This window comes from Pseudactinotalea terrae, from assembly GCF_009733845.1.
GTDB lineage: Bacteria > Actinomycetota > Actinomycetes > Actinomycetales > Beutenbergiaceae > Pseudactinotalea > Pseudactinotalea terrae.
The window spans coordinates 739169-854511 of sequence record NZ_WNXZ01000001.1; the positions used below are offsets into that span (position 1 = coordinate 739169).

At 71.1% G+C, this 115343-nt stretch carries 102 protein-coding genes, 4 tRNA genes and 1 riboswitch (2 of these 107 running past the window's edge); of the genes, 29 read left to right on the top strand and 77 right to left on the bottom strand.

Annotated features, from left to right (window positions below):
- Positions 1-65, top strand: the 3' end of a protein-coding gene (locus GPA03_RS03400) for a DUF3866 family protein (protein WP_156250569.1). It extends 1003 nt beyond the left edge of the window; the window shows 65 of its 1068 coding nt (coding positions 1004-1068); its start codon lies beyond the left edge, outside the window; it ends in the stop codon at positions 63-65.
- 10 nt (positions 66-75) lie between these two features.
- Positions 76-411, top strand: a complete 336-nt coding sequence (locus tag GPA03_RS03405; RefSeq protein ID WP_241681068.1) for a GroES family chaperonin — start codon at positions 76-78, stop codon at positions 409-411.
- On the opposite strand, the gene GPA03_RS03410 is transcribed toward GPA03_RS03405, so the two are convergent.
- The 5 genes from GPA03_RS03410 to GPA03_RS03430 are packed head-to-tail and all read right to left on the bottom strand — an operon-like array spanning position 408 to position 3782.
- Positions 408-857, bottom strand: coding sequence for a PH domain-containing protein (locus tag GPA03_RS03410; RefSeq protein ID WP_156250570.1), 450 nt, complete (start codon positions 855-857; stop codon positions 408-410). The two genes, GPA03_RS03405 and GPA03_RS03410, sit on opposite strands and share 4 nt — an antisense overlap.
- A 5-nt stretch (positions 858-862) precedes the next feature.
- Positions 863-1705, bottom strand: coding sequence for an ATP phosphoribosyltransferase (hisG, locus tag GPA03_RS03415; RefSeq protein WP_156250571.1), 843 nt, complete (start codon positions 1703-1705; stop codon positions 863-865).
- A 17-nt stretch (positions 1706-1722) separates the two neighbouring features.
- Positions 1723-1986 carry a phosphoribosyl-ATP diphosphatase gene (locus tag GPA03_RS03420; protein ID WP_156250572.1) on the bottom strand — a complete coding sequence of 88 codons (264 nt, stop codon included), beginning with the start codon at positions 1984-1986 and terminating at the stop codon, positions 1723-1725.
- A gap of 39 nt (positions 1987-2025) precedes the next feature.
- Positions 2026-3030 (bottom strand): ABC transporter substrate-binding protein, encoded by a 1005-nt coding sequence (locus GPA03_RS03425; RefSeq protein WP_156250573.1) that lies wholly within the window; start codon positions 3028-3030, stop codon positions 2026-2028.
- Positions 3021-3782, bottom strand: a complete 762-nt coding sequence (locus GPA03_RS03430) for an ABC transporter permease (protein ID WP_156250574.1) — start codon at positions 3780-3782, stop codon at positions 3021-3023. Before GPA03_RS03430 ends, GPA03_RS03425 begins: the two co-directional genes overlap by 10 nt.
- A gap of 94 nt (positions 3783-3876) precedes the next feature.
- Positions 3877-4018: riboswitch (FMN riboswitch) on the bottom strand.
- A 155-nt stretch (positions 4019-4173) separates the two neighbouring features.
- Between GPA03_RS03430 and GPA03_RS03435 the strand changes: the two genes are divergently transcribed.
- A complete protein-coding gene (locus GPA03_RS03435) occupies positions 4174-5295 on the top strand; it encodes a hypothetical protein (protein ID WP_156250575.1) in 1122 nt (373 codons plus the stop codon).
- Between the two features lie 80 nt (positions 5296-5375).
- The gene (locus GPA03_RS22770) at positions 5376-7052 is read left to right on the top strand and encodes a hypothetical protein (protein WP_241681069.1); all 1677 of its coding nucleotides are present in this window, start codon (positions 5376-5378) and stop codon (positions 7050-7052) included.
- A 105-nt stretch (positions 7053-7157) separates the two neighbouring features.
- Here GPA03_RS22770 and GPA03_RS03445 read toward each other — a convergent pair whose 3' ends face one another.
- Genes GPA03_RS03445 through GPA03_RS03470 form a run of 6 tightly spaced genes read right to left on the bottom strand, consistent with a single transcriptional unit; the run spans position 7158 to position 12868 of the window.
- A complete protein-coding gene (locus GPA03_RS03445) occupies positions 7158-8027 on the bottom strand; it encodes an oxygenase MpaB family protein (protein ID WP_156250577.1) in 870 nt (289 codons plus the stop codon).
- A gap of 1 nt (position 8028) precedes the next feature.
- Entirely contained in the window at positions 8029-8703 is a 675-nt protein-coding gene (gene rpe, locus GPA03_RS03450; protein WP_206673439.1) for a ribulose-phosphate 3-epimerase, read from the bottom strand.
- A 14-nt stretch (positions 8704-8717) separates the two neighbouring features.
- Complete coding sequence (locus GPA03_RS03455; RefSeq protein ID WP_156250578.1) at positions 8718-10220, bottom strand: RsmB/NOP family class I SAM-dependent RNA methyltransferase; 1503 nt, start codon at positions 10218-10220, stop codon at positions 8718-8720.
- A complete protein-coding gene (gene fmt, locus GPA03_RS03460; protein WP_156250579.1) occupies positions 10213-11163 on the bottom strand; it encodes a methionyl-tRNA formyltransferase in 951 nt (316 codons plus the stop codon). Before fmt ends, GPA03_RS03455 begins: the two co-directional genes overlap by 8 nt.
- Positions 11164-11173: 10 nt before the next feature.
- The gene (locus tag GPA03_RS03465; protein WP_241681070.1) at positions 11174-11818 is read right to left on the bottom strand and encodes an HAD family hydrolase; all 645 of its coding nucleotides are present in this window, start codon (positions 11816-11818) and stop codon (positions 11174-11176) included.
- A gap of 27 nt (positions 11819-11845) precedes the next feature.
- Positions 11846-12868, bottom strand: coding sequence for a LacI family DNA-binding transcriptional regulator (locus tag GPA03_RS03470; protein ID WP_156250581.1), 1023 nt, complete (start codon positions 12866-12868; stop codon positions 11846-11848).
- A 210-nt stretch (positions 12869-13078) separates the two neighbouring features.
- Between GPA03_RS03470 and GPA03_RS03475 the strand changes: the two genes are divergently transcribed.
- Genes GPA03_RS03475 through GPA03_RS03500 form a run of 6 tightly spaced genes read left to right on the top strand, consistent with a single transcriptional unit; the run spans position 13079 to position 21780 of the window.
- Positions 13079-15397 (top strand): beta-xylosidase/alpha-l-arabinosidase, encoded by a 2319-nt coding sequence (locus tag GPA03_RS03475; RefSeq protein WP_156250582.1) that lies wholly within the window; start codon positions 13079-13081, stop codon positions 15395-15397.
- Positions 15394-16401, top strand: coding sequence for an ABC transporter permease (locus tag GPA03_RS03480; RefSeq protein WP_156250583.1), 1008 nt, complete (start codon positions 15394-15396; stop codon positions 16399-16401). The genes GPA03_RS03475 and GPA03_RS03480 overlap by 4 nt, the downstream gene beginning before the upstream one ends.
- On the top strand, positions 16398-17321 hold the full coding sequence (locus GPA03_RS03485; RefSeq protein WP_421958399.1) for a carbohydrate ABC transporter permease: 924 nt from the start codon (positions 16398-16400) through the stop codon (positions 17319-17321). Before GPA03_RS03480 ends, GPA03_RS03485 begins: the two co-directional genes overlap by 4 nt.
- Positions 17322-17376: 55 nt before the next feature.
- On the top strand, positions 17377-19059 hold the full coding sequence (locus GPA03_RS03490) for an ABC transporter substrate-binding protein (RefSeq protein WP_156250584.1): 1683 nt from the start codon (positions 17377-17379) through the stop codon (positions 19057-19059).
- A gap of 25 nt (positions 19060-19084) precedes the next feature.
- Positions 19085-19792 carry a YesL family protein gene (locus GPA03_RS03495; RefSeq protein WP_156250585.1) on the top strand — a complete coding sequence of 236 codons (708 nt, stop codon included), beginning with the start codon at positions 19085-19087 and terminating at the stop codon, positions 19790-19792.
- Positions 19789-21780 carry a beta-galactosidase gene (locus tag GPA03_RS03500; RefSeq protein WP_156250586.1) on the top strand — a complete coding sequence of 664 codons (1992 nt, stop codon included), beginning with the start codon at positions 19789-19791 and terminating at the stop codon, positions 21778-21780. Before GPA03_RS03495 ends, GPA03_RS03500 begins: the two co-directional genes overlap by 4 nt.
- A 67-nt stretch (positions 21781-21847) precedes the next feature.
- Here the strand turns inward: GPA03_RS03500 and GPA03_RS03505 are convergent, their stop codons facing one another.
- The 35 genes from GPA03_RS03505 to GPA03_RS03675 form a co-directional block, all read right to left on the bottom strand.
- The gene (locus GPA03_RS03505; protein WP_162458242.1) at positions 21848-23866 is read right to left on the bottom strand and encodes a primosomal protein N' family DNA-binding protein; all 2019 of its coding nucleotides are present in this window, start codon (positions 23864-23866) and stop codon (positions 21848-21850) included.
- Positions 23867-23874: 8 nt separating this feature from the next.
- Positions 23875-25080, bottom strand: a complete 1206-nt coding sequence (metK, locus tag GPA03_RS03510) for a methionine adenosyltransferase (protein WP_156250587.1) — start codon at positions 25078-25080, stop codon at positions 23875-23877.
- Positions 25077-26348, bottom strand: coding sequence for a bifunctional phosphopantothenoylcysteine decarboxylase/phosphopantothenate--cysteine ligase CoaBC (gene coaBC / locus GPA03_RS03515; RefSeq protein ID WP_156250588.1), 1272 nt, complete (start codon positions 26346-26348; stop codon positions 25077-25079). Before coaBC ends, metK begins: the two co-directional genes overlap by 4 nt.
- Positions 26349-26373: 25 nt before the next feature.
- The gene (gene rpoZ, locus GPA03_RS03520) at positions 26374-26637 is read right to left on the bottom strand and encodes a DNA-directed RNA polymerase subunit omega (protein WP_156250589.1); all 264 of its coding nucleotides are present in this window, start codon (positions 26635-26637) and stop codon (positions 26374-26376) included.
- Positions 26638-26712: 75 nt separating this feature from the next.
- Positions 26713-27306, bottom strand: coding sequence for a guanylate kinase (gene gmk / locus GPA03_RS03525; protein ID WP_156250590.1), 594 nt, complete (start codon positions 27304-27306; stop codon positions 26713-26715).
- Positions 27299-27610 (bottom strand): integration host factor, actinobacterial type, encoded by a 312-nt coding sequence (mihF, locus tag GPA03_RS03530; protein ID WP_156250591.1) that lies wholly within the window; start codon positions 27608-27610, stop codon positions 27299-27301. The genes gmk and mihF overlap by 8 nt, the downstream gene beginning before the upstream one ends.
- 64 nt (positions 27611-27674) lie before the next feature.
- The gene (pyrF, locus tag GPA03_RS03535) at positions 27675-28544 is read right to left on the bottom strand and encodes an orotidine-5'-phosphate decarboxylase (protein WP_156250592.1); all 870 of its coding nucleotides are present in this window, start codon (positions 28542-28544) and stop codon (positions 27675-27677) included.
- Positions 28541-31882, bottom strand: a complete 3342-nt coding sequence (gene carB / locus GPA03_RS03540; protein ID WP_156250593.1) for a carbamoyl-phosphate synthase large subunit — start codon at positions 31880-31882, stop codon at positions 28541-28543. Before carB ends, pyrF begins: the two co-directional genes overlap by 4 nt.
- Entirely contained in the window at positions 31882-33063 is a 1182-nt protein-coding gene (gene carA / locus GPA03_RS03545; protein WP_156250594.1) for a glutamine-hydrolyzing carbamoyl-phosphate synthase small subunit, read from the bottom strand. Before carA ends, carB begins: the two co-directional genes overlap by 1 nt.
- Positions 33063-33527: a PH-like domain-containing protein gene (locus GPA03_RS03550; protein ID WP_156250595.1), complete on the bottom strand. Its 465-nt coding sequence runs from the start codon at positions 33525-33527 to the stop codon at positions 33063-33065. The genes carA and GPA03_RS03550 overlap by 1 nt, the downstream gene beginning before the upstream one ends.
- Entirely contained in the window at positions 33524-34846 is a 1323-nt protein-coding gene (locus GPA03_RS03555) for a dihydroorotase (RefSeq protein ID WP_156250596.1), read from the bottom strand. The genes GPA03_RS03550 and GPA03_RS03555 overlap by 4 nt, the downstream gene beginning before the upstream one ends.
- Complete coding sequence (locus GPA03_RS03560; protein ID WP_194239490.1) at positions 34846-35817, bottom strand: aspartate carbamoyltransferase catalytic subunit; 972 nt, start codon at positions 35815-35817, stop codon at positions 34846-34848. The genes GPA03_RS03555 and GPA03_RS03560 overlap by 1 nt, the downstream gene beginning before the upstream one ends.
- Positions 35817-36404, bottom strand: a complete 588-nt coding sequence (pyrR, locus tag GPA03_RS03565; RefSeq protein WP_156250598.1) for a bifunctional pyr operon transcriptional regulator/uracil phosphoribosyltransferase PyrR — start codon at positions 36402-36404, stop codon at positions 35817-35819. Before pyrR ends, GPA03_RS03560 begins: the two co-directional genes overlap by 1 nt.
- 62 nt (positions 36405-36466) lie before the next feature.
- Positions 36467-37852: a pyridoxal phosphate-dependent decarboxylase family protein gene (locus GPA03_RS03570; RefSeq protein WP_156250599.1), complete on the bottom strand. Its 1386-nt coding sequence runs from the start codon at positions 37850-37852 to the stop codon at positions 36467-36469.
- Between the two features lie 100 nt (positions 37853-37952).
- Positions 37953-38963, bottom strand: coding sequence for a hypothetical protein (locus tag GPA03_RS22555; RefSeq protein WP_194239491.1), 1011 nt, complete (start codon positions 38961-38963; stop codon positions 37953-37955).
- On the bottom strand, positions 38960-40210 hold the full coding sequence (locus tag GPA03_RS03580) for a zinc ribbon domain-containing protein (RefSeq protein WP_156250600.1): 1251 nt from the start codon (positions 40208-40210) through the stop codon (positions 38960-38962). Before GPA03_RS03580 ends, GPA03_RS22555 begins: the two co-directional genes overlap by 4 nt.
- A gap of 123 nt (positions 40211-40333) precedes the next feature.
- The gene (locus GPA03_RS03585; protein WP_241681071.1) at positions 40334-41686 is read right to left on the bottom strand and encodes an MFS transporter; all 1353 of its coding nucleotides are present in this window, start codon (positions 41684-41686) and stop codon (positions 40334-40336) included.
- 28 nt (positions 41687-41714) lie between these two features.
- Positions 41715-42155, bottom strand: coding sequence for a transcription antitermination factor NusB (gene nusB, locus GPA03_RS03590; RefSeq protein WP_156250601.1), 441 nt, complete (start codon positions 42153-42155; stop codon positions 41715-41717).
- A 28-nt stretch (positions 42156-42183) separates the two neighbouring features.
- A complete protein-coding gene (efp, locus tag GPA03_RS03595; RefSeq protein ID WP_156250602.1) occupies positions 42184-42741 on the bottom strand; it encodes an elongation factor P in 558 nt (185 codons plus the stop codon).
- Between the two features lie 59 nt (positions 42742-42800).
- Positions 42801-43247, bottom strand: a complete 447-nt coding sequence (locus GPA03_RS03600; protein WP_156250603.1) for a type II 3-dehydroquinate dehydratase — start codon at positions 43245-43247, stop codon at positions 42801-42803.
- Positions 43248-43252: 5 nt separating this feature from the next.
- On the bottom strand, positions 43253-44329 hold the full coding sequence (gene aroB / locus GPA03_RS03605) for a 3-dehydroquinate synthase (RefSeq protein WP_156250604.1): 1077 nt from the start codon (positions 44327-44329) through the stop codon (positions 43253-43255).
- Positions 44326-44844 (bottom strand): shikimate kinase, encoded by a 519-nt coding sequence (locus tag GPA03_RS03610; protein WP_156250605.1) that lies wholly within the window; start codon positions 44842-44844, stop codon positions 44326-44328. Before GPA03_RS03610 ends, aroB begins: the two co-directional genes overlap by 4 nt.
- Positions 44841-46058: a chorismate synthase gene (gene aroC / locus GPA03_RS03615; RefSeq protein ID WP_156250606.1), complete on the bottom strand. Its 1218-nt coding sequence runs from the start codon at positions 46056-46058 to the stop codon at positions 44841-44843. Before aroC ends, GPA03_RS03610 begins: the two co-directional genes overlap by 4 nt.
- Before the next feature lie 43 nt (positions 46059-46101).
- Complete coding sequence (locus GPA03_RS03620; protein WP_162458243.1) at positions 46102-46749, bottom strand: prepilin peptidase; 648 nt, start codon at positions 46747-46749, stop codon at positions 46102-46104.
- A complete protein-coding gene (locus GPA03_RS03625) occupies positions 46746-47606 on the bottom strand; it encodes a shikimate dehydrogenase (RefSeq protein WP_156250608.1) in 861 nt (286 codons plus the stop codon). Before GPA03_RS03625 ends, GPA03_RS03620 begins: the two co-directional genes overlap by 4 nt.
- A gap of 4 nt (positions 47607-47610) precedes the next feature.
- The gene (gene mltG, locus GPA03_RS03630; protein WP_156250609.1) at positions 47611-48783 is read right to left on the bottom strand and encodes an endolytic transglycosylase MltG; all 1173 of its coding nucleotides are present in this window, start codon (positions 48781-48783) and stop codon (positions 47611-47613) included.
- Positions 48762-49925, bottom strand: a complete 1164-nt coding sequence (gene mltG / locus GPA03_RS03635; protein WP_156250610.1) for an endolytic transglycosylase MltG — start codon at positions 49923-49925, stop codon at positions 48762-48764. Before mltG (GPA03_RS03635) ends, mltG (GPA03_RS03630) begins: the two co-directional genes overlap by 22 nt.
- Positions 49922-50416 (bottom strand): Holliday junction resolvase RuvX, encoded by a 495-nt coding sequence (ruvX, locus tag GPA03_RS03640; RefSeq protein ID WP_241681072.1) that lies wholly within the window; start codon positions 50414-50416, stop codon positions 49922-49924. Before ruvX ends, mltG (GPA03_RS03635) begins: the two co-directional genes overlap by 4 nt.
- Positions 50409-53084 (bottom strand): alanine--tRNA ligase, encoded by a 2676-nt coding sequence (gene alaS / locus GPA03_RS03645; protein WP_156250612.1) that lies wholly within the window; start codon positions 53082-53084, stop codon positions 50409-50411. The genes ruvX and alaS overlap by 8 nt, the downstream gene beginning before the upstream one ends.
- A 5-nt stretch (positions 53085-53089) precedes the next feature.
- Positions 53090-53428 carry a hypothetical protein gene (locus GPA03_RS03650; protein ID WP_156250613.1) on the bottom strand — a complete coding sequence of 113 codons (339 nt, stop codon included), beginning with the start codon at positions 53426-53428 and terminating at the stop codon, positions 53090-53092.
- Complete coding sequence (locus GPA03_RS03655; RefSeq protein WP_156250614.1) at positions 53425-53793, bottom strand: DUF948 domain-containing protein; 369 nt, start codon at positions 53791-53793, stop codon at positions 53425-53427. The genes GPA03_RS03650 and GPA03_RS03655 overlap by 4 nt, the downstream gene beginning before the upstream one ends.
- Positions 53794-53901: 108 nt before the next feature.
- Positions 53902-54531, bottom strand: a complete 630-nt coding sequence (gene rpsD / locus GPA03_RS03660) for a 30S ribosomal protein S4 (RefSeq protein WP_156250615.1) — start codon at positions 54529-54531, stop codon at positions 53902-53904.
- Positions 54532-54695: 164 nt separating this feature from the next.
- Positions 54696-54992: a hypothetical protein gene (locus GPA03_RS03665; protein WP_156250616.1), complete on the bottom strand. Its 297-nt coding sequence runs from the start codon at positions 54990-54992 to the stop codon at positions 54696-54698.
- 70 nt (positions 54993-55062) lie between these two features.
- A complete protein-coding gene (locus GPA03_RS03670; RefSeq protein WP_156250617.1) occupies positions 55063-56421 on the bottom strand; it encodes a replication-associated recombination protein A in 1359 nt (452 codons plus the stop codon).
- A 30-nt stretch (positions 56422-56451) separates the two neighbouring features.
- Positions 56452-56817, bottom strand: a complete 366-nt coding sequence (locus GPA03_RS03675; protein ID WP_156250618.1) for a VOC family protein — start codon at positions 56815-56817, stop codon at positions 56452-56454.
- A 100-nt stretch (positions 56818-56917) separates the two neighbouring features.
- Here GPA03_RS03675 and GPA03_RS03680 point away from each other — a divergent pair, with 100 nt between their 5' ends.
- The gene (locus tag GPA03_RS03680) at positions 56918-58102 is read left to right on the top strand and encodes an MFS transporter (RefSeq protein WP_156250619.1); all 1185 of its coding nucleotides are present in this window, start codon (positions 56918-56920) and stop codon (positions 58100-58102) included.
- On the opposite strand, the gene ligD is transcribed toward GPA03_RS03680, so the two are convergent.
- The gene (gene ligD, locus GPA03_RS03685) at positions 58093-59049 is read right to left on the bottom strand and encodes a non-homologous end-joining DNA ligase (RefSeq protein WP_421958394.1); all 957 of its coding nucleotides are present in this window, start codon (positions 59047-59049) and stop codon (positions 58093-58095) included. The genes GPA03_RS03680 and ligD overlap by 10 nt on opposite strands.
- A 52-nt stretch (positions 59050-59101) precedes the next feature.
- Between ligD and GPA03_RS03690 the strand changes: the two genes are divergently transcribed.
- Positions 59102-61369: an MMPL family transporter gene (locus GPA03_RS03690; protein ID WP_241681073.1), complete on the top strand. Its 2268-nt coding sequence runs from the start codon at positions 59102-59104 to the stop codon at positions 61367-61369.
- Between the two features lie 150 nt (positions 61370-61519).
- On the opposite strand, the gene GPA03_RS03695 is transcribed toward GPA03_RS03690, so the two are convergent.
- The 5 genes from GPA03_RS03695 to GPA03_RS03715 form a co-directional block, all read right to left on the bottom strand.
- On the bottom strand, positions 61520-62236 hold the full coding sequence (locus GPA03_RS03695) for a GNAT family N-acetyltransferase (protein ID WP_156250621.1): 717 nt from the start codon (positions 62234-62236) through the stop codon (positions 61520-61522).
- Positions 62233-64047, bottom strand: a complete 1815-nt coding sequence (aspS, locus tag GPA03_RS03700; RefSeq protein ID WP_156250622.1) for an aspartate--tRNA ligase — start codon at positions 64045-64047, stop codon at positions 62233-62235. Before aspS ends, GPA03_RS03695 begins: the two co-directional genes overlap by 4 nt.
- A gap of 80 nt (positions 64048-64127) precedes the next feature.
- Positions 64128-65822 (bottom strand): GTPase, encoded by a 1695-nt coding sequence (locus GPA03_RS03705; RefSeq protein WP_156250623.1) that lies wholly within the window; start codon positions 65820-65822, stop codon positions 64128-64130.
- A complete protein-coding gene (locus GPA03_RS03710) occupies positions 65819-67507 on the bottom strand; it encodes a dynamin family protein (RefSeq protein WP_241681074.1) in 1689 nt (562 codons plus the stop codon). Before GPA03_RS03710 ends, GPA03_RS03705 begins: the two co-directional genes overlap by 4 nt.
- A gap of 8 nt (positions 67508-67515) precedes the next feature.
- Positions 67516-68412: a LysR family transcriptional regulator gene (locus tag GPA03_RS03715; protein ID WP_156250625.1), complete on the bottom strand. Its 897-nt coding sequence runs from the start codon at positions 68410-68412 to the stop codon at positions 67516-67518.
- A gap of 82 nt (positions 68413-68494) precedes the next feature.
- Here GPA03_RS03715 and GPA03_RS03720 point away from each other — a divergent pair, with 82 nt between their 5' ends.
- Complete coding sequence (locus tag GPA03_RS03720) at positions 68495-69205, top strand: aspartate/glutamate racemase family protein (RefSeq protein ID WP_156250626.1); 711 nt, start codon at positions 68495-68497, stop codon at positions 69203-69205.
- A 122-nt stretch (positions 69206-69327) separates the two neighbouring features.
- On the top strand, positions 69328-71136 hold the full coding sequence (locus tag GPA03_RS03725) for a DEAD/DEAH box helicase (protein ID WP_338325717.1): 1809 nt from the start codon (positions 69328-69330) through the stop codon (positions 71134-71136).
- 3 nt (positions 71137-71139) lie between these two features.
- Here the strand turns inward: GPA03_RS03725 and hisS are convergent, their stop codons facing one another.
- Positions 71140-72489, bottom strand: a complete 1350-nt coding sequence (gene hisS, locus GPA03_RS03730; RefSeq protein ID WP_156250627.1) for a histidine--tRNA ligase — start codon at positions 72487-72489, stop codon at positions 71140-71142.
- Positions 72490-72680: 191 nt separating this feature from the next.
- On the opposite strand from hisS, the gene GPA03_RS03735 reads away from it, so the two are divergent.
- A complete protein-coding gene (locus GPA03_RS03735) occupies positions 72681-73484 on the top strand; it encodes a peptidylprolyl isomerase (RefSeq protein WP_156250628.1) in 804 nt (267 codons plus the stop codon).
- Positions 73481-75034 carry a DUF349 domain-containing protein gene (locus tag GPA03_RS03740; protein ID WP_241681075.1) on the top strand — a complete coding sequence of 518 codons (1554 nt, stop codon included), beginning with the start codon at positions 73481-73483 and terminating at the stop codon, positions 75032-75034. The genes GPA03_RS03735 and GPA03_RS03740 overlap by 4 nt, the downstream gene beginning before the upstream one ends.
- Positions 75035-75061: 27 nt before the next feature.
- On the opposite strand, the gene GPA03_RS03745 is transcribed toward GPA03_RS03740, so the two are convergent.
- The 18 genes from GPA03_RS03745 to thrS all read right to left on the bottom strand — a co-directional run bounded on the left by GPA03_RS03745 (position 75062) and on the right by thrS (position 93743).
- Positions 75062-77407, bottom strand: coding sequence for a RelA/SpoT family protein (locus GPA03_RS03745; protein WP_156250629.1), 2346 nt, complete (start codon positions 77405-77407; stop codon positions 75062-75064).
- Between the two features lie 26 nt (positions 77408-77433).
- Positions 77434-78537: a protein translocase subunit SecF gene (gene secF / locus GPA03_RS03750; protein ID WP_156250630.1), complete on the bottom strand. Its 1104-nt coding sequence runs from the start codon at positions 78535-78537 to the stop codon at positions 77434-77436.
- Positions 78537-80576: a protein translocase subunit SecD gene (gene secD, locus GPA03_RS03755; protein WP_156250631.1), complete on the bottom strand. Its 2040-nt coding sequence runs from the start codon at positions 80574-80576 to the stop codon at positions 78537-78539. The genes secF and secD overlap by 1 nt, the downstream gene beginning before the upstream one ends.
- Positions 80577-80619: 43 nt before the next feature.
- On the bottom strand, positions 80620-80994 hold the full coding sequence (locus tag GPA03_RS03760) for a preprotein translocase subunit YajC (protein WP_156250632.1): 375 nt from the start codon (positions 80992-80994) through the stop codon (positions 80620-80622).
- A 77-nt stretch (positions 80995-81071) separates the two neighbouring features.
- Positions 81072-82091 carry a Holliday junction branch migration DNA helicase RuvB gene (gene ruvB / locus GPA03_RS03765; RefSeq protein WP_421958400.1) on the bottom strand — a complete coding sequence of 340 codons (1020 nt, stop codon included), beginning with the start codon at positions 82089-82091 and terminating at the stop codon, positions 81072-81074.
- 34 nt (positions 82092-82125) lie between these two features.
- Positions 82126-82734, bottom strand: coding sequence for a Holliday junction branch migration protein RuvA (gene ruvA / locus GPA03_RS03770; RefSeq protein WP_156250634.1), 609 nt, complete (start codon positions 82732-82734; stop codon positions 82126-82128).
- A gap of 63 nt (positions 82735-82797) precedes the next feature.
- Positions 82798-83394 carry a crossover junction endodeoxyribonuclease RuvC gene (gene ruvC / locus GPA03_RS03775; protein WP_156250635.1) on the bottom strand — a complete coding sequence of 199 codons (597 nt, stop codon included), beginning with the start codon at positions 83392-83394 and terminating at the stop codon, positions 82798-82800.
- A gap of 114 nt (positions 83395-83508) precedes the next feature.
- A complete protein-coding gene (locus tag GPA03_RS03780) occupies positions 83509-84285 on the bottom strand; it encodes a YebC/PmpR family DNA-binding transcriptional regulator (protein WP_156250636.1) in 777 nt (258 codons plus the stop codon).
- Between the two features lie 54 nt (positions 84286-84339).
- Positions 84340-84975, bottom strand: a complete 636-nt coding sequence (pdxT, locus tag GPA03_RS03785; protein ID WP_156250637.1) for a pyridoxal 5'-phosphate synthase glutaminase subunit PdxT — start codon at positions 84973-84975, stop codon at positions 84340-84342.
- Positions 84972-85538, bottom strand: a complete 567-nt coding sequence (locus GPA03_RS03790; RefSeq protein ID WP_241681076.1) for an NUDIX hydrolase — start codon at positions 85536-85538, stop codon at positions 84972-84974. The genes pdxT and GPA03_RS03790 overlap by 4 nt, the downstream gene beginning before the upstream one ends.
- The gene (gene pdxS / locus GPA03_RS03795) at positions 85535-86464 is read right to left on the bottom strand and encodes a pyridoxal 5'-phosphate synthase lyase subunit PdxS (RefSeq protein WP_277754875.1); all 930 of its coding nucleotides are present in this window, start codon (positions 86462-86464) and stop codon (positions 85535-85537) included. The genes GPA03_RS03790 and pdxS overlap by 4 nt, the downstream gene beginning before the upstream one ends.
- Before the next feature lie 57 nt (positions 86465-86521).
- The gene (locus tag GPA03_RS03800) at positions 86522-87787 is read right to left on the bottom strand and encodes a PrsW family intramembrane metalloprotease (RefSeq protein ID WP_156250639.1); all 1266 of its coding nucleotides are present in this window, start codon (positions 87785-87787) and stop codon (positions 86522-86524) included.
- Between the two features lie 38 nt (positions 87788-87825).
- On the bottom strand, positions 87826-88407 hold the full coding sequence (locus GPA03_RS03805; RefSeq protein ID WP_156250640.1) for a hypothetical protein: 582 nt from the start codon (positions 88405-88407) through the stop codon (positions 87826-87828).
- Positions 88404-89558, bottom strand: a complete 1155-nt coding sequence (locus tag GPA03_RS03810) for a glycosyltransferase family 4 protein (RefSeq protein ID WP_156250641.1) — start codon at positions 89556-89558, stop codon at positions 88404-88406. The genes GPA03_RS03805 and GPA03_RS03810 overlap by 4 nt, the downstream gene beginning before the upstream one ends.
- Before the next feature lie 3 nt (positions 89559-89561).
- The gene (locus GPA03_RS03815; protein ID WP_156250642.1) at positions 89562-90524 is read right to left on the bottom strand and encodes a phosphatidylinositol mannoside acyltransferase; all 963 of its coding nucleotides are present in this window, start codon (positions 90522-90524) and stop codon (positions 89562-89564) included.
- Positions 90521-91156, bottom strand: a complete 636-nt coding sequence (gene pgsA, locus GPA03_RS03820) for a phosphatidylinositol phosphate synthase (RefSeq protein ID WP_156250643.1) — start codon at positions 91154-91156, stop codon at positions 90521-90523. The genes GPA03_RS03815 and pgsA overlap by 4 nt, the downstream gene beginning before the upstream one ends.
- Before the next feature lie 2 nt (positions 91157-91158).
- Positions 91159-91728 (bottom strand): HIT family protein, encoded by a 570-nt coding sequence (locus tag GPA03_RS03825; RefSeq protein ID WP_241681077.1) that lies wholly within the window; start codon positions 91726-91728, stop codon positions 91159-91161.
- Positions 91725-93743, bottom strand: coding sequence for a threonine--tRNA ligase (gene thrS, locus GPA03_RS03830; protein WP_156251334.1), 2019 nt, complete (start codon positions 93741-93743; stop codon positions 91725-91727). Before thrS ends, GPA03_RS03825 begins: the two co-directional genes overlap by 4 nt.
- A gap of 136 nt (positions 93744-93879) precedes the next feature.
- On the opposite strand from thrS, the gene GPA03_RS03835 reads away from it, so the two are divergent.
- On the top strand, positions 93880-94407 hold the full coding sequence (locus GPA03_RS03835; protein WP_206673440.1) for a GrpB family protein: 528 nt from the start codon (positions 93880-93882) through the stop codon (positions 94405-94407).
- Here GPA03_RS03835 and GPA03_RS03840 read toward each other — a convergent pair.
- Positions 94392-95447 carry an alcohol dehydrogenase catalytic domain-containing protein gene (locus tag GPA03_RS03840; RefSeq protein ID WP_156250645.1) on the bottom strand — a complete coding sequence of 352 codons (1056 nt, stop codon included), beginning with the start codon at positions 95445-95447 and terminating at the stop codon, positions 94392-94394. The genes GPA03_RS03835 and GPA03_RS03840 overlap by 16 nt on opposite strands.
- A gap of 321 nt (positions 95448-95768) precedes the next feature.
- Between GPA03_RS03840 and GPA03_RS03845 the strand changes: the two genes are divergently transcribed.
- Positions 95769-97892 (top strand): HNH endonuclease signature motif containing protein, encoded by a 2124-nt coding sequence (locus GPA03_RS03845; protein WP_156250646.1) that lies wholly within the window; start codon positions 95769-95771, stop codon positions 97890-97892.
- A 184-nt stretch (positions 97893-98076) separates the two neighbouring features.
- On the opposite strand, the gene GPA03_RS03850 is transcribed toward GPA03_RS03845, so the two are convergent.
- Positions 98077-98148: transfer RNA gene (locus GPA03_RS03850), tRNA-Val, on the bottom strand.
- An 89-nt stretch (positions 98149-98237) separates the two neighbouring features.
- Here GPA03_RS03850 and GPA03_RS03855 point away from each other — a divergent pair.
- On the top strand, positions 98238-99218 hold the full coding sequence (locus GPA03_RS03855) for a phosphotransferase (RefSeq protein ID WP_162458245.1): 981 nt from the start codon (positions 98238-98240) through the stop codon (positions 99216-99218).
- Here the strand turns inward: GPA03_RS03855 and GPA03_RS03860 are convergent.
- Both GPA03_RS03860 and GPA03_RS03865 read right to left on the bottom strand, forming a co-directional pair.
- Positions 99215-100060 (bottom strand): aminotransferase class IV, encoded by an 846-nt coding sequence (locus tag GPA03_RS03860; RefSeq protein ID WP_156250648.1) that lies wholly within the window; start codon positions 100058-100060, stop codon positions 99215-99217. The genes GPA03_RS03855 and GPA03_RS03860 overlap by 4 nt on opposite strands.
- An 18-nt stretch (positions 100061-100078) precedes the next feature.
- A complete protein-coding gene (locus tag GPA03_RS03865) occupies positions 100079-101119 on the bottom strand; it encodes a chorismate-binding protein (protein ID WP_156251335.1) in 1041 nt (346 codons plus the stop codon).
- A 150-nt stretch (positions 101120-101269) separates the two neighbouring features.
- On the opposite strand from GPA03_RS03865, the gene GPA03_RS03870 reads away from it, so the two are divergent.
- The 4 genes from GPA03_RS03870 (at position 101270) to GPA03_RS03885 (ending at position 103776) form a co-directional block, all read left to right on the top strand.
- Positions 101270-101342, top strand: a tRNA-Gly gene (locus GPA03_RS03870).
- 28 nt (positions 101343-101370) lie between these two features.
- Positions 101371-101441, top strand: a tRNA-Cys gene (locus GPA03_RS03875).
- 5 nt (positions 101442-101446) lie between these two features.
- A tRNA-Val gene (locus GPA03_RS03880) sits at positions 101447-101518 on the top strand.
- 116 nt (positions 101519-101634) lie between these two features.
- Positions 101635-103776, top strand: a complete 2142-nt coding sequence (locus GPA03_RS03885; RefSeq protein WP_162458246.1) for a DEAD/DEAH box helicase — start codon at positions 101635-101637, stop codon at positions 103774-103776.
- On the opposite strand, the gene GPA03_RS03890 is transcribed toward GPA03_RS03885, so the two are convergent.
- Complete coding sequence (locus GPA03_RS03890) at positions 103751-106072, bottom strand: FdhF/YdeP family oxidoreductase (protein ID WP_156250650.1); 2322 nt, start codon at positions 106070-106072, stop codon at positions 103751-103753. The two genes, GPA03_RS03885 and GPA03_RS03890, sit on opposite strands and share 26 nt — an antisense overlap.
- Before the next feature lie 73 nt (positions 106073-106145).
- On the opposite strand from GPA03_RS03890, the gene merB reads away from it, so the two are divergent.
- The 5 genes from merB to treY all read left to right on the top strand — a co-directional run bounded on the left by merB (position 106146) and on the right by treY (position 114570).
- Entirely contained in the window at positions 106146-106826 is a 681-nt protein-coding gene (gene merB / locus GPA03_RS03895) for an organomercurial lyase (RefSeq protein ID WP_156250651.1), read from the top strand.
- A 78-nt stretch (positions 106827-106904) separates the two neighbouring features.
- The gene (locus GPA03_RS03900) at positions 106905-109019 is read left to right on the top strand and encodes a HelD family protein (RefSeq protein WP_241681078.1); all 2115 of its coding nucleotides are present in this window, start codon (positions 106905-106907) and stop codon (positions 109017-109019) included.
- A gap of 12 nt (positions 109020-109031) precedes the next feature.
- The gene (fdhD, locus tag GPA03_RS03905; RefSeq protein ID WP_156250653.1) at positions 109032-109856 is read left to right on the top strand and encodes a formate dehydrogenase accessory sulfurtransferase FdhD; all 825 of its coding nucleotides are present in this window, start codon (positions 109032-109034) and stop codon (positions 109854-109856) included.
- A 45-nt stretch (positions 109857-109901) separates the two neighbouring features.
- A complete protein-coding gene (glgX, locus tag GPA03_RS03910; protein WP_156250654.1) occupies positions 109902-112097 on the top strand; it encodes a glycogen debranching protein GlgX in 2196 nt (731 codons plus the stop codon).
- 1 nt (position 112098) lies between these two features.
- Complete coding sequence (treY, locus tag GPA03_RS03915; RefSeq protein ID WP_156250655.1) at positions 112099-114570, top strand: malto-oligosyltrehalose synthase; 2472 nt, start codon at positions 112099-112101, stop codon at positions 114568-114570.
- 17 nt (positions 114571-114587) lie between these two features.
- On the opposite strand, the gene GPA03_RS03920 is transcribed toward treY, so the two are convergent.
- Positions 114588-115235 carry a hemerythrin domain-containing protein gene (locus GPA03_RS03920; RefSeq protein WP_156250656.1) on the bottom strand — a complete coding sequence of 216 codons (648 nt, stop codon included), beginning with the start codon at positions 115233-115235 and terminating at the stop codon, positions 114588-114590.
- A gap of 106 nt (positions 115236-115341) precedes the next feature.
- Here GPA03_RS03920 and GPA03_RS03925 point away from each other — a divergent pair, with 106 nt between their 5' ends.
- Positions 115342-115343: a 2-nt sliver of a GNAT family acetyltransferase gene (locus GPA03_RS03925; RefSeq protein ID WP_156250657.1), read on the top strand. The gene runs 439 nt beyond the window's last position; a 2-nt sliver of its 441-nt coding sequence is all that appears in the window; its start codon straddles the right edge of the window (only 2 of its three bases are visible, at positions 115342-115343); the stop codon falls past the right edge of the window.

Genomic DNA, 115343 nt, shown 5'->3' on the forward strand with positions numbered 1-115343 from the left:
CCGAGGACCCCACGCCGTTCCTGGCGGCGGCAGCCGCGGGCGTGCACGCCGCCTCCGTCGCGTAGGTTGAGGACCGTGCCTGGACCGACCACCCCCGCCGGCAAGCTGCCGATCATGATGCTGCACGACCGCGTGCTCGTTCAGCTGTCCCCCGACGACGCCGAGCGCAAGTCCTCCGCCGGCCTCGTCATCCCCGCGACGGCGCAGATGGCGCACCGCCTGCACTGGGCGGCAGTGCTCGGCGTCGGGCCGCACGTGCGCACCGTCAAGGTCGGTGACCAGGTGCTGTTCGGCGAGGAGCAGCAGCAGGAGGTCGAGATCCAGGGCGAGACCTACGTGATCGTCCGCGAGAAGGATCTGCACGCCGTCGCGGCCGCGCGCGTCGAGGTCTCGACCGGGCTGTACCTCTAGGAGCTCGGCGAGGGTTCTTCGCCCTCGTGCTCCGCGACCCGGTTCCGGAGCCAGGCGGCGTCGCGCCGGGCGCGGCTGCCGTCGGACGCCTGGATCGCCAGCACGGCGTACGTGGTGCCGTCGTCGAGATCGAGCAGCACCCACGGGTCGCTCCGACCGAACCGGACCGCCACGATCTCCTCCCAGCTCAACTGGCGGCTGCGGATCGGGTTCCGCACCGCGAGGCCCGAGGCAGAGGCGACCGCACGGGGTCGGCCCACCAGGGAGGCGGTCACCGTGGCGATCAACGCGATCAGGATGATCGTGAACCGATCGGCGCTGTGGTCGCCCTCCAACCCGGCGAGAGTCACCAGCAGGATCACGGCGCCGGCCACGAAGGCCAGTGCGAGAAAGACGCACACGGCCACGGTGAAGCGAGGCCGGAAGACCCGCTCCGCCGTCGCCATGGTCGCTAGATCCTGCAGGCGTCGATCGAGGTCACGAGAATGGCGCGCGCGCCCACCTCGTAGAGCTGGTCCATGACCTGGTTGGTCGCACGGCGTTCCACCATCGAGCGCACGGCGACCCAGCCGGACGTACGCAACGGCGACACGGTCGGCGACTCCAGGCCCGGCGTGATCGCCACGGCTCGCTCGACCGCCGACTCGGGGATGTCGTAGTCCATGAGCACGTAGCGGCGAGCCACCTGCACGCCGTTCAGCCGCCGGTCGAGCACCGTCAGGCCCGGGTGCGGCTCGCCCGCGGGGCGGATCAGCACCGCCTCGGACTGCAGGATCGGCTCGCCGAACACGTCGAGCCCCGCCGCGCGCAGCGTGGAGCCGGTCTCGACCACGTCCGCCACCAGGTCGGCCACCCCGAGCCGCACCGTGGACTCGATCGCGCCGTCCAGGCGAACGACCTCGGCCTCCACCCCGAGGCTGCGCAGGTGGTTCCGCACGAGCACGGGGTAGGAGGTGGCGACGCGCTTGCCCGCGACCTGCTCGATCGAGGTGATCTCGCCCGCCGGGCCGGCGTACCGGAAGGTCGAGGACGCGAACCCGAGCGCCCGATGTTCCACGGCGTCGACGTCGGAGTCCAGCAGCAGGTCACGGCCGGTGATACCGCCGTTCACGGTGCCGGAACCCACGTACACCGCGATGTCGCGCGGGCGCAGGAAGAAGAACTCGACCGCGTTCGCCTCGTCCACCAGGACGAGCTCACGGCCGTCACGGCGCTGCCGGTAGCCGGCCTCGCGCAGCATCTGGCTGGCTGGCTCGGCGAGCGAGCCCTTGTTCGGGACGGCGATGCGCAGCATCGGTGGCTCCTCGGGTCTCACAGGTGCTTGTAGACGTCGTTGAGATCAAGGCCACGCGCGATCATGAGGACCTGCAGGTGGTACAGCAGCTGGGAGATCTCCAGCGCTGTCGCCTCGTCGCCCTCGTGCTCCGCGGCCATCCAGACCTCGGCGGCCTCCTCCACGATCTTCTTGCCGATCGTATGGATGCCTGCGTCGAGCTCCGCGACCGTGCCGGAACCGGCCGGCCGCTCCTCGGCCTTGCGCGCCAGCTCTGCGAACAGCTCGTCGAACGTCTTCACGGCCGGTCAGCCTACCTGCGTCACGACCATGCCTCCCGATCAGTCCACCGTTGCGAGGAAGTCGTTCGTGAACGCCGTCGTGGCATCGACCTCGCTCTCGATGAGACCCAGCTCGAGCATGGTCGTGGACATCGCCTGCCACCGCTCCGGGTCCTGCTGACCCCAGGTCTGGGTCAGGTCGCCGTACAGCGGCACCGTCGCCTCGGCGACCGAGGTCATGATGGCGCGCTGCTCGTCCGTGATCGTCCCGGGGATCTCCTCGGACGCCGCCTCGACGGCGAGGTTCGGGTCCGCGGCGATGTCCGCCACCGCGCGGCCGACCGCCTCGATCACGCCGCGGAGCCCGGCAGCCGACTGCTGCGTGACTCGGCTCGTGGTGCCGAGGCCGATGCCGACGAGCGGCACGTCACCGATGCCGACCGCGGACACCGCGAGGCCGGTGGCCCGGAACTGGGGGACGTCGTTGTTGACATAGCCCATCACGGCGTCGACGTGTCCGCCGGACAACGCCGCCTGCTGGGTGTACCCGATGTTGGAGATCGTGAGGTCGGCCTCGGTCAGGCCGGCAGCCTTCAGCATCGCGAGCAGACCGAAGTAGGTCTCGCCGTACGGGCCGGGGATCCCGACGGTCCGGCCGGCGAGGTGCTCAGGCGCGGTGATGTCGCTGCCCTCCGGCACGATGAGCACCACCGGGTAGGTCTGGTACATCGTCGCGACGCTGATCACGTCGGTGCCCTGCGCCCGCGCCTGCAGCATCTCGTCACCGCCGGCGACCACGATCTGCTCACGCCCGCCGGTCAGCGCGCCGAACAGGTCCTCGGAGTCACCGTGGTGCCGCAGCGTGACGTCCACCCCGGCCTCGGTGAAGTAGCCCTGCTGCACCGCGAGATAGAACGGTGCGAACTGCACGTTCGGCACGTACGTGAGGCCGATCGTCAGCTTCGTATCGGGTGCGCCGGGCGTCGGGTCGCTGCACCCTGCCGTCAGCAGACCTGCTCCCAGCGCTCCGGCGAGCATGAGCGCTCGGCGTCGGGTCACCACCATCGGACCATCCTTTCGAGGCCGCGCACGGCCAGATTGATGGCGACCGCGAGGGCCGCCAGTACCAAGAGCGTCGCGACCATGCCGGCGGTGTCGGCGCGGTCACGGAAGACCGAGAGGAGCACGCCGAGCCCGGCGCCCCCGATGACGAACTCGCCGACGACGGCGCCCGTGACCGAGAGCACGAAGCCGTTGCGGATCCCCGTCAGCACGGCAGGCAGCGCCATCGGGCCCTCGATGTGAAGGAGCAGGCGGCCACGGTTCGCGCCGTCCACCCGCGCGGCGTCGATGACGTCACGATCGAGGGTCGAGATCCCGAGCACGGTGTTGAGCAGGATCGGGAAGAACACCAGCAGGGCGCACAGGATGGCCTTCGGCAGCGCGCCGTAGCCGAACCAGAGGGCCAGCAGCGGTGCGAACGCCACGGCGGGGATCGCCTGGGAGGCCGCGAGATACGGCCCGAGGGCCGCCGCCGCTGTGCGCGAGTGCGCCAGCAGATAGCCCAGCGGCAGCGCCACCACGAGACCGAGCAGGGATCCCAGCGCGCTGACCCCGAAGGTCTCGGCCGCCGCCGCCAGGATGTCGCCGTCGGCGATCTCGGCGGTGAGCCGCACGGCGAGCTCGGCCGGCGACGGAACGAACGCCGGCCCGAGCGCAGCCGAGGCCAGGGCCCAGACGCCGACGAGGACGACGCCCAGCAGGACCGGGGACGCGACTCGGCCGCGCGCCGCGATCTGGCCGGCAGGTATCGCCATCGCGATCGTCCTCTCCCCTGGCGAAATCCGGGGTGAGAGGGGTGCACCGGGCACCCACCTGACGGCGGCGCGACCCGGTCGGGCCGCTCCCGCCGCGTGCTTCCTCCCATCCGGACTTTGACCGTCGGTCCTGGAGTTCCACCAGGTCAACCGCCACCGCCCGTCCGGGTGGACGAGCGCTGCCGGGTCGCGGACTATCACCGCCGGTTCGGAATTGCACCGACCCCGGAGCACGTCAAGCTCATCGAGAACTTTAGTACGTCGTCCCGGCGACAAGCACACGCTGTGGGGTGTCTCACGGGATGGTGCAAACGGCGCCGACCGGCTACTGTCGGGAAAGTCACGTGAGTGTGATGCAGCACACGCCAACGCTTGTCGGGGGACGGCCACCATGGACGACGCGCACGCAGCGCGCAGCGAGGGCACCTGGGTGCGCCTCCTGCTGCGGCGTGGGCTGCTGGTCGCAGGTGCGCTCGGCGCGGCCCTGGCGCTCTCGACAGCGATGGCCTCGGAGGCCGAGGCGGGGCCGCTGGACGGCCTCCTGGACCCGCTCTCCGACACGCTCGACGAGGTGCTCTCCCCCGTCACCGACGACGTGATCGCCCCGGTTCTGGACGGCGCCGTCGCACCCGTGGTGGATGACGTCGTTGCTCCCGTGGTGGACGAGATCGTCGCTCCCGTCGTGGACGAGGTGGCCGCACCGGTGGTCGAGGAGATCGCCGAGCCTGTCGCGCCGGTGGTCGAGGACGTCGTCGCCCCCGTGGTGGGAGGGGTGCTCGAGCCGTTGTCGCCGGTGGTCGATGACGTCGTGAAGCCTGTGGTCGAGACGGTGACTGCTCCTGTCGCCGACGTCGTGGCTCCGGTCACGGCCGCGGTGGCGCCGGTGCTGGGTGTGACGGAGCCGGTCGTCGAGGCCGTGCAGCCGATCGTGGCTCCGGTTGGTGAGCTGCTGGTTCCCGTGACCGATCTGCTCGACCCCCTCGACCCCGTGACCGACAGTGGCGAGCAGGTCCCGTCCGAACCCGCGCCAGGTGGCGGAGCCGGCGAGACGATCGTTCCGGGTGGTGCGACCCCCACTCCGGGGACCGTGATCACGCCGAGCACCTCAGCACCGAGCGGCCTCGAACAAGGCCCGGAGAGCGCGGCCGCGATGCCTGATTCGCGACCCGGGGTTCCCGCTGGCGCCGTCATCCTCAGCGACGAGTGGGGCCCGAGCAGTGGCCATGCCGGGGCGAACGGCGTAGCTGTGCCCTCGACGACCTCCGCTGAGCCGGTGTCGGCGCCGCCGCACAGCCCCGAGCAGGTCCCGGCACCGAGCCCCTTGAACCAGACGTCAGCGCCTGCGCCGACCCCGGCGCCAGGGTCGTCCGCGCGCACGGTCCACGGCCACGAGGTCGCGGTCGTGGACCCCTTTCACCCGAGCCTTCCGAACAGCTACTGGACGGCCGCCGATCGCGACGCGCGTGCGGCGCACCCGACGACGTTCCACGAGGTCCCTGTCTCACCTGGATGAGCGGAGCACGCCGCGCCGTGTGCGCGGCACGTGCCCTGGCGCGGATGCGCCAACCCACTCAGACAGGAAAGAGATCACTCATGCATGCATTCGTTCGGCGCGCGCTGCAAACAGCGCTCGTCGCAGGCGGCCTCTTGGTCGTCGGGGCCGGTGCGGCCCACGCTGCCGAGGATGACACCCTCGGCCTCCTCGGGCTCGATGTCGAGCTCGATCTCCCGCTCAGCGAGGTCACCGAGGCATTGCCCGACGTCGCTGTCGACGTCCCGGTCGACGTCAGCGTGATAGTGGACGACGTGGCACTCGGGCTTCTTGGGGACGCGACGGTGGAGCCTGCTGCGCAGCCGACGGCACCCGCAGCCGCGCCGGCGGCTGAATCCGACGCCGCTGAGCCGGCCACGACCAGCTCGATCGACGTCGACGCCCCGGTCACCGTTCCGATCACGGTCTCCGACGTCGCCGTCGGCGTGCTCGGCGATGCCGCAGTGCAGTCATCCGAGCCGGAGCCCGCCACCACGACCGCGGCTGACTCACCGGGTGCCACCTCAACGGCAGACGGGATCGCCGCGGATGTGCCGGTGACCGTTCCGGTGACGGTCTCGGACATCGCTGTCGGGGTGCTCGGCGACCCCTGGGTGGCCTCGTCCACCTCGACGCCGACCACCGATCCGGCCGAGCCTGCTCCGGCGGGCTCGAGCACCACGGACGGGATCGACGCGGACGCGCCGATCACGATCCCGGTGACGGTCTCGTGCATCTCCGCCGGCGTCCTGGGTGACGCCAGCGCCGCGTGCACGAGCCCCAGTGGGTCCGCGCCTGCTCCGGCAGGTTCCAGCAGCACGGACGGCATCGACGCCGATGCGCCGATCACCGTTCCGGTGACCCTCTCGAACATCGCGGCTGGTGTGCTCGGCGACGCGGCAGTGGAGTCCTCCGAGCCCGCTCCGGCGCCCGGCGGACCCGCACCTGCGCCGACGGGTTCGAGCACCACCGACGGCGTGGACGCGGACGTCCCGGTGACGATTCCGGTCACTGTCTCGTGCATCACCGCGGGCGTGCTCGGTGATGCTGCCGCGACGTGCTCGACCACCGGTGCGGCTGCGCCTGCTCCGGCAGGTTCGAGCAGCACGGACGGGGTCGACGCCGACCTGCCGGTGACGGTGCCCGTGACCATCACCTGCATCACGGCAGGGATCCTCGGCGATGCCGGTGCCACCTGCCCGGCCCCGGCATCTCCCCCGAGCCAGGAGTCCTCACCCGAGGAGGTCGACGGTATCGGGCTGGAGATCCCGGTCACGGTCCCGGTCGACCTGTCCTGCCTCTCGCTGGGAATCCTCGGTGACGCATCCGCCGCGTGCGGCACGGCGGGCGAGCGCGGTGACCCGGGCGACCCCGGTGACCCGGGCGACCCCGGTGACCCGGGCGACCCCGGTGACCCGGGCGACCCCGGTGACCCGGGCGACCCGGGCGACCCGGGCGACCCCGGTGACCCGGGTGACCCGGGCGACCCCGGAAACCCAGGAACTCCTGGCACCCCCGGGACCCCGGGTGGACCGGGTGGACCGGGTGGACCCGGTCGGAGCGCGCCGGGCAACGTCCCGTCGCTCGACATCGCGACGCTGAACGTCCCGGCCGACTCCTCGGAGGACTCGATGCCTCTTCCGGAGACGGGTCAGGGCCTCACCGGCCTGCTGCTCGCCGGCCTGATGACGCTCATCGGCCTCGCGCTGATCCGGGTGCGTTCGCTGACTCGGGGCTGACGCTCGCCGGGAGCGGCGCCGTGCACGTAGGGGGCAGGGCGCCGCTCCCGCCTGCCGAAACCGTCACGGGGATCACGTGCCCTGGGCACCCGCTCCCGCGCTCGCTCACTCCGTCACGTGCCGTGCGCCCGCCTGGGGGATCGTCGCCCACCGGATGGTCGACACGACCGCACCGCCGAGCGCCCTCCCCGCAGTTCGCTCGAAGCCGAGGCGCGGTGCGCTCAGCCCGAGCTCGCTCCGCATCCACGGCGGCAGCAGCGCGATCGCGGCGCTCGTCAACGCACGGTAGGCGGGCCGTACCGGTGCCGGGAGGTCGGGGCGGTTCATGAGCACCTCGACCGCTTCGTGAGCGGCGGTGGTACCGCGCAGCTCGGCGCGGTAACCCGCCAGCACCTGCCGGAGCTGCGTCTCGCTGGTCGGTGGGTCGAGCACGCCGAGCCTGCGGGCGACCACCGCGGTCTGCGCCAGGTACTCGTCACGGTCCGCAGCACTCAGCGGTCGTCGGCCGTAGACGCGGTGTGCCAGCAGGAAGCTCTCGACCTCGGCCACGTGTACCCAGGCGAGCAGGTGCGGGTCCGAGACCCGGTACGGCACGCCGTCGTCGGTGACCCCGCTCAAGCGCTCGTGGATCGTGCGCACGGCGGTGACCGCCTGCTCGGCGTGCCTCGCGGCACCGAACGTGGTGACCGCGAGGAAGGTGCTCGTGCGGGCCAGCCGGCCCCAGATGTCGCTGCGAAAGCCGGAGTGCTCCGAGACGGCGGCCATCGCCACCGGGTGCATGCTCTGCACGAGCAACGCCCGGATCCCACCCACGTACATCGAGTGGTCGCCGTGAACCCGGGTGATGGGCGACCCGTCGGGGAACCAGCGCGGCCCTGGTGTCAGATGGATGCGGTCGCGCTGCCTGGGACCGTCGGCGCCCGCCACCCGCTCGAAGATCGCATCGCCGAGCCGCTGCCTCAGAGGGGCGAGCATCTCACTCAGCCCAGGACGCCGTCGCCAGGTCCCGCAGCGCGACGATCTCGGCGGCGGGGTCCTCGGCCCGGTAGACGGCGGACCCGGCCACGAAGACGTTGGCGCCGGCGCGCGCGGCTCGCCCCACGGTCGCGCGGGACACCCCGCCGTCGACCTGGATCCAGATATCAGCACCGAGCGCGTCGATCGCGGCTCGGGTGCGCTCGATCTTGGGAAGCACGCCGTCGATGAACGACTGCCCACCGAAGCCCGGTTCCACGGTCATCACCAGCACCATGTCGAGCTCGGGAAGCAGATCGAGGAACGGCTCCACAGCGGTGGCCGGACGCAGCGCGACCGCCGCTCGGGCACCCTTGGCCCGCAGCTCGCGCGCGAGCTTGACCGGTGCTCGAGACGCCTCGGCGTGGAAGGTCACCGACGCCGCGCCCGCCTCGGCGTAGGCAGGCGCCCAGGTATCGGGATCCTCGATCATCAGGTGCACGTCAGCACGCATCGAGGTGTGCTCCAGAAGGCTCTCGACCACCGGCAGCCCGAACGTCAGGTTCGGCACGAAGTGGTTGTCCATGATGTCGAGATGCACGAGGTCGGCAGAAGCGATCCGCTCGACCTCGGAGGCCAGTCGGGACAGGTCGGAGTCGAGGACACTCGGCGAGATCAGGATGGGCGGCGTGGGCACGTCTGGAGCCTACGTCAGGCTGTCCGGCGCAGGAGAGCGAGAAACATGGCGTCGGTGCCGTGCCGGTGCGGCCACAGCTGCACGAACGGCCCCTGCTGGTCCGGGACAGCCACCAGCGCGATCTCGTTCATGACCTCGGTGGCGTCGAGCAGCTCGACCGGCGCCTTCTTCACGACGTCCTCGACCACGAGGCGCGTCTCAGCCAGGTGCGGCGAGCACGTGACGTACCCCACCACGCCCCCGGGGCGCGTTGCGGCGATCGCCGACCGCAACAGGTCCCGCTGCAGCGGACCGAGCGTGACGAGGTCGGAGGGCTGGCGCCGCCAGCGAGCCTCCGGTCGGCGACGGAGCGCACCGAGTCCGGTGCAGGGCGCGTCCACGAGAACCCGGTCGAACGTGTCCGGCTCGAGCTCGCCCAGCTCGCGGCCGTCGCCGACACGCACCTCGACGGAGACGGCCTTGCTCGCAGCGGCGACAGCCTGCTCGACCAACCGTGCGCGATGGGGCGAGACCTCGTTGGCGACCAGGACGCCGCCCGGCGCCCGGTCACCCAGCAGAGCGGCCAGCAGGGCGGCCTTGCCGCCCGGACCGGCGCACAGATCCAGCCAACGCTGGTCGGTGCCCTCGAGCGGAGCGCCGGCGAGAGCGAGCGCGACGAGCTGGCTGCCCTCGTCCTGCACGCCGACACGAGCGCTGCGAACCGAGGCGAGGGAGCCCGGATCGCCGCCGGCCAGCACGCGTGCCGTCGGGGCGTACGGGGCGGGCGTGGCGTCGTCGGGCACGTCGCCCTCCTCCGCCAGTCCCGGGCGGACGGCGATCGTGACGGCGGGAGGTGTGTTGTCGGCCTCCAGCAGCTCAGCCAGGTCCCCCACGCCGAGCTCGGTCATGGCGAGCGACTGACGGAACGCTCGCACCACCCACGCGGGATGCGACCCGGCGATCGCCAGGCGCTCGGTGGCGTCCGCCGTCGTCGTCTCGAGCTCGCCGAGCCAGCCTGCCAGGTCGCGCTCACCGACGCGGCGGAGCACAGCGTTGACGAGCTGGCTCGGGCCGGTGCCGCAGACCGACCGTGCCAGTCCCACGGTCTCGGACACCGCTGCGTGGTCCGGCACACGCATCCCGAGGAGCTGATGAGCACCGAGGCGCAGCACATCCAGCAACGGGGCATCCAGACCCTCGGGGTCCCGGTTGCCCGCAAGGGCGATGATCGCGTCGTAGCGGCCCTGCAGGCGCAGGGTTCCGTAGGTCAGCTCGGTGGCGAAGGCCGCGTCGCGGCCACGGATGCCACGCTCGCTGAGCATCGGCGGGAGCACGAGGTTGGCGTAGGAGTCGGACTCGGAGACCGCGCGAAGCGTGTCGAAGGCCGCCCGGCGCGCGGGGTCTGCTCCGCGTGCCCGCTCGCTCGGTCGGCTCTGGGAGCGCAGCCGGTCGTCGCGGCGAGGACCACGGTCGTCACGGCGGCGACCCCGCTCGTCGCGGCGGGGCCCGCGGGACCCGCCCTGGCGGTGCTCAGGCATCGGTGGCCTCCTGGCCGGTGTCGAAGGTCCAGCTCGGATCGGGTCGAGCGCCCCTGGCCCAGGCGCCCGCGTCCATCCAGGGCTTGCCGGGCGGTGCGATCTCGCCGAGCCGCACCGGCGCGGACCCGGTGCCGACGAGAACGCCGCTCGGGTCGACCCGCACCGTACCCGGGGGGATGAAGATCCGCAGCATCGTCGGCGTGACCGGGCCGATCTTGAAGCGGATGCCCGCACGCGTGGTCCAGGCACCGGGCGCCGGCGTGAGGCCCCGGATCCTGCGGTCGACCACGTGCGCGGGTAGCGTCCAGTCGATCTCGGCATCGGCCGAGACCAGCTGGGGCGCGAGCGAGATACCGTCGCTCGGCTGGGGCCGTGGCTGCGCACTGCCGTCGGCGATGGCGTCGATCGTTCCGACGAGCAGCGGTGCGGCGGCGCTCGCGAGCCGCTCCAGGAGCGTCCCGGCGGTGTCGGTGGGCCGGATGCTCTCGGTCATCGTGCCGAGCACCGGGCCGGTGTCCAGACCGGCCTCGATCGCGAACGTCGAGGCACCTGTGATCTGGTCGCCGGCCATCAGGGCGTGCTGCACGGGAGCGGCGCCACGCCAGGCGGGAAGCAGTGAGAAGTGCAGGTTGATCCATCCACGCCCGGGCAGCGACAGCGCCGGCTCGCGAAGCAGTGCGCCGTAGGCCACGACCGCTGCGACCTCGAAGCGGAGCTCGCGCAGCTCGGCCATCGTCTGATCCTGGTGCGGACGGTTCGATGTGATGACCGGCAGACCGGCCTCCTCCGCGCGCTGCTGCACGGGACTGGGCGTCAGCACCCGCTTGCGGCCCACAGGGGCGGGCGGTCGCGTGAGCACCCCGACCACCTCGTGGTCGGAGGCCAGCAGCGCCTCGAGGGCGGGGACGGCGACAGCGGGGGTACCCGCGAACAGCACACGCACGTCGAGCAGTCTAGGAACCTGCAGCGATCTCGACTCCGTGAGCACGCAGAGCGCTCCGCAGACCGTCCGCCCCCGCGAACAGGTGGACCTGCAGTCCGAGCGACCGCGCTGCTTCGATGTTGGCGGGTGAGTCGTCGGTGAAGAAGGTCTCCGCAGGTGTCAGGTCGTAGCGCTGGACGAGCAGCTCGAAGATCGCGGGGTCGGGCTTGGCCAGACCCTCCCGACCCGAGACCAGCACGTCCTCCAGCAACGAGATGGCAGGTGCTGCCACCGGCGCGTGATGAAACGTCTCGGCCGACCAGTTGGTCAGCCCGAGGAGTCGGAGCCCGAGATCGGCGATCTCGGAGACGATCTCGGCGCTGCCCGGCACCGGGCCGGTGAGCGAGTCAGGTATCGCGTTCCAGTACGCGTCGAGCGTCGCCACGTGGTGCGGCGCCCGCTTCGCGAGCTCGGTGCGCGCCTCGGTGTACGGCCTGCCGGCGTCCAGGGAGTGGTTGAGCGTCGCGAAGGCGGACTCCACGAGAAAGGCCTCGATCTCCTCCTCGGTGAGATCACGCGCCCAGATCCGGCGCGGGTCCCACCCGACCAGCACCTGCCCGAGGTCGAAGACGACGGTGGTGATCGTGGGACTTGTCTCGGTGCTCTGCGCTGTCACACCGCTACCCCACCACATCGGAGCCGTTCAGGCTGCAGGCGGCGCCGTGCTCTCTCGGACGACCAGCGAGGTGGCCAGGTCCACGCGTCGCAGCGGCGGCTCCTGCCCGCGCGCCAGCGCGACGAGCATCTGCGTGGCGGTTCGAGACATCGCGCGCAGCGGCTGCTCGATGGTCGTGATGCCGAGCCACTCGGTCAGCGGCACGTTGTCGTAGCCGACCACCGACAGATCCCCCGGGATGCTGAGGTTGAGCTCGCGGGCGGCGCGATAGACGCCCAGCGCCTGGATGTCCGAGCCCGCGAAGATCGCTGTCGGGCGGTCGGGCTGGCCGAGCAGGTCGAGGCCGTGCACGTAGCCGAGGTTGGCGTCGAAGTTGCCCCATCGCACCAGGTCGGGGTCGAACGGTACGTCGGCCTCCGCGTGCGCGGAGCGATAGCCGTCCACGCGCGCACGGGAGCAGAGCACGTCGTCGGGTCCAGAGATCATGCCGATCCTTCGGTGCCCGAGCTCCAGCAGGTGCTGCGTCGCCGCCAGCCCGCCGTTCCAGTTGTTCGAGCCGACCGTGGGGACATCCTTCGGCGGCTCGCCCTCGGTATCGATGACGACGAACGGGATGGAGCGCGACTCCAGCTGGTGCCGCTGCGCCGCGCTGAGGCTCGACATGACCAGCAGCACCCCGAGCGGCCGCCGGGCGAGAACGGCGTCGAGCCATTCCTGCTCGGGGTGGTGCTTGCCACCCAGCTCGGTCAGAACGACGCCGACCCCGAGCTCGGACGCCGCGCGCTCCACGCCCCGGATGATCTCCAGGCCCCACTCGTTGCCGAGCTCGTGGAAGCAGAGATCGATGAGCGGCGGTCCGGTGCGTGCAGGTCCGCGGGTGCGGCGGCGGTAGCTGTGCCGCGCGAGCACCGACTCGACCCGCTCGCGTGTGGCGGCGGAGACGTCGGCACGTCCGTTGAGCACCTTGGACACGGTGGGCACCGAGACGCCCGCCTCCTCCGCGATGACGCCGATCGTCGCCCGCACCGGAACGGCGGCTTTCTCCGCCATCGCAACTCCATCCCACATCGGCGATCGCTCGCCGTCGCAACTTTCGGAGCAGGCTAGCACCGTGCTCACGTGCCCGTCAGTGCGTCACGCTCTCGATTCCGACGCTTGACGTCGCTCGAATCGTTGGCTACCTTCGCTCACTATCGGCCCGACGGTCGATAGTTGCGATCCAGTTGGCACGCGGGCGTGTCACCACGACGAAGGAGTCTGATGGCGTCGACCACTCAGGACGTCGCCACCCCCACCGGGTGGCGTGACCGGCACCGCTCCCCCGCTGACCGTGCGGCGTCACTCGTCGCGGAGATGACGCTCGAGGAGAAGCTCTCCCAGCTGGTCGGCCTCTGGGTGAACTCCAGCGCCGAGGGCGACGTCGCACCGCAGCAGTCCGAGATGACCGGCGAGATCAACTGGGACACCGCGATCCGCGACGGCCTCGGCCAGCTCACCAGGCCCTTCGGCACCAGCCCCGTGGCGCCCGAGGTCGGGGCACGCGCGCTCGCCGCGGCCCAGCGCCAGATCATGGCCGCCAACCGGTTCGGCATCCCCGCACTCGTGCACGAGGAGTGCCTCGCAGGCTTCGCCGCGTGGCAGGCCACCTGCTATCCGGTGCCGCCCTCGTGGGGCGCCACCTTCGACCCGGAGCTGGTCGAGCAGATGGCAGCCCAGATCGGCACCACCATGCGCGCCGCGGGCATCCATCAGGGGCTCGCGCCGGTGCTCGACGTCACCCGCGACTACCGGTGGGGCCGCGTCGAGGAGACGATCGGTGAGGACCCCTACCTCGTCGGTGTGATCGGCAGCGCGTACGTCACCGGGCTTCAGAGCGCCGGGATCATCGCCACCCTCAAGCACTTCGCCGGCTACTCGGCCTCCCGCGCCGGCCGGAACCTGGCGCCCGTCAGCATGGGCCCGCGCGAGCTCGCCGACGTCATCCTCCCGCCGTTCGAGCAAGCCGTCCGTGAGGCGAAGGTCCGCTCCGTCATGCACTCCTACTCGGAGATCGACGGCGTTCCGGCAGCGGCCAACGAAGCCCTTCTCACCGGGCTCCTTCGCGACGACTGGGGCTTCGACGGCGTGGTCGTGGCGGACTACTTCGGTGTGCGGTTCCTCGAGACCCAGCACCGCGTCGGTGCCACCGCCGGCGAGGCGGCCGGGCTCGCCCTCCGGGCGGGCGTCGACGTCGAGCTCCCCACCGGCGACGCCTACGTGGGGCCGTTGCTCGCAGAGGTACGCGAAGGCAGGGTCTCCGAGCACCTCGTCGATCGCGCGGTGCTGCGCGTCCTCACCCAGAAGGCCGAGCTGGGACTTCTCGACGGCGACTGGTCGCCGGACCCCGAGGGGCCCGTCGTGCTGGACGACGCCGCCGGCACCGACCTCGCGCTGCGGCTCGCACGCGAGGCCGTCGTGCTCGTCGAGAACCGTGACGGTGTGCTCCCGCTGGCCGCGGGCGGTTCGGTCGCGCTCGTGGGCCCGCTCGCCGACGACCCTTACTCGATGCTGGGCTGCTACTCGTTCCCCGCCCACGTCGGCGTGAGGTTCGGGGCGGAGATCGGCGTCGAGATCCCGACGGTGCGCGAGGCGTTGGCGGCCCGTACCGAGGTGCGGTACGCGCGCGGATGTGACGTGACCGACCCGGACACCTCCGGGTTCGCCGAGGCGGTCGCCGCCGCCCAGGAGGCCGACGTCGCCGTCGTCGCGGTCGGCGATCGCGCCGGGCTCTTCGGCCGCGGCACCTCCGGGGAGGGCTGTGACGCGACCGACCTCCAGCTGCCCGGCGTGCAGGCGGAGCTGATCGAGGCACTCGTGGCAACAGGGACACCTGTCGTCGTCGTGCTGCTCACCGGGCGGCCCTACGCGCTCGGCGGCCTGCTCGACGGTGTTGCCGGCATCCTGCAGGCCTTCTTCCCGGGCCAGCAGGGCGGTCAGGCGATCGCCGAGATCCTCACCGGCGAGATCGCGCCGTCGGGCCGGCTGCCGCTCTCCCTGCCGCGCGAGGCCGGGGCGCAGCCCTCGACGTACCTCAACCCGCCGCTGGGCCGTCGTTCTGCCGTGAGCAACGTGGACCCCACCCCGGCGTACCCGTTCGGCCACGGGCTGGGCTACAGCACGTTCGAGTGGACCGACCCCGGTATCACGCACGGCAGCACCGACTGGCCCGTCGACGGCGAGGTCGAGATCGGTGTGACGATCAGGAACACGGGCGACCGGAGCGCCGCTGAGGTGGTGCAGCTGTACCTGCACGACAAGGCAGCGCAGGTCACCCGCCCCGAGGTACGCCTGATCGGGTTCGCTCGGGCCGAGCTGGAGCCGGGAGCATCGGCCCGGGTCACGTTCGAGATTCCTGCCGATGTCACCGGCTTCACCGGGCTCCGTGGTGAGCGCATCGTCGAACCGGGCGATGTCGAGCTGCGGCTGTCCCGATCCAGCGCCGATGTGGTTGCGACCGTCCCGCTGCGCCTCGTCGGTGACGAGCGCACGCTCGGCCGCGACCGTCGGCTGACCACGACCGCACGCGTGGAGGGCACATGAGCACCGATGTCACGATCAACTCGGCCGACCGCAGCTCGACTGCGGTCGAGACGGTGGCGCCGCCGATCAAGTCACGTCGTCGGAACAAGCGCGGCGGCTACCACCAGACCTGGCGCGAGGCGATCAGGAAGGACTGGCGCCTCTACACGTTCCTGATCCTGCCGCTCGTGTTCCTGGCGATCTTCCGGTACCTACCGATGGCAGGCAACATCATCGCCTTCCGCCGGTTCCGGCCGGGCGGGTCGCTGTTCGGTGACTACTGGGTCGGCTTCTACTACTTCGAGATGTTCTGGAACGACCCCACGTTCTGGCGGGTCTTCACGAACACGATCATCATCGGGGCGCTCAGCCTCGCCATCGTGTTCCCCCTCCCGATCATCCTCGCGCTGCTGCTGAACGAGGTGCGGGTACGTAGGTTCAAGCGTGTCGTCCAGACCATCACCTACCTGCCGCACTTCATGTCGATCGTCATCGTCGCAGGCATCGTCTTCCAGCTGACCTCGCTCGACGGAACGATCAACCAGATCATCAGAGCCGTCGGCGCCGATCCGATCTCGTTCATGCAGGATCCCAGCTGGTTCAGACCGATCTACATCGGGTCGGAGATCTGGCAGACCGTCGGCTGGGGCACGATCCTGTACCTCGCGGCCCTCACCACGATCGACGACCAACTCTACGAGGCCGCCCGCATCGATGGTGCCAACCGATGGCAGCAGACCTGGCACGTCACGATCCCCGGCATCACGCCCACCATGGTGGTGCTGCTGATCCTCAACATCGGGTCGTTCCTGGCCGTCGGCTTCGAGAAGATCCTGCTGCTGTACAACCCGCTGCTGTACCCGACAGCCGACGTCATCTCGACATACCTGTACCGCGTCGGTATCGCCTCGGGCAGCTATTCGTACTCGACCGCCATCGGACTGTTCGAGGCGATCATCGGGCTCACGCTCGTCCTGTCCGCCAACGCGATCTCGCGCCGACTCGTGGGGAGCTCACTGTGGTGACGATAGACCCGACCAAGGATGCCCCCGATCTCGCCGACATCCGTCCCTCGACACGGACGGTCAAGGAGACGACCGGTTACAGGATCTTCAAGTACGCGAACTACTTCACGCTGCTGATGATCTCGGCCATCACGCTCTATCCGTTCATCAACCTCGTCGCGAAGGCGTTCTCCGCCGAGGGCTACATCGCCGCCGGGCAGGTGAACCTGATCCCGCGTGGGTTCAACACCACCACCTTCGCGGCGGTGATGAGCGACAGCATGTTCTGGATCAACTACCGCAACACCGTGGTCTACACGGTCGTGGCCACCGCGATCGCGATGGTCCTGACGACGACGTTCGCCTACGCGCTGGCCAAGAAGCACCTCAAGGGTCGGTCGATCTTCGTCGGCATCGCCGTGTTCACCATGTTCTTCAGCGGTGGGCTCATCCCGAACTACCTGCTGATCAACTCGATCGGCTTCAAGAACACCATCTGGGCGATCGTCATCCCGAACGCGATCAGCGTCTTCAACCTGCTGATCATGAAGTCCTTCTTCGAGAACTTCCCGACCGAGCTCGAAGAAGCAGCAGCGATCGACGGGCTGTCCACCTACGGCATCTTCGGCCGGATCGTGCTGCCGCTGAGCAAGGCCGTGCTGGCCACGATGATCCTGTTCTACGCCGTCTCGTTCTGGAACTCCTGGTTCCAGGCGTTCCTCTACATGGACAGGTCCGAGCTCTACCCGGTGACGATCTACCTGCGCAATCTGCTCGCGGCAGCGACCTCGATGGAGGACATGGGCTCGGACAACGTGCAGATCGCCTCCAACGTGCAGTCGGTGACGATGGTTCTCACCGTGCTGCCGATCGTCTGCGTCTACCCCTTCATCCAGCGCTTCTTCGTTTCAGGAGTGATGCTCGGCTCCGTCAAGGGCTGAGATCGCCGCTCCACCTCCCTTTTCCCGCCCCAGCAACGACGCAAGGAGAAACTTCATGAGCGAGACCCGTACCCCCCTGAGCCGCCGCAGCGTGCTGCGCGGTGCCCTGTTCACCGCGGCAGCTGTTCCGTTCGGCATCGGCCTCGCGGCCTGTGATACCGGCGACGTCGGGGGCGAAGGGGGCGGGGGTGACGATGCAGGCGGTTCCGACCTCAGCGACAAGATGGTCGGTGCGATGGAGGACTACGACGTCGGGACGACGTTCGTGGCTACCGAGGCGCTCGCCTTCAACGTGCTCTACCGCGACCACCCGAACTACCCGCTGAAGGACGACTGGTCCTTCCTCACCCACATCAGCGAGGACAACAACGTCTCGTTCGACTTCACATCGGTTCCGCTGTCCGATTTCGAGGACCGCAGAAGCCTGCTGATCGCCGCCGGTGACGCCCCCACCGTCATCACACAGGCGTACGCGGGCACTCTCGACCAGTTCGTTCCCAGCGGTGCGCTCCTCCCCGTCTCGAAGTACATCGACCACCTGCCCAACTACCGGGCGAAGGTCGAGGCGTGGGGACTCCAGGCCGACCTCGACCGCACACGTCAGATCGATGGTGAGTACTACGTGCTCCCGGGCCTGCTCGAGTCAGCGAAGCCCGGCTACTCCTTCGCCATTCGCGACGATCTGTGGCAGGCCGCAGGCTTGACCGACCCCGCTACCTTCGAGGAGTTCCGCGAGCAGATGCGCGAGGTCAAGGCCAAGAACCCTGACCTCGAGTACGTCTTGTCGGACCGCTGGAACTCCGGTGGTCCGATGGAGGCGACCCTCAGCGCGTGCGCACCCAACTTCGGCGTGCGCGCTGGATGGGGCTTCGGCGACGGCACCGTCTGGAACGGGAGCGCCTACGAGTTCACCGGCGCGATGGATGGCTACCGCCAGCTGGTGGCGTTCTTCGCGAGTCTCGTCGAAGAGGGTCTGATGGACCCGGAGTCGATCACGCAGGACGATGACGCCGCCATCCAGAAGCTCACCAACGGGCGCACCGCCGTCATCGGGTCGAACGACCAGGAGATCCTCACCTATCGCACCAATCTCGCTGACGCCGGAAACGCCGACGCTGTCCTGCGTCAGATCGTCGTCCCTGCGGGTCCCGCCGGTGACATCATCGACACGTCACGATTCGAGTCGGGGGTCGCGCTCTCCTCGAGCGCGTTGGAGCAGGACAACTTTGTCGCGCTGCTGCAGTTCATCGACTGGCTGTACTACTCCGACCAGGGGCTGGAGTTCGCGAAGTGGGGCGTCGAAGGCGAGACCTTCACCAGGACTGCGGATGGCAAGCGTGAGTTGATGCCGGACATCGACATCAACGGGCTCAACCCCGGGGCGCCGAAGATGCTGAACGCCGACTTCGGCTACCACAACGGTGTCTTCATGCCCGCGCACGGCTCCACGCAGGACCTGGTCAGCTCGATGCTGCGCGAGGAGGTCGTGGACTTCCTCGCCAAGATGAACGAGAAGGAACAGCTCGATCTCGGCCCGGGCTTCCTCCTGAACGAGCTCGACGCCGAACAGGTGGCGCTCAAGCAGACTGCGCTCAAGGACGCCAGCTATCAGGCAACCGCTGCGTTCATCCTCGGTCAGCGCTCGCTCGACGACTGGGATGCCTATGTCGGTGAGCTCGAGGCGGCAGACATGCCCGGCTACCTCGAGATCATCAACGGCTCGCTGCGCGAGAGCTGACACACCCCGTGACACCATGACGATCGTGACCGGAACCGACCCGCTCCCCGGCGAGCTCAGCCGGGGCCCGCTCGGCCGTGCCACCGTCTCGCTCCAGCGCTACGGCGCGATCAGCCTCGGCTTCACGATCGCCAGCCTGCCGGCGGTAGCAGCGACAGTCCTGCTACCGCCGAGCGGGCTCACGCTCGGCCTGATCGTGTTGCTGGGCGTCTCGGTCGCTGTGGCGCTGTCGGCATCGCTCGCAGCCTGGCGCGCTGAGCGCACGGTCGTGCACCCCGCACCGTGGTCCGCGTTCTGGCGGGGGTGGCGCCGAAACGCCCTCGACGTCGTGCGGGCAGTGGCACCGGGCCTGCTGCTCGTGACGGTCATCGCGGTCACGGTCCTGAACGCGGACGGGGCCGGCATCGGTGGCGCCTATGCCGGAGTGCTGCTCGGGATCGCAGGTGTCACCACGCTGATCGGCGTCCGGGTCACCGTGCTTGCGTCGGTGTTCTCGTTCCGCACACGCGACCTCTGGCGTCTCGCTGCCTACACGCTCTTCCGGGTACCCCGTGCCACGGTGGCGCTCCTGGCCATGGCGATCTGCGCAGTCGGTCTGGTGTGGCTGACCAACGAGGCGGTGCTGCTGGTGCTGGGCGGCGCCGCCGCTCGATTGTTGCTGCATCACGAGCAGCCCGTGATCGACCACGTCCGGCACCACTTCACCCACGAAGGGCAGGAAGCAGCACCGTGACCACGCCGAGGATCCGCTACGGCGGCGACTACAACCCCGAGCAGTGGCCCCCGGAGGTGTGGGAAGAGGACTACGACGCCTTCGACCTCGCCGCGATCGACACACTGACGATCGGCGTCTTCGGCTGGTCGCACATCCAGCCGTCGGAGAACTCCTACGACTTCGCGACCCTCGACGCGATCGTGCAGCGGGCGGTCGACGGCGGACGATCGATCGTTCTTGCGACGCCCACGGGCGCGATGCCGCCGTGGCTGTCTCATCGATACCCGGAGGTGAACCGGACCGACTTCGAGGGTCGCCGCCACGTGTACGGGCAACGTCACAACCACTGTCCCAGCTCGCCGGTCTACCAACGGCTCTCCACCGAGCTGGCCGATCGGATCGCCGAACGGTACTGCGGCACACCGGGGCTGGCCGCCTGGCACGTCGCCAACGAGTACGGCGGCCCTGACGGCTCGTGCTACTGCGAGCGGTGTGCGGTCGGGTTCCGCGATTGGCTGCGGCATCGGTACGGCGACCTCGAGGGTCTCAACGAGGCCTGGAACACGATGTTCTGGTCGCACGTCTTCACCGACTGGGACCAGGTGGTCCCACCCAACGCCCTGAGCGAGCACTGGCGCGGCCCGAACCACACGGCGTTCCAGGGCATCACGCTCGACTACCGCCGCTTCATGTCGGACGCCCTGCTGGCCAACTTCGTCGCAGAGAAGGAACGCATCAGACGGCACGACCCCCTCACTCCCGTCACGACCAACTTCATGGGCCCGTTCCGCCCCATCGACTACCACCGGTGGGCACCGCACCTCGACCTTGCCAGCTGGGACAACTACCCGCCGGGACAACGTCAGGAGGTGCGGATGGCCTTCAGCCACGACCTCATGCGTGGGTTGAAGGATGGCGCACCGTTCTGGGTCATGGAGCAGACCCCGACGATCACTGCCAGCCGGGATGTGAACCCGGTCAAGCGGCCTGGTGTGCTGGGACTCTGGTCGTGGCAGGCAGTCGCGCACGGCGCGGACGCGGTCCTCTACTTCCAGATGCGGCAGTCGCGGGGCGCCTGCGAGAAGTACCACGGCGCGGTGCTCGATCACGCCGGCCGCACCGATACCCGATCCTTCAAGGAGATCGCCGACCTCGGGCACCAGCTACAGCAGCTGGGTGATGCCGTCCTCGGAGCTCGCACTCCTGCCCGTACCGCGGTGATCTTCGACTGGGACTCCTGGTGGGCGGCGGAGATGACCGACGGCTTCAATCGCCACGTGAGCTATCTCGCCGTGGTGCTCGGCTACTACGGTGCCCTCTGGCGCGCCAACGCCGCCGTCGACGTGGTGCCGTGCACGGCCGACCTGAGCGCCTACGACGTGGTAGTCGCACCCGCTCTGCATGTCGTCAAGGGCGACATCACCGAGCGGCTGCGTGCCGTCGTCGAGCGCGGTGGATCCGTGATCACCTCCTACTGGGCGGGTCGCGCAGACGAGAGCGCGCGGGCTTTCCTGATGGATGCCCCCGGACCGTTCGGGGACCTCTTCGGAGTCCGCGTCGAGGAGACCGACTCGGCTGCTCCCGGTGAGCACAACCCGGTGACGCTGAAGCTTGACGACACCTCGGTGACGACACCGGCGTCACTCGTCTTCGAGGTCCTCGTGCCGGAGGGCGCGGAGGTGGTCGGCACCTACGACGAGGACTTCTACGCCGGGCGGGCAGCCGTCACGCGGCACCGCACAGGTGAGGGCGAGGCCTGGTACGTGGGTACGGACCTGGCCGCCGACGGTCTGGACGCGGTGGTGCGAGCGGTGCTCGAGCGCCACGACCTCGTGGGTCCGCATGCCGACGACCCACACCTCGAGGTGGTGGACCGCGTCAACGACTCGGGGTGCTACCGCTTCTTGCTGGACCACGATCGCAAGAGCGTCGAGATCCAGCGCCTCAGCACCGGCTCCGGCACCCCCACGACCCTCCTACGCACCTCGGCCGGGTTCCGCGCCTAGGCCGCGCGCACCGCGCGGGACGCTGTGAGCGCTCGGCGTGTGGGACCGGCCCGGGAAGCGTGTGGCGTCAGGGGGTGAGCGAGGAGGGATCGATCTGGGTCCGGGCAGCAGGGTCCTTGCGGGCGCTGCCGATGGCGGCGGCGGCCTTGAGCGCTGCCGACAGCGCTGCCCCCTCGGCCCGCGGGACGCGGACGATCGCGTGCGCGAGCTCGTTGCCGGACTCGTCGACGTAGGGCTGCGGACCGAGGACCTCTGCCGAAGCCGGCAGCGACACGCGCGCCAGCAGGCCGCGCACCGCGGACCACTCGCCTGTCAGGCTCGCGAGCCTCGCCGACGGCGGGAACCTGAGCTCCGCACGCTCGCTCAGCTCACGCTGTGCGTACCCGACCGCGTCCCAGCGCAGCAGCGCTTGTGACGGCGCCGCCGGCGGCTGGCCGAGGAGCATCACCTCGCCGTCGGGGCGCACCAGGGCCGCGGCGTTGAGCCAGCGGCGCAGCGCCTCCACCGAGGCGTCCAGGTCGTCCCGCGCGGCCATCACCGCACCGTCGAGCAGGACCGCGGCGGCGTAACCGCCCTCGGCCAGCGGCTCAGCCCCCGGTGTGGAGACCACCAGCCTGGGTCTCGAATCGACCGAGCCGACCACCCCGCCGTCCCGGCCCGAGGAGGTCACCGGGGTCCCGGGGAATGCCCGCCCCAGCTCCTCGGCCGTGCGGCCGGACCCGTAGCGCAGCGCCCGCACCTGATCGGCACCGCACTCCCCGCAGCTCCAGGCGATCGCCCGGCGCCCGCACCAGCGGCACGACGGCGGCGCATCACCCGAACCGAGACCGAGCGGACCCGCGCAGTGCACGCACCGAGCAGGCGTGCGACACCGCGCGCACGCCACCACGGGCAGATAGCCGGCGCGCGGGACCTGCACGAGCACGGGTCCGGTCGCCAGCGCCCGCCGCACCAGCTCCCACGCCGGCCTGGGGAACCGTGCGGCACCGGCCGCACCCTCACGGGCGAGATCGACCTCCGATGGGACGATCACCCGCGGTGTCCGTTCCCGCACCCGCTCACGCGGCGCGGCCAACGAGCGTGCCCAGCCGTCGGCGACCAGCTGTTCGGCCGACGGGGTCCGCGCGTACCCTCCGAAGAGCGCCGCTGCTCCCTGCTGCTCGGCGCGGGCCACGAGGACCTCGCGGGCGTGCGGGTACGGCGCCCTGGGCTCGGCGTACAGGTCGTCGCCGTCGTCCCAGCAGACCACCAGCCCCAGGTTCTGCACGGGCGCGAGCGCGGCCGAGCGCGTCCCGACCACCACCCCGACCCGCCCCAGCAGCGCGAGCAGGAACCTCCGGTACCGCGCCGAGCGCCCCTGCTCCGCGGTCAGCACGACGTGCTCGACGGTTTCCGCCTCGAGCGCAGCCGCCATCAGGGTGACGTCCCGCGCGTCCGGAACGATCACCAGCGCACCCCTGCCGGAGGCTCGGACCGCCCGCACGGCTGCCGTCACCGCTGCCGGCCACTCAGGACCGCCGCTCGGCGCCGGCAGCGCCGACCAGACCGCGCGTGGCGACTCCCCCGCCGCGAGCCTTCTCAAGAACGCCGGACCAGCGGGATACACATCCCACACGCCGCCGTGTTCGCTCTCGGCGAACACGCCCTCGTGGAGCTCGGCTCGCTCCTCGTGCTCGGTCCCGAGCACCGCGGCCTCGGCGGTGGCGTGCCGCGGCGGGATCGCCAGCCGGAGCACGTCCGTCGTGGTCCCGGCGTAGGTCTGTGCCACCGTCCGCGCGAGGCGCAGCACCTCCGGCGCCAGCACCGGCACCGTGGAGACCACCTTCCGGATCGCCGCGAGATCACCGTGATGCGTGCTGGCAGCGCTGCGGCCGACAACCCAGCCGTCGCGCTCTTTGCCGGCGAACCGGACCTTCACACGCACCCCGACCCGGACCTCGCCGTCGAGGTCCGCCGGCACGCCGTAGTCGAACGGCCGGTCCAGGTGCGGCAACGGCACCTCGACGAGCACCTGCGCGACGCTCGCCCATGGGCTGACCCGTGCAGGCTCGGCACGCGGGTCGAGGAGGCTCGGCTGCTCGGACACCGGTTGCGTCAGCGCACCGCTGCCCGCAACGCGTCAGCGCGGTCGGTCCGCTCCCAGGTGAACTCGGGCAGCTCGCGCCCGAAGTGGCCGTAGTTCGAGGTCTGGGCATAGATCGGGCGGAGCAGGTCGAGCTCGGCGATGATCGCCGCCGGGCGAAGGTCGAACACCGCGCCGATCGCACGCGCGATCTCGTCGGTGGGCACCGTCTCGGTGCCGAACGTCTCGACGTGCACCGCGATCGGGTGGGCCCGCCCGATCGCGTAGCTCACCTGCACCTCGCAGCGCCGTGCCAGGCCGGCCGCCACCACGTTCTTGGCGACCCACCGCATCGCGTAGCTCGCGGATCGGTCCACCTTCGAGGGGTCCTTGCCGCTGAACGCACCGCCGCCGTGCCGAGCCATGCCGCCGTAGGTGTCGACGATGATCTTGCGGCCGGTCAGCCCGGCATCGCCCATGGGGCCACCGGTCACGAACAGGCCGGTCGGGTTGAGGATCACGTCCGGCGAGCTCACGTCGAGACCGACCTCCTGCGCCGTGGCCTCGAGGACGGGGTCGATGACCTCGGCGCGCAGCGCAGGCGCCAGCACACGCGCGACATCGACCCCCTCGTCGTGCTGGGCGGACATCACGACCGTGTGCACGCCGACCGGTCGATCGCCCTCGTAGGCGATCGTGACCTGGGTCTTGCCGTCGGGCCGCAGGTGGCGCACGATTCCCTGCTTGCGCACCTCGGTGAGCCGCGCCGACAGGCGATGTGCGAGCAGGATCGGCAGCGGCATCAGCTGCGGGGTCTCGTCGGTGGCGTAGCCGAACATCAGGCCCTGGTCACCGGCCCCCTGCAGGTCGAGCGGGTCCTCTGCCGTAGAGCCGACACGCGACTCGAGCGACTTGTCGACGCCGGCCGCGATGTCGCTGGACTGCTGCCCGATCGAGATCGAGACGCCGCAGGAGTCACCGTCGAAACCGACTCGCGACGAGGTGTACCCGATGCCGGTGACGACATCGCGCACGATCCGCGGGATCTCGACGTACCCCGCCGTGGTGACCTCGCCGGCCACGTGGACGAGGCCGGTCGTCACCATCGTCTCGACCGCCACCCGGGCGTGTCGATCGTCCTCGAGCATGGCATCGAGGATCGAGTCCGAGATCTTGTCGCAGATCTTGTCGGGGTGACCCTCGGTGACCGATTCGGAGGTGAAGAGGCGCGTACTCACCCGGGCAGCGTAGTCGCCGCCGCCGACAGCCCGCTGGGCCCGTCCACCGGTGCCCGGGAGTCGAGAACGGCGACGACGGCATCCAGCAGACCCCGCGCCACGTCGGCCTTGGAGCCGCCGGCCTCGGCGACCACCTCGCCTTGCGTGTCGAGGATCACGACGGCGTTCGGCACGTCTCCGAAGCCGGCACCCTCTCCCACCGCGTTGACGGCGAGCAGGGCGGCGCCCTTGCGGCGCGCCTTCGCGCGGCCGTGCTCCAGCACCGAACCGGAGGCGTCACCGGTCTCGGCCGCGAAGCCGACGACGACCTGGTCCGCGCGTGCCTCGCGCGCCAGCCCGGCCAAGATGTCGGGGTTCTCGACCAGGTCGATGCTGAGACCGTCGCCGGACTTCTTGACCTTGGCCTCGGCGACCGTGGCCGGCCGGTAGTCGGCGACGGCCGCGGCCATGATGAGGACGTCCGCGTCCGCGCGTGCGCGCATGGCGACCTGCAGGTCGGCGGTGGTCTCCACCTCCACCACCTCGACCCCGGGCGGTAGCAGAGCTGCGTCGACGTTCGCGGCCACCAGCGTGACGTCGGCGCCCCGAGCAGCCGCCTCGACCGCGATCGCGATGCCCTGCCGCCCCGATGACCTGTTGCCGAGGAACCGGACCGGGTCGAGCGGCTCGCGGGTCCCCCCGGCGCTCACCACGAGCGAGCGACCGCCGAGGTCGCCCTGACCGGCGGGGCTGCCACTGGCTGCCTGGCCCAGCAGCCTCAGGGCCTCGTCGAAGATCACCCCGGGCTCCGGGAGCCGGCCCGGCCCGCTGTCGGCGCCCGTGAGACGCCCGTCGGCGGGATCCATCACGTGGATGCCGCGGCTGCGCAAGGTCTCGACGTTGGCGACCGTGGCCGCGTGCAACCACATCTCGGTGTGCATCGCCGGGGCCATCAGCACCGGGCAGGTCGCCGTGAGCAGCGTGGCGGTCAGCAGGTCGTTCGCGAGCCCGCCGGCCGCGCGGGCCATCAGGTCAGCCGTGGCGGGTGCCACGAGCACCAGGTCGGCCTCCCGGCCGATGCGCACGTGCTCGACCGTGTCGGTGCCCTCGAAGACCGAGGTGGTCACGGGCTGACCCGAGAGCGCCTCCCAGGTGGGCGCGCCCACGAACTGCAGCGCGGCCGCCGTCGGCACCACGCGCACCTCGTGGCCCGCCTCCCGCAGGAGGCGCAGCAGCAGGGCGGACTTGTACGCGGCGATACCGCCGGCGACGCCGAGGACGACGCGCACGTCCACTCCCCCTGCTGCTCGGTGCTCAGTCCTCTTCGGGCTCGACGGTCAGCAGACCGGAGCTGATCTCCCGCATCGCGATCGACAGCGGCTTCTCCTGCGGCTCGGTCTCGACGAGCGGGCCGACGTACTCGAGCAGACCCTCGTTGAGCTGCGCGTAGTAGGAGTTGATCTGGCGGGCGCGCTTGGCGGACCAGATCACGAGCGCGTACTTGGAGTCGACGGCCTCGAGAAGGGTGTCGATCGGCGGATCGGTGATGCCCTCGGGGGCGGCAACGGTTCCGGACATGTCAGTGACCTCGCAGTCGTGGGGGCGGCCGGCGGCACACGCGTGCACGTCTCAGCCAGGTGGCCTGGACCGATTCTACCCGGATTCGCCCGTGATCAGGGCGACCAACTCGTCAGTGGCGCGCCTCACGTCGTCGTTGACGATCGTGTGGTCGAACTCCGACTGCGCGGCCATCTCGATCTGGGCTGTCGCGAGGCGGCGCTCGCGCTCCTCGTCGGACTCGGTGCCGCGGCCCACGAGCCGGCGCACGAGCTCCTCCCAGGTGGGCGGCGCGAGGAACACGAACCGTGCCTCGGGCATCGTCTGACGCACCTGCCGCGCACCCTGGAGGTCGATCTCGAGCAGCGCCGGCCGGCCCTGTGCCAAGCAGGCCTCGACCGGCCCGCGAGGGGTCCCGTAGTGGTGCCGACCGTGCACGACGGCGTGCTCGAGGAACTCTCCGCGCGCCACCATCTCCGCGAACTCCTCGGGCGAGGAGAACAGGTAGTGGACGCCGTCGATCTCGCCCGGGCGTGCTGGGCGCGTGGTCGCCGAGACCGAGAGCCAGATCTCGGGGTACCTCGCCCGGATGTCGGCCGACACCGTGCCCTTGCCGACGGCGGTGGGTCCCGCCAGGACGGTCAGTCGCGCTGGTGCGGCGGGTCGGTTCGGGTGGGCCGCCTCAGCCAAACTGCTCGACCAGCTTGGCGATCTGGTGCGGGCCGAGGCCGCGGACGCGCCGCGACTCGGAGATGCCGATCTCGGTCATGATCGCCTTCGCGGTCACGCGCCCGACCCCGGGCAGCGACTCCAGCAGCGAAAGCACCTTGAGCTTGCCGATGGCATCCACCGTCTTGCCCTGCTCGATCACCTCGGAGAGCTTGCCACCCGAGTACTTGAGTCGGTTCTTGACCTCCGCACGGACGGCGCGCGCTTCGGCAGCCTTCTCGAGCGCGGCGGCGCGCTGCTCGGGCGTGAGGTTGGGGAGGGCCACGGTCTCACCTCGGGTCGGGGACGCTTGACTGGCAACCTAGCGATGCGCGGCCGGTGCGGCAACCTCAGCCGCGGCCGGTAGCCGCGGCGAGGTCCCCCGCGAGGCGCTTGGCCGCTTCGCGCAGGGCGCCGGCGTCCGGGCCCGCACGGAGCACGCTCCTGCTCGCGCTGGCAAGCACAGCGCCGACAGCGTCGCCGAACGTCGCCCGCAGATCCTCGGGGCGGCCACCCTGCTCGCCGATCCCAGGCGCCAGCAGCGGACCGCGGACCGCCGCGAGATCGGCACCGACCTCGGTCGCTGCCGCGCCGATCGTGGCCCCCGTGACGAGGCCGACCGTGCCGAGCCGTGCGCCGGCGGCGAGGTCCGGCTCGTTGTCGGCGGCCGCGTGCGCGGCGATCGTCGCGGCCACGCTGGCACCCGTGGCCGTTCTCGCGTGCTGCACCTCGGCGCCCTCCGGGTTCGAGGTCAGCGCGAGCACCAGCACGCCGCGCCCGGTCGCGCGCGCCTCCGCGATCGCCGGCGCGAGCGAGCCGTACCCGAGGAACGGCGACAGCGTCACGCAGTCCCCGGCCAGCGGCGACTCCTTCCCCAGGAAGGCGTCGGCGTACCCGTTCATCGTCGACCCGATGTCACCCCGCTTGGCATCGACGATGCAGAGCACACCTGCGGCGCGGCTCGCGGCGATCACCTCCTCGAGCACCGCGAACCCGGCACTCCCCCAGCGCTCGTAGAACGCCGCCTGCGGCTTCACGGCCGCCGCGTAGGGGCCGACGGCCTCCAGTGTGCGCAGGGCGAACTCACGAAGCCCTGTGACGCCGTCGGGAAGCCCCCACGCGGCCACGAGCCCGGGGTGCGGGTCGATCCCCACGCACAGCGGCCCCTGCGCGTCCATGGCGTCGGCCAGCCGGGTGCCGAAAGGTACGGCAGCGGTCATGCCTCGACGCCCGCCAGCTCGGTCTGCCGGGAGTCCCTGGCACGGTCGTGCTCCTGCAGCGAGATCACGTCGAAGGGACCGCGGCGCACCGCCTCGATCGCCTGCACCGCGGCGCTGAACTGCTGCATGGTCGTGACGATCGCACGGTCGGCTGCGGTGACCGCTGCGCGGATGTCGTAGCCGTCCGCGCGCGCCCCCTTGCTCCCCGGGGTGTTGATGACCATGTCGATCTCGCCGGCGTTGATGAGGTCGACGACGGTCGGCTCGCCGTTCGGTCCGCGGCCCTCGTACCCCTTGCGGACCTCGTCGGCCTGGATGCCGTTCCGGCGCAGCACGCTGGCCGTGCCGGCCGTCGCGATGATCCGGAACCCGAGCTCGACCAGGCGGGCGGTCGGCAGGATCACCGAGCGCTTGTCGCGGTCGGCGACCGAGACGAACACAGTGCCGCTGCTCGGCAGCCCACCGAACGCGGCAGCCTGCGACTTCGCGAACGCGAGCGGGAAGTCGACGTCGTAGCCCATCACCTCGCCCGTGGAGCGCATCTCCGGACCGAGCACCGTGTCGACCACGCTGCCGGCCGGCGTACGGAACCGCTTGAACGGCAGCACCGCCTCCTTGACGGCGATCGGGGCGGCCGGGTCGGAGGTCGAGGCATCGGCCTCGGGCAGGTGACCGGCGGCCCTGAGGTCGGCGATGCTCATCCCCGACATCAGCAGCGCGGCCGCCTTGGCCAGCGGCACACCGGTGGCCTTGGACACGAACGGAACGGTGCGGCTCGCGCGCGGGTTGGCCTCCAGCACGTAGAGCACGTCGGAGGACAGCGCGTACTGGATGTTGATGAGCCCGCGCACCCCCACGCCCGCGGCGATCGCCTCGGTCGAGGCGCGGATGCGGGCGACCATCGCGTCGGAGATCGTGACCGGCGGCAGCACGCACGCCGAGTCACCGGAGTGGATGCCGGCCTCCTCGATGTGCTCCATGACCCCACCGAGGAAGAGCTCCTCGCCGTCGTACAGGGCATCGACGTCGATCTCGATCGCCTGATCGAGGAATCGGTCCACCAGCACCGGCGCCGGCAGCACCGCGTGCACGCCTTCGTCGCCGGCGGGGAGCCCGCTCGCGCGGGAGATGTAGTCGACGAGCTGGGCGTCGTCGTACACGATCTCCATGCCGCGGCCGCCGAGCACATAGCTCGGCCGCACCAGGACCGGGTACCCCACCCGCTCGGCGACCTCGCGCGCCTGCGGCAGGGAGATCGCGGTGCCGAAAGCGGGCGCGGGCAGCCCGGCGCTCATCAGCACCTGACCGAACAGGCCGCGGTCCTCGGCCGCGTCGATCGCCTCGGGGGGCGTGCCCCAGATCGGGACGCCCGCGGACGCGAGCCGGTCGGCGAGCGAGAGCGGAGTCTGACCGCCGAGCTGCACGATCACACCGGCGACCGGACCCACCGCGAGCTCGGCGCGGTAGACCTCGTACACGTCCTCGAACGTCAGCGGCTCGAAGTACAGCCGGTCCGCGGTGTCGTAGTCGGTGGAGACCGTCTCGGGGTTGCAGTTGACCATCACGGTCTCGTACTGCTCCCGCAGCGCGAGTGTCGCGTGCACGCACGAGTAGTCGAACTCGATGCCCTGCCCGATACGGTTCGGGCCGGAGCCCAGGATCAGCACCGCGGGCCGATCGCGCGGCTGCACCTCGGTCTCGGAGTCGTAGCTGGAGTAGTGGTACGGCGTGCGCGCCTCGAACTCGGCCGCGCAGGTGTCCACGGTCTTGAAGACCGGCCGCAGCCCGTAGGCGTGGCGCATCTCGAGCACGGTCTGCTCCCCCACGCCACGGATCTCGCCGATCTGCACGTCGGAGAAGCCGTGGCGCTTGGCCACCCGGAGCGTCTCGACGTCGAGCGTCGGCGCCTGCTGGAGGCGGTCCGCGACCTCCTGGAGCAGGAACAGCTGGTCGAGGAACCAGGGGTCGATCGCCGTCGCCTCGAAGATCTCCTCGAGGCGGGCGCCGCCACGGATCGCCTGCTGCAGGTCGAGGAGCCGATGCTCGGTGGGCGTGCGGATCGACTCGAGCAATGCTGCCGTGGTCTCGGCATCCGGTGCCTTCCCGCGCCAGTGGAACGAGCTGCTGGCGGTGTCGAGCGAGCGCAGCGCCTTCTGCAGCGCCTCGGTGAAGTTCCGGCCGAGCGCCATCGCCTCACCGACGCTCTTCATCGTCGTCGTCAGCCTCGCGTCGGCGGCCGGGAACTTCTCGAACGCGAACCGGGGCACCTTGACGACGACGTAGTCGAGCGTGGGCTCGAAGCTCGCGGGGGTGGAGCCCGTGATGTCGTTGGGGATCTCGTCGAGGGTGTATCCGATCGCGAGCCGTGCGGCGATCTTCGCGATCGGGAACCCGGTGGCCTTCGACGCCAGCGCCGAGGAGCGCGAGACCCGCGGGTTCATCTCGATGACGACGACCCGCCCGGTCTCGGGGTGGATGGCGAACTGGATGTTGCAGCCGCCGGTGTCCACGCCGACCTCGCGGATGACCGCGATGCCCACGTCGCGCAGCTTCTGGTACTCGCGGTCGGTCAGCGTCAGCGCGGGCGCCACGGTGATCGAGTCGCCGGTGTGCACGCCGACCGGGTCGACGTTCTCGATCGAGCAGACCACCACGACGTTGTCGGCCTTGTCGCGCATCAGCTCGAGCTCGTACTCCTTCCAGCCGAGGATCGACTCCTCCAGCAGCACCTCGGTGGTCGGCGAGTAGTGCAGCCCGGCACCGGCGATCTGACGCAGCTCGGCCTCGTCGAACGCGATGCCTGAACCCAGTCCGCCCATCGTGAACGAGGGCCGGACCACGACCGGGTAGCCGAGCTCCTCGACAGCGCCCAGGCAGTCCTCCATCGAGTGGCAGATCGCCGAGCGGGCCGACTCGGCGCCGCAGCGCTCGACGACGCCCTTGAACTGCTCGCGGTCCTCGGCGAGGTTGATCGCCTCGATGTTCGCGCCGATCAGCTCGACGCCGTAGCGCTCGAGCACGCCGCGCTCGTCCATCGCGATCGCGGCGTTGAGCGCGGTCTGGCCGCCCAGCGTGGGCAGCAGCGCATCGGGCCGCTCCTTGGCGATGATCGACTCGATGACGTCAGGCGTGATCGGCTCGACGTAGGTGGCGTCGGCGAACTCCGGGTCCGTCATGATCGTCGCCGGGTTGGAGTTCACGAGGATGACGCGCATGCCCTCCTCGCGCAGCACCCGGCAGGCCTGGGTGCCGGAGTAGTCGAACTCGGCGGCCTGCCCGATGACGATCGGGCCGGACCCGATGACGAGGACGCTGGTGATATCGGTGCGGCGGGGCATCAGCTGGTGCTCTTTCCGGAGATCAGGTCGACGAAGCGGTCGAAGAGGTACGCGGCGTCGTGCGGGCCGGCCGCGGCCTCGGGGTGGTACTGGACCGAGAAGGCGGGGATGTCGAGGCAGCGCAGACCCTCGACCACGTCGTCGTTGAGGCCGACGTGCGAGACGACCACGCGGCCGTAGCGGCCGCCGTCAAAAGGCGCCGTGACGGGGTCTCCGATAGGAGCGTCGACGGCGAACCCGTGGTTCTGGGAGGTGATCTCCACCTTGCCCGTGAGCAGGTCCTTGACCGGCTGGTTGATGCCGCGGTGGCCGAAGGTGAGCTTGTAGGTGCCGAGTCCCAGCGCACGGCCGAGGATCTGGTTCCCGAAGCAGATCCCGAAGTACGGGATCTTGCGGTCGAGCACCTCCCGCAGCAGCGCCACCTCGTGCACCGAGGCCTCGGGGTCGCCCGGTCCGTTGGAGAAGAACACGCCGTCCGGCTCGACCGCCAGCACGTCCTCGATCGTCGAGGTGGAGGGCAGCACGTGCACCTCGACGCCGCGCTCGGCGAGCCGCTGCGGCGTCATGGCCTTGATGCCGAGGTCGACCGCCGCCACCGTCGCGATGGGCGCCTTGCCCTCGAACGGGCCTGCCGGCGGCACCACGTAGGCGGACGCGGTGGTCACCTCGCGCGCGAGGTCGGCTCCCACCATCGACGGCGCTGAGCGCACCTTCTCGAGCAGCTCCGCCTCCCCGTGCTCTCCAGGAAGGGTGGGCAGCGCGTCCCCGGAGAAGATGCCGGCTCGCATCGCGCCGCGATCGCGCAGGCGCTTGGTGAGGGCTCGGGTGTCGACGTCGCAGATGCCGACGACGCCCTGCTCGGCGAGCTCGTCCTCCAGCTCGCGCGTGGACCGCCAGCTGGAGGCCCGGCGCGCGGGGTCGCGGACCACGTAGCCTGCGACCCAGATCTGCCGGGACTCGGGGTCCTCGTCGTTGACGCCGGTGTTGCCGATGTGCGGCGCCGTCATGACCACGATCTGCCGGTGGTAGGAGGGGTCGGTGAGGGTCTCCTGGTAGCCGGTCATGCCGGTGGAGAACACGATCTCGCCCACGGTCGCTCCGCGCGCACCGTAGGCGCGTCCACGCAGCACGTAGCCGTCCTCGAGGACGACCAGTGCGGTCTCGGGTGCGGTGGTGGTCATCAGACTCCCTGGTTCTCGATGAGAGCGGTCACGCGTTGTGCGAGCCGGTCACGTTCTGCGTCGTTGCGCATCCGGATCCCGGTCTCGAGCTCGTACCCGCCGTGGGTCCACTGGATGATCACGAGCGAGGACGTCGTGCGCACACCGTCGAGCTTGACGGTGGGGATGAACAGCTTGGTGGCGCGACGGCGGTCCATGAGCACCCCGTCGGTCCGTACGACCACGATCGCGGTCCCGCGCCTGTCGAGGCCGCGGGCGACCACCTTCTGGTCGTAGTCGCCCTTGACGCTCGTGACGACGTACTCCCCCTCGAGCCCGTGGTCGGCCCCGCCCGCGGGGATCTTGGGCAGCGCGGGGATGTTCGGGCCCTCCTGCGGTGCCGGCGCGAGCACGGTCTTGCGGAGCAACGAGAACACGAGCAGTCCGACCAGGACGACGGCGAGGACGATCCAGACGACCTTCATGCGCCCACCTCGATCGGCTCGCCGGCCAGCACCGTGGCCCGGCCGCCGTAGAACGTGGCGACGACCCGACCCGGCAGCTCTCGTCCCGCGAAGGGCGTGTTGTCGCTCGCGGTCCGCAGCGCGCGCGGGACCACAGGCCAGCGGGCATCCGGGTCCACCAGCGTCAGGTGCGCAGGCTCGCCGACGGCGAGGGGTCGCCCCTGGTCCGCGACGCGCCCGATCGCGGCGGGAGCGGCCGACATCGTGCGTGCGACGTCTTCCCAGCCGAACTCGACGTCGTCGGCCAGCACCATCGACTCGATCACAACCGAGAGGGCGGTCTCCAGCCCGGTCATGCCGAACGCGGCGGCGTCGAACTCGCAGTCCTTGTCCTCGCTGGGGTGCGGCGCGTGGTCGGTGGCGACGATGTCGATGGTGCCGTCGGCCAGGCCCTGCCGCACCGCCAGCACATCGGCAGCCGTGCGCAGCGGCGGGTTGACCTTGAACTGAGGGTCGTAGCCCCGCACGGTCTCGTCGGTCAGCAGCAGGTGGTGTGGCGTGACCTCGGCGGTGACCTGGATGCCACGGGCCTTGGCCCAGCGCACGATGTCCACGCTGCCGGCGGTCGACAGGTGGCAGATGTGCACGCGAGAGCCCACGTGCTCGGCGAGCAGCACGTCCCGCGCGATGATCGACTCCTCCGCCACCGCGGGCCAGCCGGTGAGCCCGAGCTCGGCGGAGACCTCACCCTCGTTCATCACGGCGCCCGTCGTGAGGCGGGGCTCCTGCGCGTGCTGGGCGATCACGCCGTCGAAGGCCTTGACGTACTCGAGAGCCCGCCGCATGAGGACCGGGTCGTCGACGCACACGCCGTCGTCGGAGAAGACCCGGACGGCGGCGGCCGAGTCGGCCATCGCGCCCAGCTCGGCGAGGCGCTCGCCCCCCAGTCCGACCGTGACGGCACCCACGGGGCGCACGTCGACCCAACCGGCGTCGCGGCCCAGGCGCCACACCTGCTCGACCACCCCGGCGGTGTCGGAGACCGGCATGGTGTTCGCCATCGCGTGCACGCAGGTGAAGCCACCCAGTGCGGCTGCGCGGGTGCCGGACCAGACGGTCTCGGCGTCCTCCCGCCCGGGCTCGCGCAGGTGGGTGTGCAGGTCGACGAGGCCGGGCAGCGCGATCAGACCGGTCGCGTCGAGGGCGACGGCATCGCTCGACCCGTCGGCAGCGTCGGCCCCGAGCGCGGCGATCACGCCGTCGCGCAGCAGCAGGCTCGTGCTCGTGCCGTCGGGCAGCGTGACCCCGCGGATCAGGTAGTTGCGCGTGGTGCTCGTCATCAGGCAGCCCCTCCTGTCGCGCCCTCGGACCCTCCGAGAAGCATGTAGAGCACGGCCATCCGGACCGCGACACCGTTGGTGACCTGCTCCAGGATCACCGCCTGGGCCGAGTCCGCCGCCTCCGCCGAGATCTCCAGGCCGCGGTTCATCGGGCCCGGGTGCATCACCAGCGCGTCCGGGCCGAGCGCGGCCAGTCGGTTGCGGTCGAGACCGAACTTGCGGGAGTACTCCTGCGGCGAGGGGAAGAACCCGCCGCCCGCCGCACTCATCCGCTCCCGCTGCACACGCAGCATCATGATCGCGTCCACGCCCTGGGCGATCGCGCCGTCCAGGTCGTAGGACACCGCGCAGGGCCACCGGTCGACGCCGACCGGCAGCAGCGTGGGCGGGCTCACCAGGGTGACGTGGGCGCCGAGCGTGTGCAGCAGGTCCACGTTGGACCGCGCCACCCGCGAGTGCAGCACGTCGCCCACCACGAGCACCCGGAACCCGGACAGGTCGGCACCTCCTGCGTTCTCGCCCTGCAGATGGCGGCGCATCGTGTACGCGTCCAGCAGCGCCTGCGTGGGGTGCTGGTGCTTGCCGTCACCGGCGTTGATGACCGGTGCGTCGATCCAGCCGGAGGTGGCGAGCCGGTAGGGGGCGCCCGAGGCGGCGTGCCGGATGATCACGCCGTCGGCGCCCATCGCCTGCAGCGTCTGCGCCGTGTCCTTGAGGGACTCGCCCTTGGAGACGCTGGATCCCTTGGCGGAGAAGTTGATGACATCCGCCGAGAGCCGCTTCGCGGCGGCCTCGAACGAGATCCGGGTCCGGGTCGAGTCCTCGAAGAACAGATTGACGATCGTCTTGCCCCGCAACGGCGGGAGCTTCTTGATCTCGCGCTGCTGGGTGGCGGCCATGGTCGCCGCGGTGTCGAGGATCGCCACGGCCTCGTCGTGGCTGAGGTCCTTGGCCGAGAGCAGGTGGCGCATCAGACGTCCTCCCCGATGGTGCGGTCGATCGCGACCTCGTCGACGCCGTCGATCTCCGCCAGGCGGACCCGCACGTGCTCGGCGGCGGCCGTCGGCAGGTTCTTGCCCACGTAGTCGGGGCGGATCGGCAGCTCGCGGTGGCCGCGGTCCACCAGCACGGCGAGCTGGATCGCGCGCGGCCGTCCCACGTCGGAGACCGCGTCGAGCGCAGCCCGGACCGTGCGGCCCGAGAACAGCACGTCGTCGACCAGCACGACGATCTTGTCGTCGACGCCAGCAGGCGGAATCGTGGTCGGCTCGATCGCGCGCACCGGGTGGCGGCGCAGGTCGTCGCGGTGCAACGTGATGTCGATGCTGCCGACGACGTCGGCGAGCGGGTCGGTGCGCTCGTCCGCCTGCAGCACGCGTTCACCGAGGCGGCGCGCGAGGTCGGCGCCACGGGTCGGGATCCCGAGCAGCACGACATCGGCCGAGCCGTTGTTGCGCTCGATGATCTCGTGAGCGATGCGCGTCAGCGCGCGGGAGATGTCGCTCGAGTCGAGGACGACGCGTTCGGTGCCCGAGCGCGCGGGGGTGCCAGAAGTCATCCGGCTTCCTCCTTCCCCGCCTCACAGGACGGGCTTAAAGGTGGTGGTGGCCGGGTCCGAGGTTACCCGACGGCGGAGGCGTCCGGGTCGATCACCGCGGCCAGGAGCCGGGCGAGGAGGGTGGGAGATTGATCACGCGGCAACGACTCGAGCGTCGCCATCACCCCGGCGAGCCGATCGGGCAACCCGGTCTCGGCCACCTGGGCGACCAGTGCGAGGTCGGGTTGTGGTGGTGCTACCCCACGGACCTCATCGGCAGCCGCAGCGATCGCGCCGCCGAGCTCGTCGACGATGTCGAGGGACACGGGGGTGAGGGTGGCGTGCGCCGAGCGCGGCAGGAGGCTGCCGTCGGGCTGCGTGAACGCCGGCTGCGCCTGCAGCAGGAAGCCGCGCGCGCGGACGGCATCCACCAGCAGGAAGGGATCCACGCCGCCCTCGCCGCTCGAGGTCAGTGCGAGCAGCGGTCCGGTGGGGGTGCCGAGCACCGAGAGCCCCTCGATCCTCTCGACCACGCTGCGCAGCCTCGTGGTGGCCTCGGCGGTGCGACGCACCAGCTCCGCGTAGCCGTCGTGCCCCAGCGCCCTCGTGAGGGCCCACGCCGCGGCCAAAGCTGTCGCGGACCGGCTCCCGAGCACGGTTGGGTTCACGACCGGGTAGCCGGGCCACGACGACGTCGCGAAGTACTGCGCCAGGTGGCGCTCCCGACCCCGGTAGAGCACCACCGACGCACCCTTGGGCGTGTACCCGTACTTGTGCAGGTCTGCCGAGATCGACGTCACACCGGGAAGCCTGAAGTCCCAGGGCGGCGGGGCGTCCGGCCACCACGGCAGCACGAGTCCCCCGACGCAGGCATCGACGTGCAGGTCGACGCCCCGTTCCGCGCAGCCCGCGGCGATCGCCTCGATCGGGTCGAGCGTCCCGGTCGGATAGCTCGGCGCGCTGACGACCGCCAGCGCCAGGTCCTCGCGGTGCTCGTCGACGACCGCGAGGAACCGCGCGGCGTCGACCGCGCCGCCGGGCTCGACCGGGACCTCGAGAAGGTCGAGCCCCAGGTAGGCGGCCGCCTTCCGGAAGGCGGGGTGCGCCGTCGTCGGCATCACCAACCCAGCGCGGGCGGCGCCCGAGCGGTCGCGGGCGGACTTGACCGCCAGCAGGCACGATTCCGTCCCGCCCGAGGTCACCGAGCCGACGACGTCCTCGTCGCCGTGCAGGGCGCCGCGGACGAACCGGACCAGGTCGCGCTCCAGCACCGCGACCGAGGTGAACGTGGTCGGGTCCAGACCGTTGACCGGCTGGAACAGCGCCGCCGCCTCCCGCGCCAGGACGTCCAGGTCGGAGCGCCCGCTGTCGTAGACGTAGGACAGCACCCGACCGCCGTGCGTGGGCGGGTCCGCCGCCCGCAGCTCGCGCAGCTGCTCGAGGATCTCGCGGTCGGCGCCGTCGCTCATGACGCACCACCTTGGCACAGCAGCAGACGCTCCGGGATGCGACGGGCCGCGGCGCCCCGGGAGGACTCGCCGCGGCCCGCCGATGACGCGGCCGGTCAGATCACATCGTCTGCAGGATCGAGGTCGCCATCTCCCCGTAGTCGGCGTTCAGGCGGTCGATGTCCACCGCGTCCGGGAAGTAGAACGCCGTGGACAGCGTGATCAGACCGTCCGCCTCACGTGCGATCACCGTGGTGAAGGCCTGCACCCGGACCGAACCCGACGAGTCCGAGGCCGTCCACGCTGCGCTCTGCTGCACCCCTTCGTAGCCGTCACCGACGTCGATGGCCTGCGGCTCACCGATCTCCCCGTCGGCGCCCGACTCTGCCAGCTGTTCCATGTAGCCCTGCGCCAGATCGCTCGGACCGACGTAGGACTCCGGCAGGAACGCCTCACCGTAGAAGTCCGAGGTGCCGTCGGACAGCACCACCACACCGGCGTCGGTCCTGACCTCCGACCAGCCCGGTGCGGGCACGACCGCGACGCCGTGGTCGATCGCGATCGCGTCGCCCGAGGGCGGCGTCGTCGGGTCGTCGGTGGTCGGGTCCGTGGTCGGGTCGTCGGTGGTCGGGTCCGTGGTCGGGTCGTCGGTGGTCGGGTCGTCCGTCGGGTCCTCGGTGGGCGGGGCGGAGGTCCCTTCGGTGGGGCCGACGGTCGGGTCCTCGCCGCCGCCCCCGGCGAGTCGGGTGATACCGAACACGAGCAGGACCACGAGCACCAGCGCACCGATGCCGAGCCCGATCATCTTGCCGTTGCTGTTCTTGCGCGGCGGTGGATAGCCGCCGCCCCCGTAGCCCTGCTGCGGGTGACCCGGCTGACCGTAGCCACCGTGGGGCGCCCCGTACCCGGGCTGCTGGGCCGGCGGGAACCCCTGCGGCGGCACCTGAGGTGCGCCGTAGCCCGGCTGCTGCGGCTGCTGAGGGGCGCCGTAGCCCGGCTGCTGCGGAGCGCCATATCCGGGCTGCTGGGGTGCTCCGTAGCCCGGCTGCTGCGGCTGGTGCGGAGCGCCGTAGCCGGGCTGCTGCTGTCCCTGCGGAGCGCCGTGCCCCGGCTGTCCCTGCTGGTCGCTCACTTCTGCTCCCCCTCGGTCGTCGTGGTGGCACTCGGGGCAGGCGAGGCGGATGGCGCTGGCGATCCTGCACCCACCGGTTGCGCGAGCGCCGTCTGGCCGTCCTTGGCGCGTGCGCGCGAGCTCGCGCCGCACGCGCTGCAGAACGAGGATCCGAGGATCATCGGCATCTCGCACTGCGCACAGAACTGCTGCTCCGCCTGCGGCAGCGGCGCCCCGGCCTGTGCCGCTTGTGCGGCCTCGAGCGCGGCCTCCAGCAGGCCGACGTGCAGGATGCGCCGCATCCGGATCACGAGGACGCCGAGGATCAGCAACCCCCAGACGATGCTGAGCACCACGCTGAGCGTGGCGTTCTCGAGGTTGCTGAACAGCTGGATGCCGCCGAAGTAGAGGACGTTCGCCAGGATCGCCTCGGCGACGCCGCGGAAGTAACGAGGCGTGAAACCGTCGTACCCGCGGCCGAGACCGGAGAACTCGGCGCACGCGATCCCGGAGGCGGTGCCGATCACGAGCGGCTTGACGAAGCCCTCGAGGAAGATCAGCGACATCCACAGTCCGGGATCGATCTCGCGCGTGAAGCCACCGGTGAGCAGCTCCCAGTGCCGTACGAGGGTGTCGGCGGTCGCGAAGGCGACACCCGAGATCACCCCGAAGCTGGCGCCGTCGAGAAGGTCGTCGAAGCGGGGCCGGCTCGCGAGGAACACCGGACCGACCTGCCGGATGATCTCGCCCACGACGGGCACGAGCACCGCGGCCACGAGCAGACCCGCGAGGTTGACGCTGCTGACGGCGGCACCCTGGCCCGCACCGCTGCCGCCAGGGCTCGCCGTGCCGATGCCCACGAACCACAGCATCGTGAACCCGAGCCCGAGCACGAAGGTGAGCAAGAACGCCATCACGGTCACCTGGACCGGGTTGTCGTCCCACAGGTTCACGTCGTACAGGTACATGATGTAGACGACCGGGATCGCGAACGCCGCCACCAGCACGGCGAGCGGCACGGCGCCGAAGCAGGCGGCGAGCAGCGCGATCACCAGCGCCACCACGAGCGTGATCCGGTAGGTCTGGCCACGCTGGCCAGAGCCCCGAGGCATGATCGTCGACACGATCGCGAACGAGGCGACCGGTTCATCGGGCTTGACGGCGAAGTGCTGCTGACGCGACTCTGCCGAGCTGCGGACATCACGGCCGCACGTGTGGCAGTAGTGCGCGACGTCAGGTAGCGGGGTATGACACTGCGGGCATTCCATGCGATCTCCTGCGACGGACGGAGCCGGCCTGGCTACGAGGGAGGTCGTGCACGGGATCGTCCCGAGCACGACGCTTATCGTGGCGGAGGGCGGCACCTGGCGCAATGCGAACGCGCGCTCACCTCAGCCAGGGACCTGTTCGTTATGGACTCGTAACCTCGCGAGCGGCACCACCGAGGCCAGGGCGAGCAGGGCGGGGACGAGGCTGAACGTGATCACGACGCCCCACAGCGCCGCTCCCGGCTGAGCCACCACCACGCTGCTCGTGCGGGAGACGAACCCGGTCACGGCGAGCACACCGAGCACGAGCGCCGGTCCCAGCGCCAGTCCCGCGGTCTCTCCCGCGGTCCAGACGCCGGCGATCACTCCCGCACGGTCCTTGCCGTGGGCGCGGGCGTCGAGATCGATCACATCGGGCAGCAGTGCGAGCGGGTACAGCTGCATGCCGGCGTACGCCACGCCTGCCAGCCCCACGCAACCGAACACCCAGCCGCCCGGCATCGGGCGGGCGAGCACCAACGCGGACGTGGCGAGCACGAACACGACCGTCGAGCCCAGCAGCGCTCGCCGCTTCCCGATCCGGTCCGCCACCCGCCGAGCCAGAGGCATCACCAGCAGCGCCGGTGCCACCAGCGCCACGAACAAGCCGGTCAGCGCGCTCTCGTCGCCGAGCGTGTAGGTCGCCACGTACTGCGCCGCACCGAGCATCGCGCCGGTCGCCAGCGCCTGCAGCACGAACGCTGCGAGCAGCAGCCGCAGCGCGGCCGACTCCCGCAACGCGCTCAGCCCGGCGCGGAAGCCGCCGTCACCGCTCGACGGCGGGACACGCCCGGCGACCCCGACCTCGCCACCGCGTGTGGTCAGGACGGCGGCCAGGGCCATGCCCGCGCCGATCACGAGGGCGGTCACGATCCCCATCGCGAGGTAACCGGGGCGCCCGCCACCCATGGCGGTACGCAGCTCGGGGCCACCGGCACCGAACGCGAGGATGGCGATCGCCAGCACCGCGATCCTGGGCGCCACCAGCCGGGTGCGCGCGGACGGCGTCGAGGCCAGCTCCGCCGGGAGCGCGATGTAGGGCACCTGGAACACCGAGAACGCCGTGGTTGCCAGCAGGAACGCGACGACAACCCACACGGCGGCCGCGCCGCCGTCGAGGCCGCCCGGCACGGCGAACACGAGCGCGAAGCACACCGGCAGCAGCACCGCCCCGGCGAGCAGGAAGGCGCGGCGGGAGCCCCGCCGTCGAGCGCTCGCATCGCTGGCCCGCCCGATGATCGGGTCGACGATCACGTCCCAGATCTTCGGCAGGGTGACCGCCAGGCCCGCCAGCCCGGCCGCGACACCGAGGGTGTCCGTGAGGTAGTAGGCGAGCACCAGCCCCGGCAGCGTGCCGAAGCCGCCGGTCCCGACCGACCCCAGGGCATACCCGACCACCACACGCCGCGACGGTGCGGTGACACTCTCGTTGCTCACCGGCCTCCTCGCGGCAGCAGCCGCCCGATCAGTCGAGCAGCGTGGCCTTGAGGCTAGCGAGCCTGCCGAGGAGCCCGTTGATGAACGTCGGCGAGTCGTCGGTGGAGAGCTCGCGAGCGAGCTCGATCGCCTCGTCGATCGCGACGGCGTCCGGTACCTCGTCGTTGTACAGGAGCTCCCAGGTGCTCACACGGAGGATCGCGCGGTCCACGGCCGGCATCCGCTCCAGGGTCCACCCCTGCGAGTAGGTGCTCAGCGCCTCGTCGATGGCGGGCAGCCGCTCGGTCACGCCCTCGACGAGGCTCACCGAGTACTCCGGCAACGACGTCTGCGTGCCCGGCTGCACCAACCGCTCGGCCAGCACTGCCGCGAGCGTACGCACCACCGGCACAGCCGTGCTCAGAGCCCGCTGGTCGGCCTCGTAGACGACGTCGATCGCGCGCTTGCGCGCCTTGGTCCGCGCACCCACCTGCCGGCCTCCTGCTCTCGCCCTGGCCTCAGGCCCGGCCGAGGTAGTCGCCGGTGCGGGTGTCGACCTTGACCTTGGTGCCGGTCTCGAGGAACAGCGGGACCTGGATCTCGTAGCCGGTCTCGATGGTGGCGGGCTTGGTGCCGGCCGAGGAGCGGTCGCCCTGGAGCCCCGGCTCGGTGTAGGTGATCTCCATGACCACCGAGGCCGGCATCTCGACGTAGAGCGCCACGCCCTCGTGCATCGCGACGATCAGCTGCTGACCCTCGAGGAGGAAGTTGGCAGCGGTGCCGACCACGTCTGCGGGGATCGTGATCTGCTCGTAGTCGGCGACGTCCATGAAGACGTAGCCCTCGCCGTCGTTGTACAGGTACTGGTAGTCACGCCGGTCGACGTTCGCCGTCTCGACCTTGACGCCCGCGTTGAAGGTCTTGGCGACCAGCTTGCCGTTCGTCACGCCCTTGAGCTTGGTCCGCACGAACGCGGGGCCCTTGCCAGGCTTGACGTGCTGGAACTCCACGACGGACCAGAGCTGTCCGTCGATGTTGAGAACCATGCCGTTCTTCAGGTCGTTGGTCGATGCCACGCGTGTTCCGTTCCTGTCCGTGAAGCCCCGTGAAACTGCGGCCCTCAGGGTAACGGTAGTCAGGCGCCCCGCGCGCCGACCAACGCCTGCAGCGCCAGCCGGTAGGAGTCGGGGCCGAACCCCGCGACGGTGCCGGTGGCCACGCCCGCGACCACCGAGGTGTGGCGGAAACGCTCGCGGGCGGCCGGGTTCGTCAGGTGCACCTCGACCAGTCGGCAGCCGCCCGTGGTGACCTGCGCCACGGCGTCACGCAACGCGTACGAGTAGTGCGTGAACGCAGCCGGGTTGAGCACCACGTCCTGGCGCGCGTCGACGGCGCCGTGGAGCCAGCCGACCAGCGTCGCCTCGTCGTCGGTCTGGCGGACCTCGACGGCGAGGCCCAGCTCGGTCCCCCACCGGACGACGGTCTCGGCGAGCGTGGGCGCGTCGAGCGCGCCGTACACATCGGGCTCGCGTGTGCCGAGCCTGCCGAGGTTGGGACCGTTGAGGACGAGGACGTCAGTCACGGTTCTCAGCCTAGGGTCACGGCGGCGTAGGCCTCGACGAGGAGGTCGTCGGCCGGCCCCTCGAGGCGCCCGGGCTGGGCGATGCCGTCGAGCACCACGAAGCGGAGCCGGTCGCCGCGGGTCTTCTTGTCGCGGCGCATCGCCTCGTGGAGCTGCAGCCAACGGCCGCCCACGTAGCCGAGCGGAAGCCCGAGCCGACCGAGGAGGTCCCGGTGCTGTGCCACGGTGCCGGGATCGAGGCGTCCGGCCAGCCGCGCGAGCTCGGCCGCGTAGACCATCCCCACGCTCACGGCCTCGCCGTGGCGCCAGCGATAGTGCTCGCCGTGCTCGATCGCGTGGCCGAAGGTGTGCCCGTAGTTGAGGATCTCCCGCAGGTGCGACTCCCGCAGATCGGCCGAGACCACGTCGGCCTTCACCTGGATCGCGCGGCGCACGAGCTCGGCGAGCTCCTCCGAGACCGGGTCCGTCGCCGCCTCGGTCGAGGCGTCGACGATCCGCAGGATCTCCGGGTCGGCGATGAAGCCACACTTGACGACCTCCGCGAGGCCGGCGACGAGATCGGCACGCGGCAGCGTCCGCAACGTCGAGAGGTCGCACAGCACCGCCGACGGCGAGTGGAACGCTCCCACGAGGTTCTTTCCCGCGGCGGTGTTGATCCCGGTCTTGCCGCCGACCGCGGCGTCGACCATCGCGAGCAGCGTGGTCGGGACCTGGATCACGCGCACGCCGCGCAACCAGGTGGCTGCGACGAAGCCGGCCAGGTCGGTGGTCGCGCCGCCGCCGATGCCGACGACGACGTCCTCACGCCCGAACGCCGCCTCTCCCAGGGCACTCCAGGAGCGGGTGAGCATGTCCGCGGTCTTGGCGTCCTCGCCGTCGGGCACCTCGATCGTGCTCACCCCGTAGCCCGCGGCGGTGAGCGCCTCGGACGCCCCCGCGACGGCTCGCGCCACCGGAGCCGCGTGCATGAGCAGGACCCGCCGCGCCTGGTCACCGACCAGCGGCACCAGCTCCTGGCCGAGGTCGGTGCCGATGACGACCTGGTAGTCACGCTCGGCGCGGACGTCGATGCGCTGGGTCATCGCTGCCCCAGCTCGGCGAGCACCTGGTCGGCGACCTGTGCGGGAGTGAGGCCGTCGGTGTCGACCGTGATCTGCGCGAGCGCGCTGTAGATCGGGCGGCGCGCCTCGGCCAGCGCGAGCCACTGCTTGCGGGGGCTGCCGATCAGCAGCGGGCGGCTCGCGGAGAGCCCCACCCGCGGCGAGGCAGCGGCGAGCGACACCTCGAGGTGGACCACCCGCCGGTCGGCGAGGTCGGCCTGGGTGTCCGGGTCGAGGATCGCCCCACCACCGAGCGCTAGGACGCCGGTGTGCTCGGCGAGCGCCGCCCGCACGGCGGCACGCTCCAGGGCGCGGAAGTGCTCCTCGCCGTGGTTGATGAAGATGTCCGCGATCGGCTCGCCTGCGGCGGCCTCGACGTCGCTGTCGCTGTCGCGGAAGCCGACGCCGAGCGCCTCGGCCACCAGGCGACCCACGGTCGACTTGCCGGCCCCGGGCAGCCCGATGATGATCGCCGCCGGTCCTGTCACCGCGCTCATCGCATCGACTCCGGAATCTCGGCAAGGTAGGCATCGACGTTGCGCTTGATCTCGGTCAGGCTGTCTCCGCCGAACTTCTCCGTGAGCGCCTCGGCGAGCACCAGCGCGACCATTGCCTCGGCGATCACGGCAGCGGGCGCGGCGGCGCAGGTGTCGGAGCGCTGGTGCAGCGCGGTGGCTGCGGCGCCGGTGGCCACGTCGATGGTGGCCAGTGCGCGCGGAACCGTGGAGATGGGCTTGAGCGCCGCGCGGACCTTGACGATCTCACCGTTGGTCATCCCGCCCTCGACGCCGCCCGCCCGGTTGGTGCGACGGCGAACACGGCCCTGCGCGTCACGCTCGATCTCGTCGTGGGCCTGGCTCCCACGCCGTGCGGCGGTGCGGAACCCGTCGCCGACCTCGACCCCCTTGATCGCCTGGATGCCCATCAGGGCACCGGCGAGCCTGGCGTCCATGCGACGGTCGCTGTGCACGTAGGAGCCGAGCCCCGGGGGGACCCCGTACGCGAGCACCTCGACGACGCCACCCAGGGTGTCGCCGTCCTTCTTGGCGGCATCGATCTCGGCGACCATCGCCGCCGAGCTCGGGGCGTGGAACGAGCGGATCGGATCGGCGTCGAGGGCGTCGACGTCCTCGGGTCCGGGCAGCGGCGCGTCATCGGGGGTGCCGACCTCACCGACCGAGACCACGTGCGAGACGAGTCGGATGCCGGCCGCCTGCTCCAGCAGCGCAGCGGCCACGGAACCGAGCGCGACCCGGGTGGCGGTCTCGCGGGCGGACGCCCGCTCGAGAACAGGGCGGGCGTCGTCGAGGTGGTGCTTGACCATGCCGACGAGGTCCGCGTGACCGGGACGTGGCCGCGTGAGGGGCTTGTTGCGCGCCTGCTCGCGCTCGTCACCGGTGCCGGCGTCGACGGCGAGCGCCTCGGTCTCCACCGGGTCGGCCGCCATCACGGTCTCCCACTTGGGCCACTCCGAGTTGGCGATCTCGAGCGCGATCGGACCGCCCTGCGTGAGCCCGTGGCGGACGCCGCCGAGGATGCGCAGGGCGTCCTTCTCGAACTTCTGCCGCGCGCCGCGGCCGTGACCGAGCCGGCGTCGAGCAAGCGCGGCCTCCACATCCCCGGTCGTGAGCGACACGCCGGCCGGCATCCCTTCGAGGATGCCCACGAGCGCGGGACCGTGCGACTCGCCGGCCGTCAACCATCTGAGCATGTCGCCATCCTGACACGCCGGCCGCGGCGTGCCGCCGCGGCGTTCAGGGTGTGGTCGTCAGTCCGGCCGAGGTGACGGCGACCGCCGCGACAGCGCCGAGCACGAGCCAGGGCCCGAACGCGAGCGCCGTGCTGCGGCTTGCCCGCGCGAACGCGAGCAGCACGACGGCGGCGAGCCCGCCGAGGAGGAACGTGGCGACGACCCCGACGAGCACCGACGTCCAGCCGAACCAGCCCAGGAAGACACCGAGAAGGCCTGCGAGCTTGACGTCGCCCAGCCCCAGCGAGCGGGGCGAGATCAGTGCGAGCGCCAAGAACGCGAGCCCGAGCACCACCCCGGCCGCGAGTGCACGGCCCAGTGGGTCCCACTGGCCCTGCTGCGCCGAGACCACGACCAGGCCCGCGACGAGCGTGGCCGCCGTCGGGATCGTCACGACGTCGGGCAACCGATGGCAGTCGAGGTCGACGGCGACCAGCACGGCACATCCGAGGCCGAGGGCGGCGAACGTGACGAGCTGCAGCCAGCCCTCGGCGAGCACGGCCGCGCCGGCACCGGCCAGCGCGGCGAGCAGGGCGACGGCGACGCGTGAGGTCCAGGCTCCGGGGTCGCCGGTCACGAGACGGCGCACCGGCAGCGCCGTGGCGATCGCGGCGAGGGCCGTCGCCGAACCGGCGACGACCAGGGGGCTCACGAGCCCGCGACGGCGCCCACCAGGGCCGCGCGCATCGCCTCCACAGGCGCCGGCCGGCCGGTGAACAGCCGTACCTGCTCGCACGCCTGGTGCAGCAGCATCAGATAGCCCGGAGCGACCGACCCACCCGAGGCGAGCCACTGGGTGGGCAGCGGGGTGGGCCAGCCCTCGTAGACGACGTCGATCAGCGCCTGCGCGGGGTCGAGCGCGGTGGCGGCGACCAGCGGTGCGAGGTCGGCCGATGCGCCGCCGGGCACGGTGCTGATCACGATCTCGGCGTCGCGGAGCAACCCGCCCGCCCGGTCTGTACCCAGCGCCACGAGCTCGGGCTCGACACCCATCGTCGCTGCGGCGCGCAGCACGGTGCCGGCCCGGCCGAGGCTGCGAACCAGGACCACCGGGCGGTGGACGCCGAGCTCGCCGAGCGCGGCGACCGCGGAGGCTGCGGTGGCACCGCCACCGATGATCACGCCGCGGCTGCGCCCGCCCGTGGCCGGCTGCGGCGAGGCCTCCTTGAGCGCCTGCACGAGACCGTAGACGTCGGTGTTGGCCCCGACGCGCAGGCCACCGGGCTGGAAGATGATCGTGTTGACCGCGCCGACGGCATCGGCGAGCGGCTGCACCACGTCCACGCACCGCAGCGCGGCCTGCTTGAGCGGCATCGTGAGCGACAACCCGGCCCACTCGGCACCGAGTCCGCTCAGGAACCCGGGGAGGTCGGGCTCGTCGACGTCGTGGAGCCCGTAGCTCCAGGCGTCGAGTCCGAGCGCCTGGTACGCGGTGCGGTGCAGCACCGGGGAGAGCGAGTGCGCCACCGGGTGCCCCAGCACCGCGGCGCGACGCTCGGATGTCGTCACCGTCTCAGCCCTCGCTCTCGGTGGGTTCGTCGGCGGCGGCCGACTGCTCCTCACGCCAGCCCTCGAGCCACTCCCGATACCTGGCGCGGTTCTCCTCGTGCTCGGCCGGGTCGTCGGTGAACAACGTCTCGCCGGTCTCGAGGTTGACGGTGACGAAGTAGCACCAGCTTCCCTCGGGCGGGGCGAGCACGGCCTCGATCGAGGCGGTGCTCGGCGAGTTGATCGGCGCCGGGGGCAGCCCCTCGAACACGTAGGTGTTGTACGGCGTGCTGTCGTCGGAGAGGTCGTCCAGGGTCAGGTCCGTGACCGCCTTGTCCAGCCCGTACGCCACGGTCGAGTTCATCTGCAGCAGGGGGCCGACGTCGGAGCACCCGGCGAGCCGGTTGGTCAGCACCCGGGCGACCCGGCCGCGATCCTCGGGATCCTTGACCTCCGCCTCCACGATCGAGGCGCGGATCAGCGTGCTCTCACGATCGGCCGGCGCGACGCCGTACTCGTCGAGCACCTCGACCGTGCGGTCGATCATCCGCTGCAGCACCTGCAGCAGCGGCTCCTCGGGACCGATCGAGTAGGCCTCCGCGTACAGCCAGCCCTCGGGCCCGCCGTCCGCGCCCTCGGGGAGGGTGACCTGGGCGAGCGCGGCCTCGACGTCGGCGACGGGCACCCCCATGACCTCGGCGACCTTCGCGATGATCTGTCCCTGGCGCCAGCCCGGTGGGATCGTCAGCGTCCGGTCGGCACGGTTCGCGGGGTCCAGCAGCGCTACCACGGCGTCGGAGGCACGCATCTGCTGCGCCAGCGTGTAGGTGCCCGCGCCGATGCCGCTCGCGGCCTCGTTGTTCGCGTACGCGTCGACGAAGGCATCGGCTGTCGCCACGACGTCCGACTCGACCAGCACGCCGGCGATCGCCTGCGGGTCGGGGTCGTCGATCACCACCGAGACCACGCCCGATCCTGGGCCGGGGTAGTCCGTGACCGGTTCAGCACCCGGTTCCTCGAACAACGGCAGCACGAGTCGCCACGCTCCCCCGATCAGCAGGACCAGGGCGATCACGAGCACGACGAGAACCGTCAGGTTCCGACGCCGCCTGTCCCGCACCCGGGAGTGACGGCGGCCCTCGGAGCCGGAGGTGTCGGTCTGTGACGAGTCCTCGTTCAGCGGTTGGACTCCCGCCACTGCTGGTACTCCTCCTTGAACGCCAGGAACTCCTGGTAGTCGCCGGTGAACTTGGTCTCACCGGTATCGAGGTTGACGGTGACGAAGTAGCAGTACTCGCCCGCCGGCGGGTTCGCCGCCGCAGCGATCGAGCTCTCCCCCGGTGAGGCGATCGGGGTCGGTGGCAGCCCGACGATCACGCGGGTGTTGTACGGCGTGTCGGCCGCCCACTCGCTCTGAGTGATCTCGCTCGCAGGCTTGTTCAGCTCGTAGGCCAACGTGCTGTCCATCTCGAGGCGGCCGCTGTCGTTGCACTGCTGCAAGCGGTTCTCGATCACCTGGGCGACGTTGCCGCGGTCCTCCTCGCGAGACACCTCACGCTCGACGATCGAGGCCTTGACGATCACGTCGTGCCACGCATCCTGCGGGACCTCGTTGCGCTCGAGGACGCTCACGGTCATGTCGACCATGCCCTGCAGCACGGCCAGGGGCTCGGCGTCCTCGGCGATGGAGTAGGTCGACGGGAACAGCCAGCCCTCGATCGCACCCTCGGCCTCGGCGGGGAGCGTGACCTCCGCGGCCGCGGCCTCGACGTCGGCGACGTCCAGCTCCAGCTGCTCCGCGAGGCGTTCGTAGATCTGGGTCGCGCGCCAGCCCTCGGGGACCGTGATGCTCGAGTCGGAACGGCTGGCGGGATCCAGCAGCGCGGCCACGGCGTCGACCGCCGGGAGCTGCTGCATCAGGGTGTAGGTGCCCGGCTGGATGCCTGCCGCGTCGGCGTTCGCGTTGTAGGCGGCGACGAACGCAGGAACGGTCGCGACCACACCGGCATCGACCAGGGTCTGCCCGATCGCCGCGCCGCTGTCACCGGGGCTGACGACGACCTCGACCGAGCCCACACCCGGGCCGGGGAAGTCGGACGGACCCGAGCTGGGGTCCTCGCCACCGCCGCTGAAGAGCGGACGCAGCAGCAGGATCGCACCGACGACGATGACGGCGAGGCCGAGCACCATCGCCACGAAGGTGAAGATGGTCCGCTGCCGCTGGGCACGCTTCTTGGCGCGACGACGCCGCTCAGCACGTGCGCTGCGGTCGGAGGGGCCGGTGTCCTCATGGCCGTCCGAGCCCACGTCCGAGTCGGATTCGTGGAACAGGTCCGTCACGGGATCTCCTCTTCTCCCCCTCGATCGGTCTCGAGCAACGTTCCGGCTGGTGAGCCGGTACCCCGTTCGGTGTCGAGTGCGTTCTGCAGGATAAGCACAGCGGCGACCTGATCGACTACCTGCCGCTGGGTGCGTCCGCTCCGCCCGGAACGGGTGAGTGCCTGGTGGGCCGTCACGGTCGTCAACCGCTCGTCCACCAGGCGCACGGGGACCGGTCGCACCGCGTGTGCCAGTCTGGAAGCGTACGCGAGGACGTCCTTGGCGGCGCGTCCTTCGGCACCGGAAAGGCTGCGCGGGAGCCCGACGACGACCTCGATCGCCTCCGCCTCGGTAACGATCTCGGTGATCTCGGCGATCTGGTCCTCGCGGGGTGTCCGCTTCAGCGTGGCCACCGGGGTGGCGAGCATCCCGGAGGGATCGCACCGCGCGACGCCGATCCGGACCGACCCGACGTCGATCCCGATGCGGGCGCCTCGACGGACCTCAGGCACGCGCCAGCTCGTCCGCCACCGCTGCCAGGGCGGGCTCGACTGCGCCTGCATCGGTACCGCCGCCCTGCGCGATGTCGTCCTTGCCGCCGCCGCCACCGCCGAGGACCTTGGCCGCGACGCGTACGAGCGCACCGGCCTTGGCGCCGACCGCGCGTGCCGCGTCGTTGGTCGCCACCACGATCACGGGACGATCCGCCGCGACACCGGTGAGGGCGACGAGCGCCGCCCCGTCGTTGCCGAGCCGGTCCCGAAGATCGAGCACCAGCGTGCGCAGGTCGTCGGCCGAGGAGATGTCGCCGACGTGTTGGAGCACCGCACGCACGCCACCGATGTCGCGGGCGGTCTCCACCAGCCCGCCGGCGTTGGCGAGCAGCTGCCCCTGCCGGATCTCGGCGAGCTGCTTCTCGGCGTCCTTGAGCTTGCCGAGCAGCCCGGAGATGCGCTCAGGGAGCTCCTCGCCGCGGGCGCCGACCAGCTGCGAGAGCTGGCTCACGAGCGCATGCTCCTTGGCGGCGTACCCGTACGCGCCCTCACCGACGAGCGCGTCGATGCGCCGGACACCGGACCCGATCGAGGCCTCCCCCAGCAGCGTGACCAGGCCGAGCCTGCCCGTGCGCTCCACGTGGGTGCCCGCGCACAGCTCCTTGCTCCAGTCGCCGCCGATCGAGACCACGCGCACGTTCCGGCCGTACTTCTCGCCGAAGAGCGCCATCGCACCCGCCGCACGTGCGTCGTCGATGTCCATGATCTCGTCGGTGACGTCGAGGTTCTCGGTGAGCTGGCTGTTGACCCGGCCCTCGACCTCGGACAGCACGGACGTCGGGACCGAGCTGCCGTGCCGGAAGTCGAAGCGCAGCCGCGAGGGCGCGTTCTCCGAACCCGCCTGCGTGGCCTGCTCACCCAGGTGCTCGTGCAGCGCCTTGTGCACCATGTGGGTGGCGGTGTGGGCGCGGGCGATCGCACCACGGCGGTGCGTGTCGATGGTCGCCACGCCCGCCTCGTCGAGCGCGAGCGTGCCCTCGACCAGCCGGCCACGGTGCACGTGCAGCCCCTTGACGGGGCTCTGGACGTCGGCGACGTCCACAAGACCGCCGCCGGTGAACCCGATCGTGCCCTGGTCGGCGAGCTGACCGCCGGCCTCGGCGTAGAACGGGGTCTGGTCGAGGATGACCTCCACATCGGCCGGTGCCTGCGCGACCTGCGCCGGGACGCCGTCGACCAGCAGTCCGACGAGGCGGACCTGAGCGGTGTCGTCGGTGTAGCCGAGGAACCTGTCGGAGCCACCCAGGCGGTTCAGCACCTCCTGGTACACGCTCGCGTCGACGTGGCCCGACTTCTTGGCGAGCGCGTCGGCGCGCGCACGCGAACGCTGCTCCGCCATCAGCGAGCGGAACCCCTCTTCGTCGACCTGCACACCCTGCTCAGCCGCCATCTCGAGGGTCAGGTCGATCGGGAAGCCATAGGTGTCGTGCAGCGCGAATGCCTCGGAGCCGGCGAGGACCGGTGTCTTCGAGCCGCCCTTCGCCCGCGCGACGGCGGTGTCGAGGATCGTGGTCCCGGACACGAGCGTGCGCCGGAACGCGTGCTCCTCCTCGTACGCGACCTGCGAGATGACCTCGAAGCCCTGCTCGAGCTCGGGGTAGGACTCCTTCATCGCATCCTTGGACACCGGCAACAGCTCCGGCAGCGTCGGCTCGTCGAGACCCAGCAGCCGCATCGACCGGACCGCACGGCGGATCAGCCGGCGCAGCACGTAGCCGCGGCCGTCGTTGCCGGGGCGCACGCCGTCACCGATGAGCATGAGGGAGGACCGCACGTGGTCGGCGATGACGCGCATCCGGACGTCGTCCTCGCGGACGTCGCCGTAGCGGCGTCCTGTCAGCTCCTGCGTCTTCTCGATGACGCCGAAGACCTCGTCGATCTCGTAGATGTTGTCCTTGCCCTGCAGGATCGCGGCAACCCGTTCCAGCCCCATCCCCGTGTCGATGCTCGTCATGGGGAGGCCGCCCAGCAGCTCGTAGTCCTTGCCGGTGCCCGGACCGCGCAGGAACTCGTCGAAGACGAGGTTCCAGATCTCCACGAACCGGTCGCCACCGGTGTCGAGGGCCGGGCCGCCGTCGGGCCCCCGCTCCGGGCCACGGTCGAGGTGCCACTCAGCGGTGGGGCCGGCCGGCCCGGGCTGCCCGGTGTCCCACGAGGCCTCGGCCCACGGCAGCGGCACGATCCGGTCGTTCGCGACACCGACCTGTCGCAGCGCGTCACGCGCGACCTCGTCCTCCTCCCAGATGGTCACCCACAGCAGGTCGAGGTCGAGACCGTAGCCGCCGTCGTCGACCGATCGCGTCAGGAGGTCCTTGGCGAACTCGATCGCGCCCTCCTTGAAGTAGTCGCCGAACGAGAAGTTGCCGTTCATCTGGAAGAACGTGCCGTGCCGAGTGGTCTTGCCGACCTCCTCGATGTCGTTGGTGCGGATGCACTTCTGCACGCTGACCGCGCGCGGCCACGGCGGCTCCTCGGTCCCGACGATGTACGGGATGAACGGAACCATCCCGGCGATCGTGAACAGGATCGAGGGGTCCGGGGACACCAACGATGCGCTCGGCACGATGGTGTGCCCGCGGTCGGCGAAGTAGGTCAGCCAACGCTGACGGATCTCTGCGGTGCGCATGATTCCTAGAAGTAGTCGGTGCCGTCGTCGGGAAGGATGTCGTCATCGTCGACGGCGGAGCTCGGGCGTGCGCGGTGCGCCGCCCTGGTCTCGCGGGCCCTGGCCAGGGTCTGCTCGTCGGGAAGCAGCGCGTTGCGCAGCGCTTCCTCGTTGGCGGCCATCGACTCACGCAGCTGGGTGCCCAGTGTCCCGACGTTGTCGGCGAGCGAGCTGATCGAGGCCGCGATGCCCGCGGGGCTGACCGCGATCGCCACGTCGTTCACGCGGTTGTTGAGCTTGGAGACCTGCTTGAGCACCACGACCGTGACGGCCACGCCGACGCCGATCCAGAACAGCCGCTTCACGAGCGCTCCGCCTTGTTCTCGTCGGAGCGCTTGAACAGGCCGCGCACCGCCATCGAGAACGCCGCGACCTTGATCAGCGGCGTGCCGACCGTCGCGGAGACGAGCGACGTCAGCGCGGAGACGTTCTGCGAGGTCTCCGCTGCTGCCGTGGTCACGGTGTCGACCTTGGCCAGCGAGGCGTTGGTCGTCGTGATCGTGACCGCCGCCTCGTCGATCACGGGCAGCGTGTGCTCCGTGACCTGCTTGAGGCTCTCGCGGGTCTCGTCCAGCACTCGGCCGAGCTTGATGAGCGGAACCGCGAGCGCACCGACGAGCAGCACGAACGCGATCGCCGCGATGAGACCGGCGACGTCACCGAGGTTCATGCGAGTCCTCCAGAGGGTCGGGCAGAAACGAGCAGATACACATGCGCCGCCGGTGGTCCGGCAAATGCCGAGCCTACCGACGGCGCAAGCGTGCTGCGTTCGCGCGGGTCAGCGCGAGTAGTGCTCGACGACCAGCTGGACCTCGCAGGTCACGGGCACCTCGGCGCGCTTGGGGCGGCGCACGAGCTGGAAGCGGAGCTTCTCGAGGTCGACGTCCAGGTACTCCGGCGTGGCCGGGAGCACGTCGCGGTGCGCACCGGCGGCGGCCACCTGGAAGGGGACGGTGGTCTGGCTGCGCGGCTTGACCTGGATGACCTGCCCCGGCTTCACACGGAAGGAGGGGCGGTCGACGATCTTGCCGTCGACGAGGATGTGACGGTGCGTCACAGCCTGCCGGGCCTGCGCGATGGTGCGGCCGAAGCCGGCGCGCAGCACGAGGGCGTCGAGACGCATCTCGAGCAGCTCGACCAGGGACTCACCGGTCAGGTGCGGCTCACGGCGGGCCTCGTCGAAGGCGCGGCGGAGCTGGACCTCGCGGAGCCCGTACTGGGCACGCAGACGCTGCTTCTCCTTGAGTCGGACCGCGTAGTCGGACTCGTTGCGGCGGCGGGCACGACCGTGCTCACCCGGCGGGTAGGGGCGCTTCTCGAAGTACTTGACCGCCTTGGGCGTCAGGGCCAGGCCGAGCGACCTGGACAGGCGCACCTGGCGGCGCGTGCGATCCGATGATGCGGGCATGCGGGATTCTTCTCTTCCTGTCGTGGAACTGCTACGTCACGCTCCCGCCGTCAGGGCGGGGCGCGGGGTCAACTCCACGGGTGCAGGACCCGGTCGGCTAAGACCCCAGGGTGTCGGCCCGGACGTGATACCGGACGGACAAACCACGACAGTCTAGCGCACCCTCAGCGGCGTCCCTTCCCCATGCCGCGGCTGCTGCTGCGGCGTGAGCCGCCGCTCGAACGCCGCGAGCTCGACGAGGTGCGTCGGCTGGTCCTGCGGATCGACGAGCTGCGCTTGCCGAAGCTCGAGGAGCTCCTCGAGGAGCTGCGCGACCCGCCGCTCGACCACGTGCCCGAGCGGCGGCGACGGCGATAGCCGTCGTCGTCGTAGCCGCCGCCCGACCCGCCGCCGAAGATGCGCCAGAGCAGGCTGATCACGACGATGACGACCAGGATCACGATGGCTGCGGAGCTGTCCATGCGCTCACCATGACACCGCACGGTGCCCTCGGCCAGCGCTCACCAGGGGAAGAGGTGCCCGTGGTCTGGCTCAGGACCGTTCGCTACGGCCCAGGATCTCGCGGATCTTGCCGAGCCGGTCCGCGATGCCACGCTCGTAGCCGCGGTCGCTCGGCTCGTAGTAGCGGGCGTCCGCGAGCTCGTCCGGAAGGTACTGCTGCGCCGCGACGGCGTGCGGTGCGTCGTGCGAGTACAGGTACCCGGCTCCGTGGCCGAGCCGCTCGGCGCCGGCGTAGTGGGCGTCGCGCAGGTGCGCGGGCACGGTCCCGATGCGGCCTGCCTCGACATCGGCGATCGCCTTGCCGATCGCGGCGTACGAAGCGTTCGACTTCGGCGCCGTGGCGACGTGCACCACAGCCTCGGCGAGGATGATGCGGCCCTCCGGCATCCCGATCAGCGCGACCGCCTGCGCCGCCGCGACCGCGGTCTGCAACGCTGTCGGATCGGCCATCCCGACATCCTCGGAGGCCGCGATGACGATGCGGCGCGCGATGAAGCGCGGGTCCTCGCCCGCCACCAGCATGCGTGCCAGGTAGTGGAGCGAGGCGTCGACATCGCTGCCCCGCATCGACTTGATGAAGGCGCTGATGACGTCGTAGTGCTGGTCGCCCTGCCGGTCGTACCGCACCGCCGCGACGTCGATCGCCTTCGAGACCGCCTCGGGCGTGATCGTGGCATCGCCGACCTCGATGGCGGTGCCGGCCGCGGCCTCGAGGATCGTCAGGGTCTTGCGCGCATCTCCCCCGGCGAGCCGGAGCAGCTGCTCGCGTGCCTCGTCGTCGAGCTCGACCCGGCCCTTCAGACCCCGATCGTCGACCAGCGCACGCTCGACCAGCGCGGCGAGATCCGCCGTCGTGAGCGGCCTCAGGGTGAGCATGATCGAGCGCGAGAGCAACGGCGAGATCACCGAGAAGCTCGGGTTCTCGGTCGTCGCTGCCATCAGCGTGACCCACCGGTTCTCAACCGCGGGCAGCAACGCATCCTGCTGGGTCTTGGAGAACCGGTGCACCTCGTCGATGAACAGCACGGTCTCGCCGCCGCCGAGCGAGAGCCGCCGGCGCGCCTCGTCGATCACGGCGCGCACGTCCTTGACGCCGGCCGTGACGGCCGACAGCTCGGTGAACCGACGCCCGGAGGCGTGCGCCACGAGGTAGGCCAGCGTGGTCTTGCCGGTGCCGGGCGGACCCCAGAGGATCACCGACGACGACGGCAGGCCGCCCAGCTCGGGCGGCGCGATCAGTCGGCGCAGCGGCGAGCCGGGCTCCAGCAGGTGCCCCTGCCCGACGACCTCGTCGGCGCTCGCCGGGCGCATGCGGACCGCGAGAGGCGCGCTCTGGTCGACGGCCGGCACGCCGGAGTCGTCGGTCGAAGCCGCCTCGAACAGGTCCACGGCACCAGCGTAGGCGGGGCCGGGGACACCTCAGACCGGCGCGTTGCTGGTGCTGAGCTGCAGCCGGTTGCCGAACGGGTCGGTCACGGCCGCCCACCAGCCGAACTCCTCGCTGATGACCGTGCGCGGCACGATCACGGTCCCACCTGCGGCCGCCACGGCCGCCAGGTCGGCCTCGAGGTCGTCGGAGTCGAACGTGGGGCGGAAGAACCCGTCCGACGGCGGCGCCTCCTCGACCTGCTCGAGGCTGCCGATCGGTGCTCCCTCGGGGGTGCTGAGCAGCAGGTACTCACCGAACGCGCTCGGCACGAGCCCGAAGACCTTGCCGTAGAACGCACTCGCTCGGTCGATGTCGGTGACACGCAGCTCCCAGAACCCCACGGTCGGGCTCGCCATGTCGTGCTCCTCTCCAGGCGCCCGGACCTCCCGGGCTCACCACCATGACGCATGAGGTGCCCAGAATTCGACAGGCTGCCCGATCAGTAGGATCAAGCCGATGAGCTCGCCGCCCGGACCGCAGCGGCTCCCCCGGCGGCTCACGGTCGTCTTCGGCCTGGTCGTGGTGATCGCGTTCGGCTCCTGGTTCTACGGCTACGGGGTGCTGGTCTCCCCGATCGTGCTCGACACCGGGTGGTCGGAGGCGACGCTGACCACCACCTACGGGCTCGGGATGCTGGCGAGCGGGATCGGCGCCGTCGTCGCCGGCCGGGTCATCGACGCCCGCGGCCCCCGCACGGTGTTCCTCTCCGCGGCTGCCGCGGTCGCGGTCGGGACGGCAGTCACGGCCACCGCCACGGCGCCGCAGGTCTTCGTGATCGGTGCGATCGCGACCCAGTGCGTGGTGGGCGCCGCCGGGTACTACACGGCGGTCCACGCCAGCATCGCACGGCTCGCTCCGCAGGACCGCACCCGGGCGATCACGGTCAACACGTTGTGGGGTGCGTTCGCGAGTCCGGTGTTCCTGCCGTTGATGGCGCTGGCGACGCAGCACTGGGACTGGCGTGGCGCGCTCGCCGGCGCGGGCGGCGCGGTCGTGGCGATCTTCCTGGTGGCGGGCGTCGTCGTCCCCGTGCCGGAGGGTGCCGCGCCCGAGCGGCTGGGTTTCCTCACCGGGTTGGTCGCCGCCTGGCGGAACCCGGTGGTGCGGCGGCTCCTCGTGACGGCTGCGTGCGGCGGGGTGGCGTGCTCGGTCATGTTCCTCTACCAGGTGCCCGCGATGGTGACCGCGGGGCTCGCGCTGGCCACGGCCTCGACGCTCGCGGGGCTGCGCGGTGTCTTCCAGTTCGTCGGGCGGCTGCCGCTGCCCTGGTTAATGAACCGCGTCGGCGCAGGACCGCTGTTCCGCTGGAGCCTCGTGCTCATCGGGCTCTCGTCGTTGCTGCTGCTCGGGTCGGGACGCATCGCGGTCGCGCTGGCCTTCGTGGTGCTGGCGGGGATCGCGGTCGGCATGTTCACGACGCTCGAGAGCGTGTACACCGCCGAGCTGGTCGACGTCCGCACGATCGGGCTGGTGCTCGGCGCCTACTCGATGGCCCGTGGTGTCGGCTCGGCGATCGGCCCGAGCGCGGCGGGGCTGCTCACCGATGCGACCGGCGGCCGGCTCGCGGCGCTCGCGGTCGCGGCCGTGGTCGCCGTCGTCGGCGCGCTCACCATCCCGCACAGGGGCGCGGTTCAGTCCTGAGGTGCCTCCGCGCCGTCGGCCTCGTCCCGCTCCGCCCACTCGAGCAGCGGTGCGATGTCGAAGACGTGGTCGTCGATGTCGGCGTGCAGGTCGCCGATCTCGGCGTACCGCCGCGGCACGGTGGCGATCGTGAGGTCGCGCGGGTCGGCGTCGTCGATCTCGTCCCAGCGGATCGGCGTCGAGACCCGCGCGTCCGGCACGCCTCGCACCGAGTACGCCGAGGCGATGGTGTGGTCGCGGGTGTTCTGGTTGTAGTCGACGAAGACGAGTGCCGGGTCGCGATCCTTGCGCCACCAGGCGGTCGTGACGTCGTCGGCCGCGCGCCGCTCCACCTCGCGGGCGAAGGCGAGCGCCGCCCGGCGCACCTCCTGGAACCCGTGCTCGGGCGGGATCCGCACGTACACGTGCAGACCGGACCCTCCGGAGGTCTTGGGGTAGCCGACGGCGCCGAGCTCGTCGAGGACCTCGTGGGCCACGTGCGCCACGCGGCGCACCCGGTCGTAGTCGCACTCGTCGCCGGGGTCGAGGTCGATGCGCCACTCGTCGGGCTTCTCGACATCGGCCCGGCGGCTGTTCCACGGGTGGAACTCGACCGTGGACATCTGCACCGCCCAGATGACGTGCGCGAGCTCGGTGACGCACAGCTCGTCCGCCGTGCGCGAGTAGCGGGGGAAGAACACCTCGACGGTCTCCAGCCAGGGCGGCGCGCCCGCCGGCACCCGCTTCTGATGCACCTTGTCGCCCGCGAGGCCGGAGGGGAACCGGTGCAGCATGCAGGGCCGTTCACGGAGCGCGTTGACGATCCCGTCCCCGACCGCGAGGTAGTACTGGGCCAGGTCGAGCTTCGTCGCCCCGGTCTCCGGGAAGTACACGCGATCGGGCGAGCTCAGCCGCACGGTGTGCGGACCGACCTCGAGCTCGACCGGCGGGGTCTTGGCGGTGGCCACGACACCCACCATAGGTGGGGGCGGGCCCTGCGCACCTGACAGACTGTGCGCCGTGTTCAGCCGCCTGGGAGCCGCAGCAGCCCGCCGCCCGTTGCTCATCGTCCTCGTCTGGATGCTGCTGGCGGCCTCCTGGCTCGCGCTCGCCGTCGTCGGTGTGACCGGGCAGGGCCTCTTCGACCGCCTGCACTCGGGTGAGCCGAGCGTGCCCGGCTCCGAGAGCCAGGTCGGCCGCCAGATCGTCGACGACGCCGCCACCACGGGCGAGAGCATCACGCTCGCCCTCGCGGACGTCGAGATGACCGACCCCGAGCAGCTCGCGCAGGTGCAGCGGACGCTGAACGCGCTCCGACCCAACGTCGCCGGTGTCGAGGGCGTCGCCGAGGTGATGGACCCGTTCCAGGTGCCGGGAGGTCTCGAGGACCCGGCGGCGGCCGTGCTGCTCTCGACGGCGGGTGACGGCTTCGTCGTCACGGTCACGCTGGAACCCGACCTGTCCGCGACCACCGAGGCGGCCGCCCGCGACGAGGTCGTCGACCTGCTCCGCGCCGTGCCGCAGGACATCGGGCCGGAGGTCGACGGGCTGGTCTCCGGCAGCCACCTGATCACCGAGGAGATCGTCGGTCAGCTCGAGCAGGACCTGCAGCGCGGGGAGCTGGTGGCGCTGCCGCTGTCGCTGCTGATCATGGTGGTCGTGTTCGGGGGCTTCCTCGCCGCCGGTATCCCGATCCTCGGTGCGCTGGCCTCGATCGCCGGCGGTCTGGGCGCCCTGTACGGGTTCTCGTTCTGGCTCGACCTCGACTCCGCCGTGGTCAACGTCGTCACCGTGATGGCACTCGGACTCTCGATCGACTACGGGCTGCTGATCGTCTCCCGCTACCGCGAGGAGGCACACCGGCTGCTCAGGGAGGTCGAAGCCTCCCCCACGCGCCGGAGCCGGTCCAGCCGCAAGCCCAAGCGGGGCAAGGACGAGCTGGGGCGCACCGCGCTCGTGCGGACGATGGCCACGGCCGGCCGGACGGTCGCCTTCTCCGGCCTCACGGTCGCGATCTGCGTTGCGAGCCTCATGGTGATGAGAGCCGACGTCCTCAAGGCTGTCGGTGCCGCGGGTCTGTCGGTGGTGCTGATCGCCGTGGTGACCGCGATGTCCCTGGTTCCTGCGCTGATCGCTCTGCTCGGACGCCGTCTGATGCGACCGGGCATGCTGACGAGGATCCCCGGACTCCGGGCGCTGTTCGCACGGCTCGGCGACGTCCCGCCCGAGCACGGCTTCTTCTCACGCCTTGCAGTGGTCACGCAGAAGCGGCCCTGGATCGTGGTGCTGCTCACCACGGCCGTGCTCGTGGTGCTGGCGAGCCCGCTGCTCACCGTGCACCTGCGCAACTCGACGCTCGAGATGATCCCCGAGGGGTCGGAGCAGCGGCAGTTCCTTCAGCTGATCGAGGAGTCCTATCCAGCCCTTGCCACACCTCCGGTGAGCGTCGTGGTGGAGTCGGTGGCCGCCGTCGACGTGGCAGCAGCGATCGCCGAGGTCTCGGACGTGACCGGGGTCGACCCGCCGCGGGCCATCGACGACACGTACTCGCTGCTCGGCGTGCGGCTCGAGGGCGATGACGCCGGCGGTCCGCTCGCCACCGAGGCGGTGGCCGCGATCCGGGACCTGCGCGAGACCGCCGACCTCGGCGAGTACTGGGTGATCGGGCAGGCCGCGTCGCAGGTGGACTTCGTGGACTCGATGGCCGAGGGCGCACCGATCGCCGGCGGCCTGGTGGTGCTCGCGATCTTCGTGCTGCTGTTCCTCATGACCGGTTCGTTGCTGATCCCCCTGAAGGCGCTGGTCGTCAACATGCTCTCGCTCGCGGCCGGGCTCGGTGCGACCGCGTGGGTGTTCGCCGAGGGCAACCTCGAAGGTCTGCTGGGCTTCACCTCGACCGGCGGGCTGGAGTCCTACGTGGTCGCGATGGCCGCGGCGTTCGGGTTCGGGCTGGCGATGGACTACGAGGTGTTCCTGCTCGCGCGGGTGAAGGAGCACTGGGACGCGGGCGAGGACAACGACACCGCGGTCCGCAACGGTCTGCAACGCACCGGCCGCATCATCACCTCGGCCGGCCTGGTGATGATCATGGTGTTCGGCGGCTTCATGACCGGCGAGATGCTGATGATCAAGCAGGTCGGGTTCGCGCTGGCCTTCACGGTGCTGCTCGACGCCACGGTGGTCCGCATCCTCCTCGTCCCCGCCACGATGACGATGCTCGGGCGCGCCAACTGGTGGGCCCCCGGACCGCTGCGCCGCCTGCACGCCCGGTTCGGCATCCAGCACTGAGGCCCAGTCCGTCCCGGCGGTGACTGAGCGTCCTCCGATCTGGGGCGCAGGTGGCTCAGCGTCCACGCGTCGGGACCGGGTGGACGCTGAGCCACCGGCCGTGGACGGTGGGCTACCGGCCGCACGCGAGCAGCCGGCGGTGGGCGGCCGCTAACCGGGGCGTCGGGAGTCCGCCGAGTAGGCGACCGTGAAGCCGAGGCGTTCGTAGAGCGCGATCGCACGTGAGTTCGCGGCGTAGACGCCCAGGCTGACCTGGCCGGTCGCCGCCAGGCCCATGCGTGTCACGGCCGCCGTCAGAGCGGCACCGATCCCCCGGCCGCGCCAGGACTGCTCGGTCGCGACCGAGCCGAGGTGGACCTCGTGCACCCAGTCGCCCGCGCCGGCCATGCTCCGGATCGCGCCCTCGTCGTCGTACCAGCCGAACCAGCGCGTGCCCGGTCTGTCGAGGCTCGTGTAGGTGTTCGGCAGCGCACGCCGCTGCAGGTCGGCCAGGGCCTCGCGCTCACGGCTCATGTCGACCTCACGCACGTGCGACTCCCCCGGCCGCGGTTCCGGGGCGACGTGCGTGACCATCCACTCCCATCGGGCGCGCGTGGGCAGCGCGAGGCGCGCGACGTCGTCGGGGCCCATCGCGTCCCACGCCTCGGGAGGCATCGTGAGGACACTGAGCTCACCCCGCAGCCGGGTCGCCAGCCGAGCGAGCCCGACGGCGTCCCCCAGGCCGAGCGCGGCACGGCGGCCCGGGTCCTCGGTCGCCATCGTGACGAGGAGGGCGCCGGGTGCCCTCTCGACCTGCGGTGATCGCCAGGTCGGCTCGCTCACCCGGACGAGCGGGTGCTCGGCCCACTCAGCGGGAACGGCGCTCACGCCCCTCGAGCAGCCTCCGCGTGCGCGTCGGCCTCGGTTGTGCCCGCCGACTTCGGCTTGGCGTCCACGCCGGCCTCCTTGCGCTGCTCGGGTGTGATCGGCGCCGGCGCCTGGGTCAGCGGGTCGAACCCGCCGCCGGACTTCGGGAACGCGATCACCTCGCGCAACGACTGCTCGTTCGCGAGCAGCATGACGATGCGGTCCCAGCCGAACGCGATGCCGCCGTGCGGCGGCGCCCCGAACTGGAAGGCGTCGAGCAGGAAGCCGAACTTCTCCTGAGCCTCCTCCTCGCTCAGACCCATGATCGCGAAGATCCGCTGCTGCACGTCGCGGCGGTGGATACGGATCGAGCCGCCGCCGATCTCGTTGCCGTTGCAGACGATGTCGTAGGCGTAGGACAGCGCGCTCGCCGGGTCCTGCTCGAACCTGTCGATCCACTCCGGGTTGGGCGAGGTGAAGGCGTGGTGGGTGGCGGTCCAGGCGCCACCGCCCACCGCGACGTCGTCGTCCTCGCCCACCGGCTTGAACAGCGGCGCGTCCACGACCCAGACGAACGACCAGGCGTCCTCATCGATCAGGCCGACGCGGCGGCCGATCTCGAGACGAACCGCACCGAGCAGTGCGCGCGAGGACGATGCCGGACCGGCGGCGAAGAAGATGCAGTCTCCCGGCTGCGCGCCAGCCGCCTCGACCAGCCCGGCACGCTCCGCCTCGGACAGGTTCTTGGCGACCGGACCGGTCAGCTCGCCATCGGCGCCCACGAGCACGTATGCGAGGCCCTTGGCGCCGCGCTGCTTGGCGAAGTCCTGCCAGGCGTCGAGCGTGCGTCGGGGCTGGTCCGCCCCGCCGGGCATCACGACGGCACCGACGTACGGAGCCTGGAACACCCGGAACGGGGTGCTGCTGAAGTAGTCGGTCAGCTCGACGAGCTCGACACCGAACCGCAGGTCCGGCTTGTCGGTGCCGTACCGGGTCATCGCGTCGGCGTAGGTCATGCGGGCGATCGGGCGCGGGATCTCGACGTCGATCAGCGCCCACAGCGCGGCGAGGACCTCCTCCGCGACCTCGATGACGTCGTCCTGCTCGACGAAGCTCATCTCGACGTCCAGCTGGGTGAACTCCGGCTGACGGTCGGCGCGGAAGTCCTCGTCGCGGTAGCAGCGGGCGATCTGGTAGTACCGCTCCAGACCCCCGACCATCAGCAGCTGCTTGAACAGCTGCGGGCTCTGCGGCAGCGCGTACCAGGAGCCGGGCGACAGCCGCGCCGGCACGAGGAAGTCGCGCGCGCCCTCGGGGGTGGACCGGGTCAGCGTCGGGGTCTCGACCTCGACGAACCCCTGCTCGTCGAGCACCCGGCGTGCGGCCCGGTTGACCTTCGCCCGCAGCCGGAGCGCGTGCGCGGGCGCCGGCCGGCGGATGTCGAGGTAGCGGTACCGAAGGCGCGTCTCCTCACCGACGACGCCCGACTCCTCCGACGCCCCGGTGGAGACCTGGAACGGCAGCGCCGCGGAGGTGTTGAGCACGACGACGTCGGTCGCGACCACCTCGATCTCACCGGTCGCGAGGGTGGGGTTCTCGTTGCCCGCGGGTCGCTTGCCGACCTCACCGGTCACCTGCAGCACGAACTCCGAGCGCAGCGGGTGGGCCACCTCTTCATCGCGGATCACGACCTGGGCGATCCCCGAGGCATCCCGCAGGTCCACGAACGCCACGCCGCCGTGATCACGCCGACGGTCCACCCACCCGGTCAAGGTCACGGTGGTGCCGATGTCACCGGCGCGCAGAGCGCCGGCGTTGTGGGTTCGGAGCACGAGCGGGTGTTTCCCTTCACGGAGCGTGGATACGGGTCGCTGGCGGCACGACCGAGCGGTGGTGCAGCGCCCGGACGATCCTACTTGCCCTGCGCCAGCGCGATCCCGTCGACGAAGGCGCGCGCGTGCGCGACCCGCCCCGTCAGCGGCGCCAGCACCGTGCGACGCACGGTCTCGGTGATCGACCGGCGCAGGGCCGCGCGTGCGCGGGATGCCCGGCGTCTCGCGCCGATCCGCGCGCACAGGCCGGAGAGCAGCGCGACGAGGATGCCGAGCACCGCTCCCCCGACCAGCAGCGCCGTCGGCCACGGGATCGCCGGCAGCGCGGGTAGCGGCGGGTCCGCCGGCACCGGCCCGATCTGCGGCACCCACGGGGCCGCGATCTGCAGGTACCCGAGCACCGCGTACACGCCGAGCCAGAGCGCGCCCGCGACGAACGCAGCGAACACGAGCCACTGCAGCGCCCCGATGAGGCTGAACCAGCGTGGGTCGCGGCGCGAGGCGACGTCGGTGCGCACGATCGCCTGGTCGAGCTCGTCGGGCAGGTCGGCGGCCGCATCGGTGGCGCCGGAGCGGATGTAGGAGCGCCAGGGCTCCTCGGAGCTGCCGGCCACGGCGTCACCGACCGCGCGCAGCGCCGTGTGCACCTGTGCCTTCTGCACCGGCGAGGCCTCCGGGATGGACGAGGCAGTCAGCACCGGGCGGCCCTCCTCGCCCGCGATGCCACGATCCAGGTGCAGCCGTCGCAGCGGGTCCGCGCGGAACCGGCCCAGCCACCGCACAAGGGGCCAACCGGTGCGCTTGGCCGCGCGGTAGCGGAACGAGGTGCCCACCGCGTCGGCGACCCGGTCCACCCCGGCCGCGCTCGAGAGCGCCCTGAGCAGGTTCCGCTCGACGTTCGGCGACAGCTCGGGGACGGCGTCGACGTGACAGCTCTCGTCGAGCGCATCGGCCACGGTCGCGACATCCGCGCCGAGCCGTGCCTCGGATGCGCGCCGCTTCTGCACGAGCCGCAGGATCGTGCTGCGGACCTCGTCGAGACCTTCCCCGGTCCGCGCCGAGACGCCGAGCAACCTGGCCCGTCGCAAGCCGTCCTCGGCGAGCCGCTCACCGAGGTCGGCCAGCACCGGGCCGCGGTCGGCCTCGGCGAGCCTGTCGATCTGGTTGAGCAGGACCACGGTGACCTCGGCGTGCCGGGCCATCGGGCGCAAGAAGTCGGCGTGCACGACGGCGTCGGCATACTTCTGCGGGTCGAGCACCCACACCAGCACGTCGACGGTCTTCGCCAGCCGCTCGGCGCGAGCGCGGTGCTCGGGGTTGACCGAGTCGATGTCGGGCAGGTCGAGCAGCACCAGCCCGGCGACGTCGGAGACATCGGACCACGCACCCGGCCCCGCGCTCGCCTCCGAACGGCGGTCGACCTCCAGCCAGTCGAGGAGCGGCCGTGCGGCATCGGCGTCGACCTCGTTGCCCGGCCACAGCACGGCCATCGGGTGCGAGGTCGTCGGCCTGCGGGCTCCGGTGGTCGCGAGCTCGAGGCCGGAGAGTGCGTTCAGCAACGAGGACTTGCCGCTGCCGGTCGCCCCAGCAAGCGCGACGACGGTGTGCGCTCCCGACAGCTCCCGGCGCCTGCCGACGTTGCCGAGGACCTCGCGTGCGCGGTCGAGGGCCGGTGTCGGCCCCAGCGTGCCCTCGGGCATCGCGTCGAGCGCGGTGACGGCCTGGCGCAGGCCCTCCAGCCGGGTGGTGAGGTCTGCGCGGTGCTTGGCCCTCATGCGTTGGTCGCCTCGGCGAGAACCGCCCGGGCAGCGGCGCGCAGCTCGTCACCGCTCACGCCGTCGTCCGCGAGCAGGTCGAGGAAGCGCTGCTTCTCGAAGGTGAGCAGCCGGTCGACCCGAGCGAGCAGGTCCTCGCGCGCGGCCTGCGCGAGACGGCGGACGCCGTCCTCTCCGAAGATCGCCTCGAGGAGGCGCTGGGCGACGACGGCGGTCCCGCCCGCGATGACGATCTCGCCGCCCAAGAGGCCACCGGTGGCCGAGAACGCCAGGATCATCAGCACCACCCCGACACCGTTGACGCCGAAGGCGAGCAGCCTCGCGCTGGTGCGCTTGCCCTGCCCCTCGGTGCGGACGAGATCGATGATGAAGTTCTGCCAGTCGCGGATCGTGGCCGCGGCGCGGTCGGAGAACCCGTCGGTGGCGCGGCCCCAGCTGCGACCCGAGAGCAGCACGCGCCCGGCCGAGTCGGCACGGAGCGCCGCCTCGGCACGCTCGGCGGCGGCATCGGCCTCGGCGACGATCACCGCGTGCAAGCCGTCGCCGATCGCCTGCTGCACCTCGTCCTCACGCTGGGGCCGACCGGTGACCCACGCGGAGAGCTTGTCCCGGACGCGGCCGATGCGCGACTCGAGGTTGCGGAAGAACTCGCCGGTACCCACGAAGTCCTGCCAGCGCGCGAGCACCTCGCCGCGGAGCAGCGAGCCGTCGCCGAGCGCCGCGGCGACACCGTTGCCCTGGAACGCCGCCTCGACGCGGGTGCGCAGCTCGGCGCGGGTGGAGTCCTGGGCGTCCACCGCGTCGGCGAGCACGAGGACCTCCTCGGCAGCGTGCCGGGTCGCACCGGCGAGGGTGCGACGGACCACCTCGGAGCGGGAGGCGGCGTCGCTCGTCAGCGCGTCGAGCCAGCCCCGCAGATCGGTGACGGCGGCCTCCGGGAGCCGGCCCTCGCCGTCGAGGACCTGTTCCTGCAGCAGGAACAGCGGCGCGTTCGCCAACCCCTCCCTGCCGAGCATCTGGTGGAGGTCGTACGCCACCTCCTCGAGGACCTCCCCAGGGATGCGGTCGAGCACGATGGCGACCACGACGTCCCGCTCGGAGGCGCCGCGCAGCAGCGCCCACGGCACGGCGTCCGCGTACCGGTTCGCCGTGGTCACGAAGATCCACAGGTCGGCGGCTGCGAGGAGCTGCGCCGCGAGCTGTCGGTTGCTGTCGACGACCGAGTCGACGTCCGGGGCGTCGAGGAGCCCGAGGCCCTGCCGCACGCCCTCGTGCGCGACCAGGCGCAGCGCGGATCCCGGGGCGGTCTCGGCGGCCGCCTGCGAGGGCGGCCCGTCGCCCTGCACGCGAGGCAGACCGGGCAGGATCCGCTGGTCGGAGAACCACCGCTCGTCGGCAGGGTGGTGGATGAGCACGGGGTCGCGGGTGGTCGGGCGCAGCGCGCCGGGGCGGGTGACCTTCGCGCCCACCAGCGCGTTCACCAAGGTGGACTTGCCCGCGCCGGTGGATCCACCGACGACCGCCAGCAGCGGTGCGTCGAGCTGCGCGTAGCGGGGCACGATGTAGTCGTCGAGCTGGTTGAGCAGCGCACCTCGCAGCGCGCGCGCCTCGTCCGCACCCGCCGCCGCGAGCCCGTAGCGGGCTCCATCGACGGCGAAGCGCAACGCCGCGAGCTCCGACTCCATGGTCGCGATCATGCCAGGCGGGCGGCGCTCGCCCGGTGCGTCTTCGCCCTCTCGAGCTCACGGAGCACCGCGGCGGTGGCGGGAACCGACTGCGCACCGCGGCGCATCAGGCTGCCGTACCGCCGGGTCCCGAAGCCGTGACGCACCTGGACGTCGGGGTGCCGGTAGGCCTCGAGAGCCGAGCGCGGCAGCATCGTGACCCCGAGACCGGCCGCCACGAGCTTCTGGACCACCACGTAGTCGTCGCTGACGTGCCGCACCCGAGGCGTGAATCCCGCTGCCTGGCAGCGCGCGACGGCGTGTGCCCGGCACTGCTCGCACCCCACGATCCAGTCCTGCTCCGCCATGTCGGCGAGGGTCGCAGCCGCTGCCGGGTGCCCGGGAGGGAGCACGAGCAGGACCGGCTCCTCCCCCAGCGGTCGCCACAGCAGGTCAGCTCCGCCGTCGGGCGCCTGCTCGTAGTCGAAGACCAGGGCGAGGTCGATGTCGCCCGAGGCGAGCAGGCTGCGGGCCTGCGGCGGTTCCGCCTCGGTGAGCTCGACGTCGATCGCCGGGTGGTCGCGCCGTAGCCGTGCGAGCGCATCGGGCACGAGCGTGGAGGCCGCGGAGGGGTAGGCGGCGAGGCGCACCCGGCCGCGCCGTAGCGTGGCCAGATCGGCCAGCTCTTCGGCCGCCATGTGCAGCTGGGCGGCGATGTCGTCGGCGCGGGCGAGGAGCACACGGCCCGGCTCGGTGAGCTCGACGCCGCTCGAGGTCCGGACCAGGAGCGGGGAACCCACGCTGCGCTCCAGCGCGCGCAGGTGCTGGCTGACCGCCGGCTGGGTCCAGCCGAGCTCACGTGCCGCGCGGCTGATCGAGCCGGCGCGAGCGACGTCGCGGAAGATGAGCACACGGCGGGGATCCACACCCGCACCATAAGCGCACGTAATGGCTCCCCACAGACGATCGCGGGTTCCTTTCAGCGGCTGCCGGCTCGACCATGGGTGCATGCGCACCCTGGGTCTCGTCGGCGGCATGAGCTGGTACTCGACCTCGGAGTACTACCGCGTGATCAACGAGGGCGTGCAACGCGCACGCGGTGGCCACACCTCGGCCCGGATCGCACTCCAATCGCTGGACTTCTCGGAGATCCGGGACTGCCAGAGGGCCGGCGACTGGCAGCGTGCCGGCGCGCTGCTCGGCGAGGCGGCGCAGCGGTGCGAGGCGGCGGGCGCCGAGACCGTGCTGATCTGCACCAACCTCATGCACAAGGTCGCGCCGGCTGTGGCGCAGCGGATCGGGGTGCCGCTGCTGCACATCGCCGACGCCATCGCGGACCAGGCCGAGGCGGAGGGCTGGCGCACCCTCGGCCTGATCGGCACCCAGTGGGTCATGGAGGAGGACTTCTACACCGAGCGGCTGCGGGAACGGGGCCTCCAGGTGCTCGTCCCGGAGCAGGTGGACCGCGTGGAGGCGGACCGCGTGATCTTCGACGAGCTCACGCAGGGTGTGGTGCGGGAGGGCTCCCGAGCGGCCTTCGTACGCATGGTCACCGAGCTCGGCAACCGCGGGGCGGACGCCGTCGTCCTCGGGTGCACGGAGATCGAGCTCCTGGTCCGTCCGAGCGACGTGGCGGTGCCGTTGCTCGACTCGATGCGTGCCCACGCTGAGGCCGCCGTCACATTCGCACTGCGAGACATCGAGGGCGTCAACCCGTAGACTGGGTGCTTCATGCGGTCCTTCCATGTGACCGCGCCGCACTCGCCTTTGCCTCTCATCAGCGCGCACACGCACGTCGCGTCCACGGCCCACGGCGAGCTCTATCTTGAAAGCCTGCCGCTGTGTCTTCTGTGCTGTCCGAAACGCCTGTGCCCACCGAGTCCACGGACTCCCCTGACTCCACGACCTTTGCCGGTCTCGGCCTCCCCGAGCCCGTGCTCGAGCGGATCGCCCGCCTCGGCTTCGAGAACCCGACCGAGATCCAGGCCGCGGCGATCCCCGCCCTGCTGCAGGGTCGCGACCTGGTGGGCGTCGCCCAGACCGGGACCGGCAAGACCGCGGCCTTCGGGCTGCCGCTGCTCGCACGGCTCCAGGCCGGCGTCGAGGGTCTCCAGGCTCTCGTGCTCACACCGACCCGCGAGCTCGCGCTCCAGGTGAGCGAGGCCCTCCGCACCATGGCGCCCCTGCGCACCCGAGTGCTCGCGATCTACGGCGGTGCGCCGTTCGGTCCCCAGCTCCGGCAGCTGACCGACGGTGTGGACGTCGTGGTCGGGACCCCCGGCCGCGTCATCGACCTGATCAACCGGGGCGCGCTCGACACCTCGACCGTGCAGACGCTGGTGCTCGACGAGGCCGACGAGATGCTCCGCATGGGTTTCGCCGAAGAGGTCGCGACCATCCTCGAGGGCACCCCGCCCACGCGGCAGACCGCGCTCTTCTCCGCGACCATGCCGCGCGAGATCCGCAAGGTGGCGCACACCCACATGAGCGACCCGGTCGAGGTCTCGATGACCCCCTCCGAGCCGACGACGGCCTCGATCAACCAGACCTACGCGGTCGTGCCGATGCGGCACAAGACCGGCGCCCTCATTCGCGTGCTCGCCACGACGGACGCCGAGGCCACGATCGTGTTCGTGCGCACCCGGCAGATCGCCGAGGACCTCGGCGCCGAGCTGGTCTCGCGTGGTGTCAACGCCGCGACGATCAGCGGTGACGTGGCGCAGGCCGAGCGCGAGCGCATCGTCGGGCGGCTCCGCAGCGGCAACCTCAACGTGCTGGTCGCCACCGACGTCGCGGCCCGCGGGCTCGACGTCGACCGCATCGGCCTGGTCGTCAACTACGACGTGCCGCGCGAGACCGAGGCCTACGTGCACCGCATCGGCCGCACGGGCCGCGCCGGCCGCACCGGCACGGCACTGATGTTCCTCACGCCCAAGGAGCGGTACCGCCTCAACTCGATCGAGCGCGCCACCCGATCCACGGTCACCGAGGTCACCATCCCGACCCCGGCCGAGGTCAGCGCCCACCGGGCCGATGCGCTGCTCGCGCAGCTCCCCGACCGCCTCGAGCGCGGCCGGCTGGACCTCTACCGCGAGCGGGTCTCGATCATGCTCGCGCAGAGCGGGCGCGACCCGCTCGACGTCGCCGCCGCGCTCGTCGCGCTCGGTGTGGGCGACGACGGCCCGCAGCCCCGTGGCCGCGAGGGCGACGAGCTCCGCCCGCACGAGACGACGTTCGACGACGCGCCCCCGGCCCGTGCGGCGCGGCGCGCTGCCAACGAGCGCGGCGACGGCGACCGTGGCGGCTATCGGAGCCACAAGCAGCACTCCCCGAGCCGTGGCGAGCACGGCCGTGGTGGCGGACCCGGCACCGTGTATCGGGTCGACGTCGGGCGGCACCACGGCGTGCGCCCCAACGCCATCGTGGGCGCGCTCACCGGCGAGGGTGGCCTGCGCGGGTCGGACGTCGGCAAGATCGAGATCTTCTCGTCGTTCTCGCTCGTGGAGATCTCGGCGCCGCTGTCGCCCGAGAGCAGCCGCCGCATCGGCACCGCACGCGTGGCCGGTCAGCGCCTCCAGATCCGCCCCGACAACGGCCGCCCCGGCCGCCCCGAGCGGCGCCACTCCGGCCCGCGCCGGCCCCGCGACTGACCGTCAGGGGGTCGGGATCACCCGGGGGCGCAGGTCCTCGGGTGCCGGCGTCCACGTGCTCGCGTCGGCGGCGACCTGATCGCCGCTGCGGATGTCCTTGACCTCGCCGTCGCCGCCTGCCTCGGCACCCGGGAACCAGACGAACGGGATGTCGCGGCGGTCGGCATAGCGGATCTGCTTGCCGAACTTGGCCGCGACCGGAGCGACCTCGGTCGCGATGCCACGCGAACGGAGCCGGCGAGCGACATCCTCGCTGCGGTCCCGGGTGTCCTCGTCGACGACCGCCACGAGCACCGCCGTCGGGACCGCGCGCGTGGCACGCACGAGGTCGTCGCGGATCAGACGGGAGACCAGGCGGGTGACGCCGAGCGACATGCCGACGCCCGGGTAGGTGCTGCTGCCGTCGTCGACGAGCGAGTCGTAGCGGCCCCCTGAGCAGATCGAGCCGAGGCTCTCGTGGCCCACCAGCGTGGTCTCGTACACGCTGCCGGTGTAGTAGTCCAGGCCGCGCGCGATCTTGAGGTCGGCGACGACGACGCCGGGCACCTGCGCCGCGGCACCCTCGACCAGCGCCACGAGCTCCTCGAGCCCACGCTCGAGGAGCGGCGTGCGCACGCCCAGCGCGAGCACCTTGTCGGCGACCGAGGCGTCGTTCGCGGTGATCGAGGCCAGCTCCAGGCAGGCGCTCGCCTGCTGCTGGGTCGCCCCGACCTCGGTCTGCAGAGCGGCCGCCACCTTCTCAGGACCGATCTTGTCGAGCTTGTCGATGACCCGCAGGGTGCCGTCGACATCGTCGATGCCGACCCCCTCGTAGAAGCCCTGCGCGACCCGGCGGTTGTTCACCGAGATGCGTGCCTGCGGCACCCCCAGCTCGCGGAGCCGCTCGAACGCCGTCGCCATCACGACAGGCACCTCGACCTCGTAGTGCGCAGGCAGGTCACCGGGTGCCACGACGTCGATGTCGGCCTGAGTGAACTCGCGGAAGCGGCCGTCCTGCGGGCGCTCGCCGCGCCAGACCTTCTGGACCTGGTAGCGCTTGAACGGGAACGTGAGCTTGCCGGAGTGCTCGGCGACGTACCGCGCGAACGGCACGGTCAGGTCGAAGTGCAGGCCGAGCTGGTCGGTGCCCGCCTCGGCGTCGCCCTCTGCCTGGAGTCGCCGCAGCAGGTAGATCTCCTTGGACGTCTCGCCCTTGCTCAGCAACGACTCGACGGGCTCCACCGCACGCGTCTCGAGGCCGGCGTAGCCGTACAGAGCGAACGTCGAGGTCATCACCTCGAGGACGTGCTCCTCGATCACGCGCCCCGCAGGGAGCCATTCAGGGAAGCCGGACAGGGATGCCACTCGAGCCATGACCAGCATCATCCCATCCGACATGCGCGGCGCCGAACGCTGCCGTGAGACGGTTGTGACCACAACGTGACCTTTGCCTGGCGTTCCGGCGGCGATCGAGCGTGCTCGCTTTGCCTACACTGTGGGGCGGGTTTCGGCTCCTGCCGAGCTGATGTCGAGCGCCTGGGCACAGGTGCGCTCAAGGAGGTCATGTGCCGAGCAAGCGCGAACGCGAGTACGCGCGCCGCCGCTATCAGAAGCAGGCAGCGCGGGCCGCGAGGACAGCTCGGTTGCGCAGGGAGCGTCTGCTCGTTGTGACCTTCACCGTCATCGGGTTCGCCGCGCTCGTCGCCGCGCTCCTCCTGGCCAACCGGAACGAGCAGCCGCAGGCGGGCGAGACGCCCACCGACATCGCACCGACCGACACGGCCACGGATCCGGCCGCGCTGGAGCCGCTGCCGACGACCAACCCCGAGCAGTACGAGGCTGCTCCCCCGGCCAGCGACGCGCTCGCCCAGGACTGGAACGTCACGATGACGACCAACGTCGGTGACATCACGATGGTCCTGCACGGTGCCGATGCCCCGCAGGCGGTCGCCAACTTCGTGTTCCTCGCCAACAACGGGTACTTCGACGGCACGGCCTGCCATCGTCTGATGCCCGATGCGCTGCTCCAGTGCGGCGACCCGACCGCGACCGGACAGGGCGGCCCGGGCTATTCCTGGGGGCCGATCGAGAACGCCCCCGAGGACGGCGTCTACCCGGCCGGCACTGTCGCGATGGCCCGCGTCGGTGGCGACGGCGAGTCCATGGGCTCGCAGTTCTTCCTCGTGTTCGCCGACGTGCCGCTGCCGGCCGACGCCGCCGGCGGCTACTCGGTGTTCGGCGAGATCACCGGGGGCCTGGAGATCCTGCAGCAGATCGGCGCTGGGGGCGTCGACCCGAACAGCGTCGGGCAGGACGGCACCGGCCGGCCCGCCACCGACGTCATCATCACCACCGTGGAGGTCGAGTGAGCCAGCAACCTGACGCCCAGCACGAGAGTCTGATCCGGTCGATGGCCGGTCCGCTCCCCGTGGAACCCCGCGCCGTCGTGGAGGCGCCCGCGCAGCCCGAGCCGACCGCGCAGCCCGAGCCGGCGACCGCGCCGGCGCCGGCACCCAGGCCGACCCCTGCCGCGCCGAAGCCGAGCGCGATCCCGCGGCCCGGCCCGCCGGCCACGCCGGCCGCGGTCGCGCCCGCTCCCGCCGCTGCGCCGGCCGCCCCCGCTGCCACGCCCGCAGCCGCGGGCGCCGAGGCCCCGCTCGACCCCGCCCTGGTGACCGCTGCAGCCCAGTTCGGCCGTGTCGACGGCGAGGGCACGGTGTACGTCGCCGACGGCGAGAACGAGCGGGTCGTCGGGCAGTTCCCCGACGCGCTGGCGCAGGAGGCGATGCTCCTCTACATCCGCCGCTACCTCGACCTCGAGGCCCAGGTGTCGCTGTTCGAGGCACGCCTGCCCCACCTCAACGGCCGCGATATCGACACCACGGTCTCGAACCTGACCTCGCAGCTCGAGGAGCCGGCCGCCGTCGGCGATCTCCCCGGCCTGCGCGCCCGCATGGCGGCGCTGACCGACAAGGCGACCGAGCGCAAGCAGGCACTCGCCGCCGAGCGCGAGGCCGCGCGTGCCGAGGCGATGGCCGAGCGCACCAGGATCGTCGAGCGCGCCGAGGAGCTCGCGGCCATGGACCCCGCACGCGTGCAGTGGAAGACACAGGGTGAGGAGCTGCGCACGCTGCTGGAGACGTGGAAGACCGCGCAGCGCTCCGGCGTCCGGCTCGACCGCAAGCAGGAGGACGCCCTCTGGAAGCGGTTCGCCAAGGCCCGCGGGACCTTCGACCGCAACCGCCGGGCGTACTTCTCCGAGCTCGACAGCCAGCACAAGCAGGCGAGGGCCGCCAAGGAGGAGCTGATCGCTCGCGCCGAGGCGATGCAGAGCTCCACCGACTGGGGTGCCACCTCGGCCGCCTACCGCGACCTGATGGACGAGTGGAAGCGCTCCGGCCGGGCGTCCCGCAAGGACGACGACGCCCTGTGGGCCCGCTTCCGTGCCGCTCAGGACGTCTTCTTCGAGGCCCGCAACGCGCAGAACGCGCAGACCGACGCCACCTACGCGGCTAACCTCGAGGTCAAGAACGCGATCCTCGTCGAGGCCGAGGCGCTGCTCCCGGTGACCGACGTCAAGTCGGCCAAGGCTGCCCTGCACAAGCTGCAGGACCGCTGGGAGGCCGCCGGCAAGGTCCCCCGGGACGCCATGCAGCGCACCGAGGCCCGGATGCGCGCCGTCGAGCAGGCGATCCGCAGCGCCGAGGATGCCCAGTGGCGCAGCTCCAACCCGCAGAAGCGCGCTCGGGCCGAGGGCTTCGCGGCCCAGCTCGAGGCGTCGATCGAGCGGCTCGAGGACGACCTGGCGAAGGCCGAACGCACCGGGAACCAGTCGAAGATCAAGGCAGCCACCGAGGCGCTGGAAGCTCAGCGGACCTTCCTCGACCACGCGTTGCGCGCAGCCGACGACGCGAGCTGAGCCGGGCGAGCATCCTCCCCGCCGGACTCAGTCGAGATCGTCGTCCGACTCCTCGAGCGGGTGCGCCTGGTTCTTGGCACCTGTGAGCCGGAAGACGTCGAACACGCCGTCGATCTGACGGACGGACTTCAGCACGTGCCCGAGGTGGTTGGGCTCGGCCATCTCGAAGACGAACCGGGAGATCGCCACCCGGTCGCGCGAGGTCGCCACGGTGGCCGACAGGATGTTCACGTGGTTGTCCGAGAGCACCTTGGTGACGTCGGAGAGCAGGCCGTTGCGGTCGAGGGCCTCCACCTGGATCTGCACCAAGAACATCGAGCTGACGTCCTTGGCCCACTCGACGTCGAGCATCCGCTCCGGCTGCTGCTTGAGCGCATCGACGTTCGCGCAGTCGGTCCGGTGCACCGAGATCCCTGAGCCGCGGGTCACGAAGCCGAGGATGTCGTCGCCCGGGACCGGTGTGCAGCAGCGCGCGAGCTTGATGAGGGTGTCGGCCCCGTCCAGGCCCTTGACGACGATGGCCGGGCTGCTGTGGCGGGCGCGTGGGCTCGGGCGCCCGGGCAGTGTCGCCTCCGCCAGGTCCTCCTCGGTCCCCGACTCGCCGCCGAGTGCTGCCACCAGCTTCTGCACCACGTTGCCGGCCGAGACGTGCCCCTCGCCGACCGCGGCGTAGAGGGCGGAGACGTCGGCGTACCGCATCTCGTCGGCCAGTGCGACGAGCGTGTCGTGGGAGAGGATCCGCTGGATCGGCAGGTTCTGCTTGCGCAGCTGCTTGGCGATCAGGGTGCGCCCGGCCTCGATCGCCTCCTCGCGACGCTCCTTGGTGAACCACTGCTTGATCTTGTTCCGTGCCCGTGGGCTCTTGACGAACGCGAGCCAGTCCTGGCTGGGGCCCGCGCTCTCGGCCTTCGAGGTGAACACCTCGACGGTGTCGCCGTTCTGCAGCGTCGACTCGAGCGGCACGAGCCTGCCGTTGACACGGGCACCGACGGTCCGGTGCCCCACCTCGGTGTGAACGGCATAGGCGAAGTCGATCGGGGTCGAACCGGCGGGCAGCGCCTGCACGTCACCCTTCGGGGTGAACACGTAGACCTCGGCGCCCTGCATCTCGAACCGCAGCGAGTCGAGGAACTCGCTCGGGTCGGCGGTCTCCTGCTGCCAGTCGACGAGCTGGCGCAGCCAGGGCATCGAGTCATCGCCGGTGCTCGCCGGCGCGGCGCTGCGCGAGCTCGCCTTGGTGCTCTCCTTGTACTTCCAGTGCGCTGCGACGCCGTACTCGGCTCGCCTGTGCATGTCGTGGCTGCGGATCTGGATCTCGACCGGTTTTCCGCCCGGCCCGATCACGGTGGTGTGCAGCGACTGGTACATGTTGAACTTCGGCATCGCGATGTAGTCCTTGAACCGCCCTGGAACGGGGTTCCAGTGGTTGTGGACCACACCGAGAGCGGCGTAGCAGTCCCGCACCGAGTCGACGAGCACGCGCAGCCCGACGAGGTCGTAGATGTCGGCGAAGTCGCGGCCGCGCACGATCATCTTCTGGTAGATCGAGTAGTAGTGCTTCGGTCGGCCTGTGACGGTCGCCTTGATCTTCGCGGTCTTGAGGTCGTCGAGCACGAGGTCGCGCACCTGGCCGAGATACTCCTCACGCGCCGGCGCCCTCTCGGCCACCAGGTGGACGATCTCGTCGTACACCTTGGGGTAGAGCGTCGCGAATGAGAGGTCCTCGAGCTCCCACTTGATCGTGTTCATGCCGAGGCGGTGCGCGAGCGGCGCGTAGATCTCGAGCGTCTCCCGGGCCTTCTTCGTGGCCGACGACGCCGACACGTACTTCCACGTGCGTGCGTTGTGGAGGCGGTCGGCGAGCTTGATGACCAGCACGCGGATGTCGCGCGCCATCGCGACCACCATCTTGCGCACGGTCTCGGCCTGCGCGGCCTCGCCGTAGGTCACCTTGTCGAGCTTGGTGACGCCGTCGACGAGCGAGGTGATCTCCTCACCGAAGCCGTCGCGCAGCGCCTCCAGCGAGTAGCTCGTGTCCTCGACGGTGTCGTGCAGCAGCGCCGCAGCCAGCGTCGGCGGCGTCATCCCCAGCTCGGCCAGGATCGTCGCGACCGCGACCGGATGGGTGATGTACGGGTCACCGCTCTTGCGCAGCTGCCCCCGGTGGGCCTGCTCGGCGACGACGTACGCGCGCTCGAGGAGCGCCGTGTCGGCCTTGGGGTGGTTGTAGCGGACCGCACGCACCACCGGCTCGATGGCAGGCGAGGACGTGTGCGCACCCCGCGAGCCGAGCCACACCAGCGCAGAGCGGACCCGCGAGCCCGACTGGGCTCCCTGGTCGGTCGCGGCGCCGACGGTGGTCTCTTCGGCCATGGAGCGATCTTAGGCCGCTGGCCGCGCTATCTCTTGCCGCGCTTGCGCCGCGGCTGCGCCCCCTGACCCTGGTGCCCGCCCGCCCGCAGACCGCCCACGCGAGGCGCCCCCACGAGCTCGGCTGCGTCGTCGCCACGAGCCTCGGCCTCGGCGACCTCCCGCTCCCGCAGGGCCAGCACCTTCTCGGTGTGGGCCTTGATCTCGGGATGGCGGTTGCGCAGCGCGACCTCTCCAGGCGCGGCGATGAACACCGAGGACGCCGTCGAGACGATCATGCCGATGAACAGGGCGAGCGCGATGTCCCGCAGCGTGCCGGCACCGAGCAGGAACGCACCCACGAAGAGGATCGAGGCGACGGGGAGCACGGCGAGCACCGAGGTGTTGATCGAGCGCACCAGCGTCTGGTTCACCGCGAGGTTGGCCGCTTCCTCGTAGGTGTACCTGGTCTGCTCGAGGACGCCCTCGGTGTTCTCACGGACCTTGTCGAACACCACCACGGTGTCGTACAGGGAGTACCCGAGGATGGTGAGGAACCCGACCACGGTGGCCGGGGTGACCTCGAAGCCGACGCCCGCGTACAGCCCGACCGTGATCACGAGGTCGTGCAGCAGCGCGACCAGCGCCGCGGCCGCCATCGTCCATCTGCGGAAGTAGACCGCCATCACGATCGTCACCAGGACGAGGAAGATCACGAGCCCGCGCAGCGCCTTGTCGGTCACGCTCTGACCCCAGCTCGGGCCCACGTAGGAGGCCGTCACCTCCGCGACGTCGACGCCGTAGGCCTCGGCGAGCCGGGTGCGCAGCTCGGAGGTCTGCTCGTCGGTGAGCTCCTCGGTCTGCACGCGGACACCGTCGTTGCCGACGCTGGAGACGCGGGCCTCCTGGTCGGGTGCGACCGTGGCGAGCGCGTCGTGCGCGGGCTGCTGATCCGTGGTCGAGGCGCCCGAGACCGTGAACTCGGATCCACCGCGGAACTCGATGCCGGGGTTGATGCCGCGCACGAGCAGGAGCGTGACGGAGAGCAGCAGCAGCGCGATGCTGATCGTGAACCACCGGCGGCGCTTGCCGACGATGTCGAAGCTGCGCTTGCCCGAGTAGAGCTCGTTACCGAAATCGGCGAAGCTGGCCATCAGCGCTCCTCCTTGCTGGAGCCGACGAGGTCGGCGTCGTCGCCGTCGCGATCGTGCTGCTCGGCTGCCTTGGCGGCGGCTCGCCGCTCGGCGATCGTGCCGCCGCCCGGCTCCCGCTCACCGGGCGAGCGGAACTTCCCGCGCCCACGGTAGGCCGGGGCCACCGTGGAGCCGAGGTGTGCCGGGTCGAGACCGGAGAGCTTGTGCCCCTCGCCGTAGAACTTCGTGCGGATCAGCAGCTGCATCATCGGGTGCGTGAAGAAGAACACCACCACGAGGTCGATGATCGTGGTCAGTCCGAGCGTGAACGCGAACCCGCGCACGCCTCCGACCGCCAGGAAGTAGAGCACCACGGCCGCCAGCAGGTTCACCGCGTCGGAGGCGAGGATGGTCCGGCGCGCTCGCCGCCACCCTTGCTCGACGGCGGCGTCCAGACGCCGCCCCTCTCGTACCTCGTCACGGATACGTTCGAAGTAGACGACGAAGGAGTCGGCGGTGATACCGATCGCGACGATCAGACCTGCCACGCCAGGTAGCGAGAGCCGATAGCCCTGCACCCATGACAGCAGCGCGATCACACCGAACGTGAGCACACCGGCCACCACGAGGCTCATCACGGTGATCAGCGCCAGGCCGCGGTACTGGGCCAGTGAGTACAGCACCACGAGCAGCAACCCGATGAGGCCGGCGAGCAGCCCTCGCTGGAGCTGCTCGGAGCCCAGCGTCGCCGAGATCTGCTCCTCGGACTGCACGGTGAAGTTGATCGGCAGCGCACCGAAGCTGAGCTGGTTGGCCAGCGTGGCAGCTTCCTGCTGATCGAACTCGCTGCCCTGGCCACCGGTGATCGAGGCCTCGCCGTTGGGGATCTGCTCGGTCACGCTGGGCGCGGAGATCACGAGCGTGTCCAGGACGATGGCGAAGCGGTTCTGCTGGGTCGCCGCCAGGCTCGCGAGGCGCGCGGTGACATCGCTGAAGACCTGACCGCCCTCACGGGTGAACTCGAGGAAGACCGCGTAGTCGCGGAGCACCTGGCCCTGGTCGTTGGTGCGCAGGCCGGAGTTGGCCGAGGCGATGTCGGTGCCCTCGAGCTCGGCCGGGCCGAGGATGTACTTCGCGGTGCCGTCCTGTGCGCACGTGACGAGCGGCTGGTCGGGGTCGTCGCCGCCGCCACCGATCCGGTTGGCCTCCTCGGAGCAGTCGAGCGCGTAGAAGTCGTAGGCGACCTGCTCGGTGATCCAAGCCTGGTCGCTCGCACTGGTCGGCTCGGTGGCCGGCTCGTTGGAGAGCTCGCCGTCGGCGTCGGAGTCGGCCAGCTCGAAGGCCGCGGCCTCGATCTCCTCGCGCGTGGGCGGAGTCGTCTCGGTGGTCGCTTCCTCGGTCGCTTCCTCCGTTGCCTCGTCCGAGGGCGCATCGGTGGCCTCATCCGTGGCCGGGTCCGTCTGGGTCGGGCGCATCATGCTCGCCCCACCGTTCGGGCTCGAGCCGACCATCCCGGCGCCGTCGGTCGCGCCCTCGGCGCCGTCGGTGGCGCCCTCGGTCGGTTCCTCGGTGGGCAGCTCGGTAGCCGCGTCGGTCGGCTCCTCCGCGGACTCGCCGGTCGGGTCCTGCGCGTTGAGCATGGCGGGGTCGACAGGGTTCGGAGCGTCCTCGACGAGCAGCACGCGGAAGCGCATCTGCGCGCTCTGCCGGACCAGGTCGAGGGTGGCCTCGTCGGGCTGGCCCGGGAGGGCCACCACGATGTTCTGACCACCCTGGCTGGTGATCTCGGCCTCGGCGACACCGGAGGAGTCGACGCGCTGGCGGATCACCTCGATCGCCTGGTTGATCGCCTCGGTGGTGATCTCGGCGCCGTTGTCGACCTGCGGCTCGAGGATGATCTGCGTGCCGCCCTCGAGGTCGAGGGCGAGGTTCGGCGTCCAGGACGCGTCGGACCACGTGACCCCGGCGCCGAGGCCTCCGAAGACCGCGGCGATCAGCAGGACCAGAGGGATCAGCGCGCGCCCGGGGCGCACGCCGGATGACGAGCTACGTGTAGCCACTACGGGTCAACTCTCGAGCAGGCGCACCTAGGCACGCACACGGTCAGCGGGCGGTGTCGTCCCGCGGGGGGATCGTCGGGTTCGTGCCGAGGTCGGTGGGCGGGAGCGTCTCGTCAGCGACCACGTCCTCGTCGTCGTCGGCCGCGGCGATCTCCTCGTCCTCGACGAGCTTCGCGATGGCCACCAGCAGCCACTCGGACTCCTGGCCGGGCCCGGTCGAGAGGGTGACCTTGTCGCCGTCGACGTCGACGACGGTCCCGAACATCCCGGAGGTCGTCATGACGCGCTGTCCGGCCTGCAGCGTGTTGCGGAAGGCGCCGGCCTCAGCCTGCCGCTTCCGGGCGCGGCTGCTCATGAAGAGCATCGCGACGATCGCGAGCCCCATGAAAACCAGGAGGAATGTGCCGTTGTTTTCCATCGAGATCCGTCCGCGGGGGTCGCCAGGGCTGCGGGCGAGTCTACGTCACCCCGCACCCCGTGCCTGTCGCGGCGCGCTCAGCTCCACAGCGGCGTCTGCGGCCCCGGAGCGGCCAGCCCGAGGTGCGCGAAACCGGCGTCAGTCGCGACGCGGCCGCGCGGGGTCCGTGCCATGAGCCCCTCGCGCACGAGGAACGGCTCGGCGACAGACTCGATCGTCTCGGGCTCCTCGCCCACGGCGACGGCGAGCGTCGAGACCCCCACCGGTCCGCCTGCGAACCGCTCGCACAACGCGCGCAGCACCATCCGATCGAGTCGGTCGAGGCCACGGTCATCGACCTCGAACACCTCGAGCGCCGCGCGTGCGGCGGCCAGATCGCCGCGGCCCTCGCCGCGGACCTCCGCCCAGTCCTGCACGCGGCGCAGCAGCCGGTTCGCGATCCGCGGGGTACCCCGTGAGCGGGATGCGATCTCGGACGCCGCAGCGGCCTCGAGCTCGATCCCCAGCAGCTCGGCGGACCGGTGCAGCACCCGCTCCAGCTCGTCGGGCGAGTAGAAGTCGAGGTGCGCGGTGAAACCGAACCGATCGCGCAACGGTGCGGGCAGCAGCCCCGAGCGCGTGGTCGCCCCGACCACCGTGAACGGCGGCAGCTGCAGCGGGATCGCGGTCGCGCCGGGGCCTTTGCCCACGACCACGTCGACACGGAAGTCCTCCATCGCCAGGTAGAGCATCTCCTCGGCGGGGCGGGCCAGCCGATGGATCTCGTCGATGAACAGCACGTCGCCCTCAGCGACCGAGGACAGGATCGCCGCGAGGTCGCCGGCGTGCTGCACGGCCGGTCCGGAGGTCAGCCGAAGGGCGCCCTGCACTTCCGCGGCGACGATCATCGCCAGCGTGGTCTTGCCGAGCCCCGGTGGACCGGACAGCAGCACGTGGTCCGGCGGTCGCCGTCGAGCGGTGGCGGCATCGAGCACGAGCGAGAGCTGGTCACGCACGACCCGCTGCCCCACGAACTCGGCGAGCCGGCGGGGCCGCAACGCTGCCTCGACCGCGCGTTCGGTGTCGTCGGCATCGGCGTCGATGACGCGCTCGGACAGGTCCTCCGGCGCGAGCTCGAAGACCTCGTCGTGATCAGCCACGGCGTGCACCGCCGAGCAGCTGCAGCGCCGATCGCAGCACCGCGCCGGTGTCGGACGCGTCGACAGAGCCGCTCTCGATGATCTCGTCGGTGGCGGCCTCCGCCTGCTTGAGCGCCCAGCCCAACCCTGTCAGCGCCGCGACGACATCGGCACGGTTGCCCTCCGGCGCGGCACCAGGACTCGCGGTCGCTCCCCCGAGCGCCGGTCCGAGCCGGTCGCCCAGCTCGAGCACGATGCGCTTGGCGCCCTTGTCGCCGATACCGGGGACCTTGACGAGCGATTTGTGGTCCTCGGACGCCACGGCCTGCCGGAGCCCGTCGGGGGTGTGCACGGCGAGCATCGCCAGCGCGAGCCGCGGCCCCACTCCGCTGACGGTCTGGAGCGTCTCGAAGACGTCGCGCTCATCGGCCTCGGCGAACCCGAACAGGGTCATCGAGTCCTCGCGCACCACGAGCGAGGTCGACAGCGTGACGGTCTGGCCGTGGCGCAACGTGGCGAGCGTGCCGGGCGTGGCGTGGACCCGGTGGCCCACGCCCGCGACATCGATCACCGCGTTGTCGAGCCCGATCGACTCGACCACTCCCCGGACGTGCGCGATCACAGAGCCATCCTCCAGGTCACCTTCCAGCAGCCGAACATCTGTGCGACAGCGTAGCCCGAGGAGTCAGCGCGCGAGCCTTCGACGCGCCGCCTGGGCCCGAGCGCCCGAGCCTGCGGCGGCTTCCGCCCATGCACGTTGCGCCGCCGTCTGTCCTCGGTTGCCCACCATCGGCACGACCGCGGCGACCCCCCGCCAGCCGTGGGTGATCGCGATCGCCAGGGCATCGGCGGCGTCCGCGGGCGACGGCGCCTCCACCAGCCCGAGGATCCGCCGCACCATCTCCTGGACCTGGGCCTTCTCCGCGCGTCCGCTGCCGGTCACGGCGGCCTTGACCTCGCTCGGCGTGTGCAGCGCCACCGGGATCGAGGCCCGCGTGGCGGCGACCATCGCGAGCCCGGCCACCTGCGACGTGCCGGTCACCGTGCGCACGTTGTGCTGCGCGAACACCCGCTCGACGGCGACCGCGTCGGGCCTGTGCTCGGCGATCCAGCTCTCGAAGGCCTCCGTCATCCGCAGCAGCCGCTGCTCGGGCGCCATGTCGGCTGCGGTCCGGATGACGTCGACAGCGACCAGCCGCACCTGCCGGCCCGGCAGCGACTCGATGACCCCGATGCCGCACCTGGTCAGGCCAGGGTCGACACCGAGGATCCGTACGTTCACGGGCTCAGACTCTCAGCCGACCCGCCGATGCGCGTCGACCGACACTCGCCCGCGCGTGGTGCCCGCGACGGCCGAACGAGCATCACGCCGCCGGATGATCCCTGGTGGGGCGAGTCAGTCCTCGTCGAGCGCGGCGAGCACCTCGTCGGAGGCGTCGAAGTTCGCCCAGACGTTCTGCACGTCGTCGCTGTCCTCGAGCGCATCGATGAGGCGGAGCACGTTGCGGGCGCCGTCGACGTCGACCTCGACCTCCATCGAGGGCACGAACTGGGCCTCGGCAGAGTCGTAGTCGATCCCTGCCTCCTGCAGCGCGCTGCGGACCGCGATCAGGTCGCTGGCCTCGCTGACGACCTCGAGGCTGTCGCCGTGGTCGTTGACCTCCTCGGCGCCGGCCTCGAGCACCGCGTCGAGCACGGTCTCCTCGTTCGCCACGGCCGACTCACCGGCTGTGTCGTTCTTCGGCACGATCACGACGCCCTTGCGGGTGAACAGGTACGAGACGCTCCCCGGGTCGGCGAGCGAGCCGCCGTTGCGGGTGAACGCGACGCGCACGTCGGAGGCCGCGCGGTTCTTGTTGTCGGTGAGGCACTCGACCAGCACGGCGACGCCGCCGCTGGCGTAGCCCTCGTACATGATCGTCTGGTAGTCGGCGCCACCGGCCTCGGCACCGGAACCACGCTTGACGGCACGGTCGATGTTGTCGGCCGGTACCGAGGACTTCTTCGCCTTCTGGATGGCGTCGAACAGCGTCGGGTTGCCGGCGGGGTCGCCGCCACCGGTACGAGCCGCGACCTCGATGTTCTTGATCAGCCGCGCGAACAGCTTGCCGCGCTTGGCATCGATCGCTGCCTTCTTGTGCTTGGTCGTCGCCCACTTGGAGTGACCGGACATGGTGAGCTCCGCTCCTTGTTGCTTCCTGGCTTGCGTGTCGGTCGAGGCGTCGGCTCAGCGGTGCGGTGCGGCTGCACCAGCCGATCGGACCATCGCGACGAAGGCTGCGTGGACCCGGTGGTCCGAGCTGATCTCCGGATGGAACGCCGTCGCCATGAGAGCGCCTTGACGGACGGCCGCGATCCTACCCGCCTTCGGCCCCGTCGAGACGGTTGCGAGGATCTCGACGCCCGGACCGACCTCCTCCACCCATGGTGCCCTGATGAAGACGGCGGTCATCGGCGGGTCCTCCGGGCCGGCCCCGAGCGCCGGCGCGTCGAGCCGCTCCTCGAAGGAGTCGACCTGTCGACCGAAGGCGTTGCGCCGCACCAGGACGTCGAGACCCCCGACCGTCTGCTGGTCGTGGATGCCGCCCGCGATCCGGTCGGCGAGCAGGATCATCCCCGCGCAGGACCCGTAGACCGGCAGCCCTGCCGCGATCCGCTCGCGCAGCGGGTCCATCAGCTCGAACCGCCGCAGGAGCTTGTCGATGGTCGTCGACTCACCGCCCGGCAGCACGAGCCCGTCGACGGCGTCCAGCTCACCGGGGCGGCGGACGAGCACCGTGCGCGCGCCGCAGGCGGCGAGGGCGGACGCGTGCTCGCGGACGTCGCCCTGCAGCGCCAGCACACCGATCGTGGGCGCGCTCATCCCGGCACCGCTTCACCCTGCGCGTCGTCGTCCTGCAGCCCGAGGTGCCGGACCGTGCCGTCCCACCCCTCGATCAGGGTCTCCAGGACCTCGGCGAGCTCGTGCGGGAACACCTCGATGTCGATCTGTCGCAGCTCCGCGAGCGACCACCAGGCCACGTCGTCCATGAAGCGCTTCTCGACGTCGGTCCAGCCGTCGCGGGTGATCGTGCCGGCGTTCCGGACCCGTGCGTAGTAGAAGACCTCGTCCTGGCGGACGTGCTCGGCCTCGAAGTCGAAGATCGCCTCGCGCGAGAGCACCGGCCCGACGAGATCGCGCTCGGTGATGCTCAGGCCGGTCTCCTCGGCGACCTCGCGCACCGCGGCCTCGCTCGGGCTCTCGCCCGCGTCGACGCCGCCGCCGACAGTGAACCACCAGGACCGCTCGGGGCGGTCGACGTCATGACCACGCACGAGCAGCACGCGGTCCTGCTCGTCGAGCAGCAGCACGCGGGCGGCACGGCGGAAGTACCGGCCGTCCTCGGGGCTCCTGACCCACTCGGGCCCCAGCGAGCCGGAGGTCACCAGCCGCGCTCAGCCAGCCGGTGCGGCTGCGGGATCTCGTCGACGTTGATGCCGACCATCGCCTCGCCCAGGCCGCGGGAGACCTTGGCGATCACGTCCGGGTCGTCGTAGAACGTGGTCGCTTGCACGATCGCGTTGGCGCGCTCGGCCGGGTTCCCGGACTTGAAGATGCCGGACCCCACGAACACGCCCTCGGCGCCGAGCTGCATCATCATCGCGGCGTCGGCAGGGGTGGCGATGCCGCCCGCGGTGAAGAGCACCACCGGGAGCTTGCCGGTCCGAGCCACCTCGACGACCAGCTCGTACGGAGCCTGCAGCTCCTTGGCCGCGACGTACAGCTCGTCCTCGGGCAGCGACGTCAGCCGCTTGATCTCCGCGCGGATCGAGCGCATGTGGGTGGTGGCGTTCGAGACGTCACCCGTGCCGGCCTCGCCCTTGCTGCGGATCATCGCCGCGCCCTCGGTGATGCGCCGGAGCGCCTCGCCCAGGTTGGTGGCACCGCAGACGAACGGCACCGTGAACGCCCACTTGTCGATGTGGTTGGCGTAGTCGGCCGGGGTGAGCACCTCGGACTCGTCGACGTAGTCGACGCCGAGGCTCTGCAGCACCTGCGCCTCGACGAAGTGCCCGATGCGCGCCTTGGCCATCACCGGGATCGACACCGAGCTGATGATGCTGTCGATCATGTCCGGATCGCTCATCCGCGAGACGCCACCCTGCGCGCGGATGTCGGCGGGCACGCGCTCGAGAGCCATCACCGCCACGGCACCGGCGTCCTCGGCGATCTTGGCCTGCTCGGCGGTGACGACGTCCATGATGACGCCGCCCTTGAGCATCTCGGCCATGCCGCGCTTCACGCGCGCGGTGCCGACCTGCGGTCGCTCCGCGCCGTCGACGGGCAGGGTGCTGGACTGGACCTCGGACACGATGCGACCTCGATGACTCTGGGAGCGGGACGCTGCCTTCCTGGCAGGTTTCCCAGTCTAGGCCGGTTGCTGCTGCACGATCCCCTGGGCGCTCATGGTGAACGTATGGCGGTCACGCTGGATCTCGTTGAGGAGCTCGTGCTCGCTCTGCGAGGCCCGCAGATCCGCACGGCCGGTGAGCTGACGCTGCCGCAGGTAGGCGAGCGACGTGGCGTCCCGTTGGAACTCCTTCATCGACTGCTTCGCACGCTCCCCGTAGCCGGCGGCCCACGTGCGGGCCTGCGACCGCATCCGCATCGAGGACAGCATCTGCACCTCGTGCGGCGCGAACCAGCCGGCTTGGGCGTACTCGCCGAGCCGCGCCCGGATGACCTCCGCCTCCTGACGCCGGAGCCAGAACATCAGCACGATCACGGCGATGAACAGCGGCACCTGGATCACGAGGAACAGCACGAAGAAGTTGCCGAGCATCGAGGAGCCGTTCCACAGCGCGTGCAGACCCATGGCGCCGACGAGCCCGACCGGGAAGGCGAGCAGCACCGTCGTCGTCTTGCGCGAACGGGCAGCCATGCCGATGGCGATACCGATGCACGCGGTGAAGATCAGGTGCGCGAACGGCGAGACCAGCCCGCGCATCACGAAGACGATCCACACGGAGTTCGGATTCTGGGCAAAGTAGAGGATGTTCTCGGTGAACGCGAACCCGGCAGCCACGGTGGCGGCGTAGACGACGCCGTCGACAGGTCCATCGAAGTGCTGTCGGCGCACCAGGAATAGGCCGAGGACGATGAGCCCCTTGAAGGTCTCCTCGACGACGGGGGCAATCACGACGGTACCCAGTGTCTGAGCCGACTGCGCGTCCTGAGTCGCTTCGAAGAACGCCTGGGTGATCGCGGTGTTGACGACCAGCGAGCTGAGGGTAGCGACGCCGGCGCCGAGCAACAGCGCGGTCAGCAGCATGATCTTGGGCTCGGGCTCCCATCGGTCCAGCCACAGCACGCCGGCGAGCACGATAGTGAGCGGGACCAGCGCCAGGACCAGACCGGCGGTCGTCTCGCCGACTCCGGTCCGGCTCATCACGAAGATGATCACCGCGAGCATCGTGATGGTCCCGACGGCGATCCCGATGATGTTCAGGATCGGCCGGTTGCTCGCCTGCTGCCCAGGAGCCCAGACCTGCTCGATGGGGCCGGTCGTGTTGGGTGGCGGCGTCATCGCCGCGTTCATCGACCCCCGCTCGGCCGGGGAGGGCGCGAAGTCGCCGGGCCGGTAGGCCTGCGGGTAGCTGTACGACGACGAGGGCTCGTCCTGAGGGCTCGACATGGGCCACACTCTAGAGGCACGGCATCCTCCAAGGTGGTCTACCCGGAGGGTGTTCCTCGGAAGACCTCGTCATCCATCTCGAACGTCGCCGGCATCGCCGCCCGGCCCGCGAGGCGGAGCAGCGGCACGACCGGGTTCTGGCGCAGCCGCTGCGTCGCCACGACCGCGTCGTTGTGGAACCGGCGTGCGAGCTGCGTCCGGTAGCAGGCCTGCTCGAGCCCTTCGAGCGCCGCGGCGGTCTCGGGCCGGCCGCGGAGGGCCTCGAGATCCTCCTCGTCGCCCAGTGCCGCTCGCAGCGCCATCGTGAGCTCGGACTCGACGAGCCCTCGCTCGGCGCCGGTCTGGGCCAGGTCGCTGGTGCCGCTGACCAGCCGCGGCGCCTGAACGGCCGCGTTCCAGGCGGCCTCCCCCACGATCAGGGTCGACGCCGGATCCAGGGCGTCGGTCCTGGCCAGCTCGGCCGCCGCCTCGGCTCGCTTGACCAGCTGCCCCTCCAGAACGGAGCGGGAGGAGATCACGCGTCGGTGCAGGCGGTCGATGCGCTGCGCGAGGTTCACCAGCACCACGCCCACGATCGCGAGGACGCCGATCGCGATCAGCGCGACCTCTGCCCCGCTCATCGTCGCCCCCGGAAGATCCGGGTGAGCAGCCCGCGGCGCTCGGGCTCGGTCGCTGTCACCATCGCGTAGACGTCGAGGATCCGGGCGGCCACCGTGCTCCAGTCGTAGCGGGCGACGGCGGTGCGCGCGTATCGCTTGAGCCGCGCCGTCTCCTCGGGGTTGCCCAGCGCGTCGAGCAGCGCCCGCGCGAGGTCGCCCGAGTCACCGGTGCGGAAGATGCGGCCGGAGGCGCCGTCGTCGAGCACCGCCCGGAACGCGACCAGGTCGCTCGCGACCACACCCGCTCCCCCGCTCATCGCCTCGACGAGCACGATCCCGAACGACTCGCCACCGGTCTGGGGTGCGACATAGAGGTCCAGCGAGGCGAACAGCGCCAGCTTGTCGGCCTCGCTGATCTCGCCCAGGTACTCGACCGAGTCCCGCGGCAACCCGGCCGTCTTGAGCGCCTCGTCGATGTCCCCGCGACCGGCGATGAGGAACCGTGCCCCGGGGTGAACGCGGCGGACAGCGGTCACCGCACCGAGCAGGACCTGCATCCCCTTGCGTGGCTCATCGATGCGCCCGAGGAACCCGATGGTCGGTGCCTCGGGTGTGCCCTGCCACCGCTGATCCGGTGCAGCCTGGGCGAACCTGCCGACGTCCACGCCGTTGGGGATGACGACGGCGTCGCCTCCGAGATGCTCGACGACGGTGCGACGCGCTGCCTCCGAGACGGCGATCCGGGCGCTGATCCGTTCCAGGCCGGGCTGCAGCAGCGGGTTGGCGACGATCATCGCCCGGGAGCGCTGCTGCGAGGAGTGGAAGGTGGCCACCACCGGAGCGGTGGCCGCCCGGAGCGCGATCAGCCCGACGCTGGGCACGATCGGCTCGTGGATGTGGACGACGTCGTGCGCACCCTCCTTCAGCCATCGCTCCACGCTCCGGGAGACGATGGGTCCGAACGAGACGCGCGCCGTCGAGCCGTTGTAGTTGACCGGGATCGTGCTGCCCGCGGAGGTGACGTAGGGCGGGAGGTCGCGCTCGTCGTCAGCGGGTGCGAGCACCTGCACCTCGTGCCCGCGCGCGATCAGGTTCTCCGCGAGGTCGCGGATGTGGAAGTTGACGCCACCCGGGACATCCCACGCGTACGGGGTGAGCAAGCCGACGCGCAACGCCTACGCCTCCCCGTCGGCGGCGATGGCGCTCGTCGACGCCCGCGCCAGCCGGTCGGTGTCGAGGTCCTCGGTGAACACCTTCTGGAGCATGTGCCAGTCCTGCGGGTACTCGGCGATGCGCGCCATCTGCAGGTCGACCCAGCGCTGGGTCATGTCCGCGATCGCCTCGCGCTGCGGGAGGTCGGGCGCCTCGATCGGTCCCTGGAAGTCGATGACGATGCCCCACGGGCTGCCCGCTCGCCGACGGCGGTCCCCGTAGAGCCGCTCGTAGTGGATGTGCACCGAGAACAGCGCGGCCTTGCCCGCCAGCGCGAGCGCAGCGGGTCCAGGAGCCACCCGGAACGGGTGTCCCAGGGCGTCGACCTCGAGCCCGTCCCTGCTCAGGTCGCGGTCGGCGAGCAGCGGCACGAACGAGACGGGCTTGCGCATGCCGGTCAGCAGCCGGCGGAACACCCCGGTGCCCTTGGCGAAGGGCACGATCCGCAGCCCGAGGCCCTCCCGGAACTCGACGAACTGCCGGAACAGCTCCTCCGGCTCGAGCGTCTCGGCCACCGTGAGGACAGGCGAGTACCTCTTGACGAACCACGCGCCCGCGAGGTCCCAGTTGCCGCTGTGTGTGAGCGCGCCGACCGTGGCGCGGCCGGCGTCGATCTGCTCCATCATCGGCTCGACGCCCACGGCGCGCACCCGGGCGTCGATCTGCTCGGGGCTCATACCGGGGAGCTGGAACGCCTCGGCGTAGTAGCGCATGTAGGAACGCATGCCGCGCCGCGACATCGACCGCAGTGCCTTGCCGTGCAGGTCCGGGCGCACCCGGGCGAGGTTCCGTTCGAGCTGCCGCACGCCGCCGATCCGCGCTGCGTGGGCGATGATCGCCACCAGGTCGAAGATTCCTCGCACCAGCGGCCCAGGCAGCTTCGGGACCACCCGCCAGGCGAGCAGGAACACCGAGCCTGCGTTCATGCGGTCTTTCCTTCCACCAGCGCGCGGCGCACCACGACCATGCGCTGAGCCACGGTGATGAGGCTCGCCAGCGACAGCAGGGCGAGCGCACCCACGAGCACCTGCACGGGCAGCCCGAGCCCGACCAGCAGCGTCGCCACCAACGCGACGATCAGCCTGTCGGCGCGCTCGGCGATGCCGACCTTCGCGACCACGCCGAGAGCCTGGGCCTTGGCCCGCGCGTAGGAGACGAGTCCGCCAAGCGCGAGGCAGGCCACGGCCGTCGCGACGCCCCAGGTCTGGGTGGCGCCGGCGGTGTTGAGCACGAAGTACAGGGTCAGGCCCGCGAAGATCGCGCCGTCGGAGAACCTGTCGAGGGTCGAGTCGAGGAACTCGCCGTACGGGCGCGGCGCCTCGCCGTGCACCATCCGGGCCATGATGCCGTCGATCGAGTCGGTGAGCACCAGAGCGCCCAGCACCAGCGCGCCGACGACCAGATGCACCGTGGGCAGCAAGGTCAGCGACGCAGCGATCACCGCGACCGTGCCGGCGAACGTGACGGCGTCCGGTGACACCTTCAGCCGCACGAGCAGGCGAGCCAGCGGGCCGAACAGCGTGCTGGAGAAGCCGCGGCCATGGTTGCCGAGGACCATCGCTACTCCCCTGCCGGCCAGGCTGCGGCGAGCTGCGCGCGGGTGTCGCCGAGCAGCTCCGGCAGCGCCTTGGTGCGGCCGATGACCGGGAGGAAGTTGGCGTCGCCGTCCCAGCGTGGGACCACGTGCAGGTGCGCGTGCGCCGCGATGCCCGCACCCGCGGCCGTGCCGGTGTTCATCCCGGAGTTGAAGCCCGTCGGTCGCTTCGTCGCCCGCAGCACCTCCATGCCCGCGCTGACGAGCTCGATCGACTCCGCGCGTTCCGCCGTCGTCATGGTGGTCAGGTCGGGGACGTGACGGTACGGGCAGATCAGCAGGTGGCCGGGGTTGTACGGGTAGAGGTTGAGGGCCACGAAGCAGGTGGCACCGCGATGGACGATGAGGGCGTCCTCGTCCGAGCCGCGCGGCCCCACGCAGAACGGGCACTCGCGCTCGGACGTGGTCGTGACCTTCGCCGGACCATCCACGTAGACCATGCGGTGCGGGGTCCAGAGCCGCTCGTAGCCGTCGGGTTCCTGGGGGAACCCCGACGGCGAGATCGCGCCCTCGGCGTCGTCGTCCGCCCCGGTCACACCTGCACCCGGTCCGCGATCGCGTGGGTGACGATCTCGATGGCCTCGGCGACCGGGACGCCGTTGCGCTGGCTGCCGTCACGGAACCTGAAGGAGACCGCGCCGGCGTCTGCGTCGTCACCGCCCGCGATGAGGACGAACGGGACCTTCTGGGTGGTGGCGTTGCGGATCTTCTTGTTGAAGCGGTCGTCCGAGGTGTCGAGCTCCGCACGCACACCGGCCGCCTGCAGCTGCTCCACGATGCCGGCGAGGTAGTCGTTGAAGACCTCGGCGACCGGGACGGCGAGCACCTGCACCGGTGCCAGCCACGGCGGCATCGCACCCGCGTAGTGCTCCACGAGGATCGCGAAGAACCGCTCGATCGAGCCGAACAACGCGCGGTGGATCATGACCGGGCGCTGACGACTGCCGTCGTCAGCGGTGTACTCCAGCTCGAACAGCTCCGGCTCGAAGAAGTCCAGCTGGATGGTGGACAGCTGCCAGGTGCGGCCGATCGCGTCCTTGGCCTGCACGGAGATCTTCGGACCGTAGAACGCAGCGCCGCCCGGATCGGGGACCAGCTCCAGCCCCGAGGCGAGCGCGACCTCCTCGAGGGTGCGGGTCGCGTCCTCCCAGGTCGCGTCGTCGCCGACCGACTTCTCCGGGTCCCGGGTGGAGAGCTCGAGGTAGAAGTCGTTGAGGCCGTAGTCACGCAGCAGGTCGAGCACGAAGCTGAGCAGCGAGCCGAGCTCGTCGCGCATCTGCTCGCGGGTGCAGTAGATGTGCGCGTCGTCCTGGGTGAAGCCGCGTGCCCGGGTGAGGCCGTGGACCACACCGGACTTCTCGTACCGGTAGACGGTGCCGAACTCGAACAGCCGCAGCGGCAGCTCGCGGTAGGAGCGTCCGCGGCTGTCGAAGATCAGGTTGTGCATCGGGCAGTTCATCGGCTTGAGGTAGTAGTCCTGCCCCTCGCGCTTGAGCGTGCCGTCCTCGTGGTACTCGGCGTCGAGCTTCATGGGCGGGTACATGCCGTCGGCGTACCACTCGAGGTGCTTGGAGGTCTCGAACAGCTTCGCCTTGGTGATGTGCGGGCTGGAGACGAACGAGTACCCGGCCGCCACGTGGCGTCGCCGGGAGTAGTCCTCCATCTCCATCCGGATCATCGCGCCCTTGGGGTGGAAGACCGCCAGCCCGGAACCGATCTCGTCGGGGAACGAGAACAGGTCGAGCTCGGTGCCCAGGCGCCGGTGGTCGCGGCGTTCCGCCTCGGCGAGCCGCTCGGTGTACTCGCGCAGCGCGTCCTTGCTGGGCCACGCGGTGCCGTAGACGCGCTGCAGCTGCGGGTTCTTCTCGCTGCCGCGCCAGTAGGCGGCGGCGCTGCGCATGAGCTGGAACCCGTTGCCGATCAGCTTGGTGGTCGGCAGGTGCGGACCGCGGCACAGGTCCTTCCACGCCACGACCTCGTTGCCCTCGCGGTCGCGGGCGACGTTGTCGTAGATGGTCAGCTCGCCCGCGCCGATCTCGGCGCTCGCACCCTCCGCGGCACCCTCGGCCGAGCCGGAGCCCTTGAGGCCGATGAGCTCGAGCTTGTAGGGCTCACCCGCGAGCTCGGCGCGCGCCTCGTCCTCGGTGACCACCCGACGGCGGAACCTCTGCCCGGTGTTGACGATGCGCTGCATCGCCTTCTCGAGCTTCTTGAGGTCCTCGGGCTGGAACGGGGTCTCGACGTCGAAGTCGTAGTAGAAGCCGTCCGTGATCGGCGGCCCGATGCCGAGCTTGGCGTCGGGGTTGATCTGCTGCACGGCCTGCGCGAGCACGTGCGCGGTGGAGTGCCGCAGGATGCTCAGCCCGTCGGGTGAGTCGATGGTGACCGGCTCGACCTCGCGCGCGGCGTCGAGGACGACCTCGAGGTCGCGGAGCTGGCCGTCGACGCGGACGGCGACCACGGTCTTGTCCGAGCCGAACAGGTCCGTGCCGGTCGTGCCCGCGGGGACCGACTGCTGGGCACCGGCGACGGACAGGGAGAACTCAGGCACGGTCACGTGACCACTTTCGACAGGGGTTGGGTCGGACGAGTCGATGGTAGTCAGGCACACGGCAAGGTGCGGCACAGGCCACGGCTGCTGTGTCGCCGTGTGCGACGCTGGGGAGGTGGGAGGCGACCGAGCGCATGTGGTTGTCGACGTCGTGCCCTACGACCCCGGTTGGCCGCTCCGGTTCCGGCGCACGCGGGACCAGATCCGGCAGGTGCTGCCGGGCGCCGTGATCGAGCACGTCGGCTCCACGAGTGTCCCGGGACTCAGCTCCAAGGACACGATCGACGTGGCCGTCGGTGTCGAGGACGTCGACGCCGCGCTGACGCCGGGGGTGGTGGCGGCGCTCGCCGGGCTCGGCTTCGAGCACAGGCCCGAGTCGTTCGCGGACAATCTCGACCACGCCTTCCTGCACAGGATCGTCGCTGGGCACCGAACCGATCACGTGCACCTCATGCGGCTCGACTCGCCCACGTACACCGACCGGCTGATCTTCCGGGACTACCTCCGCGCATCCCCCGCGGTCGTCGCCGAGTACCAGGAGATCAAGCTGCACCTCGCCGCCGAGCTCGCGGACCGCCGCGGTGAGTACGTCGACCGGAAGGCGACGATCGTCGGCAGCATGATGCGGGACGCCCGCGCGTGGGCAGCTCAGCGCGTGCCCTGATCCGACGTCATCCGCGGGTCGATGACTGTGAGGCCGGCCGCTGCGGAGCTGGCCATGGCGGGTAGCAGCGCCGCGGCGTCCTCGAGCGAGACCACCCGTCGGATCAGCCGTTGCGGGGCGAGCGTGCCACTCTCCACGAGGGCGAGCATGTCCGGGTAGTCGGCGGCGGCCATGCCGTGGCTCCCGAGCACGTCCAGCTCCCAGGCGATCACCCGGTCCATCGGGATGCGTGGGTGGCCCGCCACGGCGGGGAGCAGGCCCACCTGCAGGTGTCTGCCCCGGCGGCGCAGGCTGCCGATCGCGGCGGCCGCGGCGCTCTCGCTGCCGAGCGCGTCCATCGCCACGTGAGCACCGCCCTCGGTGAGGTGATGGATCTCGGCCGTCGTGTCGCCGTCAGGCATCAGAGTGTGCTCGGCACCGAGCTCGCGAGCGAGCGCGAGGGCTTCCCGGCTGGGGTCGACGGCGATCGTGCGCGCGCCGAGCGATGTCGCGAGCATCACAGCCGAGAGGCCGACGCCGCCCGCTCCGACCACCGTGAGCCACTCGTGCTCGCGCAGGTGAGCGCGCGCCACGAGAGCGCGGTACGCGGTCGCGAACCGGCAGCCGAGGACCGCGACCGCCTCGAAGGAGAGACCGTCCGGGACGCGGATCAGGTTGGTGTCCGCGGCGTGCAGCGCGACGCGCTCGGCGAACGAGCCGGCGTGCGTGAAGCCGGGTTGCTGCTGGTCGGGGCAGACCTGGGCGTTGCCGGAGTCGCACCAGTCGCAGCGCCCGCACCCCTCCACGAACGGGATGGTGACGCGGTCGCCGGTGACCCAGCGTGCGACGTCGTCGCCGACCTCCACCACGACACCGGCCAGCTCGTGACCACCGATGTGCGGGAGACTGAACTCCTCGTGTCCCATCCAGGCGTGCCAGTCGCTGCGGCACAGGCCGGTCGCGTGAACCTCGACCACCACACCGCCGGGTGGTGCGACGGGGTCAGGTACCTCGCGGACCGCGACGGGTCCGCCGAAGGTGTCGTAGACGAGTGCTCTCACGGGGTCAGGCTATGGCGGAGCCCGTGGCCACCGGCCGGTTGCCGCGCCGCCCCGGAGGTTCCGGCGATTGAGCTCGTCCATCCGCGATCACCCACGGTCGAGATCGCCGGGTCGCTGCTCCGGTTGGACGGCGAGCACAGCTACGGGCGTGGGCGTTGAGGTAGCCCCGGCTGGAACCCGCCGCCCGATGCCGCACGTCCGGTATCAACGGTCCTGCGTCATCTGGAACTGCCCCGCTGCGGGACCTGAGCGGTAGGCCGGTTCTTGTTGAGATCTCGCCGAGAACGTGCCGTTGTCGGATACTGCATCTAGACTGCACACATGTTCGAGGCAACGGGTGAACAACCCCAGCAGAGCGGTCCGGCCGAGAGGCTTGAGATCGTCATGCCTCAGGGCGGGTCGGCTGATTCTGACCCGTGCGACACCTCCCCTGGTGCGGCTCCCGCGGAGCCCGAGCACACCACGAGCGAGCCGTCGGCCACTGAGTCCGGGGTGCCGGCTGCGATCGCTGGGCGTGAGTGGGTCGAGGTCGACGGGATCATGGTGGAGGCGGGTAACGCGGTCTGGGACGAGCGTGACTGGTCGGGGGTGCCGGTGCGGCCCTGGAGTGATGAGCCGCCAGCGGGCTGGGTGGAGCAGCTCGAGGCCGAGTGGGCTGCCCAGCCCAGCCGTCCCGAGCTCGGACCGATCGCGTGGCTGGAGCAGGTGCCTGCGTCGGGGTATCTGATGAACGAGCTGGAGCACCTGCCCGAGGGCCTGGTGCAGAACGACTACGACGCCCTGGAGCTGGTGGCGCACTGGTCCCGGCTGGTCTCCTACGCCGGTGCCAAGATGCGGGAAGCGGTCGCCGAGCTGGCCAACAGCGAAGGCCTGGACCAAGGCCTGGCGAACCTGGACCACCTCGGGATCCGGGTCAACCAGCCCAGCATCGCTTCCGATGACATCGCGCTGCGCCTGGGTATGGGTAAGCGAGCCGCGAGTCGGCTGGTGCGCTCGGCCCGGTTGCTCGCCGGCCCGGCCGGTCCGACCGCGGAAGCGTTGGAGACCGGGCAGATCGACCCGGCCAAGGCCGACATCATCGCCCTGGGCATCGAGGACCTGGGCATGCTGGAAGCCTTACAGGTGCAGGACATCGTGCTGGCCAAAGCACCCCACGCCACCGCGACCGCGGTACGCCGCGATGTGGCCGCCGCGAGGGCCAGCGTGCAACCCGAACGATTCGAAGACCGCTGCCAACGAGCAGCAACCCAGCGGCGGGTGGACCGGCCCCGGGTGCTGCCCGATGGCATGGCCAGCATCTACGCGTTCATGCCCGCGGTGGAGGCCAACCAGCTCTACCGCGCCCTGGACGCCGCCGCCCGCTCCGCCAAGACCAGCGGCGACCCCCGCACCCTGGACCAGCTCCGCGCCGACGCCCTGGCCCTGATGGGTGGGACCGCCATCGTGACCGGCATCATCGGCCCCTGCCCCCACCCCACCCACGACGCCACCCCACACGCCCCCGGCGCCACCCCGCAGGCCCACGACGCCACCGTGGTGGCCCGCGGCGCCGGTGGTAGGTCCGCTGGCGGTTCATCGGGGGATCGTGATCCCGGATCCGGCCACGGCGATATCGACCAGAGCGGCTCGCCGCCGACCGACCATGGCGTCGCACACCTGCCCGACGCCAGAGTCACCCACGACGATCGCTCGCGAGCTGGCACAGACCCCACAGCAGGAACGATGCTGGATGCCGCAGCACGCACGGCAGCAGGTGCGGCCACCGGGGCATGCCCCACACCCGGTCAAAGCATGCGGGTCGGAGTGATCGGAGGCAAGTCCGCGCACGTACGGGTCGTGATCCCGCTGACCACCCTCATGGGCGGCCAGCACGGCCCCGGCGCCGACCTGTCCGGCTCCGAGGACCCCGCCCACCTCGAAGGCTACGGACCCATCCCCGCCTCCGTGGCCCGCGCCCTCGCCGCCGGCGGGCCATGGGCGCGCATGGTCACCGACCCCCTGGACCGCACCGTCCTGGAACTCAGCCGCGAACAGTACGAACCCACCGCGGCGATGGCCGAGCTCATCCGCGCCAGACAACCCGAGTGCGCCAACCCCTCCTGCACCGCCGCAGCCGACGGCTGCGACCTGCACCACCGCATCCCCTGGCCCCTGGGAACCACCTCCGTCAAAGACATCGACCCCAACTGCCGCCGCGACCACCTGCTCCTGACCCACGGCGGCTGGTGGTACACCCAGCACGAGGACGGCTCCCGCACCTGGATCACCGCCACCAACCACACCTACCTCCAACACCCCGACGGCCAGATCACCATGATCCGACCCACCCACGGACCCGGATCCCCACCCGAGGGCACCCACCCGGCCACCCCCGCTTGGGCATCCACCACCGACCGCACCAGCCAGCTCCAGTACACGGTGGACGACGAGCCACCACCGTTCTAGGCAACGGCGTCGACGTCCCGCGTTCGTGGAACCTAAGACCGAACCCGTGTCGGCGCCTGACGTGGAGTGCGATCCATCGACCCGTCGGTTGAACCGGGGGCGGCGTGGAAGCCGTGCCTCTGCGGCTCACCTCACGCCAGTCGTGGGGCGAGGATGAGACGTGCCTCCGTCAACGCGCTCTGGGTGGGCGATACTGGGTTCGAACCAGTGACCTCCTCGGTGTGAACGAGGCGCTCTACCACTGAGCCAATCGCCCGAGACTGTGCTCGGTGCCCTTGCGGGCGAGCACCGATGCTACCAGCGTGGCAGACCCTCTCCGAACACCCGCCCACGTACCGTGTCCGGATGTTCGCACCTGGCCTCGCGATGCTCTGGGAAGACACCGATCCGAACGTGGCGCTCGCGCAACGGTTCGGCCTCGCCGACCTCGAGGCCGCCGCGGGCTGGGTCGCCCGCGCACTGCGCGACGGCTGGGGCCTCGGCGTCAGTGGTGTCGAACGCGTCCTGATCAGCGACGTCAACGCGCTCGCGTGGGCGCACACCGATCGGGGCGTCGTCGTCGTGAAGATCTGCTCGCATGAGCCCGCCTTCGGTCGCCTCGACGCCATCGCGGCTCTGCTCGGCCACCTCGACTCGCTGCACCTTCCCGTCGCCGCACCCATCGCAGGCCTCGACGGGCGGCGCCGCCATGTCGTGCCGAACGACCGGCCGCTGTCGGTGGCTGTGCAGCCACGGGTGGAGGGTGACCTCCTCGACGTCGGCGACCTCGCCGCGGTCCGGGCAGCGGGGCAGCTGGTGGGCCGGCTGCACCTCGCGCTCGCCGACGTCGATCCCGGCCCCTTCGCCGACGGACCTCGGGAGATGCGAGGCGACCCGCGCGAGAGCATCACGAGCACGCTCGACCAGCTGCCGAGCTCGAGAGCCCCGCGTGCCCACGCCCGGCTGGTCGATCTCCTCAGCACGCTCCCGGCGCTCGACACCACACCCCAGCTGGCGCACGGGGACATCCGCGGCGCCAACATCCTCCTGCGCGGCCAGGAGATCGCCGCCCTGCTCGACTTCGACGAGGTCAGCATCCGCCACCGCACCGTCGAGATCTCGCTCGGCGCCGTGCTGCTCGCCACCGAGTTCCGGCGCTGGCCACCCACGCCGCCGGAGGCCCAGCGCACCTTCCTCGACGGGTACGCCGACATCGTCGAGCTCACCGACAACGAGCTGGGCTGGAGCGAAGCGCTCCGACTCTGGTTCGGGCTCGGCCAGATCCCTCCAGGAGACGATCACGCCGGCTGGGCCAGCGCCGTCGAGAACAGCATCAGGAACACTTAGGGGTCGAGCTGCTCCCGACTGCGGCGATGGAACTCCTCGCCCATCCGCAGCGTCAGCGGCCCGGCCTCGATCTCGCGGTCGTCGACGGCCACGATCGGCGTCATCCCCCGCGTGCTCGAGGTGAGCGCGGCATACGGGGCCTCGTGGATCGACGCCAGCGGCAGCGCCTCCTCGCGCACCTCGATGCCGGCGTCCGCCGCCCACTCGAGCACGAGTGCCCGCGTCACACCGGCCAGGCATCCCGAGCTCAGCGGCGGCGTCACGAAACCGCCGTCCACCTCCAGGAACACGTTCGTCCCGGTCCCTTCGCACAGCTCACCGCGGGTGTTGCCGAAGATGGCCTCGCCCGCGCCCTGCGCCTTCGCGAGGGCCAGGGCCACCACATTCTCCGCGTAGGACGTCGTCTTCAACCCGGCGATCGGCGAGCGCTCGTTGCGCACCCAGGGCACCACAGCCACGCGCACCGGCCCCGGTGGTCGGACGCCACCAGCGGCGACGATCAGCGTGCCCTCTCCCCCGCTGCGGTCCGAGCCCATCGGTCCGTACCCGGCCGTCCACGTGATCCGCAGCCGGCCGGTGCCGCCGCCCTGGGCCAGCCACCGCTCCTCGACGGCGGCGACCGCGTCCCGTACCCGGCTCTCGTCGGGCGCATCCAGACCCAGCCCGAACGCCGAACGCTCCAGCCGGCGTAGATGCCGTGTGAGGGCGAACGTGCGGCCCTCGATCAGCTCGCACGTCTCGAACACGCCGTCGCCCACGGTCATCCCGTGGTCGAGCGCGGAGACCAGCGGCGTACGCGGCGCATGGAACTGCCCGTCGACGAACAGCAGGGGCTCACTCATGGCGTCAGCCTGCCGCGTTCAGCCCCGCGACGCCAGCGACACCAGGCGCGCAGCCTTCAGCTCGGTCTCCGCCCACTCCTGCTCGGGGTCGCTCCCCCACGTAATGCCGGCGCCCGTCCCGAACCGCAGCTCGCCGTCCGCCCACCAGAACGTCCGGATCCCGACGGCCAGCCGTGCCTGGCCGCGATCGGCGTCGATCCAACCGATCTGGCCGCAGTACGGACCGCGCGGAGCCGTCTCGAGCTCGTCGATGATCCGGAGTGCAGAGGACTTCGGGGCGCCCGACACCGAACCGGGCGGGTGCGCGGCCGCGAGCAGCGCCGCCCACCCGGTGGGACCGCCGTCGAGAAGTCGCCCGCGCACGCGCGAGACCAGATGGACCAGACCCGGGTGCTCCTCCATCGCGAGCAGATCGGTCACCTCGACGCTCCCCGGGGCGCACACCCGCTGCAGGTCGTTGCGCACCAGGTCGGTGATCATCACGTTCTCGGCCCGGTCCTTGGGCAGCATGCCCGACGGCGTCGCCGCCGTGCCCTTGATCGGACCCGACATCACGGTCCCGTGGGCGACCTCGAGGGAGAGCTCCGGTGACGCGCTCACCACCCAGGAACCGGGCCCGGCCGGTCCGCCTGCCGGGATGTCGACCAGCGCCGCGTAGGGCGCGGGGTTGCCAGTGGCGAGCCTGATCGCCAGGCCCACCGGTTCCGGGCGCACCGGCACGGCTGCGGACATCACACGGCAGATGTTGGCCTGGTAGACCTCACCCTCGGCGATCTCGTGACGCACCCGCCGCACCGCCGCGACGTACTCCTCGCGCGACAGTGATGTTCGCCACGAATCGCGCACCGGGCCGTCCCAGCGATCCGGCCCGCGGGTGACCTCGTCGGTGCGGCGAACCTCCGCGAACCGCCACGCGTTCCAGGGTCCGTCGAACTCGGCGACGAGCACCCACCATCCCCCGCGTTCCAGTGCGTCGGGGCGCTCTCGCAGGTCGACGTGCTCCACCACCTCGGTCGCCCGGACCCCGCGAAACCAGGCGCGTCCGCGAGGGCTGGAGATAGTCACTCCGCCACGCTAGTCACCCCGGCCCGAGGCCCGGGAAGCGTCCACCGAGCAACACGCCCCCGGCCTCAGTTGGACGACGCCGCGATCCGTGGGCTAAAGTCGACGCCGCACCACCAAGCGGGGGAAACCTGCTCGGTGAAGCACGCGGATGTGGCTCAGTTGGTAGAGCATCACCTTGCCAAGGTGAGGGTCGCGGGTTCGAGTCCCGTCATCCGCTCGAAATCGGCGGCCCAGGAGGGCAACCTGGTGGGTTGGCCGAGTGGCGAGGCAGCGGCCTGCAAAGCCGTATACACGGGTTCGAATCCCGTACCCACCTCGCACGGGCGATTGGCGCAGCGGTAGCGCGCTTCCCTGACACGGAAGAGGTCACTGGTTCGATCCCAGTATCGCCCACACTGCTAGGAACACGAGCGTGTCAGCTCACCAGCAGCGACCCACCCACGCGCCAGCATCGTGCGCGCGTTCACAGTGCCGTCGGGCAGGGGATGCCCGGCGTAAGTGGAGACACAGTGCCCAACGGCTCATCACAGGCTCGCCTGCTCGATCGCCGCGCCGCGCGCGGCGATGACGCCGCGCCCATCATCCCGATCCTGGCCCGCAAGGTCCGCGAGGTCGAGGCGAAGGCCGCGCGTGGCAAGGTCGGCCCCACCAACCGCACCCGCTTCCAGGTGATCGCGCTCCTCGTCCGCGAGGAACGCGCCCGCGTGAAGTCGGATGACAAGCTCTCGACGGCGGCTCGCACCGAGCTGCTCAAACGGCTCGACGGCGTCGCCACGATCCTCGCGCGCACCGCCGCACGCGACACCTCATTGCTGACCCTGCTCGACCCGTCCACCACGCCTGGTCCGGCCGCGCAACGCATGCGGCTCGACTGGCTCCTCGACTCCGGCGCGCAGCTCTCACCCGAGGAGATGGAGATCAAGGCGCCCCATCCGGCGCGCCCCACGGTCGTGCCGGCTGCGCTCGCCGACCGGCAGGTCGTGCCGCCGTCGGTGAAGCGTCGGCTCAAGGCCAACCCGTTCCTCTCGCCCGCGATCCAGCCGGCCGAGCGGCCGCTCTCCGGTCGCCTCAGCGGGTGGGACCTCATGGAGCCCCTGTACCGCTCGTTCGAGCAGGGCGCCGGTGGCGGCGCTGCCTCGATGGAGCTGCCCCCGCTCCCCCGCTTCGAGCACTTCTCGCCACGCGGCCTCGAGCTGATGCCGCACCAGGTCGAGCTGCTGGAGTCGGTCCGCAAGGGGCACCGCACCTTCCTGCTCGCCGACGAGCCGGGTCTGGGCAAGACGGCGCAGTCCGTGCTCGCGGCCTCGGTCGCCGGCGCGTTCCCGCTGCTCGCCGTCGTTCCCAACGTCGTCAAGATCAACTGGGCGCGCGAGGTCGAGCAGTGGACGCCGTCGCGCAAGGTCACGGTCATCCACGGCGACGGCGACACCATGGACGCGTTCGCCGACGTCTTCGTCGTCAACTACGAGATCCTCGACCGGCACCTGTCGTGGCTGATGCGGTTCGGCTTCCGGTCGATGGTCGTGGACGAGGCCCACTTCATCAAGAACCTCAGCTCGCAGCGCAGCCAGCACGTGCTCTCGCTCGCCGAGCAGATCCGCATGACGGCGCCGGGCGGCAACCCGCTGCTGATGGCACTGACCGGTACCCCGCTGATCAACGACGTCGAGGACTTCCACGCGATCTGGAAGTTCCTCGGCTGGGTCGAGGACAACCAGCCCGCCCCCGCCCTCATGCGCAAGCTCGAGGCCATCGGGCTGACGCCTGCGGACCGTGGCTTCTACCCCGAAGCCCGCTCCGCCGTCATCTCGATGGGCATCGTGCGCCGCCTCAAGAGCGAGGTCGCGAAGGACCTCCCGGCCCGCCGCATCGCGGACCTGCCTGTCGAGCTCGACGACGACCTGGGCCGCTCGATCCGCCAGGCCGAGCGCGAGCTCGGTGCCCGGCTGGCGCAGCGCTACCACCGCCTCTGGGAGACGCGTCACGGTGGCGAGGCGGAGCCGTTCGAGCCCGATCTCGACATCATGCGCTCGGTCGCGACCTCGGAGCTCGAGTCGTCGCGCAACACCAGCAGCGGCGGCGAGAACGTGTTCACGATGGTCCGCCGCATCGGCTCGGCCAAGGCCAGCCTCGCCACCGACTACACCGCGCAGCTCGCCCGTTCCGTCGGCAAGGTCGTGTTCTTCGCCAAGCACATCGACGTCATGGACGCCGCCGAGCGGAGCCTTGCCGAGGCCGGCCTCAAGACCGTGTCGATCCGCGGCGAGCAGACCTCGAGCGCCCGCCAGAAGGCGATCGACGCCTTCGCGAAGGACCCCGAGGTCGCGGTCGCGGTCTGCTCGCTGACCGCCGCCGGGGTGGGGCTGAACCTGCACGCCGCGTCCAACGTGGTGCTCGCCGAGCTCTCGTGGACCGCCGCCGAGCAGGCGCAGGCGATCGACCGGGTGCACCGGATCGGTCAGGAGCAGCCCGTCACGGCGTGGCGCATCCTGGCCGCGCACACGATCGACACCAAGATCGCCGAGCTCATCGACGCGAAGCAGGGCCTCGCGGCCCGCGCCCTCGACGGCAGCGACACCGAGATCGTCTCGACGACGTCGGTCCAGCTCGACGCGCTCGTGCACCTCATGCGCGAGGCCCTGACCGCCTAGCGGGTTCGAGGCGGACGACGACGGACTTCGAGGTGGGCGTGTTGCTCCCCCTCGCGACCGAGTCGAGCGGGACGAGCACGTTGGTCTCCGGGTAGTAGGCGGCCGCACAACCGAGCGCGGTGGGGTAGGCGACCACCCGGAAGCCGGGGGCACGCCGTTCCACGCCGTCGCGCCACTGCGACACGAGGTCGATCACCTGCCCGTCGCTCACGCCGAGACGCCGGATGTCCGCCGGGTTGACGAGCACCACGCGGCGGCCGTGGTGGATGCCGCGGTAACGGTCGCTGTCACCGTAGATCGTGGTGTTGTACTGGTCGTGGCTGCGCAGCGTCTGGAGCAGCACCCGCCCCTCGGGAAGCGCAGGGTAGGTGAGCTCGTTGACCTGCAGCTGGGCGCGGCCCGACGGCGTCGGGAAGGTGCGGCTGTCTCGCGGCGGGTGCGGCAGCACGAAGCCTGCCGGCTCGTCGAGCCTCGCCTCGTAGTCCTCGAAACCGGGGATCACGGCCTCGATGTGACGCCGGATCAGGCGGTAGTCACCCTGCAGCGCGACCCAGTCGACCCGCGGCGCGCGCGCCGCCAGGCTCTCGCGCGCGAACAGCTCCCCCGCGAGCCCGGCCACGATCGCGACCTCGCTGCGCACGTGCGTCGACGGCGGTGCCAGCCGGCCGATCGAGGCGTGCACCGCGGACATCGAGTCCTCGACGCTCACGCGCTGCGTCCCGGTGGCCTGCGTGTCGGCATCGGTGCGGCCGAGCGCGGGCAGGATCAGCGCACGCCTGCCGGTCACCACGTGCGAGCGGTTGAGCTTGGTCGAGACCTGCACCGTGAGCCTGCACCGCCGCATCGCTGCCTCGGTCACCTCGGTGTCCGGCGTGGCCCGCAGGAAGTTCCCGCCCATCGCCATGAACACGCCGACCTGGCCGTCCCGCATCGCGCGGATCGCCTGCACGGTGTCGTAGCCGTGCACACGGTTTGAGATGAAGCCGAACTCGGCGTCGAGCCGGTCGTGGAACGGCTCGGGCATGCTCTCGAAGATCCCCATCGTGCGATCGCCCTGCACGTTGGAGTGACCGCGTACCGGGCACACCCCTGCCCCCGGCCGACCGATGTTGCCCTGCAGCAGCAGCACGTTCGTGATCTCGGCGATCATGTCGACCGCGTGCTCGTGCTGGGTCAGCCCCATCGCCCAGCACACGATGCTGGCTCGGGAGCGGACGAACTCCTCCCCCAGCTCACGCACCTGCGCCTCGGTGAGCCCTGTCGCCGTCTCGATCTCACCCCACGGGACGGTACGGACGTGCGCGAGATACGGCTCGACGCCGTCGCAGTGGTTCGCGAGGAACTCGCGATCCAGCACCCCGCCGTCGCGCTCCTCGGCCTCGAGCAGGTGCTTGGCGACGCCGAGGAACAGCCCGAGGTCACCGCCGAGGCGGATCGGCAGGTGCAGGTCGGAGAGCTTCTCGCCCCGGCCCGCCAGCCCGAGCGGCGACTGCGGGTCCTTGAACTCGATCAGCCCCGCCTCCGGGAGCGGGTTGACCGAGACCATCCGGGCGCCGTTGCGCTTCGCCCTGGCCAGCGCCGAGAGCATGCGTGGGTGGTTGGTCCCCGGGTTCTGGCCTGCCACCACGATCAGCTTGGCGTCGTAGATGTCCTGCAGCGACACCGAGCCCTTGCCCACCCCGATGCTCGCGGACAACGCGGTGCCGGAGGACTCGTGGCACATGTTCGAGCAGTCCGGCAGGTTGTTGGTGCCGAAGCCGCGCACGAACAGCTGGTAGAGGAACGCCGCCTCGTTGGAGGTCCGCCCCGAGGTGTAGAACACCGCCTCGTCGGCGTGCTGCAGGCCCTCCAGCTCGTCGGCGATGAGGGTGAACGCGTCGTCCCAGGTGATCGGCCGGTAGTGGGTGGCGCCCTCGTCGAGCACCATCGGGTGCGTGATCCGGCCCTGCTGACCCAGCCAGTAGTCGTCCTGCTCCGCGAGCTCGGCGAGGCTGTGCTCGGCGAAGAAGACAGGGTCCACGCGGCGCGTCGTCGCCTCCTCGGCGACCGCCTTCGCACCGTTCTCGCAGAACTCCGCAGGGCTTCGATGGTCGGGGTCGGGCCACGCGCAGCCTGGGCAGTCGAAGCCGTGCTTCTGGTTCACGCGCAGCAGCGTCCGCGCGGTGCGCACCGGCCCCATCTGGGCGAGCGCGACCTGTATCGCGTGCGCGACAGCCGGCAGCCCGGCGCTCGTGGTGGCGGGGTCGTCGACCCGCAGACCCGCCTCGTCGATGCCCTGCTCCGGTGCACCCGTCATCGGACCCTCCTCGCGCCTGATCCGACCCTAGCCGCTGGTGGTGGAGTGTCACCCCCGGGGTAATCTCCGTCGCATGACCGACGGCGACAGCACGGACGAGGCCCTCCGTGTCGCGATCTACCAGCGTCTGGCCCGCACGGGGGCGGTCGGCCCGCTCGACGATCTCGGCCACGAGGTGGGCCTCGAAGACGGCGCACTCCGGGCCGCGCTGCAGCGTCTCGCCGCCGCCCGGCACCTCGTGCTCGACGCCGCCGGCGAGATCGTGCTCGCGCACCCGTTCGCGACCCGCAGCTTCGGCTTCTCGGTGATGGGCCGGGACACGCTCTGGTGGGGCGGCTGCGCATGGGACTCCTTCGCGATCCCGCACCTGGTCCCGGACGAGCCGGAGGTGCTGGTCGCGACCCGCTGCCCGGCGTGCTCCGCGCCGCTGGCGTGGAACGTCTCGCGCGACGCGCCGCCCGACGGCCCCGGGATCGCCCACTTCGCCGTACCGATGGCGCAGGCGTGGGACGACGTGGTCCACACCTGCTCGCAGCAGCAGGTCTACTGCGGGCCGCAGTGCGTCGCGGCGGTGACCGCGCAACACCCGGACTCCCCCGGCGACACCTTCGACCTTGCGACGCTGTGGCGGCTGGCTGCCGGCTGGTACGACGGCCGGCTCTCCCGCGCCTACCGGCGCCGCGAGCCTGCCGAGGCGGTCGAGTACTTCCGTGCCGCGGGGCTCCGTGGCCGCTTCTGGGGTCTTCCGGACTGACACCGTCGGGGTCGACGCGCCGCGGGAACGATGACGGAATCGGGAACAACGCCCCGTCCCGAGCCGTTGGCTTCCTTCGTGCCTTCATCTCTTCCCGACGTCACCGCCCAGGCCATCCGAGAAGAACAGGACTTCCTCGACGCTGCCGACTCCTGCCGGAAGGACCTGATCGACGAGCTCGGTCTCCAGCTGCGCACCCCAGTCCGGGACCGCACCGACCACCACCGCCGGGCGATGCTCACGGCACGCGTCCGCGCGCTCACCGAGGCGGACTCGGGCCTCGTCCTGGGCCGCATCGACACCGACCACGAGACGACGCACCGCATCGGTCGGGTGGGCATCCCCCGCCCCGACGGCGGCGAGCCGCTCGTGCTGGACTGGCGCGCCGATGCCTCGCGACCGTTCTACACCGCGACCGCACTCGACCCGCAGGGGCTGCGCCGCCGTCGCCACATCCGCACCTCGGGCGCCCGGGTCACCGGGGTCGACGACGAGTTCCTCACCGAGGGCGCCGGTTCCGGCGAGCTCGTGGGTGAGGCGGCGCTGCTCGCGGCCCTCGACGAGGGCCGCACCGGTCACATGGGGACCGCGGTCGCCACCTTGCAGCGGGAGCAGGACGCGATCGTGCGCGCGAGCGCCGACTCGCCGCTGGTGGTCCAGGGTGGTCCGGGTACCGGCAAGACGGTCGTCGCGCTGCACCGCGTCGCCTATCTGCTGTTCGCGCGCCCCGAGATCGCGCGTCGCGGGGTGCTGCTGCTCGGGCCGTCGCGGCGCTTCCTGAGCTACGTCGAGCAGGTGCTTCCCGCCCTCGGCGAGACCGCCGTGGTCTCGACAACGTGCGACGGGCTGGTGCCCGGTGTCGCCACCGAGCGCGACGAGAGCAGGGAGATCGCCGAGATCAAGGGCCGCGCGCTGTGGTGGGACGCGCTGCGCCGGCACGTGGCCGAGCTGGTCCCGGCCGCTGCGGACCTGGTGCTCGTGCTCGACGGCGAGCCGCACCGGGTCAGCAGGTCTCGGCTGGCCGGGGTGCTGCGGGGTGCGCTCGCGGGCGATCGTTCCCTGCTCGCCGCCCGCGACGTGGCGTTCGCGCGACTGCGCGACGAGCTGGTCGAGCGCGTCGTCGAGCGGACGGCGGAGCTGCTCACCTCGGTGGAGGACGGGCTCGAGGAGATCCTCGGCGGCGTCGACGCCGCCCTCGCGAGGGCCGACGACCGGGGCGTCCGCACCGCCGCGAGCAGCGGCCAGGTCGACGGCGAGCTCTCCGAGGACGACATCGACGAGCTGCGCCGCCGGGTGGAGGCCGACCCGGGGGTCAGCGCCGCTCTCGAGCGGTGGTGGCCGGTCCAGGATCCACGCCGGGTGCTCACCGACCTCCTGCACGATCCCGCCGCACTCGCGCTGGTGGCCCCGGAGCTGACGGCCGCGGAGATCGCCGCCGTGGTGGCGGAGCCGGAGGGCCTGTCCTCCAGCGACATCGCCCTGCTGGACGCCGTCATGGCGTTGATCGGCACCGATCCCGCCGGGCGGCGGGACGACCGCGAGCCGTTCCTCGCTGACCGCGCGGCAGCCGACCACGGCTGGACGTACGGACACGTCGTGATCGACGAGGCCCAGGAGCTCTCGCCGATGCAGTGGCACATGGCGAGGCGACGTACCCCGACGGGCTCGCTCACCGCCGTCGGGGACATCGATCAGGCCGAGTCGCCGCACCGGCACACGGACTGGGACGGCGCGGTGGCGCCGGCGCTCGGCAGCCGGTGGCGGCGGGCCGATCTCACGATCTGCTACCGCACGCCACGCGAGGTGATGGCGCTCGTCCCGCCGATCCTCGCGCGCGCCGGCAGCCGCAACGAGCCGCCGCGGGCGGTTCGTTCCTCGGGGCACGAGCCGCGCGAGCTCACGATCGAGGCACCTGGGCTCGTCCCCGCCGTCGTGACGCAGGTCGAGATGCTGAGCGGGGCGTATCCCGGGGGCAGCGTGGGCGTCGTGACCGCGGTCGAGCATCTCGATCTGCTGCGGACGGCGTTGCCGGGCATGCCCGTCATGTCGGCGCTCGAGGCGAAGGGCCTGGAGTGGGACGCGTGCGTCGTCGTCGACCCCGAGAGCATCGCGGCAGAGCCCCGCGGCTGGAACGCGTTGTACGTGGCGACCACGAGGTGCACGCAGGAACTGGTCCAGCTCCACGTGCGGTGATAGGAACCAGAGATGGCCAGGAGCACTCGACGCGTCCCCGCGGTCCGGCTGCGCGCTGACGGGACCACCTCGACGCGCCCGGACACGCTCGCGGGCGAGGAGCCGCTGGAGATCCGCGTCGACGGCGAGGAGTGGCTGGTCACGATGCGCACGCCCGGCGGCGACGTGGATCTCGTGCACGGGCTGCTGCTGGCCGAGGGCGTGATCACACGGGCCGACCAGATCCGCCAGGCCACCTACGGGCCCGGTGTCCAGGCCGGCGGGCAGCTCTCCTACAACGTCATGGACGTCGTGCTCGATCACCGGGCCGGGGCGCGTGCGCCCGAGATGCGGGACCGCGCGGTCTACGTCTCGTCCTCGTGCGGCGTCTGCGGGACGTCCTCGATGGAGGCGGTGGCACGCGAGTCGTCCTACCCGGTGGCGGAGGCGACGCTGTCGGTCCCGCTCACGACGCTGCTGGGGCTGCCGGCGGTGTTGCGGGAGTCGCAGCAGCTGTTCGACCGCACGGGCGGGGCGCACGCAGCGGGCCTGTTCGTGGACGGCGCAACGGTCTGCGTCCGCGAGGACGTGGGGCGGCACAACGCCGTCGACAAGGCGCTCGGCTGGGCGCTCCGGGAAGGACGGGTGCCGCTGCACGACGCCGTGCTCCAGGTCTCGGGCCGGCTCTCGTACGAGCTGGTGCAGAAGGCGGCGATGGCCGGCGTTCCGGTGCTGGCGGCCGTGAGCGCTCCGAGCGCGGCAGCCGTCGATCTCGCCGAGGAGGTCGGCATGACGCTGATCGCCTTCTCCCGCGGGCAGAGCCTGTCGGTCTACAGCCGGGCCGACCGAGTGATCTGAGTCACGGGTGACGGCGAAGGCCCGCGGTGATGCGATCCTTGCGACATGCAGATCTGGCCCGGAAGCCCGTACCCCCTCGGCGCGACCTACGACGGCACGGGGACGAACTTCGCTCTGTTCTCCTACTCGGCTGACACCGTCGAGCTCTGCTTGGTGGACGACGGGCCCGATGGCACGCTCACCGAGCAGCGCATCGAGCTGACCGAGGTGGACGCGCACGTGTTCCACGCCTACCTCCCCGGGGTGGCCCCGGGGCAGCGGTACGGCTATCGCGTGCACGGACCGTACGACCCCGCCAACGGGCACCGCTGCAACCCGGCCAAGCTGCTGCTCGACCCCTACGCCCGCGCGATCGACGGGCAGATCGACGGCGACGAGTCGCTGTTCTCCTACCGCTTCGACGACCCGACCGCGGCGGTCTCCGCCAAGGGCCTCAACGATGACGACTCGCTCGCCCACACGATGACCTCGGTCGTCACCACGCCGTTCTTCGACTGGGGCCACGACCGGCCGCCGAACCACGACTACGCGAACACCGTGATCTACGAGGCCCACGTGCGCGGCATGTCGAAGCTGCACCCCGAGATCCCGGAGGAGATCCGCGGCACCTACGCCGCGCTCGGGCACCCCGCGATGATCCAGCACCTTCAGGAGCTGGGCATCACGGCCATCGAGCTGATGCCCGTGCACCAGTTCGTGCAGGACCCGCACCTGCAGGAGCGCGGGCAGCGCAACTACTGGGGCTACAACACGATCGGCTTCTTCGCTCCGCACAACGACTACGCGGCCTACGGCACGCGCGGCGAGCAGGTGCAGGAGTTCAAGGGCATGGTCAAGGCCCTGCACGAGGCCGACATCGAGGTGATCCTCGACGTCGTCTACAACCACACCGCCGAGGGCAACCACCTCGGCCCGACGCTGTCCTTCCGCGGCATCGACAACGCCGCGTACTACCGGCTGGTGGACGACGACCAGGCGCACTACTTCGACACCACCGGGACCGGCAACTCGCTGCTGATGCGCAGCCCCCACGTGCTCCAGCTCATCATGGACTCGCTGCGCTACTGGGTGACCGAGATGCACGTGGACGGCTTCAGGTTCGACCTCGCTGCGACGCTCGCACGGCAGTTCCACGAGGTCGACCGCTTGAGCGCGTTCTTCGACCTCGTGCACCAGGACCCGATCGTGTCGCAGGTCAAGCTGATCGCCGAGCCGTGGGACCTCGGACCGGGCGGCTACCAGGTGGGCGGCTTCCCGCCCCTGTGGACCGAGTGGAACGGGGCGTACCGCGACACGGTGCGGGACTTCTGGCGCGGCGAGCCGTCGACGCTCGGTGAGTTCGCGAGCAGGATCACCGGGTCGTCGGACCTCTACGAGCACACCGGGCGCACCCCGATCGCCTCCATCAACTTCGTGACGGCGCACGACGGCTTCACGTTGCGCGACCTCGTGTCGTACAACGAGAAGCACAACGAGGCCAACGGCGAGGGCGGCAAGGACGGCGAGTCGCACAACCGCTCCTGGAACAGCGGTGTCGAAGGGCCCACGGACGATCCCGAGATCAACGCCTTGCGCGCCCGCCAGCAGCGCAACTTCCTCACCACGCTGCTGCTCTCGCAGGGCGTACCGATGATCCTTCATGGTGACGAGCTCGGACGCACCCAGAGCGGCAACAACAACACCTACGCCCAGGACAGTGAGATCTCCTGGATGAGTTGGGACCTCGACGAGGACCAGCGGGGTCTGCTGGAGTTCACGCGGTCCCTGATCGCGCTGCGAAGCGACCACCCGGTGCTGCGGCGGCGTCGGTTCTTCAACGGCTCGAGCTCGCACAGCGAGGGCCGCCCCGATCTGCCGGACATCGCCTGGCTCGACATCACCGGCGACCCGATGGACGCCGAGGCGTGGAACACCTGGTACGCGAAGTCGGTCGCCGTCTTCATCAACGGCGAGGCGATCGACGAGCCCGACGATCGTGGCCGCAGGGTCGTGGACGACTCGTTCCTGCTGCTGATCAACGCGGACGCCTCGGACCTGACGTTCGCGCTGCCCGAGACGAGCTACGGCACCAGCTGGCGCGTGGTGCTCAGCACGGATGAGTCGTCCGGCCTCGAGAAGGAGTACGCCGCCGAGTCCGGCGTACCGGTGACCTCGCGCAGCATCACGGTGCTGTCCCGGCCCCCGCTCGACCCGGTCACCGCGCCGGATCGGAGCGTCACGACCCCGGTCTCGGGAGCCTGAGATGGGTGAGCGGCGCCTCCCTGTCTCGACCTACCGGCTCCAGCTCGGACCCGATCTGAGCTTCGACGACGCACGGGAGCGGCTCGGCTACCTGCAGTCGCTGGGCGTCACCGATCTGTACCTGTCCCCGATCCTCGCGGCCGCGCCGGGTTCGACGCACGGGTACGACGTCGTGGACCACGAGCGCGTCAGCGAGATCATGGGTGGCCGGGAGGGTCTCGAAAGGCTCGCTGCGGCCGCGCACGAGCGCGACATGGGGATCGTGCTCGACATCGTGCCGAACCACATGGCCGCACCGACGCCCGCCTACCTGAACAAGGCGCTCTGGTCGGTGCTCGCCGACGGACCGGAGTCGCCCTACGCCTCCTGGTTCGACATCGATCTCGAGTCCGGTCCCGTGCTGATGCCCCTGCTGGGCCGCCGGATCGGGGCCGTGCTCGCCGATGGTGAGCTGAGCGTCGAGCCCGCACCGGCCGCGCTCGTCGAGTCCGGCTGGTCCGGGCACGTGCTGCGCTACTTCGACCATGTGCTGCCCGTTCGCGCGGGGACCGAGCACCTGCCGCTGGCCGAGCTGGTCGACCGGCAGCACTACCGCGTCGCGTACTGGAAGGTCGGCGACGAGGAGCTGAACTACCGGCGGTTCTTCGACGTCGGGACACTGGTGGCGATCCGGGTCGAGCAGCGCGAGGTCTTCGACGCCACGCACCGGCTCGTCGTCGAGCTCGTGGAGCAGGGCGTCGTCGACGGGCTGCGGGTGGACCATCCCGACGGCCTCGCCGACCCCCGTGGCTACTTCCGTTGGCTCGACGAGGCGACCGGCGGCGCGTGGACGGTCGCCGAGAAGATCCTCGAGCCTGACGAGACGCTGCCCGGGGACTGGCCGGTGGCCGGTACCACCGGCTACGACACGGCCTGGCGCATCGCCCAGGTGCAGATCGACCCGAGCGGTGTGGCCGAGCTCGCCGGCGTGATGACCACGCTCAGCGGTGACGCGATGGGAGGACTGGGCTCCGTCGTCGAGCAGGCGAAACGTGAGATCGCCACGGGATCGCTCTCGGCAGAGGTGGAACGGCTGAGCCACGTCATCGCTGACGAGTGCCGAGCGGACGTGCGTCTGCGTGACCACACCTTGACGGCCATCCGGGAGTGCGTCCGCGAGCTGGTCGTGGCGTGCGACCGGTATCGCGCGTACGTGGTGCCGGGCGAGGCGGCGCCGGCGCTGAGCGTGGGGCTGGTGGCCGACATGGCGGAGCACGCTCGCGAGCGGCTCGACGCCGAACGGGGCGAGACGCTCGACCTCGTGGTCGACCTCGTGCTGGGTCGCGAGGCAGGCAGCGCGGGGCGCCGGCTGCAGCCGCGGCGCGATGAGATCATCGTGCGGTTCCAGCAGGTGTGCGGTGCGGTGATGGCCAAGGGCGTCGAGGACACCGCGTTCTACCGGTGGACGCACCTGACGGCGTTGTGCGAGGTGGGTGGTGCGCCGCAGAAGTTCGCGATCGCTGCCGATGACCTGCACGCCTTCGCGCACTCGCAGCAGCTGAGCCACCCTGCGACGATGACCAACGGCTCCACCCACGACAGCAAGCGCGGCGAGGACGTGCGAGCGCGGATCGGCGTGCTCTCGCAGCTCGGGTCCGCGTGGCGCGAGCACGTGCACGCGCTGCGGTCTGCGACCGAGTCCTACCGCCCTGCGCTCCACGGTCGCACTGAGAACCTGCTGTGGCAGACGCTCGCCGGGACCTGGACCGCGACGGGACCGCTCGCCGTCGAACGTCTCGCCGCCTACCTCGTCAAGGCGAGCCGGGAGGCGAAGGACTGGACCACCTGGACCGCGCCCGACGAAGCGGGTGAGGCCGAGCTCACCGAGCTCGTGGCGACGCTGTCGCAGGACGAGGCTGTGCGTGAGCTGATGACCGCGTGGGTGCGCCGCACGAGCGAGCCGGTGCGCACGGCGATCCTGGTGACCAAGGCGCTGCAGCTGACGATGCCGGGCGTCGCCGACGTCTACCAGGGCACCGAGACCACCGCGATCGGGTTGGTCGACCCGGACAACCGGGGGCCCGTGGACGTGGTGCCGCTGGCGGCTGCGCTCGAGCGGCTCGACGCCGGCCAGCGGCCCGCCGATCTCGGCGAGGAGAAGCTGCGGCTCACGGCGTCCGTGCTGCGGTTGCGGCGGCGTCGCCCCGAGGCGTTCGTGGGCGGCCGGGCAGGCTACGCGGCGCTGCCGACGACCACCGGGCACGCGCTGGCCTTCATGCGGACGGTCGACGATGTCCCCTCGGTGTGCACGGTGGTCACCAGGCTCCCGGTCGGGCTGGCGGCGGCCGGCGGGTGGGCGTCGCAGACCGTGGTGCTCCCCGAGGGTCGGTGGCGCGACGTGGTCTCCGGTGCCGACCACGACGGCGGCAGCGTCCTGCTGAGCGAGCTGCTGTCCGACTCCCCTGCCGCCGTCCTCGAGGCGCTCGAGGACTGAGGGGTCGCGGGTCCGGGTCAGCCCGGCCCGCGCTCGAGGGCGTGCCGGTTCGCGAGGTACTGCTTCTTCCCGATCAGCCGCCAGGCCAGCCGGCCCGGCAGCGGCATGTGGGTGCGCAGCCAGGTCTCCCCGCCGTCGGGTTGGGCGGCCAGGATCGCGCCGAGGAACGGGAATGCCTGTCCCTTCGGTACGGCCCTGCGGCCGTGCTGACCGGCAGCATCGACCTCTTTCTGCGTCATGACCTCCTCGAGGGCCGGGACGACGTTCTTCTCCTCGTCCGGGAGGTGCTCTGCCAGGCACCGGTTGATGCCGACCAGAGCCTGGAGGACCGGCTCGGCGTCCGCGTGGGTGCCGCTGGCGCGCCAGGCGGGTAGGGCTGCGTCGAGGGCGTTCAGGAAGACCAGCATCGCGGCGTGCTGCTCCTTCATCCGTTCGACGTGGAGGGCGCAGGAAGGCAAGCGTTGGGTCACCGGCTCCCAGAAGTGCCCGTCCTCGTACTCGTGATGGCTGTGAAGGCCGGCCGAGAGGGCGTGGATGTGGGCGGCGACGATGTCCGCGTGAGCCGCATCGCCCTCGCGGACCCCTGTCACGAGCGTGGCAGCCCCGCCGAACCCGGCCTTGAAGGTGCGGTGGATGTCGATCATCCCGCTGACGTCGCAGGGCATCGCGCCCTCCTCCTGCTCGGACGTGCTCCCCCGGTGTGGGAAGCGTAGGGCGGTAGACGTTCGCGGGAGGTCGAATCGAGCGTCGTCGTGCGGCACACTTCGCCAGAT

Excerpts from the sequence above, each read along its gene's own strand:
- GPA03_RS03920 (WP_156250656.1), bottom strand. The coding sequence starts at position 115,235 with ATGCCCTGCGACGTCAGCGGGATGATCGACATCCACCGCACCTTCAAG.
- GPA03_RS03425 (WP_156250573.1), bottom strand. The coding sequence starts at position 3,030 with ATGGTGGTGACCCGACGCCGAGCGCTCATGCTCGCCGGAGCGCTGGGA.
- GPA03_RS03655 (WP_156250614.1), bottom strand. The coding sequence starts at position 53,793 with ATGAACCTCGGTGACGTCGCCGGTCTCATCGCGGCGATCGCGTTCGTG.
- GPA03_RS03470 (WP_156250581.1), bottom strand. The coding sequence starts at position 12,868 with ATGGCGGAGAAAGCCGCCGTTCCGGTGCGGGCGACGATCGGCGTCATC.
- GPA03_RS03680 (WP_156250619.1), top strand. The coding sequence starts at position 56,918 with ATGAGCTCGCCGCCCGGACCGCAGCGGCTCCCCCGGCGGCTCACGGTC.
- pgsA (WP_156250643.1), bottom strand. The coding sequence starts at position 91,156 with ATGGTCCTCGGCAACCATGGCCGCGGCTTCTCCAGCACGCTGTTCGGC.
- fdhD (WP_156250653.1), top strand. The coding sequence starts at position 109,032 with ATGGCCAGGAGCACTCGACGCGTCCCCGCGGTCCGGCTGCGCGCTGAC.
- GPA03_RS03800 (WP_156250639.1), bottom strand. The coding sequence starts at position 87,787 with ATGTCGAGCCCTCAGGACGAGCCCTCGTCGTCGTACAGCTACCCGCAG.
- GPA03_RS03445 (WP_156250577.1), bottom strand. The coding sequence starts at position 8,027 with ATGCTCGCCCCTCTGAGGCAGCGGCTCGGCGATGCGATCTTCGAGCGG.
- GPA03_RS03710 (WP_241681074.1), bottom strand. The coding sequence starts at position 67,507 with ATGGAGTCGGAGCTCGCGGCGTTGCGCTTCGCCGTCGATGGAGCCCGC.
- glgX (WP_156250654.1), top strand. The coding sequence starts at position 109,902 with ATGCAGATCTGGCCCGGAAGCCCGTACCCCCTCGGCGCGACCTACGAC.
- rpoZ (WP_156250589.1), bottom strand. The coding sequence starts at position 26,637 with ATGTCCGGAACCGTTGCCGCCCCCGAGGGCATCACCGATCCGCCGATC.
- GPA03_RS22770 (WP_241681069.1), top strand. The coding sequence starts at position 5,376 with ATGCATGCATTCGTTCGGCGCGCGCTGCAAACAGCGCTCGTCGCAGGC.
- GPA03_RS03805 (WP_156250640.1), bottom strand. The coding sequence starts at position 88,407 with ATGAGCGGGGCAGAGGTCGCGCTGATCGCGATCGGCGTCCTCGCGATC.
- GPA03_RS03430 (WP_156250574.1), bottom strand. The coding sequence starts at position 3,782 with ATGGCGATACCTGCCGGCCAGATCGCGGCGCGCGGCCGAGTCGCGTCC.
- hisG (WP_156250571.1), bottom strand. The coding sequence starts at position 1,705 with ATGCTGCGCATCGCCGTCCCGAACAAGGGCTCGCTCGCCGAGCCAGCC.
- treY (WP_156250655.1), top strand. The coding sequence starts at position 112,099 with ATGGGTGAGCGGCGCCTCCCTGTCTCGACCTACCGGCTCCAGCTCGGA.
- GPA03_RS03580 (WP_156250600.1), bottom strand. The coding sequence starts at position 40,210 with ATGGAATGCCCGCAGTGTCATACCCCGCTACCTGACGTCGCGCACTAC.
- merB (WP_156250651.1), top strand. The coding sequence starts at position 106,146 with ATGACCGACGGCGACAGCACGGACGAGGCCCTCCGTGTCGCGATCTAC.
- GPA03_RS03815 (WP_156250642.1), bottom strand. The coding sequence starts at position 90,524 with ATGAACGCAGGCTCGGTGTTCCTGCTCGCCTGGCGGGTGGTCCCGAAG.
- GPA03_RS03860 (WP_156250648.1), bottom strand. The coding sequence starts at position 100,060 with ATGAGTGAGCCCCTGCTGTTCGTCGACGGGCAGTTCCATGCGCCGCGT.
- rpsD (WP_156250615.1), bottom strand. The coding sequence starts at position 54,531 with ATGCCCGCATCATCGGATCGCACGCGCCGCCAGGTGCGCCTGTCCAGG.
- GPA03_RS03550 (WP_156250595.1), bottom strand. The coding sequence starts at position 33,527 with ATGAAGGTCGTCTGGATCGTCCTCGCCGTCGTCCTGGTCGGACTGCTC.
- GPA03_RS03610 (WP_156250605.1), bottom strand. The coding sequence starts at position 44,844 with ATGAGCGCGGTGACAGGACCGGCGGCGATCATCATCGGGCTGCCCGGG.
- aroB (WP_156250604.1), bottom strand. The coding sequence starts at position 44,329 with ATGACCCAGCGCATCGACGTCCGCGCCGAGCGTGACTACCAGGTCGTC.
- GPA03_RS03675 (WP_156250618.1), bottom strand. The coding sequence starts at position 56,817 with ATGGCGAGCCCGACCGTGGGGTTCTGGGAGCTGCGTGTCACCGACATC.
- GPA03_RS03745 (WP_156250629.1), bottom strand. The coding sequence starts at position 77,407 with ATGGCCGAAGAGACCACCGTCGGCGCCGCGACCGACCAGGGAGCCCAG.
- pdxT (WP_156250637.1), bottom strand. The coding sequence starts at position 84,975 with ATGAGCGCGCCCACGATCGGTGTGCTGGCGCTGCAGGGCGACGTCCGC.
- GPA03_RS03760 (WP_156250632.1), bottom strand. The coding sequence starts at position 80,994 with ATGGAAAACAACGGCACATTCCTCCTGGTTTTCATGGGGCTCGCGATC.
- carA (WP_156250594.1), bottom strand. The coding sequence starts at position 33,063 with ATGACCACCACCGCACCCGAGACCGCACTGGTCGTCCTCGAGGACGGC.
- GPA03_RS03475 (WP_156250582.1), top strand. The coding sequence starts at position 13,079 with ATGGCGTCGACCACTCAGGACGTCGCCACCCCCACCGGGTGGCGTGAC.
- pyrF (WP_156250592.1), bottom strand. The coding sequence starts at position 28,544 with ATGACCGCTGCCGTACCTTTCGGCACCCGGCTGGCCGACGCCATGGAC.
- GPA03_RS03780 (WP_156250636.1), bottom strand. The coding sequence starts at position 84,285 with ATGTCCGGTCACTCCAAGTGGGCGACGACCAAGCACAAGAAGGCAGCG.
- GPA03_RS03410 (WP_156250570.1), bottom strand. The coding sequence starts at position 857 with ATGGCGACGGCGGAGCGGGTCTTCCGGCCTCGCTTCACCGTGGCCGTG.
- GPA03_RS03855 (WP_162458245.1), top strand. The coding sequence starts at position 98,238 with ATGTTCGCACCTGGCCTCGCGATGCTCTGGGAAGACACCGATCCGAAC.
- secF (WP_156250630.1), bottom strand. The coding sequence starts at position 78,537 with ATGGCCAGCTTCGCCGATTTCGGTAACGAGCTCTACTCGGGCAAGCGC.
- GPA03_RS03890 (WP_156250650.1), bottom strand. The coding sequence starts at position 106,072 with ATGACGGGTGCACCGGAGCAGGGCATCGACGAGGCGGGTCTGCGGGTC.
- GPA03_RS03480 (WP_156250583.1), top strand. The coding sequence starts at position 15,394 with ATGAGCACCGATGTCACGATCAACTCGGCCGACCGCAGCTCGACTGCG.
- GPA03_RS03490 (WP_156250584.1), top strand. The coding sequence starts at position 17,377 with ATGAGCGAGACCCGTACCCCCCTGAGCCGCCGCAGCGTGCTGCGCGGT.
- GPA03_RS03435 (WP_156250575.1), top strand. The coding sequence starts at position 4,174 with ATGGACGACGCGCACGCAGCGCGCAGCGAGGGCACCTGGGTGCGCCTC.
- GPA03_RS03455 (WP_156250578.1), bottom strand. The coding sequence starts at position 10,220 with ATGCCTGAGCACCGCCAGGGCGGGTCCCGCGGGCCCCGCCGCGACGAG.
- carB (WP_156250593.1), bottom strand. The coding sequence starts at position 31,882 with ATGCCCCGCCGCACCGATATCACCAGCGTCCTCGTCATCGGGTCCGGC.
- GPA03_RS03570 (WP_156250599.1), bottom strand. The coding sequence starts at position 37,852 with ATGAGCGACGGCGCCGACCGCGAGATCCTCGAGCAGCTGCGCGAGCTG.
- GPA03_RS03720 (WP_156250626.1), top strand. The coding sequence starts at position 68,495 with ATGCGCACCCTGGGTCTCGTCGGCGGCATGAGCTGGTACTCGACCTCG.
- GPA03_RS03845 (WP_156250646.1), top strand. The coding sequence starts at position 95,769 with ATGTTCGAGGCAACGGGTGAACAACCCCAGCAGAGCGGTCCGGCCGAG.
- GPA03_RS03665 (WP_156250616.1), bottom strand. The coding sequence starts at position 54,992 with ATGGACAGCTCCGCAGCCATCGTGATCCTGGTCGTCATCGTCGTGATC.
- alaS (WP_156250612.1), bottom strand. The coding sequence starts at position 53,084 with ATGCGCACCGCAGAGATCCGTCAGCGTTGGCTGACCTACTTCGCCGAC.
- GPA03_RS03705 (WP_156250623.1), bottom strand. The coding sequence starts at position 65,822 with ATGAGGGCCAAGCACCGCGCAGACCTCACCACCCGGCTGGAGGGCCTG.
- GPA03_RS03555 (WP_156250596.1), bottom strand. The coding sequence starts at position 34,846 with ATGACGAGCACCACGCGCAACTACCTGATCCGCGGGGTCACGCTGCCC.
- hisS (WP_156250627.1), bottom strand. The coding sequence starts at position 72,489 with ATGGCTCGAGTGGCATCCCTGTCCGGCTTCCCTGAATGGCTCCCTGCG.
- GPA03_RS03560 (WP_194239490.1), bottom strand. The coding sequence starts at position 35,817 with ATGCGCCACCTGCTCTCGGCCAAGGACCTCAGCCACGACGAGGCCGTG.
- aroC (WP_156250606.1), bottom strand. The coding sequence starts at position 46,058 with ATGCTCAGATGGTTGACGGCCGGCGAGTCGCACGGTCCCGCGCTCGTG.
- pyrR (WP_156250598.1), bottom strand. The coding sequence starts at position 36,404 with ATGACTTCTGGCACCCCCGCGCGCTCGGGCACCGAACGCGTCGTCCTC.